This is a genomic window from Ardenticatenales bacterium (assembly GCA_020634515.1).
Lineage (GTDB): Bacteria > Chloroflexota > Anaerolineae > Promineifilales > Promineifilaceae > JAGVTM01.
The window spans coordinates 1-115,343 of the sequence record JACKBL010000007.1 but is presented as its reverse complement, the minus strand read 5'-3'; the positions used below and the strand labels follow the sequence as shown (position 1 = coordinate 115,343).

General features: G+C 59.3%; 93 protein-coding genes, 2 tRNA genes and 1 other annotated feature. Of the genes, 51 read left to right on the top strand and 44 right to left on the bottom strand.

From position 1 onward, the window contains the following. Positions 1-243 precede the first annotated feature (243 nt). Positions 244-1,728 carry a hypothetical protein gene (locus tag H6650_18050; GenBank protein MCB8953913.1) on the top strand — a complete coding sequence of 495 codons (1,485 nt, stop codon included), beginning with the start codon at positions 244-246 and terminating at the stop codon, positions 1,726-1,728. Between the two features lie 59 nt (positions 1,729-1,787). Here the strand turns inward: H6650_18050 and H6650_18045 are convergent, their stop codons facing one another. The 11 genes from H6650_18045 to tsaE all read right to left on the bottom strand — a co-directional run bounded on the left by H6650_18045 (position 1,788) and on the right by tsaE (position 12,733). Continuing rightward, positions 1,788-2,555, bottom strand: a complete 768-nt coding sequence (locus tag H6650_18045; GenBank protein MCB8953912.1) for an SDR family oxidoreductase — start codon at positions 2,553-2,555, stop codon at positions 1,788-1,790. Between the two features lie 131 nt (positions 2,556-2,686). Further along, positions 2,687-5,302 carry an ATP-binding protein gene (locus H6650_18040; GenBank protein MCB8953911.1) on the bottom strand — a complete coding sequence of 872 codons (2,616 nt, stop codon included), beginning with the start codon at positions 5,300-5,302 and terminating at the stop codon, positions 2,687-2,689. Between the two features lie 18 nt (positions 5,303-5,320). Continuing rightward, the gene (locus tag H6650_18035) at positions 5,321-6,430 is read right to left on the bottom strand and encodes an ATP-binding protein (protein ID MCB8953910.1); all 1,110 of its coding nucleotides are present in this window, start codon (positions 6,428-6,430) and stop codon (positions 5,321-5,323) included. A 90-nt stretch (positions 6,431-6,520) separates the two neighbouring features. Beyond that, entirely contained in the window at positions 6,521-6,925 is a 405-nt protein-coding gene (locus H6650_18030; GenBank protein MCB8953909.1) for a thioredoxin domain-containing protein, read from the bottom strand. 42 nt (positions 6,926-6,967) lie between these two features. Then, positions 6,968-7,330 carry a hypothetical protein gene (locus H6650_18025; GenBank protein MCB8953908.1) on the bottom strand — a complete coding sequence of 121 codons (363 nt, stop codon included), beginning with the start codon at positions 7,328-7,330 and terminating at the stop codon, positions 6,968-6,970. Between the two features lie 140 nt (positions 7,331-7,470). Next, complete coding sequence (locus H6650_18020) at positions 7,471-8,463, bottom strand: aldo/keto reductase (GenBank protein MCB8953907.1); 993 nt, start codon at positions 8,461-8,463, stop codon at positions 7,471-7,473. A gap of 463 nt (positions 8,464-8,926) precedes the next feature. After that, positions 8,927-9,640, bottom strand: coding sequence for a ubiquinone/menaquinone biosynthesis methyltransferase (locus tag H6650_18015; GenBank protein ID MCB8953906.1), 714 nt, complete (start codon positions 9,638-9,640; stop codon positions 8,927-8,929). A gap of 17 nt (positions 9,641-9,657) precedes the next feature. Then, positions 9,658-10,677, bottom strand: a complete 1,020-nt coding sequence (locus H6650_18010; protein MCB8953905.1) for a GDP-mannose 4,6-dehydratase — start codon at positions 10,675-10,677, stop codon at positions 9,658-9,660. A 187-nt stretch (positions 10,678-10,864) separates the two neighbouring features. After that, positions 10,865-11,554: a ribosomal protein S18-alanine N-acetyltransferase gene (gene rimI, locus H6650_18005; GenBank protein MCB8953904.1), complete on the bottom strand. Its 690-nt coding sequence runs from the start codon at positions 11,552-11,554 to the stop codon at positions 10,865-10,867. Then, complete coding sequence (gene tsaB / locus H6650_18000; GenBank protein MCB8953903.1) at positions 11,493-12,170, bottom strand: tRNA (adenosine(37)-N6)-threonylcarbamoyltransferase complex dimerization subunit type 1 TsaB; 678 nt, start codon at positions 12,168-12,170, stop codon at positions 11,493-11,495. Before tsaB ends, rimI begins: the two co-directional genes overlap by 62 nt. Positions 12,171-12,232: 62 nt before the next feature. Then, entirely contained in the window at positions 12,233-12,733 is a 501-nt protein-coding gene (gene tsaE / locus H6650_17995) for a tRNA (adenosine(37)-N6)-threonylcarbamoyltransferase complex ATPase subunit type 1 TsaE (protein ID MCB8953902.1), read from the bottom strand. Between the two features lie 65 nt (positions 12,734-12,798). Here tsaE and H6650_17990 point away from each other — a divergent pair, with 65 nt between their 5' ends. From H6650_17990 to H6650_17945, 10 genes are all read left to right on the top strand, one after another. Continuing rightward, positions 12,799-13,530 carry a metallophosphoesterase family protein gene (locus H6650_17990; GenBank protein MCB8953901.1) on the top strand — a complete coding sequence of 244 codons (732 nt, stop codon included), beginning with the start codon at positions 12,799-12,801 and terminating at the stop codon, positions 13,528-13,530. 632 nt (positions 13,531-14,162) lie between these two features. Further along, complete coding sequence (locus H6650_17985; protein MCB8953900.1) at positions 14,163-15,077, top strand: DUF4349 domain-containing protein; 915 nt, start codon at positions 14,163-14,165, stop codon at positions 15,075-15,077. A gap of 487 nt (positions 15,078-15,564) precedes the next feature. Further along, a complete protein-coding gene (locus tag H6650_17980) occupies positions 15,565-19,011 on the top strand; it encodes a S8 family serine peptidase (protein ID MCB8953899.1) in 3,447 nt (1,148 codons plus the stop codon). A gap of 251 nt (positions 19,012-19,262) precedes the next feature. Next, a complete protein-coding gene (locus H6650_17975) occupies positions 19,263-22,697 on the top strand; it encodes a S8 family serine peptidase (protein MCB8953898.1) in 3,435 nt (1,144 codons plus the stop codon). Between the two features lie 134 nt (positions 22,698-22,831). Next, the gene (locus tag H6650_17970; protein MCB8953897.1) at positions 22,832-25,417 is read left to right on the top strand and encodes a trypsin-like peptidase domain-containing protein; all 2,586 of its coding nucleotides are present in this window, start codon (positions 22,832-22,834) and stop codon (positions 25,415-25,417) included. Positions 25,418-25,913: 496 nt separating this feature from the next. Continuing rightward, entirely contained in the window at positions 25,914-27,044 is a 1,131-nt protein-coding gene (locus H6650_17965; GenBank protein MCB8953896.1) for a glycosyltransferase family 4 protein, read from the top strand. Positions 27,045-27,405: 361 nt separating this feature from the next. Further along, a complete protein-coding gene (locus H6650_17960; protein MCB8953895.1) occupies positions 27,406-29,067 on the top strand; it encodes an arginine--tRNA ligase in 1,662 nt (553 codons plus the stop codon). A 262-nt stretch (positions 29,068-29,329) separates the two neighbouring features. Next, the gene (locus H6650_17955) at positions 29,330-29,884 is read left to right on the top strand and encodes a dCTP deaminase (GenBank protein MCB8953894.1); all 555 of its coding nucleotides are present in this window, start codon (positions 29,330-29,332) and stop codon (positions 29,882-29,884) included. Positions 29,885-30,402: 518 nt separating this feature from the next. Further along, positions 30,403-31,314, top strand: coding sequence for a site-2 protease family protein (locus H6650_17950; GenBank protein MCB8953893.1), 912 nt, complete (start codon positions 30,403-30,405; stop codon positions 31,312-31,314). Positions 31,315-31,437: 123 nt separating this feature from the next. Further along, positions 31,438-32,475, top strand: coding sequence for a glycosyltransferase family 2 protein (locus H6650_17945; protein ID MCB8953892.1), 1,038 nt, complete (start codon positions 31,438-31,440; stop codon positions 32,473-32,475). Here H6650_17945 and H6650_17940 read toward each other — a convergent pair. The 8 genes from H6650_17940 to H6650_17905 all read right to left on the bottom strand — a co-directional run bounded on the left by H6650_17940 (position 32,438) and on the right by H6650_17905 (position 38,131). Further along, entirely contained in the window at positions 32,438-32,899 is a 462-nt protein-coding gene (locus H6650_17940; GenBank protein ID MCB8953891.1) for a hypothetical protein, read from the bottom strand. The genes H6650_17945 and H6650_17940 overlap by 38 nt on opposite strands. A gap of 86 nt (positions 32,900-32,985) precedes the next feature. Next, positions 32,986-33,426 carry a transcription antitermination factor NusB gene (gene nusB, locus H6650_17935; protein MCB8953890.1) on the bottom strand — a complete coding sequence of 147 codons (441 nt, stop codon included), beginning with the start codon at positions 33,424-33,426 and terminating at the stop codon, positions 32,986-32,988. Between the two features lie 95 nt (positions 33,427-33,521). After that, positions 33,522-33,884: an Asp23/Gls24 family envelope stress response protein gene (locus H6650_17930; protein MCB8953889.1), complete on the bottom strand. Its 363-nt coding sequence runs from the start codon at positions 33,882-33,884 to the stop codon at positions 33,522-33,524. Between the two features lie 611 nt (positions 33,885-34,495). Beyond that, on the bottom strand, positions 34,496-35,236 hold the full coding sequence (gene fabG / locus H6650_17925; GenBank protein MCB8953888.1) for a 3-oxoacyl-[acyl-carrier-protein] reductase: 741 nt from the start codon (positions 35,234-35,236) through the stop codon (positions 34,496-34,498). A 9-nt stretch (positions 35,237-35,245) separates the two neighbouring features. Continuing rightward, the gene (gene fabD, locus H6650_17920) at positions 35,246-36,127 is read right to left on the bottom strand and encodes an ACP S-malonyltransferase (protein MCB8953887.1); all 882 of its coding nucleotides are present in this window, start codon (positions 36,125-36,127) and stop codon (positions 35,246-35,248) included. Between the two features lie 235 nt (positions 36,128-36,362). Next, complete coding sequence (rpmF, locus tag H6650_17915; protein MCB8953886.1) at positions 36,363-36,548, bottom strand: 50S ribosomal protein L32; 186 nt, start codon at positions 36,546-36,548, stop codon at positions 36,363-36,365. Positions 36,549-36,719: 171 nt separating this feature from the next. Beyond that, positions 36,720-37,262 (bottom strand): NUDIX hydrolase, encoded by a 543-nt coding sequence (locus tag H6650_17910; protein MCB8953885.1) that lies wholly within the window; start codon positions 37,260-37,262, stop codon positions 36,720-36,722. Between the two features lie 158 nt (positions 37,263-37,420). After that, the gene (locus tag H6650_17905; GenBank protein ID MCB8953884.1) at positions 37,421-38,131 is read right to left on the bottom strand and encodes a LysM peptidoglycan-binding domain-containing protein; all 711 of its coding nucleotides are present in this window, start codon (positions 38,129-38,131) and stop codon (positions 37,421-37,423) included. Between the two features lie 460 nt (positions 38,132-38,591). On the opposite strand from H6650_17905, the gene H6650_17900 reads away from it, so the two are divergent. Continuing rightward, positions 38,592-39,728 carry a glycosyltransferase family 4 protein gene (locus H6650_17900; protein ID MCB8953883.1) on the top strand — a complete coding sequence of 379 codons (1,137 nt, stop codon included), beginning with the start codon at positions 38,592-38,594 and terminating at the stop codon, positions 39,726-39,728. Further along, positions 39,725-41,152, top strand: coding sequence for a sugar transferase (locus H6650_17895; protein ID MCB8953882.1), 1,428 nt, complete (start codon positions 39,725-39,727; stop codon positions 41,150-41,152). Before H6650_17900 ends, H6650_17895 begins: the two co-directional genes overlap by 4 nt. Positions 41,153-41,476: 324 nt before the next feature. Here H6650_17895 and H6650_17890 read toward each other — a convergent pair whose 3' ends face one another. After that, positions 41,477-41,896: a hypothetical protein gene (locus H6650_17890; GenBank protein MCB8953881.1), complete on the bottom strand. Its 420-nt coding sequence runs from the start codon at positions 41,894-41,896 to the stop codon at positions 41,477-41,479. A 204-nt stretch (positions 41,897-42,100) separates the two neighbouring features. Between H6650_17890 and H6650_17885 the strand changes: the two genes are divergently transcribed. From H6650_17885 to H6650_17830, 12 genes are all read left to right on the top strand, one after another. Further along, a complete protein-coding gene (locus H6650_17885) occupies positions 42,101-43,234 on the top strand; it encodes a rod shape-determining protein (protein ID MCB8953880.1) in 1,134 nt (377 codons plus the stop codon). Between the two features lie 201 nt (positions 43,235-43,435). Next, positions 43,436-44,296 (top strand): rod shape-determining protein MreC, encoded by an 861-nt coding sequence (mreC, locus tag H6650_17880; protein ID MCB8953879.1) that lies wholly within the window; start codon positions 43,436-43,438, stop codon positions 44,294-44,296. 19 nt (positions 44,297-44,315) lie between these two features. Continuing rightward, positions 44,316-44,870 carry a rod shape-determining protein MreD gene (gene mreD / locus H6650_17875; GenBank protein MCB8953878.1) on the top strand — a complete coding sequence of 185 codons (555 nt, stop codon included), beginning with the start codon at positions 44,316-44,318 and terminating at the stop codon, positions 44,868-44,870. Positions 44,871-45,071: 201 nt separating this feature from the next. Next, positions 45,072-47,243: a penicillin-binding protein 2 gene (mrdA, locus tag H6650_17870; protein MCB8953877.1), complete on the top strand. Its 2,172-nt coding sequence runs from the start codon at positions 45,072-45,074 to the stop codon at positions 47,241-47,243. Between the two features lie 77 nt (positions 47,244-47,320). Further along, entirely contained in the window at positions 47,321-48,025 is a 705-nt protein-coding gene (locus H6650_17865) for an MSMEG_4193 family putative phosphomutase (protein ID MCB8953876.1), read from the top strand. Continuing rightward, positions 48,025-48,543 (top strand): DUF3090 domain-containing protein, encoded by a 519-nt coding sequence (locus tag H6650_17860; protein ID MCB8953875.1) that lies wholly within the window; start codon positions 48,025-48,027, stop codon positions 48,541-48,543. Before H6650_17865 ends, H6650_17860 begins: the two co-directional genes overlap by 1 nt. 313 nt (positions 48,544-48,856) lie before the next feature. Continuing rightward, positions 48,857-50,095, top strand: coding sequence for a response regulator (locus H6650_17855; GenBank protein MCB8953874.1), 1,239 nt, complete (start codon positions 48,857-48,859; stop codon positions 50,093-50,095). 28 nt (positions 50,096-50,123) lie between these two features. Beyond that, positions 50,124-50,846 (top strand): SCO1664 family protein, encoded by a 723-nt coding sequence (locus H6650_17850; protein ID MCB8953873.1) that lies wholly within the window; start codon positions 50,124-50,126, stop codon positions 50,844-50,846. Positions 50,847-51,092: 246 nt separating this feature from the next. After that, a complete protein-coding gene (locus H6650_17845; GenBank protein ID MCB8953872.1) occupies positions 51,093-51,869 on the top strand; it encodes an NAD-dependent deacylase in 777 nt (258 codons plus the stop codon). A gap of 26 nt (positions 51,870-51,895) precedes the next feature. After that, a complete protein-coding gene (locus H6650_17840; GenBank protein MCB8953871.1) occupies positions 51,896-53,107 on the top strand; it encodes a GAF domain-containing sensor histidine kinase in 1,212 nt (403 codons plus the stop codon). A gap of 113 nt (positions 53,108-53,220) precedes the next feature. Further along, entirely contained in the window at positions 53,221-54,144 is a 924-nt protein-coding gene (trxB, locus tag H6650_17835) for a thioredoxin-disulfide reductase (protein MCB8953870.1), read from the top strand. 22 nt (positions 54,145-54,166) lie between these two features. Further along, positions 54,167-54,619, top strand: a complete 453-nt coding sequence (locus H6650_17830; protein MCB8953869.1) for a hypothetical protein — start codon at positions 54,167-54,169, stop codon at positions 54,617-54,619. Here the strand turns inward: H6650_17830 and H6650_17825 are convergent. Next, positions 54,580-55,857 carry a hypothetical protein gene (locus tag H6650_17825; GenBank protein ID MCB8953868.1) on the bottom strand — a complete coding sequence of 426 codons (1,278 nt, stop codon included), beginning with the start codon at positions 55,855-55,857 and terminating at the stop codon, positions 54,580-54,582. The genes H6650_17830 and H6650_17825 overlap by 40 nt on opposite strands. A gap of 175 nt (positions 55,858-56,032) precedes the next feature. Between H6650_17825 and H6650_17820 the strand changes: the two genes are divergently transcribed. Then, on the top strand, positions 56,033-56,977 hold the full coding sequence (locus H6650_17820; protein MCB8953867.1) for an NAD-dependent epimerase/dehydratase family protein: 945 nt from the start codon (positions 56,033-56,035) through the stop codon (positions 56,975-56,977). 69 nt (positions 56,978-57,046) lie between these two features. On the opposite strand, the gene H6650_17815 is transcribed toward H6650_17820, so the two are convergent. Beyond that, a tRNA-Leu gene (locus H6650_17815) sits at positions 57,047-57,128 on the bottom strand. 1,155 nt (positions 57,129-58,283) lie between these two features. Between H6650_17815 and H6650_17810 the strand changes: the two genes are divergently transcribed. Further along, positions 58,284-59,153 (top strand): decaprenyl-phosphate phosphoribosyltransferase, encoded by an 870-nt coding sequence (locus H6650_17810; GenBank protein ID MCB8953866.1) that lies wholly within the window; start codon positions 58,284-58,286, stop codon positions 59,151-59,153. Between the two features lie 74 nt (positions 59,154-59,227). Next, positions 59,228-60,214 (top strand): mevalonate kinase, encoded by a 987-nt coding sequence (mvk, locus tag H6650_17805; protein ID MCB8953865.1) that lies wholly within the window; start codon positions 59,228-59,230, stop codon positions 60,212-60,214. 249 nt (positions 60,215-60,463) lie between these two features. On the opposite strand, the gene H6650_17800 is transcribed toward mvk, so the two are convergent. Then, complete coding sequence (locus H6650_17800) at positions 60,464-60,643, bottom strand: 50S ribosomal protein L28 (GenBank protein ID MCB8953864.1); 180 nt, start codon at positions 60,641-60,643, stop codon at positions 60,464-60,466. A 104-nt stretch (positions 60,644-60,747) separates the two neighbouring features. Here H6650_17800 and H6650_17795 point away from each other — a divergent pair, with 104 nt between their 5' ends. From H6650_17795 to H6650_17765, 7 genes are all read left to right on the top strand, one after another. Continuing rightward, a complete protein-coding gene (locus tag H6650_17795; GenBank protein ID MCB8953863.1) occupies positions 60,748-60,930 on the top strand; it encodes a hypothetical protein in 183 nt (60 codons plus the stop codon). A gap of 87 nt (positions 60,931-61,017) precedes the next feature. Further along, positions 61,018-61,377, top strand: coding sequence for an Asp23/Gls24 family envelope stress response protein (locus H6650_17790; GenBank protein ID MCB8953862.1), 360 nt, complete (start codon positions 61,018-61,020; stop codon positions 61,375-61,377). Positions 61,378-61,606: 229 nt separating this feature from the next. Continuing rightward, on the top strand, positions 61,607-63,292 hold the full coding sequence (locus tag H6650_17785; protein ID MCB8953861.1) for a DAK2 domain-containing protein: 1,686 nt from the start codon (positions 61,607-61,609) through the stop codon (positions 63,290-63,292). A gap of 2 nt (positions 63,293-63,294) precedes the next feature. Further along, positions 63,295-64,134, top strand: coding sequence for a DegV family protein (locus tag H6650_17780; protein ID MCB8953860.1), 840 nt, complete (start codon positions 63,295-63,297; stop codon positions 64,132-64,134). A gap of 413 nt (positions 64,135-64,547) precedes the next feature. Further along, complete coding sequence (gene recG / locus H6650_17775) at positions 64,548-67,061, top strand: ATP-dependent DNA helicase RecG (GenBank protein MCB8953859.1); 2,514 nt, start codon at positions 64,548-64,550, stop codon at positions 67,059-67,061. Continuing rightward, positions 67,061-67,585, top strand: a complete 525-nt coding sequence (gene coaD / locus H6650_17770; protein MCB8953858.1) for a pantetheine-phosphate adenylyltransferase — start codon at positions 67,061-67,063, stop codon at positions 67,583-67,585. Before recG ends, coaD begins: the two co-directional genes overlap by 1 nt. A gap of 185 nt (positions 67,586-67,770) precedes the next feature. Further along, on the top strand, positions 67,771-68,250 hold the full coding sequence (locus H6650_17765; protein ID MCB8953857.1) for an ATPase: 480 nt from the start codon (positions 67,771-67,773) through the stop codon (positions 68,248-68,250). Positions 68,251-68,310: 60 nt separating this feature from the next. Here H6650_17765 and H6650_17760 read toward each other — a convergent pair whose 3' ends face one another. The 3 genes from H6650_17760 to H6650_17750 are packed head-to-tail and all read right to left on the bottom strand — an operon-like array spanning position 68,311 to position 73,138. After that, positions 68,311-71,673 carry an isoleucine--tRNA ligase gene (locus tag H6650_17760; GenBank protein ID MCB8953856.1) on the bottom strand — a complete coding sequence of 1,121 codons (3,363 nt, stop codon included), beginning with the start codon at positions 71,671-71,673 and terminating at the stop codon, positions 68,311-68,313. Positions 71,674-71,708: 35 nt separating this feature from the next. Further along, positions 71,709-72,407 carry a hypothetical protein gene (locus H6650_17755; protein MCB8953855.1) on the bottom strand — a complete coding sequence of 233 codons (699 nt, stop codon included), beginning with the start codon at positions 72,405-72,407 and terminating at the stop codon, positions 71,709-71,711. A gap of 14 nt (positions 72,408-72,421) precedes the next feature. After that, a complete protein-coding gene (locus tag H6650_17750) occupies positions 72,422-73,138 on the bottom strand; it encodes an alanyl-tRNA editing protein (protein ID MCB8953854.1) in 717 nt (238 codons plus the stop codon). 121 nt (positions 73,139-73,259) lie between these two features. Then, positions 73,260-73,536, bottom strand: a binding site (T-box leader). A gap of 95 nt (positions 73,537-73,631) precedes the next feature. Between H6650_17750 and H6650_17745 the strand changes: the two genes are divergently transcribed. Genes H6650_17745 through H6650_17730 form a run of 4 tightly spaced genes read left to right on the top strand, consistent with a single transcriptional unit; the run spans position 73,632 to position 77,231 of the window. Beyond that, complete coding sequence (locus tag H6650_17745) at positions 73,632-74,024, top strand: response regulator (protein ID MCB8953853.1); 393 nt, start codon at positions 73,632-73,634, stop codon at positions 74,022-74,024. A 23-nt stretch (positions 74,025-74,047) separates the two neighbouring features. Next, positions 74,048-75,253, top strand: a complete 1,206-nt coding sequence (locus H6650_17740; protein ID MCB8953852.1) for an aminomethyl transferase family protein — start codon at positions 74,048-74,050, stop codon at positions 75,251-75,253. Then, positions 75,250-76,848 (top strand): NAD(P)/FAD-dependent oxidoreductase, encoded by a 1,599-nt coding sequence (locus H6650_17735; GenBank protein ID MCB8953851.1) that lies wholly within the window; start codon positions 75,250-75,252, stop codon positions 76,846-76,848. Before H6650_17740 ends, H6650_17735 begins: the two co-directional genes overlap by 4 nt. Before the next feature lie 35 nt (positions 76,849-76,883). Then, the gene (locus H6650_17730; GenBank protein MCB8953850.1) at positions 76,884-77,231 is read left to right on the top strand and encodes a hypothetical protein; all 348 of its coding nucleotides are present in this window, start codon (positions 76,884-76,886) and stop codon (positions 77,229-77,231) included. Positions 77,232-77,322: 91 nt separating this feature from the next. On the opposite strand, the gene H6650_17725 is transcribed toward H6650_17730, so the two are convergent. Beyond that, complete coding sequence (locus tag H6650_17725) at positions 77,323-77,649, bottom strand: hypothetical protein (GenBank protein ID MCB8953849.1); 327 nt, start codon at positions 77,647-77,649, stop codon at positions 77,323-77,325. A gap of 110 nt (positions 77,650-77,759) precedes the next feature. On the opposite strand from H6650_17725, the gene lpdA reads away from it, so the two are divergent. Next, complete coding sequence (lpdA, locus tag H6650_17720) at positions 77,760-79,154, top strand: dihydrolipoyl dehydrogenase (GenBank protein MCB8953848.1); 1,395 nt, start codon at positions 77,760-77,762, stop codon at positions 79,152-79,154. A 160-nt stretch (positions 79,155-79,314) separates the two neighbouring features. Here the strand turns inward: lpdA and H6650_17715 are convergent. Continuing rightward, positions 79,315-79,388, bottom strand: a tRNA-Val gene (locus H6650_17715). Between the two features lie 164 nt (positions 79,389-79,552). Here H6650_17715 and H6650_17710 point away from each other — a divergent pair. The 5 genes from H6650_17710 to H6650_17690 are packed head-to-tail and all read left to right on the top strand — an operon-like array spanning position 79,553 to position 84,493. After that, entirely contained in the window at positions 79,553-80,806 is a 1,254-nt protein-coding gene (locus H6650_17710; protein MCB8953847.1) for a hypothetical protein, read from the top strand. Position 80,807: 1 nt separating this feature from the next. Further along, positions 80,808-82,115 carry an SPFH domain-containing protein gene (locus tag H6650_17705; GenBank protein ID MCB8953846.1) on the top strand — a complete coding sequence of 436 codons (1,308 nt, stop codon included), beginning with the start codon at positions 80,808-80,810 and terminating at the stop codon, positions 82,113-82,115. Between the two features lie 44 nt (positions 82,116-82,159). After that, entirely contained in the window at positions 82,160-83,089 is a 930-nt protein-coding gene (locus H6650_17700; protein MCB8953845.1) for a carbohydrate kinase family protein, read from the top strand. Between the two features lie 29 nt (positions 83,090-83,118). Further along, entirely contained in the window at positions 83,119-83,784 is a 666-nt protein-coding gene (locus H6650_17695; GenBank protein ID MCB8953844.1) for a hypothetical protein, read from the top strand. A 49-nt stretch (positions 83,785-83,833) separates the two neighbouring features. Next, on the top strand, positions 83,834-84,493 hold the full coding sequence (locus tag H6650_17690; GenBank protein ID MCB8953843.1) for an HAD family hydrolase: 660 nt from the start codon (positions 83,834-83,836) through the stop codon (positions 84,491-84,493). Here the strand turns inward: H6650_17690 and H6650_17685 are convergent. The 4 genes from H6650_17685 to H6650_17670 all read right to left on the bottom strand — a co-directional run bounded on the left by H6650_17685 (position 84,473) and on the right by H6650_17670 (position 96,054). Then, a complete protein-coding gene (locus tag H6650_17685; GenBank protein ID MCB8953842.1) occupies positions 84,473-85,735 on the bottom strand; it encodes an MFS transporter in 1,263 nt (420 codons plus the stop codon). The two genes, H6650_17690 and H6650_17685, sit on opposite strands and share 21 nt — an antisense overlap. Positions 85,736-85,842: 107 nt before the next feature. Further along, positions 85,843-86,301, bottom strand: a complete 459-nt coding sequence (locus tag H6650_17680) for a hypothetical protein (protein ID MCB8953841.1) — start codon at positions 86,299-86,301, stop codon at positions 85,843-85,845. Between the two features lie 281 nt (positions 86,302-86,582). Then, entirely contained in the window at positions 86,583-92,645 is a 6,063-nt protein-coding gene (locus tag H6650_17675; GenBank protein ID MCB8953840.1) for an Ig-like domain-containing protein, read from the bottom strand. A 286-nt stretch (positions 92,646-92,931) separates the two neighbouring features. Continuing rightward, the gene (locus tag H6650_17670; protein MCB8953839.1) at positions 92,932-96,054 is read right to left on the bottom strand and encodes an alpha amylase C-terminal domain-containing protein; all 3,123 of its coding nucleotides are present in this window, start codon (positions 96,052-96,054) and stop codon (positions 92,932-92,934) included. 320 nt (positions 96,055-96,374) lie between these two features. On the opposite strand from H6650_17670, the gene H6650_17665 reads away from it, so the two are divergent. The 5 genes from H6650_17665 (at position 96,375) to H6650_17645 (ending at position 101,617) form a co-directional block, all read left to right on the top strand. Next, positions 96,375-97,313, top strand: coding sequence for a hypothetical protein (locus H6650_17665; GenBank protein MCB8953838.1), 939 nt, complete (start codon positions 96,375-96,377; stop codon positions 97,311-97,313). Between the two features lie 41 nt (positions 97,314-97,354). Continuing rightward, complete coding sequence (locus tag H6650_17660) at positions 97,355-97,843, top strand: MGMT family protein (protein MCB8953837.1); 489 nt, start codon at positions 97,355-97,357, stop codon at positions 97,841-97,843. Between the two features lie 131 nt (positions 97,844-97,974). After that, positions 97,975-98,916: an ABC transporter ATP-binding protein gene (locus H6650_17655; GenBank protein MCB8953836.1), complete on the top strand. Its 942-nt coding sequence runs from the start codon at positions 97,975-97,977 to the stop codon at positions 98,914-98,916. Position 98,917: 1 nt separating this feature from the next. Next, a complete protein-coding gene (locus tag H6650_17650) occupies positions 98,918-100,225 on the top strand; it encodes an ABC transporter permease (protein ID MCB8953835.1) in 1,308 nt (435 codons plus the stop codon). Positions 100,226-100,387: 162 nt separating this feature from the next. Next, the gene (locus H6650_17645; protein ID MCB8953834.1) at positions 100,388-101,617 is read left to right on the top strand and encodes an ABC transporter permease; all 1,230 of its coding nucleotides are present in this window, start codon (positions 100,388-100,390) and stop codon (positions 101,615-101,617) included. Between the two features lie 42 nt (positions 101,618-101,659). Here H6650_17645 and H6650_17640 read toward each other — a convergent pair whose 3' ends face one another. From H6650_17640 to H6650_17625, 4 genes are all read right to left on the bottom strand, one after another. Continuing rightward, positions 101,660-102,886 (bottom strand): ABC transporter permease, encoded by a 1,227-nt coding sequence (locus tag H6650_17640; GenBank protein ID MCB8953833.1) that lies wholly within the window; start codon positions 102,884-102,886, stop codon positions 101,660-101,662. A 200-nt stretch (positions 102,887-103,086) separates the two neighbouring features. After that, positions 103,087-104,346, bottom strand: coding sequence for an ABC transporter permease (locus tag H6650_17635; protein MCB8953832.1), 1,260 nt, complete (start codon positions 104,344-104,346; stop codon positions 103,087-103,089). Between the two features lie 9 nt (positions 104,347-104,355). Continuing rightward, positions 104,356-105,084 (bottom strand): ABC transporter ATP-binding protein, encoded by a 729-nt coding sequence (locus H6650_17630; protein MCB8953831.1) that lies wholly within the window; start codon positions 105,082-105,084, stop codon positions 104,356-104,358. 423 nt (positions 105,085-105,507) lie between these two features. After that, positions 105,508-107,019, bottom strand: coding sequence for an efflux RND transporter periplasmic adaptor subunit (locus tag H6650_17625; protein MCB8953830.1), 1,512 nt, complete (start codon positions 107,017-107,019; stop codon positions 105,508-105,510). 462 nt (positions 107,020-107,481) lie between these two features. On the opposite strand from H6650_17625, the gene H6650_17620 reads away from it, so the two are divergent. Beyond that, the gene (locus tag H6650_17620; protein MCB8953829.1) at positions 107,482-108,123 is read left to right on the top strand and encodes a redox-sensing transcriptional repressor Rex; all 642 of its coding nucleotides are present in this window, start codon (positions 107,482-107,484) and stop codon (positions 108,121-108,123) included. Positions 108,124-108,203: 80 nt separating this feature from the next. Here the strand turns inward: H6650_17620 and H6650_17615 are convergent, their stop codons facing one another. From H6650_17615 to H6650_17580, 8 genes are all read right to left on the bottom strand, one after another. Next, the gene (locus H6650_17615; protein MCB8953828.1) at positions 108,204-108,944 is read right to left on the bottom strand and encodes a CAP domain-containing protein; all 741 of its coding nucleotides are present in this window, start codon (positions 108,942-108,944) and stop codon (positions 108,204-108,206) included. Between the two features lie 407 nt (positions 108,945-109,351). Continuing rightward, positions 109,352-110,254: a hypothetical protein gene (locus tag H6650_17610; protein ID MCB8953827.1), complete on the bottom strand. Its 903-nt coding sequence runs from the start codon at positions 110,252-110,254 to the stop codon at positions 109,352-109,354. Between the two features lie 36 nt (positions 110,255-110,290). Further along, complete coding sequence (locus H6650_17605) at positions 110,291-111,010, bottom strand: restriction endonuclease (GenBank protein ID MCB8953826.1); 720 nt, start codon at positions 111,008-111,010, stop codon at positions 110,291-110,293. A gap of 5 nt (positions 111,011-111,015) precedes the next feature. Next, positions 111,016-111,729, bottom strand: a complete 714-nt coding sequence (locus H6650_17600) for a hypothetical protein (protein ID MCB8953825.1) — start codon at positions 111,727-111,729, stop codon at positions 111,016-111,018. Between the two features lie 10 nt (positions 111,730-111,739). Further along, entirely contained in the window at positions 111,740-112,300 is a 561-nt protein-coding gene (locus H6650_17595) for a hypothetical protein (protein MCB8953824.1), read from the bottom strand. A 111-nt stretch (positions 112,301-112,411) separates the two neighbouring features. Further along, on the bottom strand, positions 112,412-112,765 hold the full coding sequence (locus H6650_17590) for a hypothetical protein (GenBank protein MCB8953823.1): 354 nt from the start codon (positions 112,763-112,765) through the stop codon (positions 112,412-112,414). Continuing rightward, complete coding sequence (locus tag H6650_17585) at positions 112,755-114,713, bottom strand: trypsin-like peptidase domain-containing protein (protein MCB8953822.1); 1,959 nt, start codon at positions 114,711-114,713, stop codon at positions 112,755-112,757. The genes H6650_17590 and H6650_17585 overlap by 11 nt, the downstream gene beginning before the upstream one ends. Before the next feature lie 15 nt (positions 114,714-114,728). Continuing rightward, positions 114,729-115,241: a hypothetical protein gene (locus H6650_17580; GenBank protein MCB8953821.1), complete on the bottom strand. Its 513-nt coding sequence runs from the start codon at positions 115,239-115,241 to the stop codon at positions 114,729-114,731. Positions 115,242-115,343 lie beyond the last annotated feature (102 nt).

The window sequence follows — 115,343 nt, the reverse complement described above, 5'->3', positions numbered from 1 at the left end:
CACCCGCAAAATCGGGTCGCGCCTGTATGAAATTCCAACCTGATTATACTGGAGAAAGGGGAAGGGCCGCCAGTGTGATTTTATCGAGCAACCTTATCATAGACGGTCACATAGTGCTCACCGCCTCATACCTCATACCTCATACCTCATACCTCATACCTCATACCTCATACCTCATACCTCATACCTCATACCTCGCCTTTTTCTGCTCGCGGATGCCGGCAAACAGGATAAAATAACGCCATGTTCAAGAAACTAGCCGACGAATTATGGCGCGCCACCGCCAACCGCGTTTTGGCCGTCGTCTCCTTTGGTCTCCTCATGGTCCTCATTGGCTACGTCGCCTTTGCCCGCGCCGCCGCCCCCGTCGCCGCCTACTGGCTCATCGCCCTCCTGGTGTTCCTCTGGGTTATCTACGTCCTCATCTTCACGCTGCAACGCATCTATGCCGCCTACCGGCGTTTTGCCGTCCGCCTGGCACGCGTACAGACCGACGTGAACCAACTGCGGCAAGCCTATCCTCCGCTGGTGGAACGGCTGGATCAGATGCAATCAAACGTGGAACGACTGCTCACTCTGGAGCGTTTCCCTGTCGCCACCCCGCCAGCCGCTTCTCTATCACCCGGCGCGGAACGTTCCGACGACGAAATCACCTTCCTCACCGCCGCCGAACGGTACGGCATGGCCTATGATTCCCTGCGCGTGGAGTGCATTCTCAATGACGATGGCTCCGCCCTCATCCTGCGCGAGATCAAGGTGGCGGCCACTTCCCAATTCGCGGAACTGGACACGTTTCTCTATGCGCCAGACGCGACAGAAGCGGGGGAGCCGTGGGAAATCGACCCCGACTTCGTCAAGGTGAGTTCGCTCACGGCGGGTTGGCAGATTGACGTGACGGAATTCAAACGCGAGAGCGGACGCCTCTCCGCGCTACTGCGTATTGACCCGCCCCTGCTCAGCGGACAGAGCATGACCTACCAGATGGAACAGCGGTTGCCGCGGGATTTTTACACCATCTACCTCGACCCCGGCCAATTCGACCCGAACGAAGACAATTATGATTATTGGGGGTGGACTATCAATCGTCCCACGCGCAACCTGCATTTGCGCATCTACTTGCCGCCGGGCAACGTCAAACCCCAGGAGCATCATTTACAGGTGCGGTACGCCTCCGCGTCTGACTTCCCGGCGCAGCGCGCGCAGTACGAAGAACGGTCGCGGGCGAACAAGGTGGAATTGAAGGGGCCGGATGGGGGTCGCTACATTCTCGACCTGTCGGTTGATTATCCGGTGACGGGTCTGATTTACATTTTGCGCTGGCTGCCGCCGTTTCGTTCGATTCCACTGCCGGGGATTAAGCCGATGATGCCGGCATCCGTCAGCCGCGACTTTCCCGGAATTGACTCCGACCTGCTGCTGCGCATTCGGGACCAACTGATGACGTGCGCCCCCTTTGCCGACGAGCGCGCCCTCAAGGCCACCTTCATCGACAACCGCATCAGCCCGTGGCGCAACGACATCCCCGAAGGGGACACCGTAAAGGAACGCGCGGAACTGGTGATGGCGTTTCTCTTCAGCCGGACGCGCGGCACGGGCGAAAACGGACTGGTGCTGTTCTTGCGGGTCTTGAGTGAGCGATACTCACCCGGAGATAGCTGCGGCGATACCCTGGCGCGGCTGGCGGACGAATTGGAGCAGAGCCTGAATGCCGGCAGGGGCCAGGCATAACGAGGCTCCCCGCCCACAAGCGGACATCATAGGGGTGTCGGACAGGTTCATGCCCCGCGTTAGCGCATCACCTTGCCGCCGTCTACGGTGATGGTGCTGCCCGTCATGTAGCTGGCGGCGTCGGAGCAGAGGAAGAGCGCGACGCGGGCGATCTCGTCGGCGTCGCCCAACCGCCGCAGGGGGATTTCGCCCATCCACTTTTCCATCATGGCCGGATTCTGACGTGCTTTTTCCGTCATAGGCGTGATAAAGACGCCGGCAACGATGGTGTTCACGCGGATGCCGTAGGCGGCGAATTCACGGGCGCACTCGCGGGCGAAGCCAACCATGCCGGCTTTGCTGGCGCAGTAGGCGGCGCGGTGCATGAGGGGGATTTCCACGCCGGCGATGGAGCTGATGTTCACGATGGCCCCGCCGCGCCCCAGGTTCTCCTCCGCCATGACGCGCCCGACAAGCTGGCTCATGAAGAAGACGCCTTTGAGGTTGACATCGATGCAGCGGGTCCAGTCCCATTCGTCCATGGTGAGGATAGGGGAGACGGGTTCAATGCCGGCATTATTCACCAACACATCCAGCCGTCCCCACGCCTCCCGCGTCGCCTCCACCAGCGACACACACTGAAACTTATTGCTCACATCCGCCACCACCCCTATCGCCTCTCCACCCGCCGCCCGAATCGCCGCCGCCACCCGCTCCGCCCGGTCCGGGTTCAAATCATTCACCGCCACCTTCGCCCCCGCCCCCGCCAGCGCGTGCGCAATCGCCTCCCCCAACCCCTGGCCCGCCCCCGTCACAATCGCTACCTTATCTTGCAGTGAAATCTCCATCGTGCATCCTTACTCGAGTCTGGCGAAATCCACATATGGCGATCGGAGTCGAGGCTTTAGCCGGATCACCCCATATGTGGACCGGCTGAAGCCTCCACTCCAAAAACGCCAGAGTCCAGTCCTACTTGAAGTTAATGCGGCGCGCCGAAGCGACGCACCCAATGTCGCATCAGGGGCACGGCAAAATCGTAGGCAATATCTGGGAGTGGCGCACCATCCGTCGTGGCGGAGGATGCCAACACGTCATGTTGCTTCAACGTGTCCAGGCACGCCTGGCCCGCTGCCGCATCCAGGCCCGCCTCTTGCCACAACACGCCGGCGGGGCAAGGGGCGTCTTGCGCCGCCAGGGCGCGCAGAATGGCCGTCTGTCCCGTGGGCGGCGCTTCCGCCTGCTGCCATACACCCTGGAAATAGTAACTCCCCTGCTCGTAAAAAGCGGGGTCCATGACGATGGCGTCCACTTCCGCCGCCGTGAAGCGGGGTTCGCGCGGCTGTTGCGCTTCAAACACCTGCTCGTTGTAGCGGCGCACCAGCGTGTGCCCCACCAACTGCGTCAGGTACGGCTGCCCGCGCACCCAATCATACACTCGCTGCACCGTGTCGCGGTCAAAGTTCAGGGGAAAATCGTCGCTGGGGTTCGCCAGCAGTTGCCCTGTTGCCGCCAGCGAGAGAAAGCTGACGTGTATGGGAGTGACGCTGGCGAACAGGGGGTTCCAGTAGTCCGCCGCCATCTCTGGCAGCGTGTGCAGCCCCGCCAGCGCCAGCACAAACCACGACTCACTGTGAATGACGCCGCGCAGATACGCCAGTAGTTCCGCTTCTACCCGCCCGGCGGCGATCTCCTGTTCGATCAGCTCAAATTCGTCAATGGCCAGGATCACCCGCTGCCCGGTGAGGACGCTTTTCAGGCGGCGCAAGAACTGGTTGAAGGCCACATACCACTGTGCCGCGAAATCCGCTTCCGTCGGCTCCGCCAGGTTGGCAGCCAGCGTGGGGTGCAGGGCGTCGTACAGGGTGAGGGCCAGTTCGTACAGCAGCGCGCCCGTGTGCGTCGCCCGCCCCAACATTTGCATATTCCACACCGCCACTACTGTTTTCCAGCCAAAGCGGGGACCTAAATTTCGCAGAATGGAGGTTTTGCCCATGCGGCGGTGGCCGTAGAGGACGATTGACGGCACGCCCGCGCGGTCAGCATTGCCCCATAGCTCCTCCAGGCGGCGCAGCGTTTCCTCCCGCCCCACAAACAGGGAACCTGTAACCGGATTACCGGCGATGAACGGGTTCTCCACGGGCTGCGTGATCACGATCTGGCCGATTTCGCCCGCCGCGCCCAGCAGTAGTTCGCGCCACTGGTGCGCGATTTGCTGCACGAGGGGGCATTCTGGCTGCGGGCACGTCTCCGCCAGGTCGTCCAGAAGCTGCGTCAGGCCAGCCGTGGCCCGGTTCAGCGCCGCGCTGCGGTTGAGGCGAGAGAGGCTGGCGGCGGCCACTTCCGCCTCCAGCGCCGCCTGCCGCAGTTGTCGCAGCGCGTCCACCACCTGCGGGCGCAGCAGTTCCGCGCCGGGCATTTCCAGCCAGGCCGTGCTTGCCGCCCATGGGCTGATCGCTGTCCATTCCGTGATAGCCTGCCCCGCTTGCAGCGCCAGGACGCTTTGATACAGGCACTCCCCAAATGGCAGCCCGCGCACGCACGCAAAGGCGGCTACCGCTTCTGGCAATTGCCGGCGAGACAACTGCCAGAAGCCCGCGCAGGCAGCCGCCGCGGGCATAGTCAGGTCTGGCTCCAGATTGAGTTGCCGCTGTAATATCTTGCGACCAGGCAAGATAAATAACCCATCCAAAAACCTGTTGCGTAAATGGTCATTCAAGGAAGCGGCATTGAAACGCAGCAACTTCCAATCGAACGGGTCTGTTGCCAGGAGGTTGACGCTGGGGAGCAGGGCGGCGGCGGGCTGCGCCGCCAGCCAGCGGCGCGAGGCGCGCACGACGGGAATAAATTGCAAGGTATACGCCAGAAGCTGGTTGAGGTTTTGGACGCCCACCGCCGCGTCTTGCTGTAACCACTGCCAGAGGGTGTCTTCCAATCGAGGCAGTGGCAGCCAGATCAGGCGATTGCCCGTAGGCACAGGCAGGAGGCGTCGTGGATTGAGGGCATCCGCAACGCGACGAATAATAAACCCTGGCAACCTGCCAAACGCCACGCCAAACGCCACGCCAAACGCCACGCCACCCGCCACGCCACCCGCCACGCCAAACGCCACGCCAAACGCCACGCCAACCGCCACGCCAACCGCCACGCTACCCGCCACGCCAAACACCACGCCAAACGCCACGCCAAACGCCACGCTACCCGCCACGCCAACCGCCACGCTACCCGCCACGCCGACTGCTATGTAACGCATATCCAACGGGACGCCCAACCGGGACAGTCCGACCGCCGCGAGCCACCACAGCAGCAGGGTAAATAGCGTCAGCAACTGCCCGTGCAGCAACAGGCGGCGCTGTGGCGTGGGCGTGGTGAAGAAGGCCAGCCAACTGCGCCAGTTCCCTCGTTCCAATAATCTTTCCGGCAGCGGCGGCAGTTGTTCCTCGTACCAGCGCAACGCCTGCGGGAAAAAGAACACCCAGTACAGCAGCCGCGCATAATCCAGCGGATTCCGCAACGATAATGGGCGGTTCAGTTTGGGGGCCAGGTCCAGTTTGGGCACGCTCCCCTGGCCGGGTTCCGGTTTGCGCCGTTTTTTCATATCGTCCTTCCGTCGCCGTCAGCCATAGCGGGCGGCAAAGGCCGCTTTCAGCGCCTGCTGTAGGCGGGCGGGGCGTCCGCCGCTCACCTGCCACGCCTGCCGTACGTCTGCTTCCGGCAGCGCGCAGCCCGTGCTGCGCAAATACTGCCGCGCCAGCGCCAGCGCCTCCTCCACGCGGAACAGGGGCATGTCCATTTGCTGGCAAATATTGAACAAGGGCGAAGATAAATCCTGGCTGTCTGGGAACAGGCGAGACAACGGCGTGCGGCTGGCAATGAGCAGCACAAATGGCTGCCCCGGACCATCCGCCAGGCCGCGCAGTTGTTCCCGCAGGGCGCGGCTGAAGCTGGCCTGGTTCATCCGCTCCGCCTCATCCAGGCAGAGGACGATTTGCCGCCCGCGCAGCCGCCGCGCCAGGCGAGCGGGCGGCAGGGTCGGCAGTTCCAGTTCCTCGCAGAGCAGGTCAAAGAAGTCCGTCTCCCCCTGCACCAACTGCAAATCCAGGTAAATGAAATCCGCCGCCGCCCGCTCCAACCAGGCGGGTCCCTGCTGGACTACCTGCCACAAGAGCGACGACTTCCCCGTTTGCGACGCCCCTACCAGGGAAACGTTGTTGCCCTTGCGCAATTCATGCAGCAACTGCCGCGTGAATGGCTCCCGCGCCAGGTACTGCTCCGCCGCCATGATCTTGCCCAGTACGCCAAACGGATTCAACGGCGGCGGCGCGGGCGCGGCCGGCGGCGCGGATTGCAGCGTGGATGGCGATGCATGCTGGTTTAGCAACCCCGCCACCCGTGTGGGATCGGCAAGCTGGCGCGCCAGGTGCAGCAATCGCTCGCGGCAGGCATCTTCAGCCGGCTGCCGCATCCCCAACACCAGCAGCAGCAGCGTCAGCACCGAGACCTGCTGTTCCACGGCCTGCTTCTGCCAGAAATCGTTCAGCAAATAGTCAATCAACTCCCCCAACGAATGACCTTTCTGCAACTGACTCTGCCATGGTTGCAGCCACGGGTGGGCAAAAATAGCCCACAACTGTGCATACGTGGTAAACCCGCCGCATTCTTTCAAGGCGGCGGGCATTTCTTGATACAAAGCTGGCGACAACCCATCTTCTGGCGCTCCGTCCATCGTTTACCTTCCCTCCACAAACATATCAGGCGCGATGGGCAGAGTATAATCCAAGTGCGACGCCCTGCAAAAGCGCGTCGCACTTCATCGTTACGGCAGGGCGGCGCGGATGACTTGTTCGAACGCCTCGAACGGCTGCGCGCCAAAGAGAAGCTGGCCGTTGATGTCAATGGTGGGGCGAATGGCGATGTTTTGCCGGCGGCGGGCGTCATCGTGCTGCGTCACCAGGTCGTGCGCCTCGCCGCTGTCGTAGCAGCTGGCAAAGGCGGCCTGGTCCACGCCCACGCTGGCGGCGGCGTTGACGAAGTAATCGCGGTCCGCACGATAAACGCTGCCCTGGTCGGCAAAAAAGGCATCATGCAGCGCCCAAAAGGCCAGCGGGTCCTGGAAGCCGGCGCAGTAGGCGGCGGCGGCGGCGTTGAGGCTGTTGGTTCCTAAGTCCAGAATAGGGGAGAACTCGACTTTTACCTGGCCCGTGGGCACAAATGTGTCCACGATTTGCTGCTCTGCGCCTAGCACGTAGGCGCGGCAGGTGCTTCAGAGGAAGTCGGAGTAGTCGCGCACGGTGACGGGGGCGTCTGGTTGGCCGAGGTAGAAAATGCCGGCATCATCCCGTCCCGCGCTAGATTCTGGTGAGGTCGTCGCCGTAGGCGGGGCAGCCGTGGGTTCTGTTGGTTCCGCCGCAACGGGCGCTTCCGTCGGCGCGGTGGTGGAAACGGCGGCCACTGCCGTATCCGTGGGCGCAGGCGCGGCTGTCGTGGGAGCCGTCGTTATGGTGGCTTGGGCCACGGCAGTGGGCGCTTCCGTGGGCATGGCTGCCGTTGGCTCCAGGGCAACCTGCGACTGCCCGCAGGCAGCCAGCAGGCACAGGAGCAGTAACAAAATCAGGGTTTGTTTCATCAGGATTTTCCTTTTTAGTGATGCAGCACGCCGCCTGGAACGTTCCGGCTAAAGCCTCCACTCCCCCCATGTTTCGGCTAGAGCCTCCATTCCCCCATGAAATTCGAAAGACCCTTCCACATTTTCCCCTCGCCAGCCGTCTAGCGAAGTCCATAGTTGTGCGGCGTGCGCTCTTCGTTGCGGTCGGTGGCCGGGGGCGGTTCGGGAGACAGGGCGGCGATTTCGGCGCGCAGTTCCGGCGTCATGGGGATGTCCACGCTGCGCAGCGACCCTTCTAGCTGCGCCACGCTGCGCGCGCCAATGATGGGCGCGGTAACGGCGGGGTGGCTGCCTACCCAGGCCACGGCCAGCGCGACGGGATCGTAGCCGCGCGCCCGCGCCAGGGCGGCGAAATCATCCGCCACGTCCATGACCCACTCATCGCCATAGCGGGTCTGGTACATGGTGTTCTCCACCAGTCGCCCACTCTGCGGCTGCCGGTCGCGCCCGTATTTGCCGGTGAGCAGGCCGCCGCCCAGCGGGCTGTAGGGAATGACGCCCAACTGTTCGGAGGCGGCCAGGGGCAGGAGTTCCACTTCCGCCTGCCGCTTCACCAGGTTATACATCGGTTGAATGCACTCGAAACGCGCCCAGCCTTCTTTGGCGGAAATGCCCAGCGCTTTGGCGATCTGCCAGGCGGCGAAGTTGCTGGCGCCCAGGTAGAGGACTTTGCCCTGCCGCACCAGGTCGTCCAGGGCGCGCAGGGTTTCGTCGAGGGGGGTGCGCTCGTCGAAGCGGTGGATGAAGTAGAGGTCGATGTAGTCTGTTTGCAGGCGGCGCAGGCTGGCGGTCACGGCCTGGTGAATGTGACGGCGGGATGCGCCCATGGCGTTCATGTCTGGCCCCATGGCGAAGTAGACTTTGCTGGTGATGAAGATTTCGTCGCGGGAGCCGGCGATGAGGCGGCCCAGGATTTCCTCGGAACGGCCACGCTGATACACGTTGGCGCAGTCGAAGAAGTTAATGCCGGCATCTCGACACCGCGCATACATCTCCCCCGACACCGCCTCATCCGCATCCCCACCAAACGACATCGTGCCAAAACAAAGGTTGGAAACCTTCACCCCCGTGCGTCCTAAAAAACGATATTCCATGTCATTCTCCTTTGCGAGTTTGCGAGTTTGCGAGTTTGCGAGTTTGCGAGTTTGCGAGTTTGCGAGTTTGCGAGTTTGCGGTTATGCGGGTATGCGAGTTTGCGAGTTTGCGAGTTTGCGAGTTTGCGAGTTTGCGAGTTTGCGAGTTTGCGAGTTTGCGAGTTTGCGAGTCGGCGAGTCGGCGGGTCAACTTGCCACTTGCCCCTCGCTACTCGCTACTCGCCCCTCGCGAGTTTGCGAGTTTGCGGTTTCTGAGTTTGCGACTTTGCGAGTTTGCCCTCGAGTTTGCTTCGCGAGGAGTATGCGAGTTTGCGGGTTTGCTCGCTCGCGCCCCTCGCCCCTCGCTACTCGCCCCTCGCCACTTGCCCCTCGCCACTTGCCCCTCGCTACTCGCCCCTCGCTACTCGCCCCTCGCTACTCGCCCCTCGCCCCTCGCCCCTCGCTACTCGCCCCTCGCCCCTCGCTACTCGCCCCTCGCCACCCTCCCCACATGCACGGCAATCGTACCGAACATGAACAGACGATAGCTGACGTCCGTGAAGCCGACACGGCGCATGATGTCCGCCAGCGAGTCGGGGTCTTGAAACATTTGCGTCGATTCCGGCAGGTAACGGTAGGCGTCGGCGTGCCCGGCGATCAACCGCCCCAGGGTGGGGATGATGGTGTTCAGATGAAAGCGGATAAACGGCTCCATGGCATTTTTCTTGGGCGGGCTGGATTCCAGCACCACCACCCATCCGCCGGGGCGGGTGACGCGCATCTGCTCCCGAAACGCGCCGGGCACATCAATCACGTTGCGCATGAGGAAGCCGGAGGTGACGGCGTCGAAGGTGTTGTCGGCAAAGGGGAGGGCCAGGGTGTCCGCGCCCACCCAGCGAATGCGGCGGCGTTCCGGGCGCTGCCGGCCGGCCTGCATCATCTCCAGAGTGAAGTCGCCACCGACGGCGCGCAAATCGGGGACCTGGCGCAATCCTTCGAGGGCGATTTCGCCGGTGCCGGTGGCGATGTCCAGCAGGCTGCCGCCGGCGGGCAGGCGTGCCTGGCGGATGACGTAGCGCCGCCAGCGCACGTCTTGCCCGGCCGTCATCAGTCGATTCATGAGGTCGTAGCGGGTGGCAATGCCGGCAAACATCCGCTGCACATATTTCGCCCGTTCCTGACCGGTTAACTGTGCCATCTCTCTCTCCCCGCGAATTACGCAAACAAATCCTGATTTTGCCGCACCCAGGCCACCAGATCGGCGATGCCCTGGCGCGGGGAGATGGTCGGCTGCCAGCCGAGGGCGGCGGCGGCGCGGCGGGTGTCGGCGATGAACACTTTTTGGTCGCCCGGACGCCAATCGCCGTACCGCACGGGGACGGGGTGGCCGAGCAGGTCCGCCAGCAGGGGGCCGAATTCGGCCCAGACGGAGAGGGTGTTTTGTGGGCCGCCGCCGAGGTTGAAGGCTTTTCCGGCGAGTTCGTGGCTACGGGAAATGCCGGCATCATACGCCCGCACCAAATCCGCCACATGCAACAAATCCCGCACCTGCTTCCCATCCCCATAAATCGTAATCGGTCGCCCCATCACGCTGGCGATGACAAAATGCGCCACCCAACCCTGGTCCTCCACGCCAAACTGTCGTGGCCCATAAATGCAGGATTGGCGAAACGTCACCGTCTGCAAGCCATAGATGCGCGCATAATCCACCATGTACTGGTCTCCCGCCCCTTTGGAACAGCCATAGGGTGAGTGAAAATCAAGCGGATAATCCTCGCTCACCCCATGCGGAAAATCAGCGTAGGCGTAGCGGCTTTCCGCCTCCACCACGCGCACCTCCTCCATGCCGCCGTACACCTTATTCGTGGAGGCATAGAGCACCGTCGCCCGCGGCGCGTGATGGCGCACCGCCTCCAGCACGTTAAACGTGCCCAGGGCGTTGATCTCGAAATCTTCGCGCGGGTTTTGCACGGAGGTGGTCACGGCCACCTGCGCCGCCAGATGCAGCACGACATCCGCGCCGCCGATGCCGCTTTCCAGCGCCGCGTAGTCGCGCACATCGCCCACAATCAGATCAAAGCGGTCGCCATGTTGCTGTCGCAGCCAGGGCAGATTGGCCGCCGCCCCCTTGCGGGAGAGGTTATCGAAAAGGGTGACGTGGTGGCCCTGGCGCAAAAAAAAGTCGGCGCAGTTGCAACCAATAAAGCCCGCGCCGCCGGTGATGAAGATGTTCATGTAATGTGTTCCCAGGAAATGTGGCTTTTGGTGAGTGGCGAGGGGCAAGTGGCGAGGGGCGAGTAAGTGGGGGGGCTTGCGCCAAATGCCGGCACACAATCAATGATCAGCCAGTAAAATTTTAAGGCGAAAACCAGCGCGGAACACCATTCCTCAAAGGAGTGCCGTTCCTGGCAGTAAGTACGCTTTATTGTACACGCTCGCCGACAGACGGGCTTACCGTTTGCAGCCGCGCCCGGAGGATAGTCCAATGGCGGCGCAAGTTTGCCAGGGCGATGTCGTCCAGCGGCTCCAGCGTCATCACCAGCGCATCCTCGCCGTTGTCGTTGTAGTAGTGAGGACGCTCGCCCATGACGACGAAATCGTACTTTTTGTACAGCAGTTGCGCCACCAGGTTGGTGCGGCGCACTTCCAGGGTGGCGATGGTCGCGCCCTGGGCGCTGGCCTGCAAAAGGGCGTTGAGGAAGAGCAGTTCGCCCAACCCGCGCCCGCGCCAATCAGGACGGACAACGATGGTGCTGATGTGGACTTCGTCCACGATGAGCCAGTAGCCGGTGTAGCCGACCAGCAGCGGGGCCTCCGCGCCATCATCCCAGAGGAGAACCTGGTAGTGAGCCAGATCGTTGCGCGTGAGTTCATGCCGGTAGCCGCGGGCGGACCAGGGCTGGGTGTAGACCTGGCTCTCGATGTCCATCACGTTGTCCACGTCGTCCAGCATCATGGGGCGCAGGATGAGGGGCGCGGGGGGATGGATGGCTACCTGGTCGGGGGTGGGAGCGTGGTTAATCAAGGTGGTGTTTTCCCGTAGGGTAGGGTCATGGCGTGATGGGTTTGCCGGCAGGATCGCGCAGATAAAGGGGCGAGAGGGCGGCGGCATCGTCCGCCTGTCCGCGACGGAGGCGGTTCCAGGCGATTTGAGCCAGGTATCCGGCACGGCGGACGTTGACGGATGCCGGCATAACCTGAAACCCCTTTCCCGCCTGACGAATCAGCCGCGCCGCGTCCGCGTCAATCTCCCCCGCGAAAAATGCCGGCGCTTCCACCACAGCCAGCAAATCCTCCCAGGCGTAAATGTCCGGCGCGCCTCCTGGCTGCCAGCCGCGCCGTTTGTGCCAGCGGTAGCGCCCGGCGCAAACGCGGCTGCGCCCCGCCTCGGCAATGGCGATCAGGTCGCCTTCTTCCTGCCCAATGCCCGCCGCCAGGATGTCCAGCGTGGACACGCCAAACAGCGGCAGGCGATGGGCAAGGCTCAGCCCCTTGGCCACGCCCAGTCCAACGCGCAGGCCGGTGTAGGAGCCAGGACCAATTGCCACGCCTATTCCTTTCAGGTCTGAGGGGGAAATGCCGGCACGTTGCAACACAATCGCAATCGTCGGCGTCAACGCCACCGTCTGCGTGTTCATCGATTGCCAGCCCAACTCCGCCATGACCGTTTGCCCGTCATGCAAAGCCAGGCCAAGCCAGCGAGTTGCGGTATCAATAGCTAATAGCATGAGAAAAATGAAGTGATAGTTGTCAGTCTTACTAACCAGCTTCCGGGAAGGCCGTCATCGTCTCAAACACCGAAGGCGCTCTGGCGGAACAACTTCAGCAATTCCAGAGAACGGTCTTCCGAGGCGGAAATGCGTACGCCACGGCGCGTCTCATTGATGTGCCGCAACGCTATAGTGAGGCGGTCGGCGGGCAGCAACGCCTCAATCCGCTCCGGCCATTCAATCATGAGGACGGCGCGGCTGGCGAACATATCCTCCAGCCCCACCGTAATCGCGTCCGCCAGCGTTTCCAGGCGATAGCAATCCACATGGTACAGCATCAGGCCATCACGCAGGCGCGGATATTGGTTCACCAGCGTGAACGTGGGGCTGGTGACACGCTGCCCTGCGCCCCAGCCGCGACCAATGCCCCGCGCCAGCACGGTTTTGCCCGCGCCCAGTTCCCCGGAGAGACAAATCACGTCCATCGGTTGCAACAGTTCGCCCAGGCGCACGCCCAATCGCTCCGTTTGCGCCTCGCTGCTGCTGATAAAATCCAGCGTCTTATCGTCCAGAATCGCCATACTATCATTATACCCTTTTCCGTCGCAATCATGGTATCATAGCAAATCGTCGTAAAGGAATCACCATGCGTTTACTCATCATCTCCGACATTCATGCAAATCTAACCGCGTTGGAGGCTGTTCTGACGGATGCCCAGGGAGCCTGGGACCAGGTTTGGTGTCTGGGCGATGTGGTTGGCTACGGCCCTGATCCGAACGAATGCGTGACGTTGCTGCAATCGCTGCCGCACATTTCGCTGTCCGGCAACCACGATTGGGCCGTCCTGGACCGGCTGGACATCAACACCTTCAACCCGGAGGCGCGCCAGGCCATTGGTTGGACGCAAGATCAGTTAACGCCAGAAAGTCGCGCCTACCTGGAAGAACTGCCGTCGCTGATCTTCATTGAGCCAATCTTCACGCTGGCGCACGCCAGTCCGCGCCAGCCCGTCTGGGAATACATTTTGGACGCAGCCACGGCTGCCGTCAACTTCAATCACTTCGAGACAAGCAACTGCCTCGTCGGGCATACGCACGTCCCCATCATCTATGCTCTGCGCGACGACCGCGTGACGACGCGCGCGCCGCTATATGGACAGCCATTCACGCTGAACGAGAGCGAGCGGCTGATCATCAATCCGGGCAGCGTAGGCCAGCCACGGGATGCCGACCCGCGCGCGGCTTATGCGTTGCTGGACCTGGAGCGAATGACGTGGGAGCATCGCCGCGTGGGGTATGATATTGACGCCACACAGGAGCGAATGCGCCGGCATAATCTGCCCCAGCGCCTGATTACGCGCCTGGCGTATGGCTGGTGAGGGAGGAGTTAGTGGATAGTGGTTGGTGGATAGTGGTGGGGGGAACCTTTCTTTTTCCCGGTTCGTCTGTTTCGTAACGCAATTATTGTTCGTATCGCGGCGTTGCCTCAGCGCCGCGAAGTGAGAACATCTTCCCGGAAGCTGTTACCCACGGCCATCATCTCGGATGAAGCTTCCGGGAAGATCATTTTCAAATGAGAACATCTTCCCGGAAGCTGTCACCCACGGCCATCATCTCGGATGAAGCTTCCGGGAAGATCATTTTCAAATGAGAACATCTTCCCGGAAGCTGTTACCCACGGCCATCATCTCGGATGAAGCTTCCGGGAAGATCATTTTCAAATGAGAACATCTTCCCGGAAGCTGTTACCCACGGCCATCATCTCGGATGAAGCTTCCGGGAAGATCATTTTCAAATGAGAACATCTTCCCGGAAGCTGTTACCCACGGCCATCATCTCGGATGAAGCTTCCGGGAAGATCATTTTCAAATGAGAACATCTTCCCGGAAGCTGTCACCCACGGCCATCATCTCGGATGAAGCTTCCGGGAAGATCATTATAGACGTTGGCGGACGAGGTTTCTATCTACTTTTCACTATCCACCGACCACTATTTTTGTAGGAGTGAACCCATGAAGAAGATATGGCGGTTTGGTTTATACTTGGCCCTGGCGACGCTGGTTTTAGCGGGTTGCGCGGGAACTGCGGAACAGTTGGAAGTTCAGCGTGTGGTGGCATCGGAGGATTCGGCCAGTTTCGCGGAGGATATCGCAGGCGAGGCCGCGCCGATGACGATTGCTCAGACCTCTAATATGGCGGCGGATGTGGAATTGCCGGCACAACCCATGATCATCCGCACCGGCAGTATCAGCATCATCGTCGCCAGCACCGAGGAAACCATGAGCAGCATCTCCGGCCTGGCCAGCGGCATGGAAGGGTGGGTCGTCAGCAGCAACCTCTACCAGTATGGGCAGGCCAACCGGGGCAACATCACCGTGCGCGTGCCCGTGGCCCAGTTTGACGCGGCCATGGCCCAGATCAAGGCGCTGGCGCTGGAAGTGAACAGTGAATCCTCCAGCGGCCAGGACGTGACGGAAGAGTACGTGGACCTGACGGCGCGTCTGACGAATCTGGAGGCCACGGCGGCCCGTGTGCGCGGCTTCCTCGACGAGGCGAAAGATGTGGAAGACGCGCTGGCCGTCAACCAGGAGTTGAGCAGCCTGGAGGCGCAGATTGAGCAGATCAAGGGGCGTATGAAGTATTTGTCCCAGTCGGCGGCTTTCTCCACGATTGAGGTGGAAATCACCCCGGATATTTTGTCGCGGCCCATCGAGATTGTTGGCTGGCGCCCGCAGGGCGTGGCAAAGGAGGCCGTGGAGGACCTGGTTGAGTTCTTGCAGGACCTGGCGGACTTCCTCATTCGCTTTGTCATCTACGCGCTGCCGCAATTGTTGATTTTGGGCGTGCCGGCATTTTTCATCATCCGCGCCATCATCCGGGCCATCCGCAAACGCCGCCAGCCCGCCCCCCCATCCCCCGAAAACTAAAGCCTCGCCCGTTTCACGCGACGCGCCATCCCCCGGCGCGTCGCGTTCTTTTTTCCTTAAAAGTCGCTTTTCCCGCTTTGCTTTCCCCATAATCAGGTATAATCCCCCCTGTTGTTATCGAAAAATTCACGTTGCGGATAAGGTGCAACATACCTTCTTCGCTTCACCGCCGCACCGACGCCGTGCTCATCCCGCCTCCATCGCGGCCTGCCCGTTATTCGCTCATGGACCGACCTGTTTGCCGGCCCACCCCATGCCCGGCGCAGGCTTCGCTCCCCATTCTTCTAATTGAGAAAGATACCTGGCATTTCCGGCAGACGAACGAAAACTCGCGTCATTTGCTGTCAGGGATGCCGGCATCCTCCAACCTCCATCTTTTTTACCCATGATTTCCGAGGCCGACCGCCCCGCGCGTTCCCTCCGAAATCGCCTGAGCCATCGCGCGCCCTTTCCCCCGCCGCATGGCCCCATCCGACAAGGAGTAAACATGACAGGACGTAGGTTAATTGCATTATTTTCTTTACTGGCGCTCGTGCTTCTGTTCTCCGCCGGGCGCAACGCCACCGTTTCCCAGGCCGCGCCCGCCGCGGGCCACCACTTCGTGCGCGTAGCCGCCGCCGACATCCAGGCCGCCGCCCAGGTCGGCCTGAACCCCGTGCGCGCCTTTGACTACGGCGCATTTCAATGGCTGGAACTCACCGACGCCGACTTCACCCGCCTGGCGGCCAGCGGCGCGGCCTACACGGAAGTGCTCGACGCGGGTTACGTGCATGTTCCCGGCTACCGCTTCGATCCCTTGCTGGACGGCGAACCAACGGTAACGCCCAACCTGCAAGCCGGCGACGCGGGTGCTGGCTTCCGCCTCGTGCAGCTCGCCGGCCCCACCAATGACGTCTGGCTGGCGCGGCTCGAAGCCAACGGCCTGCGCGTGCTGCAATACTACCCCCACAACAGCTTCCTGGTCTGGGGAGATGCCGCCGCCGCCGCCCGCGCCGCCAACCTCGAATTCGTGCGCTGGCAGGGAGCCTTCCATCCCGCCTACAAGATTAATAGCGACCTGCAAGGACGCACGGGCCTGATCAATAACGTGGACATCATGTTCTACAACGATGGCGACCCGCGGGCCACGCTGGCGACCATCGCCCAACTGGGCGGCAACGTCGTGCAGTACTACCCGTCGCAGCCCGACAAGATGTTCTTCGACGCCATCGTGCAGTTGGACGCCGACGCCGTGGAAAGCATCGCGCAAATGAACACCGTCTTGTGGCTCGGCTACGCCAGCCCGGAAGCCGGCCTGGAAGATGAAATGTCCAGCCAGATTTTGGCGGGCAACTACACGGGCGGCGTGCCCTTCACCGGTTATTATGACTGGATCAACGACGTGGGCTACGATGGCAGCGGCGTCATCTGGGGCATCATTGACACGGGCGTGGACTACGACCATCCCGATCTGGGTCCGCACATCGTCAGCGGCTACAGCTACCCTGGCGCGTGCAACCCGGCGGGGCAGCCCGGCTCTGACTGTTCCGGCGGCGGTCATGGTACGCACGTTGCCGGCATCGTCGGCGGAGACGCCACGGCCGGATACACAGACGCCAGCGGCTTCCTCTACGGCCTGGGCGTCGCCCCCGGCTACAGCATCTTCGCTTCCAACTCCCTCTCCGCTCCCGCCTGGCCCCCCACCGGCGGCTGGCAAGAACACAGCAAAAACGCCGTCATCGGCGGGGCCATTGGGGGTAACAACTCCTGGACCACCGGCGAAGGCACGCAGCACGGCTACCAGGCCAGCGAGCGCACCCACGACATCATGGTCCGCGATGGCAACTTCGACACCACCAGCGTGGCCGAACCGTTCATCGAAGTGTTCTCTGCCGGCAATTCCGGCTTCAGCGGCCTCACTTCCCCCAAAGAAGGCAAAAACCTGATCGTCATTGCCAGCAGCGTCAACTACCGTGCCGGCAACATCGAAAACATCTCCAGTTTCAGCAGCCGCGGCCCCGCCGTTGATGGCCGCTGGGTTCCCACCGTCGCCGCGCCCGGCGAAGAAATCGCCTCCGCCCGCAACGACCTCGGCGGCAGTTGCTCCACCGCCATCCCCGGAACCAACAACCTCTACGCCTTCTGCTCCGGCACCAGCATGGCCGCCCCGCACGCCTCCGGGGCCATCACCCTCTCCACCGAATGGTGGCGCACCTTCAACAACGGCGCGGATCCCAGCCCGGCGATGGCCAAAGCCCTACTGGTCAACGGCGCCGTGGACATGGGCACGCCCGACATCCCCAACATCAACGAAGGCTGGGGCCGCATCAACACCGACAACATCGTCAACAACCCCCTGCCCACCGAGTATTACGACCAGGAAATGATCTTCGGCAATACGGGTGAACAGTGGACGCTCTCCGTGGGCGTCGCCGACCTCAACCAGCCGCTGAAAATCACCCTGGCCTGGTCTGATGCCCCCGGAGCCGTCGGCGCCAACCCCGCCCTGGTAAACAATCTCGACCTCACCGTCATCAACGGCGGCAACACCTACCACGGCAATGTCTTCGCCAACGGTTGGTCCGCCACCGGCGGCAGCGCGGACACGATCAACAACCTGGAAAACGTGTACGTGCAGAACCCGCAGGGCAGCGTCACCATCGTCGTCGATGCCATCAACATCAGTGGCGACGGGGTGCCCTACAACGGCGACACCACCGACCAGGACTTCGCCCTCATCTGCAACAACTGCGTTCTCTTCCCCGACTTCACCCTCACCGCCGCCCCCTCCAGCCGCACAATCTGCACGCCCAACAATGCCTACTACAACGTGAGCGTGGGCAGCCTGCTTGGCTTTAGCGATCCGGTGAGCCTGAGCGTCAGCGGCCTGCCCGGCGGCGCGGCCAGCAATTTCTCCGTGAACCCGGTCACGCCTCCCGGCTCCAGCATGATGACGATTGGCAACACAGGCGGCGCGGCCCCCGGCAACTACACCCTGACGATTACGGGCATGGCGCCCACGAGCACGCACACGACCGACGTGAACCTGAGCGTGTACAACGCCGCCCCCGGCGCACCCACGTTGATCGGTCCCGTAGGCGTGGACCAGCCGCTGGTTCCCACATTCACGTGGAACGCGGCCAGCCAGTCGGCCATCTACCTGTTGGTGGTGAAAAATATCGGCACGGGTGAAGTGCGCTATGCCGTAACGCCAGACACCAGCTATACGTTTGGCTCGCCGCTGGACCCGTATGCGATCCATGCGTGGTCGGTGCGCGCGTACAATCCGTGCGGCACGGGCAGCTTCGCCCAGTTTGGCTTCTTCCGCACGCAGGAGATTCCGCCCATTCTCCTGGTGGACGATGACGACAACAACCCGGACGTGCGCGCATCGTACACGGATGTGTTGGATGGCCTGGGCTTGCTGTACGATGTCTGGGACACGGCCAACACCGACAATGAGCCGGACGTGGCCACGCTGCTGCAATATGACGTCGTTATCTGGTTCACGGGTGACGAGTTTGGCGGCGCGGCGGGGCCGGGCGGCGCGACAGAAGGGGCGTTGGGAACGTATCTGGATGCCGGCAACTGTCTCTTCATCAGCTCCCAGGATTACCTCTACGACCGCGGCCTCACCGCCTTCATGAGCAACTACCTCGGCCTGGCTTCCGGCGCCAATGACTCCGGCAACTACACCAGCGTCACCGGCCAGGGAACCGTCTACGGCGGCCTCGGCCCCTACACCCTCGGCTACCCCTTCACCGACTACTCCGACATCTTCAACCCCGCCGCCAATGCGGAACTCGCCTTCATCGGCAACAACGGCAACGGCGCGGCCATCGCCAAAGATAGCGGCGTCTACAAGACAACGTTCTGGGGCTACCCCTTCGAGGCGCTCCCCGCCGGCGACCGCGGCGTGGTCATGCAGACGACGCTTAGCTGGTGTGGGCAGTAGTTGATAGTTGATAGTTGAGTTCACTGAAAAAACCGGGTTTTTCGATTGTCCGACTGAAATTACCAGAGTGATTCACGTGTAAAAACCCGGTTTTTGGCCTTTTTTCAGTTGACTGCTTGTAGTTGGTGGTTGTTGGCAGTCAAATGCCGGCAACCACCAAAGGGTGCGACGTGCTGCCATTGCACGGCGCGTCGCACCCGCTGCTCTCTCCGCTTTTTCCATAGACGGCACACAAAAGGAATAAGGTACTGATGCAATTCTCTTCCCCTAAGTCAAACAAGTGGTTGTGGCTGGTTTTGCTGCTCCTGCTTGGCGGCGGTTTGCTGCTGGGCAGTCGTGGCGGGGCCGCTACCGCCGCGCCCGTAGATGATACGACGGCGATCACGCTGACGCCGGCGGCGTATGCACAACTGCGCGGCGTGCAGCCTATACACATGGTCGATTACGGCGCATTTTTGTGGTTGGAACTCTCGGCATCTGATTACGCGCGCGTGCAAAATGCCGGCATTCCCCACCAACTCGACGCCAACTTCACCACCCTCACCCTCGGCGAACTCACCTGGGACACCCGCCGCGGCGGTCCCGCCCTCCCCGCCGGTTGGGCCGAAGCCGCCAACAGCGGCCCCGACTACCGCCTCGTGCAACTCATCGGCCCCACGCGCCTCGAATGGCTCACCGCCCTCGAACAAAGCGGCCTCCAACTCGTGCAATACATCCACCCACACACCTACGTCGTCTGGGGCGAACCCGCCGCCCTCAACCAGGCCGCCGCGCACACCTTCGTGCGCTGGACAGGCGACTTCGCCCCCGCCTACCGCCTGCTGCCCTCCTGGCGACGCCTGGACAGCCGCCCCCTGGACGCCAACGTCCTCATCTATCGCGGCGCGGACGTAGACGGCGTGCTGCGCCAGCTTGCAGCCACCGGCGCGACCATCACCGACCAGGCTACCCTCAACGCCACCTGGGTCATGGCCGGCGTCACCCTGGCCGGCAACCAACTGGGCGCGGCGGCCCGCATCCCCGGCGTCTACAGCCTGCAGCCCAACCCCACCAACGGCGGCCTGCGCGGCGAAATGAGCGACCAGATCAGCGTCGGCAACTACGACCAGAACAACCAGGCGTATCCGGGCTATCCGGACTACCTGGCGAACATCGGCGTGGATGGCAGCGGCGTGATCATCGCCAACGTGGATGGCGGCGTGCAAGACAACCACCCCGACCTGGTGAACCGCATGGTTCCCTGCACGGGGACAACTTGCGGCGGCGGGGCGGTCAGTTCTCATGGGACGCACACTGCCGGCATTATGGCCGCCGACGGTTCCTCAGGCACAATGGATGGCTTCGGCTTCCTCCGTGGCCTGGGGCAGGCCCCCGGCGCAAACCTCGTGGAGCAGGTCTACAGCCCCTACTACACCCAACCGGGCGGGATGCTCCTGCTCATGACCGACTCCTACAACAACGACGCCTCCCTCTCCGGCAACAGTTGGGGACCATCCGGCTCCCCCCTGGGCTACGACGACGACACCTTGCAGGTGGACATCGGCGTGCGCGACGCCGACCCCGACGCCCCCGGTAACCAACCCCTCTCCTACATCCTCTCCTTCATGAACGGCAACGGCGGAACCAGCAGCCAGGGCACGCCCGACGAAGCCAAAAACATCTTCACCATCGGCTCCACCAAGATGCAGAACTCCAACGGCTCCCAGATTCTGCAAATTGACGACCTCTCCAGCAACAGCGCGCATGGACCCGCCCTCGACGGGCGCACCATCCCACACATGGTCGCCCCCGGCTGCCAGGTAGATTCCACCTACTCCGGCTCCTCCTACGCCCTCCTCTGCGGAACCAGCATGGCCTCGCCGCACACCAGCGGCGCAGTCGCCGTCTTCATTGAGTATTACCGCAACCTCTATGGCGTGGACCCCAGCCCCGCCTTGATCAAGGCCGCCTTCCTGCCCGTGGCCCACGACCTGGCCGGCCACCTGGACGCCGATGGCGGCGTTCTCGGCCACCCGTTTGACAGCAAACAAGGGTGGGGACGCATGAACCTGGATGCCGCCGTCAATCCCGACGTACTCATCCAATACTTCGACAACCCCACTATTCTGGACAACACGGGTGAAGTCTGGAGCCAGACACTCTCCCCCGCCGACCCCAGCAAACCGATGAAGATGATGCTCGTCTGGACGGACGCCCCCGGGCATGGTCTCGGCGGCAGCACGCCTGCCTGGAACAACGACCTGGACCTGGTTGTCACCTACCAGGGCAACACCTACTACGGCAACCAGTTCGGCGTGAATGGCTGGTCCACCCCCGGTGGCAGCGCCGATTACCGCAACAACACCGAAGGCGTCTTCTTTGGCCCCACGGCCAACGGCGCGGCCCAGGTGCAGGTGATCGCCGCGGACATCAACTCCGACGGCGTCCCCAACATGGGCGACGAAACGGACCAGGATTTCGCCCTGGTGTGTTACAACTGCATCACGCAGGCGGACTTCACCCTGGCCGCCGCGCCCGCGTCGCGCACCATTTGCGCCCCGGCCAATGCGCATTATGACATCGAAGTGGGCAGCGTTTTGGGCTACAACGATCCCGTTAGCCTGAGCGTGAGCGGCGTGCCCGGCGGCGCGGTGAGCAACTTCAGCGTCAATCCCGTGGTCCCCCCCGGCAACAGCCTGTTGACAATTGGCAACACCGGTGCAGCGGCGGCGGGCAGCTACGCCCTGACGATTACGGGCATGGCGCCCACCAGCACGCACACCACGGACGTCGGCCTGAACATCTACAACGCCAATCCGGGCGCGCCCACGCTGGTCGGCCCCGTGGGCGTGGATCAGCCGCTGGTTCCCACGTTTGAGTGGAGCGCGGCCAACCAGGGCGCGATGTACCTGCTGCTGGTGAAAAACATCAGCAGCGGTGAACTGCGCTACGTGGTCACGTCGGAGACTAGCTACACGTTTGCCGCGCCGCTGGACCCGTATGCGATTCATGCCTGGTCGGTACGCGCCTACAATCCGTGTGGCGCGGGTCCGCTGGCCCAGTTTGCCTTCTTCCGCACGCAAGAGATTCCGCCCATTCTGTTGGTGGATGACGACGACAACGGCCCGGACGTGCGCGCCGCGTATACGGCGGCGTTGGATGGAATGGGCTTGCAGTATGACGTGTGGGATACGAATAACTCGGACAACGAGCCGGATGCGGCCACGCTGCTGCAATATGACGCGGTGATCTGGTTTACGGGAGATGAGTTTGGCGGCGCGGCGGGTCCCGGTTCGGCAGGTGAGGTGGCGTTGGCGGGGTATTTGAATGCCGGCAACTGCCTCTTCATCAGCGCCCAGGATTACCTCTACGACCGCGGCCAAACCGCCTTCATGTCCACCTACCTCGGCCTCGGTTCTGGCTCCAACGACAGCGGCAACTACACCAGCGTCACCGGCCAGGGAACCGTCTTCAACGGCCTCGGCCCCTACACCCTCGCCTACCCCTTCACCGACTACGCCGACATCTTCAACCCGGGGGGCGGCGCGGAAACCGCCTTTGTCGGCAACAACGGCAACGGCGCGGCCATCGCCAAAGACAGCGGCGTCTACAAAACCACCTTCTGGGGCTACCCCTGGGAGGCCATCTCCACCGCCGGCGCACGGCAGGAAGCGATGGCGACCTTCCTCACCTGGTGCGGCCAGTGAGGCATCGTTAACCACCTTCCCGGAAGCTGTCCTGATATGAAATAATTGAGCTTCCGGGAAGGCAAGATCATGGGGTATGAAGGCTTCATACCCCATACCTCATCCCTCATACTTTTCACAGGAGGTTCTTTTCAATGAATCGTGCAAAAATTCTGGCGTTTGTCAGCCTATGTTTCAGCCTCGTCGCCCTCATGCTGCTGCTGCCGGGCGCGTTTAAGCAGCCGGCCAGCGCGGCGGACCTGCCGGACGGTTTGGCCGTGGGGGGTCAGCCGTTGAAAAATGTGGCGGTGTTGACGATGCCCGCCGTGGATAATGAGGCGCTGCTGGCGGAAGATCAGGCCAATTATGGCCCTGGCGTTCCGGTGCGTTTCGCGCTGCCGCTGGATGTGCGCGTGACGCCGGCGACGCATGGAACGTGGGAGACGCTGGCGGATGGCTCGCTGCTGTGGCGGCTGCGCATCAGCTCCCCGGGGGCGGTTTCCTTGAATCTGGGTTTTACGCGGTATAAAATGCCGGCACACGCCCAACTCATGCTCTACACCCCCGACTACCGTACCGTGCGCGGCCCCTTCACCGCCGCCGACAACGAACTGCACGGCCAGTTCTGGTCCCCCATCCTTCTCGGTGACGAAATCGTCATCGAAGTCAGCCTCCCCGCCGCCGAACAGGACGCCCTCAGTCTCGAACTCACCGCCGTCAACCACGGCTACGCCGAATTTGGCAGCACCCAACGCTTCCTCTCCGGCGCGTGCAACGTAGACGTTGTCTGCCCCGAAGGCGACCTGTGGCGAGACGAAATCCGCTCCGTCGCCGTCATCAGCACTGGCGGCTCCACCTTCTGCACCGGCTTCCTGGTCAACAACACCGCCCAGGACCTCACCCCCTACTTCATGACGGCCAACCACTGCGGCATCAACAATGGCAACGCGCCCTCGCTGGTCGTTTACTGGAACTATGAAAACTCCTGGTGTCGCCCCGTGGACGATCCCGTCAATGGGCAGCCCGGCGACGGCAACCTGAGCCAGTTCCAGTCGGGTTCCTTCTGGCGCGCCTCCTACAGCCCATCCGACTTCACCCTGGTGGAGCTGGATGACGCCCCCAATCCGGCATTCAACGTTCATTGGGCCGGTTGGGATGCCACCCCCGCCGACGCCACCTCCGCCACGGCCATCCACCACCCCAACACAGACGAAAAGCGCATCAGCTTTGAATTCGACCCCACCACAACGACCTCCTACCTGGGAACCAGCGTCCCCGGCGACGGCACGCACGTGCGCGTGGAGGATTGGGACGTGGGCACGACGGAACCCGGCTCCTCCGGTTCGCCGCTGTTTAACCAGGATCATCGCATCATCGGCCAGCTTCATGGCGGTTACGCGGCCTGCTACAACAACCTCTCTGACTGGTATGGGCGCGTTTCTGTTTCCTGGACAGGTGGCGGCGGCAGCAGCAATCGCCTGGTGGATTGGTTGGACCCGATCAATAGTGGCAACCTGGTTTTGGATGGGCGGGATATGATTGAAGCACCCGACTTCAACATCTCCGCTACACCAGAATCGCGTAACGTTTGTGCCGGCAGCAACGCCCTCTACACGCTCACCATTGGTCAGGAAAACAACTACGCCGACCCCGTCACCCTCAGCGTCAGCGGGCAGCCCGGCGGAACCACCCCCTACTTCAGCGTCAACCCCGTCATTCCGCCCGGAACCAGCGACATGGTCATCGGCAACACCGGCAGCGCGCCTGCCGGCAGCTACAGCCTGGAAGTGATGGGCATGGCTCCCACCAGCACCCACACCGTCACCGTTGGCCTGATCATCAACGACAGCGCCCCCGGCAACGCCACCCTCATCGCCCCCTACGGCGTGGACGCCCCGCTCGTCCCCACCTTCCAATGGTCGGCGGCCAATCAAGGCGCATCCTACCTGATCGTGGTCAAAAACATCACCAGCGGCGAACTGCGCTATGCCCTCACCAAAGAAACCAGCCATACCTTCAACACCCCGCTGGACCCGCTGAGCATCTACGTCTGGACCGTGCGCGCCTACAATCCCTGCGGCGCAGGTTCCTTCGCCCAGCCATTCTACTTCCGCACCCAGGACATTCCCCCCATTCTCCTCGTCGACGACGATGACAACAGCCCCAACGTGCAAAGCAGTTACACGGCGGCGCTGGATGCTCTGGGCCTGGGGTACGACCTGTGGGACACGAACAACAGCGACAATGAGCCGGACGCAGCCACCCTCCTCGCCTACGACGTAGTCATCTGGTTCACGGGCGACGAATTTGGCGGCTTTGCCGGCCCTGGCTCCGCCGGCGAAACGGCGCTTGCCTCCTATCTGGATAACGGCAAATGCCTCTTCATCAGCAGCCAGGACTACGTCTGGGATCGCGGCGTGACCGGCTTCATGCAGAACTACCTGGGCGTGGCCTCCGCCACCAGCGACGTCAGTCAGGCAACCGTCACCGGCGCAGGCACTGTGTACGGCGGCCTCGGCCCCTATACACTGCAATACCCGTTCACCAACTACAGCGACCAGATCAACCCTGGCGCGGGCGCGGAAACGGCATTTAGCGGCAACCAGGGCAGCGCCGCCGTGGACAAGGACAACGGCGTCTACAAAACCACCTTCTGGGGCTTCCCCTGGGAAGCGCTGCCGAACGCGGCCACCCGCCAGCAGCTCATGAGCACCACGCTCAACTGGTGCGGCGGCAACTAAACCCGTTCCGCTTCTCACCACCCCTTTCAAAGCAAAAGCCACCTGTCGTCCGCGTCAGGTGGCTTTTTTCGTTGCCTCTTTTCAGTTGACCGTTGATAACGGCAATTCTCGTTTTGCGGGGCGAGTACTGTTCCGCGCCAGGGCGCAGCGCCGAGGCGACGCCCTCGACTCGGGCGGAAACAACTTGTGTTCCCCGTATTTCTGTGAGAGGCAATGGGCTTATGGGTTATCAACAAAAGTTCCGCGCACTCCTAAGGAACGGATTTAAATGAGACAACGAAGTTGTTTCTTTACCGTTCCTTCAAACTGGCGATCCCATTCCGTACTTCATTTCATCGTCACTCCCAAGCCAGATTGGACCCATTTTCCCTGGTGAAATGGGTCCAATCTCCAGAGAGCGTTAGTAGTCACTCAAAACAACTTCCGGGAAGGTGGGCGGGAAAAGATGCGTGCCGTTTGGTCGCGCAATTGGTATAACTACGCTATGCATCTGGCAATGAATGGGTTTTTTTGGAACCAACCGCATACGGGCAGCGGGCAGTATACACGGCAGCTTGTGTATACGTTGAATCGACTGGTTTCCGACCTGTCCATTACGCTGGTTTATCCGCACGTGGACGGAGATTCCGCGCCCGCCGATGTGCCGCCAAGCGTGCGCGTCGAGGCCGTGCCCACACGCCCCGGCCACCTGGGCAAGGTCATCTTTGAGCAGCTCGGCTTCCCGCGCGCCTGCGCCCGCATCGGGGCCACGATGGCGCATGTGCCCTACTGGGGCAGCCCACTGCGCTCCCCCGTGCCCCTCGTCGTCACCGTCCACGACGTCATCACCCGATTAACGCCGGAATACCGACGGGGGGCGGGGGCGCGGCTGTACCAGTCGTTGGTGGCGGCGAGCGCGCGCGGCGCCACGCAGGTGATCACCGATTCCCACGCCAGCAAAGCGGACATCGTGCGTCACCTGGGCATCCCGGCGGCGCGGGTAACGCCCATTCACCTGGCGGTGGGCGCGGCGTACACGGAGAAGCCGAATTTGCTGTTGGATATGGCCGTGGCGCGCAAATATGACCTGCCTGACTTTTACGTACTGTACCTGGGCGGCTACACGCTGCACAAAAATGTGACGACGCTGCTGCTGGCGTACACCTACGTGGCGCAGGCGATGGGCGCGGATTATCCGTTGTTGCTTGCCGGCATTAAACCTACCGCCACCTCGTCCCATTTCCCCGACTATGACGGCTACATCGGCAGACTGGGGCTGGGCGACCACGTTCGTTGGCTCGGCTTCGTCGCCGAAGAAGATAAACCCGCTCTTTATCGCCAGGCCAGCGCCTTCGTCTTTCCCAGCCGCTACGAGGGATTCGGCCTGCCGCCGCTGGAGGCCATGGCCTGCGGCACGCCCGTCGTCGCCACGGACATCGCCTCCTTGAGCGAAGTCGTCGGCGACGCGGCGCTGGCAATGGCACCGGACGATGAGCGGGGGATGGGGGGGGCGATTATTGCCACGCTGGTGCAGGACAATCTGGCCGCGGAACTGCGGCAAAAAGGGCTACAGCAGGCGCGCAAATTCTCCTGGGAGCAGACCATGCGGGAAACCTTGCAAGTCTACCTGCGGGCGGCGTCCGCGTAACCCTTTCCCGAATCACCGCGCCAGACCGGCCCCGTTTGTACCTCCCCCACGACCATGCTAAAATGCCGCCCGAATCAATGGTAACATCTTCCCGGAAGCTGTTACCCAGGGCCATCATCCGTGACCAAGCTTCCGGGAAGATCATTTTCAGAACTCACCACCCATCAATAAGAACATCTTCCCGGAAGCTGCTACCCAGGGCCATCATCCGTGACCAAGCTTCCGGGAAGATTATTTTCGTAGGAGACTTCACCGGCTGTCTCCGACCACCATGAATGAAAATGGTGTGCCGTCGTAGCCCGATTTTCCAAATCGGGCGGGCGATTTGGAAAATCGCCCTACATTTTCGAAGGAGATGCCTATGCGCGTGCATCAGGATTTAGGGGTTCAAGTGGCGGCGGCGTTGCAATCGGCCCAGACGGCCGGCGACCTGCCAGCCTTTCCCATTCCGGCCATCAAAATTGAACGACCGCGGGATAGCTCGCGTGGCGACTATGCCACGGCGGTCGCCTTGCAGCTTGCCCGCGCGGCGCGTATGGCTCCGCTGAAGATAGCGCAACGGATTGCGGAGCATTTGCCGGCATTAACCTATCTGGAAGCAGCCGACGTCGCCGCACCCGGATTCATCAACTTCCGCCTGCGGCATGGCTATCTGCAAAATCTGGTGCAAGAAATCGTGGACACCGGCTCCCATTTTGGGGATTTTGACCTGGGCGCGGGCAAAAAGGCGCAGGTGGAGTTCGTCAGCGCCAACCCAACGGGGCCGATCACAATTGGGCGCACGCGCGGGGGCGTGATCGGGGACACCCTGGCGCGGGTGCTGGCAACGGCGGGGTATGAGGTGACGCGGGAGTATTATTACAACGATGCCGGCAATCAAATACGCCTCCTCGGTGAATCCGTCAAAATCCGCTACCGGCAAATTCTGGGCGACGCCGTCACCCTCGGCGACGAACATTACCAGGGAGACTACATCTACTGGATTGCCGCCGTCCTCGTAGGGCTGCATGGCGACACCCTGCGCAACGCCCCCACGGAAACCTTCGCCAATGTCGCCAGAAACACCATGTTCGCCAACCAGAAAGCCACCCTGCGCCGCGTGAACATCGTGCATGACGTTTACTACAATGAGCAAGACCTGTACACCAGCGGGCGCGTGTGGCAGGCGCTAAACGCGCTGGCGGCCAAAGAGATGGCCTACCAGGAAGACGGCGCGTGGTGGTTCCGCTCCACGGCGGTGGGAGACGAAAAAGATCGTGTGCTGGTGAAATCAAGCGGCGAACCCGCCTACCGTATGACGGACATCGCCTATCACTGGCACAAGGCGGAACGGGGTTTCGCCCTGGTGGTGGATATTTTTGGCCCCGACCACCATACAACGGCGCAAACGGTGCTGCAAGGGGTGCAGGCACTGGGCTATTCGCCCGACTTCGTGCATACGCTGATTCACCAGATCGTTTCCTTGATGCGGGATGGAAAGCAAGTGCGCATGAGTACACGGCGCGGCCAATACGAGGCGTTGGATGATCTGGTGGACGAGGTGGGCGCGGATGCGGTGCGTTATTTTATGCTGGCGCGGTCGGCGAACAGTCCGGTGGAGTTTGATATGAATCTGGCGGTGGAGCAATCGGACAAGAATCCGGTGTTTTACATTCAGAATGCGCATGTGCGTTGTGCCGGCATTTTCCGCAAGTGGCAAGAAGCGGGATTCGATCCCCACGCCGACGCCGACGCTGACCTCAGCCTGCTAACGCACGAATTTGAACTCAACTTCCTGCGCAAAGCCCTCGAACTGCACGAAATCCTGGAACAGATCGCCACCACCTACGAACCACACCACATCGCCTTCTACGCCTACGACCTGGCCGCCACCTTCCACCCCGTCTACGAAGCGTGCCGCGTGCTACACAGCGACGTTCCCGAACCACTGCGTCTGGCCCGCCTCCGCTTCTACCGCGCCGCCCAGATACTTTTCGCCCGCGTACTGGACCTGATGGGCATGTCCGCCCCCGACGTGATGTAAATGACGAGATGGGTTCATTCTCCAAGAATGAACCCATCCTGGCAAAGTCAGATGGGAAGAAGTGGATAGAAGTGCGTTATTTGTGTTTCGTCGCCAGTTGACGGTTGTTTATTGACTCGCAAACAGGACGTGGATGAACGCAGTAAGGCCAATCCAGAAAAATATCGATCCGGAAAAGGCGCGATTTTCTGGATTGGCTTGAGGCTTTTTCAGTGTGGCGCGCTCCGCTCATGGAGAACGCCTATGCAAAAGGACCACGGAAATGGGGCTAAAAAACGACGCCTGGATCCGCCGCATGGCGCAAGAACACCGCATGATCGAACCGTTTGTCGATGGACAAAAACGGGAAGGCATCATTTCCTACGGCCTTTCCTCCTATGGCTACGATATCCGCATCACGGACGAGTTCAAAATCTTCACCAATGTCCACTCAGCCATCGTTGACCCCAAACATTTCGTCCCCGAATCTTTCTTCGATTTTAAGGGAGACATCTGCATCATTCCCCCCAACTCCTTTGTCCTATCCCGCACGGTGGAGTACTTCCGCATCCCGCGCGGCGTGCTCACCATCTGCATCGGCAAATCAACCTACGCCCGCTGCGGCCTCATCGTCAACGTCACCCCTTTTGAGCCAGAATGGGAGGGATACGTCACGCTGGAAATCTCCAATACAACGCCCCTGCCGGCGCGCGTCTACGCCAATGAAGGCATTGCTCAGGTACTCTTCTTCGAGGGAGACGACGTGTGCGAAACCTCCTACGCGGACCGCAAAGGCAAATATCAACGCCAGGAAACCATCGTCCTCCCCCGAATCTGACCTGTAGCCACGCCAAATCGCCCCCAAATCACGCCCTTTTGCCCCAGGCCCTTAACCCTTCATGAATGAACGTTGACGCGGCTCCCACGTTGTCATAGATTCATGTTAGCATTGCACCTGCGTACAACAGGCGCACCCTCGTTTGGGTGCGCCGCGCTTCTGACGGTCGTTCACCGTGTGGAGCGCGGTTTTAGGTCAAAAACGAACCCGAATACGTCAACTCAACCCCCTATCCACCTCCGTCCTGGCGCGTGAGCAGTTTCATGGAAATAACCACTTATCCACCGATCTACGTTCCACCGCATGATCCCCTGCAACAAACGGTCAACCGCCTACATGGAGAACTGCTGGGTATGTTTCAGGTGCGGCAAACCTCCAGCAATGTCAACGGGCAGGTGATCACGTTTAACGGGCAGTGGCTCTACGACACGGAAGCCGGTTTTAGCGAAGTTGAGCGCCGCTTCCAGGCGCATGGCTATACCACTCTGGTGCGCCGTGACAAAGGGCAAGACATCATCATTGCCGTGGAGGGTGTGGTAGAAAAGGCGAAGACGGGCAACCCCCTGCTAAACTTGTTGCTGCTCCTGCTCACCATCATCACAACGTTGGCGGCGGGGTCTGGGCTGGCGGGGAAGAGCTTGGTGAGCGCCCTCATGAACGGTTCGCCCACGGCCATCATTGCATCCGCCCTGGCCGGCCTGCCGTTTGCCCTGGCGCTTTTGAGTATTTTGGGCGTGCATGAATTGGGGCATTACGTGGCCGCGCGCGCGCATGGCGTGGTGGCGACGCTGCCTTATTTCATCCCTATGCCGTTTGGCGGATTGGGCACGCTGGGGGCATTTATTTCGCTGAAGTCGCCGCTCAAGAATCGCAAGGTGTTGTTTGATATTGGGCTGGCGGGGCCGGTAGCCGGATTTTTGGTAGCCATGCCGCTGCTGCTGGCTGGACTGTGGTTGTCGCAGCCGGTGCCCAGTTTTATGCCGGGATTGACTTTGCGAAATGCCGGCAGTTCCCTCCTCGTCGATTGGATGGTTTCCGTCTTTTACCCGCTGCCCGCCGGACGTACCCTGGCGATGCACCCCATCTTCTTTGCCGCCTGGTTTGGCCTCCTGATCACAGGCATCAACCTTCTCCCCATCGGCCAGCTAGATGGTGGCCACATCGCCTACGCCCTGTTTGGCCGCCGCGCCCACAGCCTCGCCCTGGTCACGTTCGTTCTTCTGCTCATAGCCGGCACGTTTCTCTCCTACAACTGGTACGTCTGGGCCTTCTTCGTCCTCCTCGGCGGGCTGCGCCATCCCGCCCCTCTAAACAACGTCACCCCTCTCGACCCCAAACGCAAACTGGTAGGCTGGCTCAGCATCCTCCTCTTCTTCCTCATCATCATCCCGACCCCCTTCAGCACGCCTTCCCTTCCGTTCCTACGCTGACGCCCATCACGAATGGGTTGCACCTATCCCCTCGTTTCTCGCGGGAACCTCGTTGGTGTACACCGGCGGGCATGATAAAATCCGCCCGCAACCAACCAAACTGCACCAACCGTGGAACACCCCATGCCTTCTTCTCTTGATTTGAGTATCGTCATCCCCGTCTTCAATGAAGCCCCCAACCTTTCCCCGCTGACGCAAGAACTGACGCAAGCGTTGGAACCAACCGGTCTGGCCTACGAAATCATCTTTGTCGATGACGGCAGCAGTGACGACAGTTTTGCCGTGTTGCAAAAACTTCAAGCGGAAGATGCGCGCCTGGTGCTGATTCGCTTCCGACGCAATTTTGGGCAGACGGCCGCTTTCGCCGCCGGATTTGATCACGCGCGCGGTCAGGTTGTGGTGACAATGGACGCGGATAGACAAAATGATCCTGCGGATGTGCCGGTATTGCTGGCAGCCCTCACTCCAGATGTCGATGTAGTAAACGGGTGGCGGCGGCACCGCCAGGACCCCTGGCTCTCCCGTAAGCTCCCCTCCCGTATTGCCAACAGCCTCATCGCCTACGGCACAGGCGTGCGCCTACGCGACCGCGGCTGCTCTTTGCGCGCCTTTCGCGCCGAAGTGGTGCGCGAACTACGCCTCTATGGAGAAATGCACCGCTTCATTCCCGAACTCGTCAGCCACGCCGGCTTCCGCATGGCCGAAGTCCCCGTGCATCATCGTCCACGAATTGCCGGCAAATCCAAATACGGTCTCTCACGCACCTTCCGCGTCATGCTGGACCTGATCACCATCCTCTTCCTGCGCCGCTATGGAGACCGCCCCATGCACCTGTTCGGCAGCCTCGGCCTCCTCTCCGGCGGCGCCGGTTTTCTCCTCGGCCTCTGGTTAAGCAGCGCGAAAATATGGGCCGGCATCCAGGGCGGCGCAGACGGCTTCCGCGCCTATCGTCTTAGCGAACGCCCGCTGCTGCTTCTAGCTGTGTTGCTTATAATCCTGGGGGTGCAGTTCCTGGTGATTGGCCTGCTTTCGGAACTACTGGTGCGCGTCTACTACGAAAGTCAAAACAAGCCCGTCTACCACATCCGCGACATCGTGCGCGCCTCGTCAGCCCGGCGTATGGCTACGGCAAACGCAGCCACGTCCGCGCCGCCTGAATAGCATCCCAACCCCCTTGCAACTGCTCGCGCCGCAGCAAAGATAGCGAAACCCACTCCGGGTGGGCCGGCGCGTCGGCATCGATCATCATGTAGGCAGCGCGGGGGCGACGCAACACGAAAAAGAGGGCGACCGAAAAACACACCGGCTCCTCCTCCGGGCAATTTTGGTCTTCTACGAATACAAGCGAACCAACTTCAGGGATAAATCCGGCTGCCAACCACGAAAGCTGGCGCACCGTTTGCGCGGGCGTTTCACCCACGGGCACAGTTCCCCCTGGCAGCCGCCACGCCCCATCCTCTTGCGGCAACAGCAAAACCCGGTCGTTTTCAATCAGGATGCCGTAAACGGCGGAACAAAGAGAATCGGATTCCCCGAAAGCATGTCGCGGACGCCCCATGACGTCAGACGAATGAAGCGAATACATACGATACCGTAGGTGTGACGGATCATCAGGAAAGCAGCCGTCTCGTCATCATGGACACATACACCGGCAACATGACGCCGCCCGCACTAGACGAGAGTGGCGGCCATGATTTCCTGGCGCAACATATCCACGTGGTCCGCCAGAGTTCCCAACACACCATTGATAAAACGAGGTGCGCTATCCGACCCATACGTTTTTGCCAGTTCCACGGCTTCGTTAATGGCAACCTTAATGGGTGTGTGAGTGTCCACCAGGAATTCGTAAATGGCGATACGCAGGATATTGCGATCGATGACGGCCATCTGATCCAGGGGCCATTCCGGGGCATAACGGACGATCAGACGATCCATAGGCTCCTGAAATTGCACCACACCCTGTACCAGGGCGCTGGCAAACTCGTTGCCCGCGGTCTCCATTTCTTCTTCCATCAGCCGACGCTGCAGCACCTCGCCGGCTGGATGTTCGGCAAGGTCAACCTCGTACAATGTTTCGAGCGCAATGCGCCTGGCACGCCGTCTTGTTTTCATGGCATCTCTTAAAGTACACAATAAGGAACCTCCAGGGTACGCCGCTCATTTGTGGCGACTGCCCGCGGCCCCTGGCTGCAAAACCAATCGCTTTCTTACGCAGCGTCGCCCTGCGCATAGATGACGTCCTCTACATGGACGTTCACCGCCTCTACCGGCAGCCCCACCATCTTGTCAATCGCTTCGGCAACCGCCGCCTGTAGATCGCGGCTGGTCTTCATGATGTCTACATGTGGCTGCATCAAAACAAAGATGTCAAAAATCAGTCGATCGTCATCCGTGACATGCAAGGTAATGCCTTCGGTGCGAGATGTGCGTCGAAAAGGCCGACCTTTCTCCGCGGGAGCAGTTGTTACTTTGTGGATGCCATCAACCCGCATGACGGCGTAGTGGGCGATCATGGTGAGTACGTCGGGCGCAACTTCAATACGACCCAGTAATTCCTTTTCTTCACTCATAGAACAGTTCCTATCCCGATAGCTTCTAATGATGCCGAAAGGTAACTACTAACGCTCTGTGGAGATTGGACCAATTTCACGCGCTCAATGTCCATTTTCACCAGAGAAAATTGGTTCAATCTGACTTGGGAACGGAAATTAAATAAGACAACGAAGTTGTTTCCTTACCGTTCCTTCAAACTGACGATGCCATTCCGTCCTTTATTTCATCGTCAGCCCTTAGCTCGACTTTGTACAAAACTCGAAATCGGAAATATTTCCAGAAAGCCTTGTAACCAGAGCGAGCAACTGATTTTTGTTTTTGCAACTTTACTCGAGTACGAATATTTGAACGTCGCACGAAAAGGGTGACATGCAAATATTTTTTAAATACAAACCACATAGTCGAGTACGGTTTGGAAGCAATCCGTTAGAAATGTACAAAGTCGAGCTTAGTAACCGTCCGAAAATAACTTTACACTTTTTACGGATGGTTACTGACAAGCTGTCCGCACATTTCCCCTAACTTAATTGCGGACAGCCACTTAGCAGTTACGCCGAAAGTTACTTACTGGCCGACCAGACGAAGAGCGTATTCGTCCGCCATATGGCAAGGCAGCCAAATCGGCAGCTTACATAGCCAGCCCGCCGTCAACGCGGATCACTTCGCCCGTGATGTAGGCGGCGCGATCAGAGGCAAGGAAAGTGGTCAGGTACGCGACTTCTTCCAGTTGACCAAAGCGGGCGAGGGGGATGATGTTGAGCGCCTGCTGTTTGTTGTCTTCGCTGAGGACATCGGTGAGCGCGGTGGGGAAGAATCCGGGAGCAATGGCGTTGACGGTGATGGCGCGGGGGGCGATTTCACGGGCGAGGGATTTGGTGAAGCCGATGATGCCGGCTTTGGAGGCGGCGTAGTTGGTCTGGCCACCCTGCCCGACGAGGGCAACGATAGAGGAGATGTTGATGATGCGCCCGCCTTGTTTGCGCCGCAGCATGGGGCGCAACACAGCTTTGCAGCAGTTGAACATGCTTTTCAGGTTGGTGTTGATGACGGTGTCCCAATCGTTTTCGCTCATCATCATGAGGAGTGTGTCACGGGTTGTGCCGGCATTATTCACTAACACATCAATCTGTCCATACGCGCCTAAGGTCTCCTTCACCAGCACCTGCGCCGCCGCAAAATCCCCCACATCCGCCTGCACGGCCATAGCCTCGCCCCCCGCCGCCACAATCGTGGACACCACTTCCTCCGCGGCGGCGGCGCTGCTGTTGTAATTGACAACCACCTTCGCCCCATTTGCCGCCAGATCAATGGCAATCGCGCGACCAATGCCGCGTGATGCCCCTGTTACCAATGCAACCCTACCTGCCATTATCAACGTTTATTCCTCAGTGGCGGGTGACGCTGCCGCCGTTTCAAACTTGACACGGTTACTTTGCCGGTGAATGCGCTTCACCAGACTCAATAATACATCGCCTGGCCCTACTTCCACAAATGTATCCACGCCCGCATTCACCAGGAATCCCACGCTTTCCGTCCAACGCACGGAGCCGGTCAACTGCGCCTCCAATTCAGCGCGAATTTCCGCGGCGGACGTGAGCGGCCGCGCGGAGACGTTGCCAATCACGGGGACCTGGGGCGGGGCAATGGGAGTGTCGGCCACCACGGCGGCAAACTCGGCGGCGGCGGTCCGCATCAGGGGGGAATGGGCGGCAATAGTGATCGGGAGCTTGACGACCTTGCGCGCTCCGGCGGTCTGGGCCAATTCCATTGCTCTATCTAAAGCTGATTCGTCGCCAGAGATCACAACCTGACCAGGGCAGTTGTCGTTGGCGACCTGGACGGGGCGGCCCGTTTCGTCACTGGCCTGCGCGCAGAGGATTTCGACCTGGGGGATGTTCAGGGCGAGAAGAGCGGCCATTGCCCCCGGATTTTGCGCGCCCGCCTGTTTCATTAAAGCGCCACGCCGCCGTACCAGGGCCAGGCCATCGGCAAAAGTGAGGCTGCCGGCGGCGGTGAGGGCGGAGAATTCGCCCAGGCTGTGCCCGGCCATGAAGCGCGGCTGCTCATACTCGTGGGCGCGCAGGGCAGCCAGCATGGCCAAACTGGTGACAAGCAGGGCGGGTTGTTGGTTAAACGTGTCGGTCAGGTCCGCTTCGGGACCGTGGAAGCAAAGCTGCGAGAGAGGAAAGCCCAGCAGCGCATCCGCCTGATCAAAAACAGCACGCGCAGCAGGCTCATGCGCATACAAATCATGACCCATACCCACATGCTGTGCCCCCTGTCCGGGGAAAAGATAGGCGATACTCACTTTTTAAGACCTCGGAAACAGTCGGGGAGCGACCAGCCGGATTCATTGGTGATTCGGGCTGGCGGCGGCGGTAGGTGCGTGGTTCAGGAAACGGGCGCACCCACTCCCACTGCCGCGCGAGAAGAAGAGGAGAGCAGTTTCTGGCACTGACTGTCCCACAGGAGGGCAGAGGGAGAAAAAGTGACGGCTATTCTTCAAATGCCGGCAATATCTGGCGACCCCGATACGTGCGGCAATGCGGGCACATATGGTGGGGGCGTTTCATTTCGCCGCAGTTGTCGCAGCGAACAAGGTGGAACGGCGTCAGGCTGTCATGAGCGCGACGGCGATTGCGTCGCGCTTTGGATATTTTTCGCTTCGGTAAAGCACCCATGTCAAATTCTCTCTCTTGTCCGTGGGCCGCTTGGCGCGCGCCCGCAATTTTCAGCATAAAAAACGCGGCACGACAGCCGCGTAACAAGCTAATTATAGCCATGCCCTCTGGTGTGTCAAGACAAATCCTCGCGGAACGGACCCGCTCCTCGTGGGCGCGATGAAACCGGCGTCATCCCTGATTCTGTCGAAAGTAGGCGACGCGCAACAGCGCGACAATACTCTTGGCGTCCCGCATCTGGCCGCTGAGGGCCATTTGCACAGCGGCGGTCAGCGGCATGGAAATGACCTCAATTTCCTCGTCCACATCCCCTGGCAGGGGATCGGGGGCGAGGTCCGTGGCCAGGAAAAGGGCCATGCGTTCATTGCTGAGGCCAGGGGCCAGCCAGATTTCACCTAGAGAGGTGAAGGAGTTGGCGCGGTAGCCCGTTTCTTCGCGCAGTTCTCGCTGGGCGCAGGCAAGCCAGGACTCGTCTGGGTGGCGTGTGCCGGCAGGAAGCTCCAAAATCACCTCGTCCAATGCCAGCCGGTACTGCCGTAGCAGCAATACCTGGTCGCCTTGCAGCGGAACCATCAGCACCGAGCCAGGATGGTCAATGATGCCCTTTTCCAGCGTTTGCCCATCAGGCAAAGTGATTTGCCGCAGGCAAAACTGCCAGGAAGGGCCATCCCACAAAACGCGGGCGGGGGAGTTGGAACGGGATGCGGGTGTCATGGCGTGTGGTCCGGGGTTTTTGCCGGCGGTAACGACTAACGCTCTCTGGAGATTGGACTAATTTCACGTGCTCAACGGCCATTTTTACCAGTGAAAATTGGTCCAATCTGGCTTAGGAAATGTCACGGGAGCGCGCGCGCCCTCTCCCGTAGAGACACCTACGGCGCGGGCGGAATACGAATTTCCTGCCCAACTTCCAGTGCATTGGGGTTCGCCAGGCCGTTGTACTGGGCCAATTCATCCACAGTGAAACCATACAGCAAGCCGATGCGGAACAGATTGTCGCCGGCAGCCACAATGTGAATGCGCTCTTCGCCCGCGGGCGGGGTAGTGGGCGCGCCCTCAGGTAGATTACCGCTCAGGGGGACGAGAATTTGGTCGCCCACGTCCAGCCGATTGGGATCCGTCAGGCTATTTGCCTGAATGAGGAGGTCCATGCTCACGCCATATTGCAGTGCAATGGAGTAGAGCGTTTCGCCGGACTGCACGGTATGTGTGACATCCGCCCGCGGCTCGTTCGTTTCGGCGGGAGGAGCCGTGGCATCACCGGTCGGCTCGCCCGTGTCCGTGGGGGCGGCTTCAGTTGGCGTTTCACCCGTGGGTGTCTCGCCAGTCGGTGTTTCGTCGGTGGGCGCTTCCACGCCCTGGTCCGCCGCGCCCGGTTCCGTCCCCTGGTCTCCGGTCGCCGGTTCGTCCGTGGGCGGGGTGGGCTGCACCAAAATGTCCGCGGGCTGCGTGGCCTGAGGGGCTTCTGGTGACTCCATCTGGCCTGAGTCCGGTCGCAGGGGGCGTTCACAGGCAGCCAGCAGCAGCGCCAACAAGGCCGTGACCAACAGCCCGGTAAGAGAATTCTTAATCGTCCGTTTCACAGTGGCCTCCAATGATAAGGAACGGAAATTTAATAAGACAACGAAGTTGTTTCCTTACCGTTCCTGCAAACTGACGATGCAATTCCGTACTTTATTTCATCGTCAGTCCTAATGGCTCAACCCCAGAACGGCGCGTTCACGGCGGGTGAACCAAACAGGATTTTGTGGTAACTGCTAAGTCAGATTGGACCAATTGCCTCTGGTGAAAATGACCATTGAGCGCGTGAAATTGGTCCAATCCCCAGAGAGCGTTAGTAGTTACATTTTGTGTATGAGAGATGCTGAAGTCGTTTCGCACGAACCCGTTGCGCGGGATGGTGAGGATACGCGGAACGCCGCGATGGGTTGCGGACGGTCTCACTCAACATAATGTAGTCTATCATAAGCTAAAATAAGCGTCAAGCGAGGCCACGAGGGGTCTGTGCGCGTTTTCTGAGGGAACAGGCTATAATTTGCCCTCGTGTATAGAATTGGCATTAACGCTCATTTGCTCTCTGGCGAGGCCGGGTATCGGCGGGCGGGCATTCACCATTACATGGCGCAGGTGCTACGGCATTTGCCGGCACTTCCCCACCTCCACTACACCATCTTCACCCGCGGCCAGGGAGATATTCCCACAGCGCACGGGCGCGCGTTCGTCTCCAGCCGCTGGCCCACCGAACGCCGCCTGGTGCGCATCGTCTGGGAGCAGACCGGCTGGCCGCTGGCCGCGTGGCGCGCGCGCCTGGACCTGCTACATGGCATGGCCTTCGCCACCCCCGTGTTGGCTCCGTGTCCGACCGTGGTCACGGTCTACGACTTGAGCTTCGTGCATTATCCGGACCGGTTTCCGGCGGCGCAACGGTTGTACTTGCTGGCGCAGACGCGGCGGTCGTGCCGGCATTCGCGGCGCGTCGTCGCCATATCGGCGGCAGGTCGCCAGGACATCCACGACGTGTTGGGCATCCCTCTGGCGCAAATCGACGTCGTATCGCCAGGGGTGGACGCCGCCTTCCGCCCATTGCCGGCGGCGGAGATAGCCGCCTTCCGCCGCGCCAAACAACTCCCCGACCGGTTCGTTTTGCACGTGGGCACGCTGCAACCCCGGAAGAACCTGCCCACGCTCATCCGCGCCTTCGCGCAAATGCGGGCGGCGGTGCATCTAAAGGATGTGCAGTTGGTGCTGGTCGGGGGGAAGGGCTGGTTTTATGACGAGATTTTCACGCAGGTGGAGGCGCTAGGTTTGCGGGAACAGGTACGTTTCACGGGATATGTTCCTGACGACGAATTGCCGCTTTGGTATAATGCCGGCACTTTACTCGCATTCCCCTCAGTATACGAAGGATTTGGCATGCCCATCCTTCAAGCCATGGCCTGCGGCACACCCGTCGTCGCCGCCGCCACCTCCGCCATCCCCGAAGTAACCGGGCCGGCGGCGCTCCACTTCGACCCACATGACGTCGCCGCATTGAGCGGCAACATGGCACGCCTATTGGACGACCCATCACTGGTTGCTATAATGCGCGCGCAAGGTCTGGCGCAGGCCCAACAGTTCACCTGGGAGCAGGCAGGGCAGCAAATGGTTGCCGTATACCAAAAAGCCTTGACGACAACATGAAGAACCGCTTCAACTTCCGCGTCGTTCGCCTGGTGACCATCCTCAGCGACGTCCTACTGGTCAATCTCGCCTTCATCGCCGCCTACGTGGTACGCTACAGGCTGGAGTGGATCCGGCCCGTCACCTTCTACGAACCCTACGGCAACTACATCGCGCAGCAAGCCCTGCTAACCCTGCTGATCATGCTCACATTCTCCCAGGCCAACGTCTGGACACGGCGGCGCGGAGAATTGTGGATAGACGAACTCGCCCGCGTCAGCTACAGCGCTGCCGCCGCCCTGGCCCTAATGACCATGATCACCTTCTTCTTGCAGCCGCTGGTCTTCTCGCGCCTGCTACTGATGTGGGCTTTTGTCTTCATCGTGGCCTTCATCAGCGTTGCCCGCCTGTTGCGCCGCCTCATCCTCAGCCTGCTCTACCAACGCGGCGTGGGCGTAGACCACGTCCTCATCATCGGCGCGGGGGAGGTCGGGCGCGGCGTGATCCGCACCTTGCTCGCCCGCCCCGACCTGGGCTACCGCGCCATTGGCTACCTGGACGACGGCAATAGCGAAAACAATCTTGGCTCCGGTCGTATTCCTCATCTCGGCTCCACCGGCGATTTGCCCCGCATTCTACAAGAGTGGCCGCGGGTTAACACCCTTTTCATTGCCCTGCCCGCTCGTATGCACGAACATACCATGCAGCTTGTGCGCCTGGCCTACGAATGGGGCGTGCATCCCCTGATTGTGCCCGATCTATTTGAGCTAAGCCTAAACCGGGTGCAGTTCACGAATATGATGGGTGTGCCCGTGTTCAGCGTGCGCAATCTGCGTATCAGCCGCGCCGGTCAACTGTTGAAGCGGCTGCTGGATTTAACGGTCGTCCTGCTGCTGGCGCTCCCCGTGCTGCTGGCGACCCTGCTCATCGCCATCCTGATCAAGCTGGATTCCCCCGGCCCCATTTTTTTTGCTCAGGAGCGTGTGGGAAAGGACGGCCGCCTCTTCCGCATGATCAAGTTCCGCTCCATGGTCATTGACGCCGAAGCGCAAAAAGCAGACCTGATGGCGCTCAATGACGCCTCCGGCCCCATCTTCAAAATCAAGAACGATCCGCGCCTGACGCGCGCCGGTCGCATCATCCGTCGATTGAGTCTGGACGAACTACCGCAGTTTTACAATGTGTTTCTGGGGGAAATGAGCCTGGTGGGGCCACGCCCGCCGCTGCCCGAAGAAGTGCGCCAGTATCAACCGTGGCACCGGCAGCGGCTGGCCGTCAAAGGGGGATTAACGGGACTGTGGCAGGTCAGCGGACGCTCCGACCTGACTTTTGATGAACAATGCCTGCTGGACATTTACTACATTGAGAACTGGTCGTTGAGCTTTGATCTGCGCTTGATCTTGCAGACGATTCCCTTCACCCTCTTTGGGCGTGGCGCCTACTAGCAACCGTCCGCAAACGACTTCATACTTCTTACGCACGGTTACTGCCAAGCTATCCGCGATAGCGGCTATCAAGGATAGTCGCTGTCCGCACATTTCCGCTAATTTAATTGCGGACAGCCACTTAGTAAACGTTCAAAAACAACTTAGTGATTTGCAGATTGGTTCAATCTGTGAGATTGAACCAATCTCCGTGAGGTTAATTCCGAACGGTTACTTAGGAGCCTGTCAACACACTTTCCAGGGTAACTGCTAAGGCAGATTGGACCAATTTTCTCTGGTGAAAATGGCCGTTGAGCGCGCAAAATTGGTCCAATCTTCAGACCGCTAGTCCCAACCCTCTTCATCGCTGACACTGGGCTGGTTCATTCCCACAACCTCGCCGTGATAGTTGATAATCACGCGAAAACCCATCATCCCCATCATATCGCGGGCCTGCACCGGAATACCCTGGCGCATGATCTCCTCAACGTTGACATTGCGAATGGAGGCATCAATGGCGGCTTTGGTGAACAAGTCGTCTTTGCCCATCAGGCGCAATGCCTGGTCTACGGCGATCTCCTTGTGATCTTGAAGTTGGTCAATGAAGACGTTCAGCACCTGCCGATCCACGTCCGCGGCAGGGATGTGGCGGTGAAAGCCGTTGTCGTCAATGACGTAGTGGGCTTCGCTGCCGACGAAAGCGGTGTCTACGAGGTGCTCGTCCTGGTCGTACACGAGTCCGGCAAACAGTGCCTGGTGTGACATAATGAATTCCTGTGAAATAGTTCGGCGCCTGGTTGTAATGGTTGGCGCAACGAAAAGGGATGTCTACGATGTCTTGTCTGTATCATCTTATACGCGCGGCACGCAGGCAAGTAACAGGCGGTTTGTAGGCGGAATTTGCGGCGCGGTTCATGAATTTCTCAGAATCAGGAGAGAGGTGGGGGCATTTCGTGCCGGCATTATCCCATGTGCTATAATCCGATATGTTTGGCAGATCGCCTGCCCAGAAACTATCGTACAACACCACGGGAAAAAACCTTGTTCAGACCACTCGACTACCTTCTTGGTCTCTTTTCACTAGATATTGGCATTGACCTGGGAACCGCAAACACCCTCGTCTACATCCGTGATCGGGGCATCGTCATCAACGAACCCTCCTGGGTAGCGATCAACAAACGCACGCGGCGGCCCCTGGCCATCGGCGCGGAAGCCCGCGAAATGGTAGGCCGCACCCCCAGCGACATCGTCGCCATTCGTCCCCTCCGCGACGGCGTTATCTCCGAATTCGAGATCACCGAAGCGATGCTGCAATACTTCATCAACAAGGCGCACGAGCAAATGATCGTGCCCTTCCCCCGCCCGCGCGTCGTCGTGGGCGTCCCCAGCGGCGTCACGGAAGTGGAAAAACGCGCCGTCTACGACGCCGCCATCTCCGCCGGCGCCCGCGAAGCACACCTCATCGAAGAACCCATGGCCGCGGCCATCGGCGCCAGCCTGCCCATCATTGAATCCCGCGGCAGCATGATCGTGGACATTGGCGGCGGCACAACGGAAGTTGCCGTCTTCGCCATGGGCGGCATCGTCACCAGCCGCTCCATCCGTGTAGCCGGCGATGAGATGGACGAAGACATTATCCAATACGCCCGCAGCAAATACAACCTCCTCATTGGCGAACGCATGGCCGAGCGCGTCAAAATCGGCATTGGCTCCGCCTTCCCCCTGCCCGAAGAACGCACCATGACCCTGCGCGGGCGCAACCTGATTAACGGCCTACCCCAAGCCGTAGAAATCAGCAGCATTGAACTGCGCGAAGCCATGTCCCCCTCCATCAACATCATCGTAGACACCGTGCGCGACGCCATTGATGAAACCCCGCCGGAACTCGTGGCGGACCTGATGGAAGTGGGCGTCTGCCTGGCCGGCGGCGGGGCACAAATTCAAGGATTGGCGGACCGCATCGAAGATGCCATCAAAATGCGCGTCTGGGTGGCGGAAGATTCCATGACCTGCGTGGCACGGGGCGCGGGTCGCGTTCTGGAGAACCTGGAAAACTACCGCCGCGTTCTTGTGGGTCTGGACCGCAACAGCACGCACCATTGATGCCATCTTGCCCCGCGAACAGGGCGGGCAGCCTACCTGTCCTGAAAATCAACGACAAAAGTCTCAAACCAGCTTTGACATCCATACGCCCGGCCACTTTTGTCGTCTTTCATCCCATTGAAGGCAACCCCCTTTGTGGCGTGCCGTGCGACGAAGGGCTTTGACAAGCTCGAGCCACGAGAGGGTTAGCAGTTACAAACCATGAATCTGAATGAAGCGCAACAACGCATTCGGGGGGGCGTTATTGCCGTCCTGATTGGGCTGGCAATCGTCTTCATGGTGTTGGACAGCACAGGCAATCTGGAGGGGCTGTTTTCCTTTGTACGCGACCCCATTTCCGTCCTCATGCAATGGACGTCGGGGGGCACGGATACCGTTGCGGAAGCCCTTTCCGGTCCGCGCGACCTCCAGGCTGCGGCGCAGGAAATAAACACGCTGCAAGCGCAAATTGACACCCTCCTACGGGAAAACGCCCAATTGCGCGAGGACCTGGGCACATATCGGCAGCTTGAAGACCTTTTCGCCCGCGCCAGTGAAACGCCTGAATTTCAGCGCGTGCTGGCTTCCGTCATTGCCTACAACACCAGCCCCTACTTCCAGAGCATCATTATCGACAAAGGTTCCGCCGATGGCGTGGTTGTGGGCATGCCGGTGGAGGCCGCACGCGGGCTGGTAGGCCAGGTGTTTCGCACTTCGCCACACGCAGCACAGGTGCTGCTGGTCAGCGACAACATCAGCAGTATTCCCGCCCGCCTGGTGGATTCGCGCGCCACGGGTCTGCTGCGCGGCGGCGGGCTGGGCGGTTCCATGGCGTTGAACTGGATCGATCTGGAAGCACCGGTGATGTTGGATGAAATCGTGGTCACGTCTGGGTTAGGCGGGCGCTTCCCCCCCGATCTCGTTATCGGGCGCGTCATTGAAGTGCAACGCGGCGAAGCGGAACTGCACCAGCGCGCCATCGTGCAACCCACGGTAAACTTTGACTCTCTGGAGGAGGTGTTCGTGATCACCGATTTTCAACCGACAGACACGACACTTTTCGATCAACTTCCCGACTCGTAAAAGAGGCGGGTTTGCGGGTTTGCAAGTCCGCAAGTACGCGAGTGAACTTGCCCCTCACCCTTTGCCCCTCGCCATGCGCTGGAGTAACTACGTTTCCCTTCCTTTGATGGCCGTCTTGCTGCTGATGCAAGCGTCGGTGCTGCCGCGCGTGCCGCTCTTGGGATTTACGCCGCAGGTGCTGCTATTGGTCGTCATCTGTTGGACGCTGCTACGCGGGTTGGAGATGGGGTGCGTGTGGGCGTTTGTTGCCGGCATTTTCCTCGATCTCTTCTCCGTGGCCCCCATGGGTTCTACGGCACTGACATTCATGGCCGTCGTCTTTGTGGTCGTGGGCATCCAGAAGGCGCTGCCGGAGAATCGCTTTTTCGTCCCCCTGGTAACAGGTGCTGCCGGCACTTTCGCCTACCTTCTCTTGAACTTTCTACTCCTACGCCTGCTTGGCTTCCCCCTGCCTTGGGCCGCCGCTTCCACCCTCGCCCCCCTCATCCTGCTCCACAGCCTCCTCATTTTGCCCATTTTCTGGATCAGCTACGGACTGGACCAACTTTCCCGTCCCCGGCGCGTGCAGATTTAGCTCATTGGTCACCGCTTAGGACTGACGATGAAATAAAGTACGGAATTGCATCGTCAGTTTGAAGGAACGGCAAGGAAACAACTTCGTTGTCTTATTTAATTCCGTTCCTTAGCCCGCTGCCTGAACCTGTCGCGGGCAACATAGACTTCAACACGCCTGGCCCACGAAAGGGTTAGCCATTACGTTCAGTGAGAAAGAACCATGTCCCGAATTGGCTGGGAACGCCCCGAAGACCGAGAAGACCTCCCCGACGACCGCGGATTGCGTGGCCGACTCTTCTTCCTGCGCATCTTCATGGTCATCATCCTGGGTGGGTTGCTCTACCGCGTCATCTGGCTACAACAAACCCAGGGGCAAGACCTGCAAGCCCAGGCGCAAGAAAACCGGTTTGCCGTCCTCACCACCAACCCCCCGCGCGGCGTCATCTTTGACCGCAACGGTGAGCCACTGGCGGAAAATATTCCCAGCTTCAACGTCACCATAACCGAAGCGTTTCTGCCTACGGACGAGGCCGAACGGGAAGCGATTTTTGCCCGCCTCTCGCTCCTCACGGGCGTCCCCATCACCAACACCGTGCAGCAAGAAGCGCTTGTTCAGGGAGCCGACCCTACTATCGTAGGTACATACAGCCGCCTGTCACAGTTATTTAACGCCCCCGTCAATGAAACCCTCGACCTGGCGGGCATCGTTCCACAACTGCCGGACAGCATTGCGGGGCTGGTAGAAACGTACAGCTTCGCCCCCAATGTGCCTTTTGTCATTACCCGCAGCATCCCGATCACAATGGCTTACGAAGTGGAACTGGAAAGTCCATTTCTCCCTGGGGTGCGGGTTATTGAAGAACCCATCCGCCGCTATCCATCCGGCGACTACACCGCCCACATTATCGGCTACATGGGGCCTATTCCCGACGAATCCTACCTGGATCGGTATGAGCGAGACGACCGTGTGGGTTGGGCCGGATTGGAATATGCCATGGAAGATATGCTGGCCGGGACCAAAGGCGAAAGACAGATTGAAGTGGACTGGCGTGGACGCGAACTGCGCCAGATTGGTCTGGAAGTGCCCCCACAAGCAGGCTACAACCTCTATTTGACCCTGGATGTGGAACTGCAAAAGCAAGTCTACCAGATTCTGGAGGAGTGGATGCAGCGCCGGCGCGAAACACCAGACACGGACCCCATCACAGGGGAAAAGCACAGCGTGGAAGTAGAGCAAGGCGCCGTCGTTGTGTTGAACCCCAACACAGGCGAAATCCTGGCCCTGGCAAACATCCCCACTTTCGACAACAACCGTTTTTCCACGGAAGTCCCCGTTGATTACTACCTCAGCCTGGCGCGTAACGATTACACGCCGTTGGTCAACCATGCCATCAGCGGGCAATATCCGCCGGGTTCCACTTTCAAGCTGGTAACGGCGGCGGCGGCGATGCAGTACGGTGTCATATCCCCTTCGCGCGCACTCTTCGATCCGGGCAGCATCACCGTCCCGAACCGTTTTGCGCCGCTGGACCCCGGTCGGGCGCAGCGCTTTGTGTGCTGGAATCTTGAAGGGCACGGGGCCATGAACATGGTGCTGGCGATTGCGAATTCCTGCGACGTGTATTTCTACAAGGTGGCCGGCGGTTTTAACCAGGATGGCGAAGTCGTGGACGCAGTAGGGGTGGATCGGTTGCATGATATGGCCGTGCAGTGGGGGTTTGGACGCACACAGGGGCTGGAATTGCCGCTGGAGTCGCCGGGAAATATTCCCACGCAAGCGTGGAAGCGCCAGACGCAGGGTGAGCCGTGGTCCACGGGCGATGATTACAATATGGCTATTGGGCAGGGATTTGTGACGTCCACGCCGCTGCAAGTGGCGCAAATGGCGGCGATTGTGGCGAATAAGGGTTTCTTGTACCAGCCAACGATTATCCACCATGTAACGGATGGTCAGGGGAATATCGTACAGGATTTTGAGCCTGTGGTGTTGAATGCCGTCGATGTGGATCGAAATTATCTGGATGTCATTGCGGAAGGGATGCGGCTGGTCAATCACCGTGAGGAACAGGCGGATGGGAGCATTAAGACGTTTGGTACGGCGGGATCGGTGGAATGGTTGGATCAGTATGGGATTGTGAGTGCCGGCAAAACCGGAACCGCCGAATACTGTGATAACATCGCCATTGAGCGCCGCTGGTGCAAAGAAGGCCAGATTTTGCCCACCCATTCCTGGTACGTGGGGTACGCCCCTTTTGATAATCCGGAAATCGTGGTCGCGGCGTTCATCTTCAACGGCGGCGAAGGCTCTGCCTGGTCCGCGCCTATTGTGCGGGATGTGATGGAAGCCTATTTCCATGTGGGCAAGTTTGCGCCCACGGAAGAGGGAGAATGAGCAGTTGAGAGAGGATGGTCGGCAGTTGGCGGTGTGGTTGGCTGTTGACGGTTGTTTTGTGCTATCATCCCATCATCATGGCAACTATCATTCTGATACGACACGGACAAAACGATTGGGTTAAGGAAGGTCGCCTCGCGGGTTGGATTCCGGGGGTGCATTTGAACGATGCCGGCATTCAGCAAGCAACGGACACCGCGGCAAGATTAGGGCAGCTCCCCATCCGCGCCGTCTACAGCAGCCCCATTGACCGCTGCATGGAAACAGCCACCATCATCGCCGCGACCTGGCAGTTGGACGTCATTCCACTGGAAGCCATCGGCGAAGTGCGCTACGGCGAATGGGAAGGGGAAAAAATCAAGGAATTAGCCAAAACGAAAACATGGCACACCGTGCAGTATTTCCCCAGCCGGATGCGCTTTCCCGGCGGCGAATCATTTTGCGAGGTGCAGCAGCGCGCCGTTAACGCCCTGGAAACGTTGAGTCTGCGCCACGAAGAGGATATGATTGTGGTCGTCTCGCACGCGGACGTGATCAAACTGCTGCTGGCGCATTATCTCGGCATCCACATTGACCTGTTTCAGCGCATCGCCGTGGCTCCCGCATCCGTCAGCGTGCTGCACCTGCTGGAAAACGGCGCGGTGCGGGTTGAGCGCGTCAATGATGATGGACCGCTGCGCCCCCCGCCGGCAAAACCCGCGGCGGAAACGGGCGAGACAGAACCCAGCGCCACGGCAAATGAGCATGAGGACCCGTTACAATCTGTGGGAGAGAAGGTGTAATGGCACAGCACCTGGAACTAAATCCCGTTTCACACCTGACGATTGGCACAATTGGCGTTCCCGGCCAGCGCGTTTTTTATTTGCAAGGCAGCCAGGGAACAAACGTTATCTCGTTGGTCATTGAGAAACAACAGGCAGCCGTGGTCGCCGGCGGTTTTGAGGAACTGCTGGAGGATTTGCAGCGCCGCTTTCCGCGGGCGCAGCGGGACGCCACCGAGTCGGTGTGGATGGATTTGCGGCTGCGCGAACCGGTGGAGCCACTGTTTCGCGTGGGCAATATCGGCCTCGGTTACAACGAAGATTTGAACCGCATTGTGTTGGTGGCGTATGCGCTGGTGGACGAAGAAGAAGAGGAGCCTGATGTCGTCAGCTTCTGGGCCACGCGCGCCCAAATTAAGGCGTTGGTCCCGCATACGCGGGAAGTGGTCAAGGCAGGACGCCCCATCTGCGGCAATTGCGGGCAACCAATAGACCCTTCAGGCCATTTCTGCCCCCGACGGAACGGTTATCATAAGTAGGGGATCGGGTGAATTGGCGCGTCGGTTGCCCCCAATCATGGTGCGTCCTCGGGGCAACGTGGAGGAGAGAAAATCAGCCGCGCGGTGCATGAACAACATGACGCCGGATCGTGGCTACTTTAGTGAGCATCCAGCATTTAGTCTCCCCAAGATTGGTTCATTCTTGAAGAATGGTAACTGCCACGCCAGATTGGACCAATAGGGCACATCCGTTAACAGAGTTGGAATTGACGGATGCGCTGGAAGGGTTCTTGCTTGATAGATAGTCCAAAGTTAATTTTGGGCGAACCCTTAGCCCAGTAGTGAAGCAATTATGCCGGCAAAAATACTCATCATTGACGATCATGAACCAACCCGTTCCCTGATTGAATCCATCCTTTCGCGCCAGGGCTATTACACCGTCACCGCCCCTTCCGGCGCGGAGGGCCTGGAAGCCGCCGCCGCCGAGGACCCCGACCTGGTGTTGTTGGACCTGACAATGCCGGGCATGAATGGGTACGAGGTATGCCGGCATCTACGCGCCCAACAACACAACCGGCACACCCCCATCATCATGTTCACCGCCAAATCATTGGCGACGGACAAGTTGGATGGATTTAATGCCGGTGCGGACGATTACCTGACCAAACCAACCTCCCCCGGCGAACTGCTGCGCCGCGTCGCCACCCTCCTCCGTCGCGCCACCGGAGGTCCTCCGGCACATAGCGGCGAGGCCGCCCAGGCATCCATAATCAACCAGGACATTGAGCCACTAGACGCCGCGCCCATCAGCGAACCAATCGACGGCTACACGGACAACCCGGAACAACCCGCCTCCGCCAGTGAACCTGGCTGCCTGCTGACCATCATCGGCGCGCGCGGCGGCTGCGGAACCACAACCCTGGCCATCAACCTCGCCGCCACCCTCGCCGCCCAGGGTCGCCCCACGACCCTGGTGGACCTGGATATGAACCAGGGGCATGTGTCCGTCTATCTAAAACAAAAGCTGACCACGGGCTTGAATAGTCTGGCCGCATTAGAAGGTGCAGACCTGACGCGGCAGGTAGGGCAAGAGCTGCTGCCGCTGGGAGACAATCTGCGGATACTACTCTGCCAGCCCAACCTCGACGGCAGACTGCCATTGCTCTACCCGCGGCAGGTCAAACACCTGCTGCAAACGCTGCGCCTGATGGGGCAATGCGTTGTGGTAGACGCCGGGCGTGGCCTGAACCAACTGGCGCAGGCGGCGCTCTCCCTGGCAAATGAAGTTTTGCTCTGCTCCCGCCCGGAGCGCGTGTCTTTGACGGCGGCCAAGCAGCTTCTACCGCTGATCACGTCCGCGCCGTATCCGGGCCGGCTCAATGTCATCCTCATGGACTTCCGCGAACGCAGCACACTGCCGCAAAGCGCCATTGAGCACTTTCTGGCGCATGAGGTGCGGCAAGTGGTGCGCGTGAATGATTACAAGCTGGCGCACGCCGTCAACAGCGGCCTGCCCCTGGTACACGCCTACCCCGACGCGGAAACGATGGCTTCGTTTCGCCAGTTGTGCCGGCATTTAGCGCTGACCTGATCGGGACGCCGACCTGCTACACAAACCTATGTCCGACGACACCCTTACGCCCATATTGGAACTGCTGCGGCAAGGCGAACTCTCTTCCGAAGGGCTGCTCCCATGGAGCTCCAACTACACCTTTCTCATGCGCGTTTGCGGCGCGGATGAAGAAATCCAGGCAGTCTACAAACCGCGCCGGGGCGAGCGCCCACTATGGGATTTTCCATCAGGCACGCTCTGTTCCCGCGAGTGCGCCGCGTTTATCCTCAGCCAGGCCGCCGGCTGGCATCTGGTGCCGCCCACGGTGCTGCGGCGTGGGCCGCAGGGCGTGGGATCATTGCAATGGTTTGTGCCGCACAACCCGGAGGAGCATTATTTCACGTTTGAGGGACAGTTTCCCGATCAGGTACAGCGGATGGTGCTGTTTGATGTGTTGGTGAACAACGCAGATCGCAAAAGCGGACATGTGCTGTTGGGGGAGAGCAACCGCCTGTGGGGGATTGACCACGGGATTTGCTTTCACACGGATTACAAACTGCGCACGGTGATTTGGGAATATGCCGGCATACCCATCCCCCCAGACCAACTCGCCGAACTCGCCGAACTCCAGCAAACCCTGGCCCTCTCTCAACCGCTGCGCCACGAACTGGCGCAGCACCTCCGCCCAGAAGAAATAACCGCCATCGAAAACCGCCTGGCGCAGTTGTTGCAAGCAGGCAAATTCCCGGAGCCTGGCCCGGGCCGCCATTACCCCTGGCCCCTGGTATAATAGACGTAACTATTCAGGTATGCCGTTTTCACCCTCACCCCAGCCCGCTCCCTGGCAGGGGGAGGGCCAGGGTGGGGGTAGTCACTGAGGACTGACGATGAAATATAGTACGGAATGGCATCGTCAGTTTGAAGGAACGGTAAGGAAACAACTTCGTTGCCTTATTTGATTTCCGTTCCTTAATTGCGGACAGCCACGAATAGACATTGCCGGGCCATAGACCCGACAGATCGACGAGGAAAACGGGTGAACAGCAACGAGCAAAAAATCAAGCAAACCGCGTCGCTGTTACGCAAAGCCACGCACGCCGTCGCCCTCACCGGTGCCGGCATCAGCACCCCCTCCGGCATCCCTGACTTCCGCAGCCCCAGCTCCGGCCTCTGGTCCCACGCCGACCCCTTCCAGGTCGCCACCATCTACGCCTTCAAACAACGCCCCCAGGACTTCTACGACTGGATCCGCCCGCTCACCCAACTCATGTTGGACGCCACCCCCAACCCCGCCCACATTGCCCTGGCCCAACTGGAAGCCCACGGACCGCTAAAAAGCGTCATCACGCAAAACATCGACCTGCTGCACACGCGCGCCGGCTCGCAAACCGTCTACGAACTGCACGGACACATCCGCGAGATGACGTGCATCCGCTGCTATCACGTATTCGACGCCGCCCCCTACCTCCAGGACGTTCTCACCCAAGAGCGCGTCCCCCACTGCCCTGCTTGCGGCGGCGTCCTCAAACCTAACGTCATCCTCTTTGGCGAACAACTGCCGGTGCGAGTCTTCAACGAGGCGCGGAAGGAATCGCGCACATGCGACCTGATGCTCATCATCGGCACATCGCTGGAAGTGGAACCGGCCGCCAATCTCCCCCTACTGGCGCGGGAAACGGGCGCGCATCTGGTCATTATCAACGAAAGCGCCACCTATATGGATAGCCACGCCGATGTGGTCATCCGCGCCGACGTGGCGGACATCTTGCCCCAGATAACGGCAGCTTTTCTTTCGCACGCAACTGAGCCATGAGCCAATGAAAATTGAATGGAGCCATTATGACCTTTCCCCCACCGACAACGACTGCCGCGTCTAACGGATTAGCCGTCGTAGAAGCGACGCAGTTAAAACGCCTGATCGAAATCGCCATCCAACTGAGTTCCACGCTAGAGCTGAAACAACTGCTACACCTCGTCATTCACAGCGTCGTCGAACTGACGGAAACGGAAGTCGCCTCCATCTTACTGATGGACAAACAAACAGGCGAACTGCATTTCGTCGCCGCTACCAACGAGACGCGCGTACACAACGTGGTTGTACCGCTAAATAGCATTGCCGGCTGGATTGTGCTAAACGGCAAACCCCTCATCCTGGAGGACGTGCAATCAGACCCCCGCTTCTATGCGGGTGTCGATGATGTTATCGGTTTTCGCACCCGCTCTCTGTTGGGTGTACCGCTGATGAACAAGGGAGAAGTCATTGGCGTGTTGGAGGCGATCAACAAGCATCACGACAAACCGTTTTCGGAACAGGATGCGGCCCTGTTGATGGCGCTGGCGTCGCAGGCAGCCGTGGCTATCGAAAATGCCCGCCTCTTTCAGCAATCAGACCTGATCGCGGAGATTTTGCATGAGTTCAAAACCCCGTTGATGACAATTATCGCCGCCAGCGAAATGCTGCAACAGGGGAGACTGCCTGAGGAAACCAACCGGCAGTTGATTGGGATGGTCTACCAGGAGTCAGGGCGATTGTCACAGATGACGCGGGATTTTCTCGATTGGGCGCACCTGGAATCGGGGCGGATGCACCTGGCGCAGGAAAACGTGGAAATCCCCCCCCTGATAGGCGATGTCATACAGGCCACGCAGGCAGGAGCTGCCGGCATGAACGTGACCATCACCAGCGCGCTTCCACCAGATACACCCCCTCTAATCGGCGACCGGGAGCGACTGCGCCAGGTCCTCCTCAACCTCGTCACCAACGCCATCAAATACAATCGGCGTGGCGGTCAGGTCCGTATTACCGTCAGCCAGCAAGAGCAAGAACTGCTGCTCAGCATCAGCGACTCAGGCCATGGCATCCCCGCGGCACACCTGCCCCATTTGTTTGAGCGATTCTACCGCGTACCGGGCAACGAAGGCATCGAAGGCAGTGGTCTGGGCCTCTCCATCTCACAAAAAATCGTGCAGGAGCACGGCGGCCAGATTGAAGTCAGGAGCCGGGAAGGAGAAGGATCGACCTTCACCTGTCGCTTGCCGCTTCCCGCGTAAGACGCATTCACCTGAACTCGTCAGAATTGAGGAACGGCGCGGCGGCGGTGAACAGTGCACCTGTCATCAAGCGCTGCCGCCGGCGAATCATGCAAGGAGATAGACACGAAACGATGAACAAAGAACGCGTAATTGTTATTGGTTCCGGGCCTGCCGGCCTCACCGCCGCGCTGTACACGGCGCGGGCAAACTTGAATCCACTCGTGATCGTGGGCAGCCAATTGGGCGGCCAGATTTCGCTCACCTATGAGGTGGAAAATTACCCAGGCTTCCCCGAGGGCACAACCGGCCCTGAACTGGTGGAAATGATGCAGAAACAGGCGGAGCGGTTCGGCACGCGATATGAGTACGATGAAGTGGTAGCGGTTGATTTCAACAATGGCTCCCCGTTCTACATCAAAACGCACAACAAGGAATTCATGGCGGAGGCCGTGATCGTGACGGCGGGGGCGTCGCCGCGCCGCCTGGGCATTCCCGGCGAGGAGGCGTACATTGGGCGCGGCGTTAGCTATTGCGCCACCTGCGACGGCTTTTTCTTCCGCGGCAAGGATGTGGTGGTGGTTGGCGGTGGTGACAGCGCCCTGGAAGAGGGGCTTTTTCTGACGAAATTCGCCAACAATGTGCGGATTGTCCACCGCCGCGACGAACTGCGCGCCGGGCCGATGCTGCAAAAACGCGCCCAGGCGAATGATAAGCTCTCGTTTGTGTGGGATACGGTGGTGGATGAAATTGCCGGCAATGGCGTCGTCCAACAACTTAAGACAACCAACGTCAAGACGGGCGAAAAGGGCCAACTGGATACCGATGGCGTCTTCATCTTCATCGGACACTATCCCAACAGCAAATTCCTGGAAGGCCAACTGGCCATGGACGAACACGGCTACGTGATCACGGATGAATTGATGCGCACCAGTGTGCCCGGCGTCTTTGCCGCCGGCGAAATTCAGGATGCGGTGTATCGCCAGATTGCCACGTCCGTAGGCCAGGGGTGCGCGGCGGCCATGCAGACGGAAAAGTGGCTCAGCGAGCGGGAGTGAGTCGTGAGCGGCGGGTGAGCATATGAGCTGGTGGCGTGTCTTTCGTGCGCGCGTCGTGTATATGCGCGGCAGCCTGCACCGGTATTTCGGCAATCGCGCGGGCTTTCGCCGTGAACATGAGAATGCGGTGCGCTGTTTTAGCCGCGCCGTTGAATTGGACCCCGATCTACGCGCGGCGCGCCTGGATCGGGGTATTTTATTCTGGCGGGAGATGGACCGGGTCCCGGAGGCGTTGGCGGATTTCACGGCGTTGCTGGCGGCGGACCCGACGTATGGGCCGGCATTGTTGAATCGCGGGCTGGCGTTGCAGGCGGCGGGGCGGTTTGCGGAGGCGTTGGCGGATTTGGAGGCGTATGGGCAAATGCCGGCACGCGACCCCGAATATGCCGTTTATGCGCAGCGAATTGCCCGCACGTTGCGCGAGGTGCTATCTGATCAGGGAGAGGCGGGGGAAGCGGAAGATGCCGGCAAATAATCAAACAGATCCTGCGCCTGACGAATACGCGCCATCTTTTGCATAAACTCATGCAGCGTGGCCGAATCGGCGCGCACCGCATTGATCGCCGGACCAATCGGGTCCTCCCCCGTGGCCCCCGGCGTATCCGCGTACGCGCCATAGAAGGCAAAGTATGCCTGATTGAGCTTGCGAATCTGGTAACCATTCGCCACAAATACCCGCCGCCGCGCCTCCATGTACATCTCCGCCGCGGCCACCCGTCCCTCCGCCAGCAAACCATCCATCGTCTTGCGCGTCTCCGCCATCTCCGCGCGAAAATCAAAGGGAGGCGGCGCATCCGGCGCGGGCGGCGACTCCTCCACGGGCGCGGGCGGCGGGGGCACAAACCGCGGATAGTACCGTTCAATGACCATCGCCCCGATTTCCTTGCCCAAAATCGACGCGACCGTCTCGTTGATGGTGCGCAGGTCGTTGTCCACGGCATAGCGAATCCCCAGCGGGTGCAGCGATAGCCAGTGATGCGCCCACTCGTGCGCCACGGTGTCCGCGAGGAAGTTGATGTCGCTCGTTTCAATGATCATGGCCGGATAGATGCCCAGGCCGCCAATGGGCACGACGAGGGCGGACATGTCCAGGTCGGCCAGGACACTTTCTTCCAGCGCTTCTTTGGCGGGTGTGGTCAGCCCCGGCACAAGGGGGATGCCGTAGGTGCGGCGAATTTCGTCGCGGGGGGAGACGATGAGGATCAACGGCAGGGGCGTCATCTGCATCTGCACGGGCGGCCACGTCGCATCCAACACGCCAAACCCTTGCTCGACGAGGATGTGGGCCACTTGCTGCTGCAAAATGGATTCGACCAATGATTGCCGTTGGGTCATTTGGGCGCGAATTTGGGCCAGTTCTTGTTGCAGCGACGCGGAGGCGGCTTGCGGGTCGGCCATGTTGGGGTCACCATAAATGGCTTCGATCTGGCTGTTGAGGCGGCGGCTCTGGCTGATGAGGTCGAGGTAGTCGAGGACTTGCTGCTGGCGGGTAGGTTCATCGAGGTAAGCGGCGCTGGCGGTGATGCCGGCATCCGCCTTTGCCGCCAAAGCTCGCGCGCCCCAAACCACAAAATCGAAGTTGCGCTGACCGATCAGGGCGCTCAGTCGGTAGCGCGTATCCTGAAAAGCCGGCCACTCCGGGACCAGGACGGCGGCAACCAGGCAAGTCAAAAGCAAAAACTTGAGGGTATGACGCAGAATTCGCCAGTACATAATACGCCAGGTCTCTCTGTTCGGGTATACTACTTGCGCAAGGCGCGGGAACGACAGCAGACCTGATTGTAACGAACTTACGTCTTCCCTGCCGCCATCACGGCGCGATTCCTGAGTTGTGTCTCATGTGGCAGCCGCGTGGCAGCTATGTACGCTTGTCGAACGAGGTATGATCATGCGATTCTTGATTACTGGCGGGGCGGGTTTTTTAGGGGCGGCGCTGGCCAATCGCCTGGCGGAAGATGGACACGAAGTGCGCGTGCTGGACGATTTGAGCAGTGGCGATAAGGCAGCGTTGTCTCCGCTGGTGTTGTTCTCGCGCGGGGACGTGAATAATGTGCCGCTGCTGTGGTCGCTGTTGCAAGATGTGGATTGCGTCTATCATCTGGCGGCGCGGGTGTCTGTGCCGCAGTCGGTGCTGTACCCGCGTGCGTATAATGAGGTGAATGTGGGGGGCACGGTGAGTTTGATGGAGGCTACGAGAGATGCCGGCATTCGCCGCGTCGTCCTCGCATCATCAGGCGCGGTGTATGGGCAACAATCCCAGCAGCCCGTCCACGAAAACGACACCCCGCGCCCGGACTCCCCCTACGCCGTCAGCAAATGGGCCGCGGAACAATACCTGCACACCATCGGCGACCTCTGGGGGATCGAAACAGTCGCCCTACGCATCTTCAACGCCTACGGACCGGGCCAGGCGCTGCCCGTCTCCCACGCCCCCATCGTCCCCCGCTTCCTGCACGCAGCCATCACCGGCGGCTCCCTCGTCGTCTTCGGCTCAGGCAAGCAAACGCGCGACTTCGTCTACATCTCCGACGTGGTGCAGGCGCTGGTGAATGCCGCCGCCGCCCGCGACATCAACCGCCAGGTGATCAATGTGGGCAGCGGCGTGGAAACCTCTATTCACGAGCTGGTGAACCTGCTGGAGCAGATCGTAGGGCACGGCGTCAACCGTATTGATAACACGGAAAAAAGCGGCGGTGTCAGCCGCCTCGTGGCCGACATCACCAAAGCGGAAATGCTCCTGGGTTTTCGCCCCCAGGTCAGCCTGCGCGCCGGCTTGCAGCGCACCCTGGCGCAGGATAATCGCTTCCATCTTCCCGAACGCACGCCTTCTTGAGCGAAGCGCAGCCACACACCAACAAAAAAGCGTCAGGATTGAGGTCAATCCTGACGCTTTTTCTTCTTGTGCCCTGGAGAGGACTCGAACCTCCACGCCCAAAGGGCATAGGCCCTCAACCTACCGCGTATGCCAATTCCGCCACCAGGGCGACACACACTGTATTATAGCCACACCTCCAAGTACGGTCAATTTCTGCCGGCAATTCTCAATTTGGGATCCAATTGGCGTCGGGGCGCGGCGGCGATGGCGCTGCCCATCGCCACGTCGGATGAAAAATGACAAAAGTCTTGGCCGGGCGTATCCATGTCAAGGCCGGTGTGAGACTTTTGTCGTCTATTCGCAGGACAGTCTCAAACCACCTCTGCCGGCGGCGCGCTCCGCCTGGCACAAGGCATATGTCACACTTTGGTACCACGCCGCTTGCTTGACAAAGACTATCCGAAGTTTTACAATGTTTACAATTGGTGGAAAAAAGCCATAAGAAACGTCGCCCAAACAGGCGATATGGTCGATTAAACCACATAATTAACAGCAAATCGCCTGATTTCCAGGCAGTTTTCGTTGCCTGGAAAAAAACGCCTGTCTTTTTCGCGCCTTTATCAGGGACATTGCCCTATGCCAGGTTCGCTTTCTATCAGGTACAAGCAGCCCAAAATAACGGCAAGCCAGTTCAGGATCCCCTTTTTCGGTCCCGTAAAGGTGCGCGTGAAAGAGAAATATCCCTCCTTTCGTGGCGGTCAGATGAACCGCTTCATATGACGTTCGCCCGCCTTAGCTGTAACCGGGCGGGCTGCTTCAGGAATGGATATGTCAACTTTTTCTCGTTGCCTGTGTCTGGGCGACCCAGTTCGAAACAAGGAGAGCGTCAAATGAAAGGTGGTAATGGAGCAATTGGAGGGTAAATCACAATGAAGCGCAAGTATTACGCCATGTTAAGTCTGTTGCCTTCCATTGCCCTCGCCTTAACGGCGGTTATCAATATTCTGTCGGGCGGAAACGGGGCCATTGGTGGAGGTTCCCCATTCATGTAGGTTTTAACCTGCCATTATGCTGTATGAAGACGGAGACCGGTTGCGGCTGGTCTCCGTTTTTTGTTTTTCGGGAAGTGCGCGGTGTTTGCGTGGTTGCTCCAAAGGAAATGACTGCGTCATCTTATTTGATTTCCGCTCCTAAATCGCTGGAAAGCCGAGCCACTTTGGGCCTGAGATCGAGCTTCCGCGAAGGTTTGTGGAAAAAGCCCCCTGAGGCTGAATAGATACATTCCGTGTATAATCGGCACGCGAAACTAACATGGAGAGAAAGCGTGCTATCGGGATTATTCAAGACAATGCGGCCGCGCCAATGGAGCAAAAACATCTTTGTTTTCGCGGCCCTGGTTTTCGATTCCAAGCTATTTGACGTGCCCAGCCTGCTGCGAACGCTCGCGGCTTTTATCTTGTTGTGCTTCATGTCCAGCGCCGTCTACTTGATGAATGATCTGGCGGACATCGAAAGCGACCGCCAACATCCCATCAAGCGGCGACGGCCCCTGCCGGCAGGTCAATTGAGCCCGGTGGTGGCGCAAGTGGCCGCCGTGGTGCTGGCCGTGGGCAGCCTGGGGGCAGCCGCGCTGCTCAGCCATGACCTGGCGTTGGTGCTGCTCATCTACCTGGTCCTGCAAATAGCGTACACTTTTCGCTTGAAGCATGTGGCGCTGTTGGACGTGATGGTCGTGGCGGCGGGCTTTGTGCTGCGCGTGGGCGCGGGCACGGCGGTGATCACGGTGCAGCGGTTTTCCCCCTGGTTGTACGTCTGCATGGGGCTGCTGGCGCTGTTTATGGCGTTGGGCAAGCGGCGGCATGAGTTGATCTTGTTGGGCGGAGATGCCGGCAATCATCGCGCCATCCTCCAGGAATACAGCCTCGACCTCATTGACCGCCTCATCAGCATTGTCACCACCAGCGTCATCGTCGCCTACAGCCTATACACCTTCCTTGCCGAAGGACTGCCCCAAAACCACCTGATGATGCTCACCATCCCCTTCATCCTCTACGCCGTCTTTCGCTACCTCTACCTCATCCACATTCGTGGCGAAGGCGGCATCCCCGAGGACATTCTCCTGCACGACCGCCCACTGCAAATTGACATGGCCTTGTGGGCCGGCACCGTTCTGGTCGCCCTCTACATCCTCTAACAGGCTGCCTCTACTTAGTAATCGCCCGAAAATAACTCCACACTCTATTACGAACCATCTAGGTGAATAACTGCATGGTAACTGAGCGAACAACGCAAGCCAGCGCCCCGGGAAAGATCATCTTGTTTGGCGAGCACGCCGTCGTTTACGGGCATCCCGCTATTGCCGCCCCTATCAGCCAGGTACGCGCGCGGGCCACGGTCGCGGACGCCGCGAACGCGCCGGATGGGCCACGTATTTGCCTCAACCTGACCAATCTCAACTACCAGTATACGCTGGCGAAAGCAGCCGACGATGACCCCTTTGCCGCCGCGATCCGTTTGCTGCAAGAAGTGGCGGGTCTGTCCACGCTGCCATCTTTAGATATAACGATTCACAGCGACATCCCTATCGCCAGCGGACTGGGCAGCGGCGCGGCCACCGCCGCCGCTCTCCTGCGCGCCCTCGCCCGTCATCTTGGCCTGGATTCACTGGCAACGGATGAAGAAGTGTCCCGCCTCACTTTTGCCGTGGAACGCCTGCATCACGGCACGCCCAGCGGCATCGACAATACCGTTGTCGCCTGCGAAAAACCCGTGTACTTCGTGCGGCGGCAGCCGCGCAATCTCGTGGAGACGTTCGTCGTGGCGCGACCGCTGCGCATCCTGGTGGCGGACACGGGCGTGAGCAGTTCCACGCGGGAGGTGGTGGGGGATGTGCGTCGCCAGTGGCAGGCGGACCCAACGCGCTATGAGGCGCTGTTCGCTCATTGCGGCGCGATTGCCCAACAGGCGCGGCAAGCCATTGAGGCGGGAACCGCGCCACGGGTGGGCGCGCTGATGAACGAGAACCAGGAGGTGCTGCGAGAGATGACGGTTTCCGCGGATTCGTTGGAACGGCTGATAACGGTGGCGCGACAGGCGGGGGCGTTGGGAGCGAAACTGAGCGGCGGCGGGCGGGGGGGCAACATGATAGCCCTGGTCACGGCGGAAACGGAAGCGGATGTCCGCGCCGCGTTGCTGGCGGCGGCGGCGCGTTCGGTGCTGACGAGTGTTATTGGGAAGGATGAGGATGAGGTATGAAGGATGAGGTATGAGGTATGAGGTATGAGGTATGAGGGCGGTTGGGAGAAGTTGGGGGATTTGCACGCCGGGAAATTATACAGGTTCACGCGCAAACCCGCGGACTCGCCAACCCGCAGACTCACGCGCAAACCCGCAGACTCGCGCGCAAACCCGCAGATTCGCCCGTCCTTCGCAACAAAAAAGCCAGCCTGTGGGGGCTGGCGTCTTTGTCGAGGGGTGTCCTCAAGAGTGAGGAGAGATGTCTGCCTACGATTTGCTGACGGTTTTCAAGCAGCGGGCACAGACATATTTCTTGACTTTGCGGTCGCCTTCGTAGAATGTGGCGCGCTGGATATTGGGCCGAAAGACGCGGCGTGTCTTCTTCTGGGAGAAGCTCACGTTGTTCCCGGTCATAGGTCCCTTGCCACATAGCTCACATTTCGCCATAATTCCACCTACCTTACCAAAGTAAAAGCGACCAGAAGGGTGATTTTTCTACCAAAACGGTCGCTTTGTTTTCAAATAAGCGGATAGAATTATAATAGGATGGTGTGGTTCGCGCAAGCCCACGTCGTTCGCCGTTGTCGACGCATTTTCCCCAAAATGCCGGCATCAAACGGCAACCATCCATCCCCCCAATCGGTGGCCCCTGGTTTGCCCGTCGAACCGGACCGGCAAGCGGGCGGCGCGATGCGCTCGTGGCGCGGCAATTTGGGAATGTGCGCCACATCTGAGGTATCATAGGGTCAACAGCGGTGGGGCCGATTGTATCGTTATGACGATGCCCTGCCGGCGGCTGACTTTTGCTTTTAGGAGTATCCATGCCAACCAAAGAGGAAAAACTGGGAACCATTGATATTTCCACGACAACGGTGGCTACCATCACCAATCAGGCCGTGCACCAATGCTATGGCGTGGTAGGCATGGCCAACAAGAACCTGGCGGATGGCATTAGCAATGTTTTGTCGCGGGATAGCCGACGGGGCATCGACGTGAAACTGGAAGACAACCAGTTATTCATTGACGTTTATGTGATAGTGCAGTATGGCACACGCATTCGCGTGGTGGCCGAGAGTATCCAGAATACGGTCAAATTTCACGTAGAAAAAGCATTGGGCATTCCCGTGAAGGCGGTGAATGTGTTTGTGCAGGGGCTGCGCATCAGCGAAGACCAGGAATAGGAAGTTTGCCGGCCGCGAAAACAGCGGCAATAAAGAGGCCAGGTCTTCGGGCAGGCCACCGGTTTGTGGTGTATGAGGCGCGGCGAAAGACGTTGTGTTTGCCAGACACCTTTGTTGAGAGAAGGCAAACCGAACCCCGCGGGCAGCGGCGACGGCATTCCGCGTCGGATGGACGACCGTGGGCAAGAAGTGAGGATGTAGTGTGACAGTTGAGGAAATGGAAAGGGTTATGCCGGCACAAAAATGGTACACATGCAACGGCCAACAACTGCGTAAGCTCGCTCTGGCAAGCCTTGTGTGGTTAGAGAAACATCATCAGCACGTCAACAGCTTGAACGTTTTTCCCGTCCCGGACGGGGATACGGGCACAAACATGCTGCTCACGATGCGCTCCGCCTACAAGCGGATTCGAGACACGCAGGAAATGAGCGTGGGCAAGGTGTCCAAGGATTTATCGCAAGGGGCGCTGATGGGCGCGCGCGGCAATTCCGGCGTAATCTTGAGCCAGATATGGCGTGGCATGGCCAAAAGCCTGGATGGCAAAGACACGTTTGGCTCGCAAGAACTGGCTCAAGCGTTTGTGGAGGCCGCGGATACGGCTTATAAGGGGGTCATGAAGCCCGTTGAAGGGACGATCCTGACGGTGATCCGCGAAGCAAGCCTGGAGGCTGTGGACGCGGCGCGCAAGAGCAACGACCTCCGTTTTGTGCTGGAACGCACCTTGGAGCGGGCGCAGTTGGCCCTGGAAAACACACCAGAGCAACTCCCGGTGTTGAAGCAGGCGGGGGTGGTGGATTCGGGGGGCATGGGGTTGGTGTACATTCTGGAAGGGATGCTGCGCTATACGACGGGTGATACGATGGGCGTGATGGAACCGCCGATGGCACAAGAACCGGCCGTGGCCGTGGCGGAAATGCCGGCACAAGCCCGCGTCGCCCCCCAGGAAGGCGTAGAAAATCCCTACGACGTCCAATTCATCCTCATGGGGAAAAACCTCGACGTCCTCGAAGTCCGCGCCCACATTGACGCCATGGGCGACTCCACCGTCGTCGTCGGCGACGACACGACCATCAAAGTACACATCCACGTCAAAGACCCCGGCATTCCCCTCAGCTACGGCATCAGCCTGGGCCATATCACCGACGTTGTCGTGGAAAACATGCAAATGCAGATGGAAGAGATCATCGCCGGCGGCAGCAACGAGCACCCGGAACCCGCCCTCGCCCTCATGATAGAACCGGAAAAAGAACTGCAACCCGGGCAAATTGGCGTGATCGCCGTAGCCCCCGGTCCCGGACTGGCAAACGTCTTCCGCAGCCTGGGCGTTGCCAACGTCGTCGATGGCGGACAAACCAACAACCCCAGCACCGAAGAAATCTTCCAGGCCATTCAGGATGTCCCCACCGACAAAGTCGTCTTGCTGCCCAACAACAAGAACATCATCCTCGCCGCCGAAACCGCCCGCGACCTCAGCCCCAAAAACGTGGTCGTCGTCCCCACCGTCAACGTCCCACAAGGCGTCAGCGCCTTGTTTGCTTATCAGGCGGACGGCGATCTTGAAGACATCGCCACGGCCATGCGCGACGCCAGCGCCGAGGTCTCCAGCGGGGAAATCACCACTGCCACGCGCACCGTTTCCCTGGATGGCGTAGACGTGCAGGAAGGCAACTACATCGGCCTGGCCAATGGCCGTCTTTGCGCCGCCGCGGACACACTCCAGAATGTCGTCGCCCAAACGCTGGATAAAATGGGCGTGGATGACTGCGAACTGCTTTCCGTTTATTATGGCAAGGACGTCAGCGCCGCGGAAGCGGAAGCGTTTTCCACGGAAATTCAGGCGCTCCATCCCGATCTGGAAATAGAGCTTGTCGCCGGTGGTCAACCCCATTACTTCTTCATCCTGGGAGCAGAGTAAGAATGACCATCAAGGTCGTGACCGATAGCACATGCGATTTGCCACCCGCGCTGGCCCAACAGCATGGCATCACGGTCATACCGGCTTATGTAAACATTGGTGACCAGAGCTTCCTCGACGGCGTGGACCTCAGCCGGGAGGCGTTTTACACCAACTTGCCTACGTACAGGACGCCGCCAACAACCGCCGCCCCCGCCTCTGGCGCGTTTGCCCAGGCCTACGAAGCGGTAACGGCAGCAGGCGCCCATGAGATATTGTCAATTCACGTTGCCGGCAATCTCAGTGGCATGCTCAACGCCGCGCGCCTGGGGAGTGAATCCGCCACCAGCGCCCCCGTCACCCTGTTTGACTCCGGGCAGCTTTCCATGGGACTGGGCTGGCTGGCCGTCATCGCCGCCAAAGCCGCCCAGGCAGGCTGCACCCTGGCGGAAGTTCTGGAAATCTTGCGGCAGGCGCAGTTACGCACCCGCGTGGCCGCCTTGTTGGACACACTGGAATATCTGCGCCGCAGTGGGCGTGTCAACTGGGCGCAGTTTGGCCTGGGGGCACTGCTGAACATCAAGCCTATCGTCAAGATGCACCAGGGCGTGCTGGAGATCGAACGGGTGCGTACGCATCGCCGTGGCTGGCAGCGGCTGTTGGAATTGTTCCACGAAACGGAGCCGCTGGCATATCTGGCCGTGGTACATACGAACGCCCCGGCGGAAGCCCAAAAATTATGTGAGGCGGTGCGGGATGCGCATCCTGCCGGCATTTATCCCCCCATCGTTGAAGTCACCCCCGCCATCGGCTCCCACATTGGTCCCGGTGCTGTTGGATTTGCCTCCGTCAGTCACAACTGAGGCCTCAGTTTGTGACTGAGGCCTCAGTTTGTGACTGAGGCCTCAGTTGAAACGGGAATGTCAGCCAAACCCGGGGCCTTAGGGTTCGTGCAAAATTAGTTTTGGACTATCCGACAAGCAAGAACCCTTCCAGCGCATCCGTTGTTCCCAATCCTAAATACGGATGCCCCCTTAGGGTTCGTGCAAAATTAGTTTTGGACTATCCGACAAGCAAGAACCCTTCCAGCGCATCCGTTGTTTCCAATCCTAGATACGGATGCGCCCTTAGGAACGGAACTAAATAAGACAACGAAGTTGTTTCCTTACCGTTCCTTCAAACTGACGATGCAATTCCGTACTTTACTTCATCGTCAGTCCTTAGCGCCCTCGTTGGTTTTCATGACCACCACCAGGCAGCGCCAGACGCAAAAACTATGTCACGATCCTTCAAAAGACTACAACGTGTATTGAAACTGGAAGCCCAACAAGGATTCCAAAACAAAGCCGTCGTCGGCGGAATGCGCCAACTCGTCACCTTCTGGGTGACCCAGGCGCGCGAGGAAGCCATGGACGACGCCGACCTGGCCCTGGTCGAACAAACCGCATCCGCCCTCATGGGGTATGATCGTCTCCCCGGCATGGAAAAACGAGCCGAACTGGTGGAAAAGCTTCTGGAGAAGATTGACAGCCGCGAGCACCGCCTGGAGCGCGACAAAACCGCCCCCACCCCCTCGGAAAAACCCACCTCAACGCGCCAAACACCCGCCCCCGAACGCCAACCACAAAGACCACGTAGCGAACGCAAACCGTCTCCTCCCCCCACGCCGCCGCCTACGGCCCCTTCTCCCCCGCCCGCCGCGCCCATCGTCACCGCCGACCCCGCCAGACTCGCCCAATCCGTCACCGCCATCAAAGGTGTGGGGGGCAAACTGGCCGAAAAACTGGCCCGCCTCGGCGCGGAGACCATCAACGATCTGCTCTTCCTCTCCCCCCGCCGCCACGACGACTACACCCTCATGAAGCCGATCAACCGCCTGGCCTATGGCGAACAAGTCACCGTCATCGGCACCATCTGGGAAGCGCGCGCCCGCCGTTCTCGCGGCGGCGAGATGGTGCAGGCAGTCGTCAGCGATGGCACGGGACAGGTGAACGTCACCTGGTTCAACCAGCCCTGGCTCGCCTCCCAACTGAAAGCCGGCATGCAAATCGTCCTCAGCGGCAAGGTGGAGCAGTTCATGGGCCGCCCCGTGTTCAACGCCCCCGCCTGGGAACCCGTGGCCATCGAACCGCTAAAGACGCGGCGCATGGTCCCCATCTATCCCCTCACCGAAGGGCTGCGCGCCTACAAGATGCGCCAGATTATGCACCAGGCGGTAACGGAGTACGCGCCCTTTCTGCCCGACCCCGTTCCAGAGACGATTCAACAGCGCCAACAACTTCTGCCGCTGCCGCAAGCCGTGCAGCAAATGCACTTCCCCGATGATCAGGACAGCCTGCGGCAAGCCCACCGTCGCCTCGTCTTCGATGAATTGTTCCTGCTGCAACTGGGCATGTTGGGGCAGCGGCGCGCCTGGCAAAGCCAGCCGGGCACGGCCATTGTGGCGGAGGGGGCGGCGTTGGATGCGTTTGTCAACAGCCTGCCCTTCACGCTCACGGGAGCGCAACAGCGGGCGCTGGACGAAATTGTCGCCGACATGGGCAACGTCCGCCCCATGACGCGCCTGCTCCAGGGAGACGTAGGCGCGGGGAAGACCGTCGTGGCCGCGGCGGCGATGGTGGTGGCCGTCAACGACGGCGGGCAGGCCGCGATGATGGCCCCCACGGAAATCCTGGCGGAGCAGCATTATCAGGGTCTCAACCGCCTGCTGGCTCCTCTGGGCTACACGGTGCGCTTGCTCACGGGCAGCACCAACGGCGGCGACCGCACCCAGCTCATGGAAGAGTTGGCGGATGGCCGCGCACAAATCCTCATTGGCACGCACGCCCTGATTCAAGGGCCGGTTCGTTTCCACAATCTGACGCTGGCTGTGATTGACGAGCAGCACCGTTTTGGCGTGGACCAGCGGCAGGCTTTGCGCGATAAAGGGCCTCTCCACGACGACGGAAATGCCGGCACGCCCCACCTCCTCGTCATGTCCGCCACACCCATTCCGCGCACGCTGGCCCTCTCGCTCTATGGTGATCTGGACCTTTCCATCCTGGACGAACTACCGCCGGGTCGCCAGGAAATCAAGACACGCTGGCTGCGCCCCAGCGAGCGGCAGCGCGCCTACGCTTTTGTGCGTGGCCAGGTAGAACGCGGGCGGCAAGCATTCATCATCTGCCCACTGGTGGAAGAATCTGACAAGATCGAGGCAGTGGCCGCCGTGGAAGAACATGCGCGGCTGCAAGACGAGATCTTCCCCGACCTGAAGTTGGGTCTGCTGCACGGGCGCATGAAGTCGGACGAGAAAGAAGCCGTAATGCGCGACTTCTACGAGAACAGACTGCACATCCTGGTGTCCACGTCCGTGATTGAAGTGGGCATTGACGTGCCGAACAGCACTGTCATGCTTATCGAGGGGGCCAATCGTTTTGGCCTGGCGCAGTTACACCAGTTCCGCGGGCGCGTGGGGCGCGGCGAGCATCAATCCTACTGTCTGCTCATCAGCGATTCGGCCAGTCGGGACGCCGAGGCGCGCTTGCAAGCAATGGAATCGACGAACGACGGTTTTGTGCTGGCGGAAAAGGACCTGGAACTGCGCGGGCCGGGTGAGTTTTTTGGTCGCCGACAGAGCGGGTTGCCGGAGGTACGGTTGGCGGCTTTGCTGGATGTGAAGATGTTGGAGGCGGCGCGCCAGGAGGCGGCAATCATCATGGAAGAAGACCCCCTGTTGGAACACGCGGCGCATCGCTTTTTGCGCGATAAAGTGCGGCAATTTTGGCAAAATGCAGGAGATGTAAGCTAATGCGGGCCATTTATCCGGGCACATTTGACCCTATTCATTATGGACACCTGGACTTGATTAAGCGGGCCAGTGTTATCTTTGATGACTTGATTGTGGCGGTCTATGATCATGGTCGCCCCTCGAAATCGCTGCTCTTTTCCGTGCAGGAGCGGGTGGACATGATCAAACAGGTTCTGGATGGCACGGCGGGTATCCGTGTGATGCCGTTTGGCGGGCTGACGGTGGAGTTCGCGCGGCAGGTAGGGGCCGGGGTGATGGTGCGCGGGCTGCGTGTCTTCTCCGATTTTGAGTTTGAGTTCCGCATGGCCCTGGCAAATAAGCGGCTGGCGCCGGATATTGAAGTGGTGAGTTTCATTACACATGAGGAGCATACGTTTCTCAGCGGCACGACAGTGCGCGAAATTGCCTCGCTGGGGGGGGACGTGAGTAGTATGGTTCCCCCATTGGTGGCGGTGGCGCTGCATGATCGTTTTAACGGCAGCGATCAGGCGCAGTATAATCCGCCGGTGACGCTGCGTGATTGAGAGGGCGCGCCGGGCTGTTGGCGGGCGTGTTGCAAATGGATTGCCAGAGGAAGTGAATAGTTAATGGATGGACTGGGTGAATGGTTAATGATGCCGGCATCTACGCGCTCGTTAATCCGGCAACAGTCAAGAATTCGACAATCCGTTGCTTGTTTCTCTGCATTGTTCTTGAGGAAGGATAGGATATGGACATCCTGCACTTGATTGATCGCCTGGAGCAGACTTTGAACGAGGGTCAGCGGGTGTGGCTGACGGCGAAGCTGATGGTGGATGAGGATCGGGTCTATGGGATTGTGGACCAGATGCGGGTGGCGATTCCGGATGCGATCAAGCGGGCGAATCGGGTGGAGGCGGAGAAGGACCGCATTCTGGCACAGGCGCACGAGGAGGCGGACCGGATTCGGAACCTGGCGAAGCAGGAGGCGGAGGAGTTGATCAGCCGCGATGCGGTGATGACCTCGGCGCAGCAGCGGGCGGACAATATCCTGGAGCGGGCGCGGCGGGACGCGGAGGCGATGCGCCACGATGCGGATGCGTATACGATTGAAGTGCTGGCGCGGCTGGAGGAGGATTTGCTGCGTTCGCTATCGGTCGTGCGAAATGGGCTGCAAAAGTTGCAGGCGGATCAGGGGGCGGAAATGCCGGCAGAATCCCAACCCGGGTAGCGCGGCGAAAGAATGATGGATTGGTCCAATCTGAGTGATTGGACCAATCCTTTTTTATGCTTACGCCACGGTCCAGGCGACCATCACGGGCGTATCTCCCACTTTCACCTCAAACCCATCGGCGGCGTCACCCGGCGCGAAACTGAGCGCCAGGGTTTCTTGTTGCACGTAATCGGCGAAGTTGACGAAGGCGGCGGCGATGTCCGCGGCGGCGGATGCCGGCAACGCATAGACAAGGTGAACGCGATCATCCAGCGCCAGGCCATTATCACGGCGCAACGTGTTCACCGCGCGCACCAGGTCGCGGGCGTACCCTTCCTGCACCAGCGCCGGCGTGAGCGCGGTATCCACGGCCACCGTCACCCCTTTGTCGCTGGCAACGGCCAGGCCACCACGCGATTCCGTCTGCACCAGCACTTCCTCAGGCGTGAGCAGCACCGTTTCACCGGCCACGGAAAGCGGCAGCGATTCGCCCGCCAGCAGTTGGCGCGCGGCGGCAGCGGGATCGATCCGCATCAGCGCGGCGCGCACCTGGGGGAACAGCGGACCCAGTTTCGGACCCAGCAGGCGATTATTGGGCAGCAGTTTGTAATTCACCAGTTCGCCCACCTCGGCCACGATGTCAATCGCCTTCACGTTGATCTCGTCGGTGAGGACATCCACCAGATCTTCCAGGTCGGCGAGCGCCTGGGCGCTGCCCACGTTGACGCGGGCTTTGGCCAGTGGTTGGCGCAGTTTGATGTCGGCGGCGCCGCGGGCGGCGCGCCCCAGGCTGGCGGTGGTGATGGCCAGGCTCATCTTATCCAGCAGGGCATGGTCCAGCGCGGCGGCGTCGGCGGTGGGGTAGAGGCAGTGATGGACGCTAAGGGGGGCGGCGTCGTCGTGCGCGCGGGCCAGGTTCTGGTAGATGGCCTCGGCGGTGAAGGGGATGAAGGGAGCCAGCAGCAGTGTCATGTGGCGCAGCACGTGGTAGAGGGTGGCGTAGGCGGCTTCTTTGTCAGCGTCGGCTTCGCCCTTCCAGAAACGGCGGCGGGAGCGGCGCACGTACCAGTTGGAGAGGTCGTCGAGCAGGGATTCCAGGGTGGCGGTGGCGCGGTCGGCGGCGTAGGCGTCCAGGCTGGCGCGGACTTCCAGGGTGGTTTCGCGCAGCCGTTCCACGATCCAGCGGTCCATCTGGGCGTTTGCCGGCACGGGCGAAGGAGAAACAGCGCCGCCAGGCGTCCAGCCGTCCAGGTTGGCGTAGGTGACAAAGAAGCTGTAGACGTTCCACAGCGGGATAAAGAAGCGGCGGCGCACTTCGTCCCCTTTGGTGTAGCCAAAGAGGAGGTTTTGCTCCGGTTTGTGGCCGCAGTAGAGCCAGCGCATGGTGTCCGCGCCCATGGTGTTGGCGGCTTCGTTGAATTCGATGGCGTTGCCCCAGGATTTGTGCATTTCGCGCCCATCTTCGGCGAAGAGGGTGGCGAAGCCGAGGATATTTTTGAAGGGGGCGCGGTTGGTCATGACGGTGCTTTGCGCCAGGAGGCTGTAGAACCAGTTGCGGAACTGGCCGGGGAAACTTTCGGTGATGAAGTCGGCCGGGAACCAGGCGCGCCAGGCGTCGCGGTCTACGCTGTAGTGCATGGTGCTGAAGGCGACAATGCCGGCATCCAACCACGGATTCCCCACGTCAGCGATGCGCGTCGCCTGGCCTCCGCAATGAGAACAGGCGATCTTCACCGCGTCAATGTGCGGGCGGTGCGGCGTGTGCCCGGCAAACGTCTCCCAGCCCTCCACGGCCCGTTCCTCCAACTCCTCCGCGCTGCCCACTACCGTGAAATGGTCGCACGAATCGCATACCCAAATCGGCAGCGCCAGACCCCAGTACCGCTTCTTGCTGATCATCCAGTCGTGCATGTTGCGCAGCCAATCCATCTCGCGGTCATAGCCAAAACGAGGATACCAGTTGATCTCGTCCACCACGTCCATGATCTGGTAGCGCAGGCTGGCCTGCTTCTCCGCCGCTGTCACTTCCGCGCGCGGCTTGTCGTACAGTTCGCCCATGCTGATGAACCATTCGTCCACCAGGCGGAAGATCAGTTCCTGGTGGCAGCGCCAGCAGTGGGGGTAGCGGTGGGCGTATCGCTGCTTGCGGTAGTAGACGCCTTTTTGGCGCAGGTCGGCGAAGATGTCGTCAGCCACGTCATGCGCGGAGCGGCCCATGAGCCAGCCAAACCCATCCACGTAGACGCCGTTCTCGTCCAGGGGCGCAACCACGGGGAGATCGTGCTCTTTGCTGAGGGCGAAGTCCTCCGCACCGCAGCCGGGGGCGATGTGGACGATGCCCGTGCCTTCTTCCTCACCCACTTCTTTCCAGGGGATGACGCGATGGGTGTAGGTGGATGTGGCGGTGGTGTATGCCGGCAATTCATCAAACGGCCCCTCATACTCCCAACCCACCATCTCCGCGCCCGTGAGCGTGTCCATCACCACGTAATCGCCGATGAGGGTATTCTTCAACGCCCCCTGCGCCAGGTAGTAGGTCCAATCTCCCTGGCGCACGCGCACATACGTCAGTTCCGGCCCCACGGCGGCAGCCACGTTGCTCGTCAGCGTCCACGGCGTGGTCGTCCACACCAGCAGCGCCTCATTTTCCCGCCCACGCAGGGGGAATTTGAGGAAAACGGAGTCGTGCGTCACGTCCTTGTAGCCATCCGTGACGATTTCGTGCTGGCTGATGCCCGTGCCGCAGCGTGTACACCAGGGCATCACATCGCGCCCTTTATAAAGCCAGCCATTTTCATCGCACTTCTTCAGGAAAGCCCAAATCTGGTAGTTGTTCTCATTGCTAAAGGTGAAGTAGGAGCCGCCCAAGTCGGGCATCCCCAGTCGCCCCACGATGTTCTCCACCGTGTCGGTAACGGGGCCATGCGCGCCCACAACGGTGATCTGCTGTCGCGCGTCCTCATGCAGCAGTCGCGCCAGGCGGCGCAGTTCGTCCGGGTCATTCCAATCCATCCAATACCCCAGGCGCTGCGACTGTTCCGTCTGCACGGCGGCGTAGTTGAGGACGCGCATTTTGCACAGCTTTACAAACTCATCCAGGCCATAGGTTTCGATGTCTCGCTTCGATTTGAAGCCGAGGTCTTTTTCTACCTCCACTTCCACCCACAGCCCCTGGCAGTCGAAACCGTTTTGCCAGCGCTGGTTTTCACCCTTCATGGCGTGGTAGCGTTGGTAGAGATCTTTGTAGGTGCGGCCCCAGGCGTGGTGGACGCCCATGGGGTTGTTGGCGGTGATGGGGCCATCGAGGAAGCTAAAGTGCGTGTTGCTGCCGGCACGAAGCCAGCGCAGCCTGTTAAACGCATCCGTCTCGCGCCAGTATTGCAAAACTTCTTGCTCCAGCGCCACAAAATCTGTTTTATTCGACACATCCTGAAAAGACATGATTATCTCCGAGAAAAGGTGTTTGTTGGCGGTTGTCAGTTGGCGGTTGGATAGCGAATGTACTGCGTCTCGCGGGCAATGAGGCCGTCCTGACGGCGCATTTGCAGCGGCCAGCCGTGTTCATCTATCCAGATTGTGCGTTGTTGGTCGTCCCAGGTAATCAATAAGGGCCGGACGACGTGGGTTTCTCGTCTCACAGCCAGTTCCTCCTCGGGGCCTATGCATAGGGTCAGGTCGGCGCGGCGCAGGGCGAAGGCGGCTTCGGCTTGCGCGGGCGAGCGCAGCGAACGTGTGTCCAGCGTGACGGCGGCGAGATGGTGCGCGCCCTCTTGCGCGGCGCGGGCCAACATGCCCAGGCCAACGCTGCTGGGTAGCCAGAAAGTCAAATCACCCGCCGCTTCCTCTTCGTACCGCGCGCCGTTGACGGTGCGGGTGAGGGTGAGGGCGTCGTCACCACATAGCAGGATGCCGCTGGCTTCGATACCGTCCGCCCAGAAGCGAAATTTGAGTTGTTCCGGCTGGCCGCGCTCGTTCATGGTCAGGTGATAGAGCGTGCTTTGGCCGCTGGGCGCGGCGCGGGCGTCCAGGTCTACGCGCAGGAAGCGGTAGCCGCCGCTGACGGTGGTGAGCCGCCACTGTTCGACGGCCCCCGTGGGTTGGGCGTCTTGTTCGTAGCGAAAAATGCCGGCACGCAACGGCCGTTCATAAGGCATTTCGTGAATAATGAATCGCATACGCCGCCATTCCCTCAAAAAGATTCGGCCAACTCAACATAAATCCGTTTGTTAATCTTCCCCTTACTCTTGTAATCAGGAATGCGCAGGGGGCCAACCTCATGCGTATTCGCCACATGCGTGCCACCATCCGCCTGCAAGTCCAGCCCCACGATTTCTACCGTGCGCACTTCGGTGATGTGCGGCGGCAACAAGTTAATCTTGGTGCGGATCAGGTCGGGAATCTGGAACGCCTGCTCGCGGGGCAGAATATCCACCATGACCATGCGCGCCGCGGCCACCTCCCGATTCACGGCGGCTTCAATCTCCGCCACGAAAGCCTTTTGCATCGTCTCAAACTCGAAATCCATGCGCCCTTGCAGCGGCTCCATATTGCCGCCCGTGACGGACGCCTGATAATCGCGCCAGATGACGCCGCAGAGAATGTGCATGGCGGTGTGGGTGCGCATCAGTTGGTAGCGGCGCGCCCAGTCCAGCTTGCCGGTGACGGGTGCGCCCACGGGCGGCAGTTCCCCCGTCACCTGATGCACCGGCTGCCCCGAAACATACCGCACCCGCGTCACCGGCCACGTCTGGCCGTCGGCCATCAGCCAGCCATAATCACACGGCTGCCCCCCGCCGCCCGGATAAAATGCCGTGCGGTCCAACACCACGCCGCCATCCACATGCGCCGTCACCTCCGCCACGAACGTTTCCAGGTACGCATCTGTTTGATAAAGTAATTCCGTCATTGTTGACCATTCCTCTTTCCAGCGTTCACCGGGAACCTTCCCGGAAGCTCGGTCTCAGGCTAAAATCGTCTCGTAACAGCTTCCGGGAAGGTGGTAGGGAAAACAAAAACGCCTCCATCCCACATGGGACGAAGGCGTGAATCTCCGCGGTACCACCCAAATTCCCGCGCCGGCAAAAATCTCCGGCGTCAGGCGCTCGGTCAATGTCGTCTGGCTATCGCCGCTAACATCGCAGCCCCGCTAACGAGGGGTGAATCCGTCCAGGCCTACTTGCCGGGTAAGGCGTTCGGTTGGCAGCTCCGGAGGGATTTTTAACGGGTTTTTGTGCGCCTGCCTCACACCATCGCAGGCTCGCTGAGCCAGAGAACCCGTTTACTCGTCTCCATCATCGCTTTTTTTCTCTTAAACTGGCTAGAATTATGCCAAAAGCGAGGAGGGCTGTCAACAGCTTTGTGTTCCTTTCCACATCGTTTACAATTGGGATCAGGATAAAATGATGCCAGAGACGCGGACAGTGGTGTGCATTGAAGACGAAGCAGCCGTGCGCGAATTGGTCACGTTGGTTTTGCGCCAGCGTCATTTGCGCGTAATCGGAGCCGCCAACGGGGCGGAAGGTCTGGCGCGCATCGCCAGGGAACGACCCGCGCTGGTGCTGTTGGACCTGGCGCTGCCGGACATGGATGGCTGGCACGTTTATCGCCAGATGAAGGCAATGCCCGTCATGCGTAACGTGCCGGTGATGGTGATCACGGCGCGGACCAAGAGCGTGGATCGGCTCCTGGGGCTGCAAGTCGCCCAGGTGGACGGCTATCTGACCAAACCATTTGACGCGCGCCAACTGCTGCGGCGGCTGGACCAACTGCTGCCGCCGGTCCCGGACGGATGACCTTCAACTCACCTCGCAAGGAAGTGCTTATGCTTCGCGGAACCCCTTTCCATCCACGTGTGCAAGCCTTATGCGTCAGCCATGATTGGCGACGTTGGGCGGGCTACGTGGTCGCCAGCAAATATGACCTCACGCCGGAGTGGGAGTACCATGCTATTCGCAACAGCGCCGCGTTGATTGACGTTTCTCCACTGTACAAATATCACATTGAGGGACGGGACGCGGAGAAGTTGCTGAACCGGGTGCTGTGCCGCAGTGCAAGCAAGCTACACCCGGGACGCGCTATTTATGCGACGTGGTGCGATGAGCAGGGCAAGACGCTGGACGACGGGGTGGTGGCCCGCCTACGCCCGGATGCTTTTCGCCTGACGGCGGCGGACCCCAATCTGCGTTGGTTGGCATTGAACGCGCGCAGCCTGGATGTGACGGTAACGGATGTGTCCGAGCGGCTGGCGACGTTGGCGGTGCAAGGGCCGTTGGCACGCCGGGTGGTGTCGGCGGCGGCGGAAGCGGACCTGGATGATCTGCGCTATTTTGGCCTGAGGGAGGCGTCGATTGCCGGGCACGCGGTGACGATTTCGCGCACGGGGTATACGGGGGATTTGGGGTATGAGATTTGGATGCCGGCACAATCCGCCCTGGACATATGGGATCGACTGGTGGCGGTTGGCGGCGTATATCATCTCACGCCTGCCGGCATGTTGGCCCTGGACATGGCCCGTATCGAAGCCGGCCTGATCCTGATCGAAGTGGACTACGTCTCCGCGCGGCACGCCACCATCACCTCCCAAAAATCCAGCCCGTTTGAGTTAGGGTTGGATTGGACCGTGGACCTGGAGAAACCGGGCTATTTTGTAGGCCGACGGGCACTGGAAACGGAGAAGGAGCGGGGATCGGCATGGACGATTGCCGGCATCGAAGTAGACTGGCCCTCGCTCGAATCCCTCTTTACCCGCGCCCACCTGCCCCCCGCCGTCCCACACACCGCCTGGCGCGGCAGCGTCCCCCTCTACAGCGGCAGCCGCGAGGTGGGATACGCCACCAGCGTTTGCTTCTCCCCCCTGTTGAAGCGGTACATCGCCCTGGCCACGCTGCGCCGCGATAACGCGACCGCGGGGACGGAACTGGAAATGGAAGTGACGGTGGAGCATATGCGTCGTCGTGCGCGAGCGCGGGTGACGCCAACGCCTTTTTATGACCCGGAACGAAAGCGGAAGGTGGGCGCATGAAGCAGCAATACGATGCAATCATTATTGGCGGGGGACATAATGGATTGGTGGCGGCGGCGTATCTGGCCCGTGCCGGCAAAAACGTCCTTGTCCTGGAAAAGCGACACATCCTCGGCGGGGCCGCCGTCACCGAAGAAATCTTCCCCGGCTTCAAATTCAGCGTCTTCTCCTACGTCGTCAGCCTGCTGCGCCCGGAAATCGTACGCGACTTGCAGTTAGCGCGGCACGGCCTGCACCTCCTCCCCCTGGAAAGCACCTTCACCCCCATGGAAAACGGCGACTACCTGGTGCGCTGGGGCGACCATGACCAGACCATGTGGGAGCTGCGCCGCCACTCCATCCGCGACGCCGAAGCCTACGACGAATACGGCCACCTGATGGCGCGCATGGCCTACGCCGTCAAACCCATCCTCAGCGCCATCCCCACGGACATCAGCTCCTTCGATCCGCGCCAGTGGCTGGACCTGGCACGGCTGGGCCGGCACTTCCTCGGCCTGGAAACGGAGGAACTACACGCCTTCGTCAAGTTGATGACGATGAGTTCCGCCGATTATCTGGACGAATGGTTTGAGACGGAAGCCCTAAAAGCCACCATGTCCGCCAGCGGCATCATCGGCACCTTCCTCGGTCCGCGCTCTCCGGGAACCGCCTACGTGCTGCTGCACCACTACATGGGAGAGATTGACGGCGTGTTTCGCGCCTGGGGCTTCGCCAAAGGGGGCACGGGGGCGATCAGCGAGGCCATCGCCGGGGCCGCCCGCCACTTTGGCGCGGAAATCCGCACCAACGCGGGCGTCGCCCAGGTCATCGTGAAGAATGGGCAGGCAGTCGGCGTGGCGCTGGAAAATGGGGACGAAATCCATGCCCCCTACGTCGTCTCCAGCCTGGACCCACGCCGCACTTTCCTGCAAATGCTGGACGAACGGGAACTGCCCACGGATTTGGTCGCCGATATTCGCGCTTATCGCTTCAACGGCTCTTCGGCAAAAGTCAATCTAGCGCTTGACGGGCTGCCCAATTTCACCGCCCTACCCGGCTTTGGCCCCCATTTGCGCGGCGCAGTCTCCATCAGCCCCACCATTGATTACCTGGAACGCGCCTACGACGACGCCAAATATGGCCGCCACTCCCGTCGGCCCTACATGGACATCATCATTCCCTCGCTGCTGGACCCGGAAATGGCCCCACCCGGCAAGCACGTGATGTCCATGTTCGTCCAGTATGCCCCGTATGCGCTGCGAGAGGGCACGTGGGACGAGCAGCGGGATGCGCTGGGGGATGCGGTGATTGACACGTTGGCGCAGTTCGCGCCCAACATCAAGGACATTATTTTGCATCGCCAGGTCTTGACGCCGTTGGATATTGAGCGAACCACGGGGCTGACGCAGGGGAATATCTTCCAGGGCGAGTTGTCGCTACACCAGTTGTTTTTCCTGCGACCGGCGGCGCGCTGGAGCCGCTATCGCACCCCGGTGCGCGGCTATTACCAGTGTGGCTCCGGCACGCATCCCGGCGGTGGCGTGATGGGGGCATCCGGGCGGCTGGCGGCGCTGATGCTTTTGCAGGAGGATGAGAAGAAGAAACCGGGTTTTTGAGAAAAACCCGGTTTCCAGGTACACAGAGGTATATTATGCGTTTAGAAAAAGTCCGCGAAAGAGAGTTGGCCGGTCGCAAAGGGACCACGGGGCGCACGGTTTTGCAGCTTACCTGGCTGGGCATTTGCTTCGTCATTGCTTATTTTGTGAGCAATTGGGTGTTTGCCGAGGGCATTTTCACGCCGCAAATGGCTTATGCGGGGGGTTTGCCGCGTGCTGTGCCGGAGTGGGTTATTCAAGGGGGGATTATGCTGCTGCTGGTGTTGGTGATGCAGTTCTTTATGGTGCTGGGCTTTCTGGTTGCCACGCCGTTGGGGCGTAGCCGCTCCGGCAAGGCGACGCTGCGCTCCTGGAATCCCGACCCGAATGATGAACGTCCGTAGTAACCGTCTGAAAACAACTTCCCGCTTTATTGCGGACGGTTACTGCCAAGCTATCATGGATAGCGGCTAGCCATGATAGCCGCTATCATGGCTAGCCGCCGTCCGCGCATTTCCGCTGATTTAATTGTGGACAGCCACTTATTAGCGGCGACTGGCTGGTGACGGGAAAGGTGGGGGGTGAGGATGCCGGCATCAAAACACCTTCCAGGAAAGTGCGAGCAGAATAGATACCCAGCGACCAAACCTTCCGCAAGCTGCGCGCTTCCGGGAGGTGCGAGTAGAATAGATACCCGGCAACTTCGGAAATAGGTATAATGAAGACAACCGAGGCGCGCCACACCAGAAAAGTGCATAGCAGCGCCAGAGGCTGAACAAGTGTCGCCAGGGGAACCAGCGTCAGCCCATCGGGTTCGCTCAAAATCAAATGGCATGTTTCCGTAGCACAAGAACCCTTCAAGCGCATCCATCAAATCGAAGCTCACAAACGGATGCGTCCTGAACATCGACCGATTACATGGAGAAACAAGCATGGCAAATCTATTTGACGTCGTCGTCATCGGCGCCGGCCCAGGCGGCTACGTAGCAGCCATCCGCGCCGCGCAATTGGGCCTGAAAGTGGGCATCGTGGAAAAACAGTGGCTGGGCGGCGTCTGCCTGAACATTGGCTGCATCCCATCTAAAGCGCTACTGAAGAACGCGGAACTGGCTCACACCCTGCGTCATCGGGGCAAGGAATTTGGCTTCAGCTTCGATAACCTATCCCTCGACTACGGCGTGGCCTTCAAGCGCAGCCGCCAGGTCTCTAGCCGGCTGACCAAAGGCGTCGGCTTTCTGATGAAGAAGAACAACGTGGAAGTCTTTGAAGGCACGGCCACCATCACGGGGCGAGAGTCCGTCCGCGTGCAGTTGAATGATGGCGGCCAGACGGACCTGACCACGCGCAACATCATCATTGCCACCGGTGCGCGCCCCAAGGATCTACCTTTTGCGCGTGTGGATGGGTCCATTATTATCAGCTACATCGAAGCAATCATGACCGAATCGCTGCCGCAAAGCGTGGTTATCGTGGGCGGCGGAGCCATTGGCGTCGAATTTGCCTACATGTGGGCGAATTATGGCGTGGATGTGACCATTGTGGAAATGCTGCCCCATCTGCTCCCCAACGAGGAACCGGAAGTAAGCGAGGTGCTGGAGAAAGCGTACAAACGTCTGGGGATCAAATTCTACACGGGGACGAGTCTGAGCGGCGTGGAAAAAGAGGAAAACGGTGTGCGCGTGAGCCTGAGCAATGGGGAAACGCTGGCGGCGGAGAAGCTCATGCTGGCGATTAGCTTTGCCGCCAACGTGACAAACATCGGCCTGGAAAACGTAGGTGTAGCCCTCAATGAGTTGGGTGACATTGCCGTGGACGCCTACATGCGCACCAACGTGCCCAACATCTACGCCATTGGCGACGTGGCCTCCCCGATCAAACTGGCGCACGTCGGTTCGGCAATGGGCATTGTGGCCGCGGAAACGATTGCCGGACACCCCACGACGCCGATTGAGAATTACCGCATGATGCCGCGCGCCACCTACTGCGTGCCCCAGGTTGCCAGTTTTGGCTATACGGAAAAGCAGGCGCAAGAGGCCGGCTACGAGATCAAGGTGGGGCAGTTTCCTTTCCAGCCGAACGGCAAGGCGTTGGGATTGGGGGAACGAGACGGTTTTGTGAAGATTATTGCGGACGCGCGTTATGGCGAGATTCTGGGGGCGCACATGGTTGGCCCCGACGTGACGGAACTGCTGCCGGAGTTAACGCTGGCGCATCAGGCGGAGTTGACGGCGGAAGAAATCGCGCGCAATGTGCATGCGCATCCGACGTTGAGCGAGGCGTTGATGGAAGCGGCACACGGCGTCGAAGGGCAGCCGATCCACATCTAGTTCACTGAAAAAACCGGGTTTTTCGATTGTCCGGCGGAATTACCAGAGTGGTTCATGTGTAAAAACCCGGTTTTTGGCCTTTTTTCAGTAGAGTCATTCTTGGAGAATGATCCAATCTGAAACGAGCAACAAAAAACAGCCACTGGTGGCTGTTTCAAAGTGGGCGATACAAGACTCGAACTTGTGACCTCTACGATGTCAACGTAGCGCTCTAACCAACTGAGCTAACCGCCCTCGTAGTAGCGTGCATTATAGCGACCATTGCGCAAAAGTCAACTTTTCCCCGTGGCGGCCTGATGGCATTACCACGGCGGGGACTGGCGCAAGCTTGTTATTTTGTTGGCCGGCATCCTGGTCTTTGTCGCTGAAACGATCAATGGTTTCTGAGGGGTACAGCCTTGAAGGCAAAGCGTAAGCCGCGAAAGAAAGCCACCGCATCAACCACCAACCCTACGCAGGTTTTGAGGTTGTTAGGGGGGGCTTTTGTGTTGGTGGGGGTGGTTGGCTATGTTTTGCAAGACGCGCTGAAATATCCGCTGCGGGGGTTGGGCAGCGTTATCTGGATGATGGCGCTTGGGGTGACGTTTTTGTTGGGGGTGGGGTATTTCGCGCAGTTTTTGTTGCCGGCAAAATGGGAGGAGGGTCTCATCTTGCTGGGTTCGTTCTATGCGATTAGTTTGCGGCGGCTGTTGGGGCAAGCGCAGCCGGTGGCGACAAACAGCAAGGATGCGCCGCCGAACCCGTTGGAGGAGCTGCCGGCCAGTTTTCGTTCGGTACGTGCCGGCATTTTAGAAAGCCACATCGCCCTCGCCCTGGCCCGCGGCAATAGCTTCTCCCGCGCCGCCGGGCCTGGCTACGTGCGTCTGGAATCCGGTGAAACCATCCGCCACGTGATTGACCTGCGCCGCCATATCCGTCGCCAGGAGGTGAAGGCACGGTCCCGTGATGGCATCCCCATCAACACATCCGTGACGGTCATTTTCCAGGTACGCCGCCCTTCGGTCCCGCCCACAGACGAGCGTCTGCCATTTCCGTATGATCGTGACGCTGTTTTTCGGGTCAGTTATGCCGGCAGCGTCGATCAGCGCAGCAACTTTCTGCCCTGGTCGGAGCGCGTCTGCCCCCAGGCCGTTGCCGGCCTCATCGCCCAGCTTTCCTGCTACAACCTGGACCAGATTTACGGCAGCCACACAGCCGCCGACAATCTTCTGCCTGTCATTGAACGACAGCTCAAAGAGCAACTACGCGACCAATTCGCCCCCAAAGGGATCGACATCATCGGTGTGAGTGTTGGCTTACTCGATCTGCCGGCAAACGTCGTCGAACAACGTATCCAGAATTGCCAGGCCAACTGGCAGAAACAGGTTAATGGGGAAAGAGCCACCGTCACCAAGAATATGGTAGAGAAAACGGTTGCCGCGCAGGCGGAAGTGCAACGTGAGGTTATTATCAATGTTGCCAAGAGCCTCAACACGATCAAAGAAACGGGTGTCGATCCGCCGCAGGTCTTTATCATGCACGTTCTCCAGGCAATGGAACAGGCGATTGCCCAGGATGTGCGTGAATCCCGGGTAACGGCTGACGTCCTGCTGGCGCTCTCCCGCCTGCGAACAACGATTGACGGGACGATCACGGGAGATGGGGGGGAATAGAATGCCGGCATTCAAGCCCAAGCCATGGGTCAAGCCCGTATTATACCTCCTGCTTCTCTTCTACTGGCTCATACTCGCCCGCTACATAGAACGAGTATACCTCATCAATACTCCACCTGGGTGGTGGCTCACAGCCATCCAAAGATTCCCTTCACTGGATACCTTAACAAACTTCGTTACCTTCTCCGCCCAATTCATTTCACTGCGAGTTTTGCGTCACCTCATCCCCGTCATCATCGGCTGGCAGATCATTCGCTACAGCACGGTTATTCTCCTGCAAAACCTTTATGACCTGCCAGACAGAGAAAATGCCGGCAATTTATTGAATCGCCTCCTAACCGGCAGTGGACCGCTCATCATCCTCAGAGCAGACACCTTGCTACAAGACCGCCAGCAATACAGCGATTTACGCATTGGCGGCCCCGCGCGCGTCTTCGTCAGCAGCAGCGACGTTGTTGTCACCGAATACAACGGACATTTTCGGCGCGTTCTCGGACCCGGCATACACAATCTGGTCCCGTTTGAGCGTATCTATGCCATTCTCGATCTGCAAGCACACGAACAAGAAAATGCCCATGTGCCGTTAATCACTCAGGACGGCATTCCTATGACGACCAGCCTGAGCATCACCTATTGCCTCAACAGCGGCGGCAACTTGCCTACCACCAACCAACCATATCCCTTCAGCGAAGAAGCTGTCCGTGATGCTGCCTACGCCCAGGCCGTCCTGCCCAAAAGCATCAGCGATTGGCACGGCTTGCCTTTAACCCAGGCGGTCAACCAATTGCAGAAGGCCGTCGCCAACCGGAATTTAGACGACCTCATCGCCTCGGATCCACCAAGCGCCGATCCACACGCCGATCTCGTGCGGGAAATAAGACAGGGCGCCGGCCAACGCCTGCGGGGATATGGCATCGAAATTCTCAGCGTGCGCCTGGGATCGTTGGAACCACCTGAAGCCATCACCACGCAGCGTATTGACAACTGGCGCGCCCCTTTAGAAAATCATCGGCTCACCGACCTGGCCGAAGGTCAGATAGACTCATTGCGCGAAATTGAGTTAGCCCGCGCCAACGCCAGAGTAGACATGCTCAAGGCCATTGCCAATGGAATCCGTCAGGCACAAAATGAGGCCGACTACGATTACCGGCAATACATCACGGCGCTGCGCCTGATTGACGCGCTGGAAAGCATGGCCCGCCAATCTCTGGCCGGAGACATTGGGCCGGAGGAATCAATGCCGGACGTGATGCGCCAACTGCGCGAACTGCGCTGGCAATTGCAATCCCGGCAAGACGAGGGACAATAGAGGCGGGGAACCGTTGGCTCCCCTGATTCCCAGGAGGCAGACGCATGGCCGAACACATTCTCGTTATCGGGGCAACCCTATTGGATACCAAAGGCAAGCCGTTGGCTGGCCTGGAACCAGGCACGTCCAACCCGGCACATATCAAGCACACACGCGGCGGCACGGCCCGCAACGTGGCCGAGAATTTGGGTCGTCTGGGGGCGGACGTACTCTTGATTTCCGCCATCGGGGACGATCCCACCGGGCAGCGGCTGCTGGGGCAAACCGCCGCCGCCAACGTCAACGTAGAGCACGTCCTGGTACAGCCAGAACATCACACAGGGGCCTATATCGCCATTCTGGACGACGACGGCGGGCTGTCCGTGGCCCTGGATGACGTGTCCGTGATGGAGCAAATCACCAGCCGTTACCTCTATGACCGCCGCCGCCTGTTTCGGGATGCGTGCATGGTCATGGCGGATTGCAGTTTGAGCGTTGATGCGTGGAAAATGGTCTTTAACCTGGCGCGGCAATACGACGTGCCGTTGTGCGCCGATCCGACGTCAACCCGTCTGGCGTACAAACTGAAACCCTATCTCCCCCATCTACACCTGCTGGTTCCCAACGAAGCAGAAGCGGCCACGCTGCTGAACGAGGATTTCGCCGGCTATGATCCGGACGCCAGCGTTGAATTAGCACGGCAGTTCGTGCGCGCGGGCGTGCACAACGCGGTGGTGACGCTGTCTGATTTTGGGCTGGTGTATGCCACTTCGCAGGAAACGGGACATATCCCCGCCAGCTACACGCGCATGGTGGACAGCACGGGCACGGGCGATGCCGTCACCGCCGCGATTATGTTTGGTATGGTGAATGAATTGCCGGCAATCGAAGCCATCCGCCTCGGGGCCGCCGCCGCCAGCCTCACATTGCAAACGAGCGAAACCGTTGTCCCTAACCTCAGCCTGGACATGCTCTACGAGCATCTCATCGTCTAGCGCCTCACAGAACGTTTCCATCCGCCCCTATGAACAACACCGTCGGCTTCATCGTCTGTCTCGCTTACATCTTTGGCATCATTGGCCTGGCCGAAGGGCTACGGCGCTGGCGCAGCTACGGCAGCGGTTTTACGCGCAAGGTCATCCACATTGGCGTGGGCATGTTGAGTTGGGCGCTGCCCTGGCTTTTCGACTCACCGTGGCCTTTTGTGGTCGCCTGCGCCGGCTTCATGCTCCTCAACTACCTCGACTGGCGTTACGGCTTTTTTGCCTCTATGGCCAGCGCCGATGAGGCCAACCTGGGCACGGTCTACTTCCCCCTGGCGGCGGCGGTCGTGGTCCTCATTTTTTGGCAGCGCCCGCCGCTGATGGTGGCCGCGTTGATGCCGCTGGCCTGGGGCGACGGGTTGGCGCCGGTCATTGGGCAGGCGTATGGCCGACATCCGTATGCGGTGTGGGGGCATCGGCGCACGCTGGAGGGGTCGTTGGGTTTTTTCGTGGCTTGCCTGGCGTTTACGTGGCTGGCGCTGTGGTTGCTGCCGGGAATGCCGGCACTATCGCCCACACAAGCTCTCATACCCGCCCTCATCGTCTCCCTGGGAACGACCCTGATCGAAGCCGTCTCCATCTGGGGGCTGGACAACCTCACCATCACCGCCCTGGCCATTGTCATTTTATCCTCCTGGCCCTTTTGACTGGACAAAAACCCGGTTTCTTCCAGAAACCGGGTTTTTCTTTTCTTCTATGACGCATCCCATCCCTACCGCGAAAATCCAGGCCATTCTGTTCGACCTGGACGGCACGCTCATTGACAGCGACGATGTCGCCGTGCGCCAACTGGCGCAACGGTTCTCTTTTCTCTCGCCGGCGCGCGCCACCCGCCTGGCCCGCACCATCATCATGAAGGTGGAGACGCCCGGTAACGCGGCCATCACCCTGCTTGATCTGCTGCACCTGGATCAGCCTATCTTCCGCCTGAAGGAACGATGGCAAACGCAAGCGGCGCATTTCCACCTGATTCCGGGCGTTTCCCAGATGCTGGGCGCGCTTGATGGTCGCTATCGCCTGGGGTTGGTGACGACGCGCAGCCGCCGCGACGTGGACGATTTTCTGGCGCAATATCCGGCTATCTCGGCGCGAGTGGCGATCTCGTGCAGCGCGGAGGACACGCGCCGCCTGAAACCGCATCCGCAGCCGGTGCGGTCTGCGGCGGCGGGGTTGGGGTTGTCCCCGGCGCAGTGCCTGATGGTGGGGGATACGACAGTGGACGTGCGCGCGGCGCGGCGCGCGGGGGCGTGGAGTGTGGGGGTGTTGTGTGGGTTTGGGGAGCAGCGGGAACTGCGACGCGCGGGGGCGCACGCCATCTTGCCGAGTACGGGGGAATTAGGGCGACTGTGGGGTTAAGGCGGGGCGCTGCGCCAGGAAGAGGAGAATGGCGCAAAAGGCGAGGAAGGCGCCAAAAAGGAAGGGGGCCTGGGGACCGAAGCCGGACCAGGAGCCGATGCCTTGCCAGAGGATGCCGGCAATAAAACTGGCCGGAAATGCCGCAATCCCCACAGCCGCGTTGTAGGCCCCGTAGGCCAGGCCACGCTGAGCCGATGGCACCAGGTCGGCCACGTAGGCCTTTGCCGTACCCTCTACCGTCCCGTAATAGATGCCATAAAGCCCATATAGCAGCCAGACGGCGGCGGCGGTGCGCGCCAGGGCGAAGCCCAGGTAGAGCAGCGCGTAGACGAGCCAGCCGCCCACGAGCAGTCGCCGCCTACCCACGCGGTCGGAAAGAATGCCGGCAGGGCCGGAGACAAGCGCGTACACCAGATTGAAAGTCGCCAGCATTCCCAGCACACCGAGGACGTTGAGGCCGCGCTCCTGGGCGCGCAAAATGAGGAAGGCGTCGGCGGAGTTGCCCAGGGTGAAGAGGATGATGACGAGCATGAAGCGGCGGAAACGGGCGTCGAGGCCGCGCCAGGTGAAGCGTGGGGGTTGTCGCCGACCGGCAATGGGCACTTCTTGACTGTAGGTGGCGAGGATGATGACGGCGAGAAATGCCGGCAGCAAGCTCCACACCACCAGCCGTTGAAACGTCGTTCGACTCAAAGCCAGCGCCCCCGATTGCGTGGTCCATACAACCAACAGCGCCAGCAGCACCCCCACCAACGCCCCCGCCGTATCGCCCGCCCGGTGCAGCCCAAACGCCAGGCCGCGATGCGCCGGCGCAATGCTATCCGCCACCAGCGCATCACGCGGCGCGGTGCGCACGCCTTTGCCCAGGCGGTCGGCGAAGCGCACCGCCAGCACGCCCGGCCACGTGGCGGCCAGATAGAGAAACGGCTTGGCGAGCGTGGAGATGCCGTAGCCGGAAACGGCCAGCCATTTGCGCGTGCCCAGGCGATCCGAGAGCCAGCCCGAGAATAGTTTGAGCAGGCTGGCAACGGTTTCCGCGATGCCTTCAATCAGGCCGATGACGCTGGTGCGGACGCCCAGCACGTTCGCCAGGAACAGGGGCAGCACGTTGAGGATCATCTCGCTGGAGATGTCCGTGAAGAAACTGGTCAGGGTGACGGCCCAGACATTGCGGGGCAGCCGCCGCCAGGGGGGAACCCGGTCAGGCAGCGGGGATGGCGAGGAGACAGAGGTATCGGGCATGGGGGATTCAGGCGCGGAAGATGGTGAGCAGCGCGGCCCTCTCGTAACCGGCGCGGAATTCGTGCCGCGCGAGGCGTGGCCGTTAAAGATAAAACGCGAAGCGGGTATCAGACGTGGTCGGCGGTTTCCAAAAGTTCGAGTCTGTTCGGGGGGAGTGTGTCGGTTTTACAGGCGCGGGCTATATAGGCTTGCGCCAGGGTGTCTTTGGCGGCGCTGAGGACGGTTGTTATCAGGCCAATGGACTCGCTGTAGGCACATGCCGGCATTCTCACAACGATATGATGCCAGATTGCTTCTTCCAGGACATTCAAGGCCATTTGCGCTTCGTATAGATCAGAGCCGGCGGCGTACTGCTCCTGGGCAATGGTCTCCATGTAATCGCGGAGCGCCTCCAGGTCGCGGACGCGGACGCCGCGTAGCACCAGGTTGTAGAGGGTGCGCAGACGTTGCTGTCTTTCTTGCCGTTCGGCGGGGTCATATTGAACGAGATGGGAGCGGGATTGGGAAATGCCGGCATCCATCAAAATTTCAGCGCGTCTCGTCTCCAATAATTCTACCAAATCCATGAGGTCTCCTTGCGCAGGCTGTGGGATCTTGTGGGAAGGTTCATGCGGGAAAGGGCCGGTGAGGGGGAAACAACAAAACGCACACGCATCCAGGAACGATGCCGTGTCCCTCAACTATAAACCGTTTTGCCCTATCTGTCAGGTGGCATTTGTCATCAGCTACCTTCCAGGAAGCTTAGAGCTTCCTGGAAGGTAATTGCGCGTCACTGCCGGAAAGCGGCAGGGGCATGACGCAGCCAGCGGGCCACGTCATGCCCCTTTTTACGTTGCGCGAGCGTGGACTATGGCGTTACTTCAAACACCAGACCGTTGCTGCGTCCAAACAGTTCGGGGAAGAACTCTTCACGGGCGGTTGCCGGCATTACCTGATACACCCCCGGAATCGTCGCCTGCATCGTGTAGCTGTAGAGATACGTTCCTGCCGGCAAGAAATCGCTGAAAAACAACACCCGCTCATCACGATACTCGATGCGATTAAAGGTCCACCAGCCCCAATAACCGGGACGATACGCCTCATCCGTGCGCGTCACCGTCGCATTTGCGCTCGCCGCGCTCGTCTGCAAGCCGGGATCAATCGCCTCCGCGCCCGCCGGGAAGTGGTCCTCAACGATCGCATAAACGAGATCATGCGGCACAACCACATTTAACTCTACCCGCACCTGCTGCCCGGCGGCGATTTGCGTCAGCGGCGCGCAAGGTTGCTCTTCCGTCGGCTGGCAGGCGGCGTCATAATACGTCCGCTGCACCGTCACGCCACGGCTGACAGCCTCCACCGCGTTGGCGTCAATGAAGCTGTCCAGGTGCGCCGTGTAGTAAAGGCGGCCCGCATCCTCATTTTTCTGGAAGAAGAAGTAGTTCACGTCCGTGAGAGACAGGTCAGAGATGGGCACTTCATACGCCTTGACCGCCGTGATGTTGTCGGCGGAGAACCGGCCCTGATCCAGCACCTCCGTGTTCACCGCCAGCGAGTACGTGTAGTTCGCTTCCAACTCGCCCGTAGCCGCCATCCAATCCGTCAGCGCCAGAATGGCCCAGGCATTCTGCTGGCCCGACTCCCACACGCTGGCCTGGCGCGCCGTCATCAGCCAGCGCACCGCTCGCTCCGCCAGCGCATTGGTCGGGTCAATGCGGGCAAAGGCATCCAGGATCATGGACGTACCACGGATGTCGCTGTTCAGATTGTACCAGTCTGGCTCTCCATCTTCCCAATGCGCGCCCGTGGCGCTGATGATCACACTGTTGCTCAGGTCAGAGAGGAGCGCCTGCTGATTATCGCCGCCATTGCTGGTTAATTCATACGCCAGGGCCAGCAGCGCCTGCGCATACGGATCAAGCAGGTCGCGGCGACTGTTAAACATCTCGTCGAGACTCACGGTTACATCTTCGCCATTTTCCGCCAACACGTAGAGGAAGAAGGCCTGGCGATTCACGTCGCCGGCACTCGTAAGGCGGGTAGCCGCGCGCAGTTGGCGCGTGAGATAGGCAATGCCCTTTTCCAGGACAGCGGACGTGACGCCATAGCCGGCGTCTTGCGCTTTCGTCAGGCCCAGCAGCACATACGCCGTCAGGTAAGGATCTGTTCGCGGCGCAAAGCACCAGCCCCAGCCTCCATCCGCGCGCTGTAGCTGTTCGATCTGGGGCAAGTCCTTGCTCACGAGCGCGTCTAGCTGCGCCGCCAGGCCCTCGTCTTGCAGATTCAGTTCGCTCAGCGCCCGCGCGGTGGCCACGTTCGGCAGCATCTCGTCCATCAGGCCGTGCGCGCACATCAGTGTCTCATTGTAATTGTTGTCAATGGCCTCCAGCGCCTCCAGCAGCGCCGCCGCCAGCGAGGGACTCAGCTTCACCTGCACCTCACCGCGGAGGGTGTCCACGTTGGGCGGCAGCAGCACGCCTTCGACAACGCGCCCGCTCGCGTCCAGCACGCCGGACGTGCCCACCACGTCTTCGGCGTCAAAGCGATAGACGGGAATCAACTGGCCCGGCTGCACGCCAAAGGCGGGCTTGGTGGCGTCACTGTAGCCGCCCCCTTCGACGCGGAAGGTGAGGTCCACGAAGCGCACATCTTGCACGTTCACCGACCACTGCACAAGCCGGGATTTGTTGGCGTCAATGGTGACATTTTTCTCCGCCGCATCCGCCAGCAGCACGCCTTGCGCCGCCAGACTGACGCGCATGTCGATTTGCGCGCCGGTGTTGTTGTGAACGACCGCGCCTAGCATCAGCTCGTCGCCCACGGTGAAGAAGCGGGGCGTCACGGGGCGGATCAGCACCGGCTTGGACACCTTCACTTCCACGCTGCTCTGCCCCACGAGGGAGTCATCGGTGACGGCCTTGCTGCTCAAGCGCCAGGTGGTCAGGCTGTCGGGCAGGGGGATTTCCACGGTCGCCTCTCCCGCGGCGTTGGTCGTCACGCTCGCGCTCCAATAAGCTGTGTCCGGGAATTCCTGGCGCACGTCTTCATCATCTTCTTTTTGCAGGCGCACCGAATCGGCCGATGCCAATCCATCGCCGCCGCCGCCGCCGAAGCCCAGCACTTCCACGGGAACTTCCACGGCGAGGCCTTCACCGGAGATGAACAGGCCTGATCCGACCTGGCTGCGGTATGGCTGGCGGGCGTAGAAAGCGTCAACGATATTGGGCGCGTTGTCGGGCGACAGGGAGAGGACGGCCACATCCACCAGCGCCAGAGAGAGATTTGCCGGCACGCCATCCCCCTTATAGTCGGTCACTTTGATGTCAAAAATGGCCGTGTCGCGGGGCGCGAACTGCGTATCGCGCGGCGTCAGTTGCACGTTGAGCGTCAGTCGTTCCGGCGACACCTTCAGCTCCATGATGCCCATACGGATGTCCGGGTAGCTGTTGCCCCCCTCACTTCCGCTCACCGCGGTCACGGAGACGAACACATTCGGCGCGTAGATGTCGGTGATGGGGAGTTCCAGCACGTCGCTGGCGGAATTCAGCGTGACGACGCTTTGCTCGATGACGTCGCCGCGCTCCACGATCAACCAGGCTCGCACAGGGCCGGCAAAGGGGGACTGCACCAGCACGCGCGCCGAGTCACCCACCTGGTAGGCTTGTTTATCCGCGACCAGGTCCATTGACCGCTCTTTCGGGTCGCTGCGCCAGCCGGCGTAGTTGGGATCGGTGGCCCAAAGGTAGGTGATGCTGGTTTGGGTGCGCCCGCCGGCGTCGGTGACGGTGGCCTTGACGACGTAGGCGCCACCTTGCGCGGGCGTGAAGCTGGCGGTGGCTTTGCCGTTGGCGTCCGTCGTGGCACTGTCGCGGGCCATTTCGGTGTCTACGGGAACCCAGTTGGTGGTGTATTGGCCGTACTGCTGGGTGCGTTGGCTTTGCCATTCGCGCTGATAGAAGATAACGTCTACGGACGTGTTGGGAACGGGTTGGCTGTTCCAATCGACGGTGATCAGGTTGACGCTGGCCTCCAACCCGGCACCGACGATGTAGTCGGCACCGGCCACGCCCACGTAGGTGTCGGCGGCATGGAAAATGATGCCGGCATGTGCCGTAATGGGAAATTCGCTGATGTCCGTGACCGTCGCTTCAATCGTCACCTGGCGGCTGCCATCGGAGGAATCCTTGAGGAGAGATGCCGGCAACGTCAACACAAACGCCCCGGCATCATTCGTATGCCCCTGGCCGCTGAGAAGCGACGCGCCATAATAACCGCCGCCGCCAAATGCCGGCCCGCCGCCGAAGTAAAACGGGCTGTCGTCCGCGCTAAAACTATAGTACGGACCCTCCCAGGGCAGCGAGTACGCCTGATCGTAAACCGTCCAATTCAGAGCCAAATCGGTAGCCGGCGCGCCAAACAGGTATTCCGCCTTCACCACCACGTCCACCGTCTCGCCGCGCAGCGCTTGCGTCTTTTGCGGCGTCACCGTTACCAGGAACTCCGGCTTGCGATATTCCGCCACCGTGAAGTTGCGCTCCACGTTGATGGCCGGCGATTGGAAGAAGATGTGGTGAACACCCAACTCCGCCGTTTCGGGAATCGTATAGTCGCCGGAGAATGTGCCATCGGCAGCCAACGTCACTTCCCGCGAATAATCCGCCTCGCCATAGTTGTAGACAAAGCCGATGCCCAGCGTCAGCGTCTGTTCCCGCGGCAAGGCGTAGCGAGCGTAGCCGGGATCGCGCACGATGCCCCGGAAATGGACGGTATCTCCGGGCCGGTAAATGGGTCTGTCCGTGTACACGTAGGCAAACGGCGCCTGCTCCGGTCCCCAATCAACGTTTAGGCCAAAGCTCCACGGCGTCACGCCCTCATTCCAGTTGGTGTTCGCCACGGCAAAACCGGCCTGACCGGGCGCATTGCTGACCACAGTCACCTGCTGCAAGTAACTTTCGCCGGTCTGGTAGTCAAAGCGCGCCAGACCATTCTCATCCGTCGCCGCCGCGCCACGCCGCACGCCATAGGCGTCGTAGAGCGTCAGCGACAGGCCACCGGCGGGCTGCCCGGAGTCCAGATCGGTCGCCCAGACATAGACTGCCTCAAACGTCTGCTTTACCACCAGGTTGGTATCCGCCACAATCAGCAGCACCTTCTGGTTTTGCCAGTACTGCTGATCCGTGTTGGTTTCCGGAGCAGCTACCGTTACCAGGTAGACCCCGGTGGGCAGCGCGCCCCCATTTGCCAGGGAGAGGTTGTACACATCCGCCTGATCAAGCGGCGCGGAGACGGATTCGGACCAGGTGTTTAATGCCGGCACATCTGGCTCATAATTGTAGATAGAATACGGCTCCACCAGCAGGTTAATAGGCAAACCCAGGTCATACAAACCAGCGTCAATGCGGCTGACATTGCGATAAATCACGCCCACGTCGCTGGGATAACTGGTGCTGACCTGGCTCACCCACTGCGGCAGATTGAGCGACGCAATAGGGTCGAAGGGCGGCGTATTAAAACGCCAGGTATAATCCTGCCCAAGCGTGTTGCCATAGGGGTCGGCAGCCGTGCCCGGCACGGTCACCTCATAGGTGGCGTTGCGCTCCAGGGGAAAATCCAGGTAGAGAGAAAAGTCATAGTCGTTGAAGTAGTAGTTGACCCTGTCCGGCTGTGGATCGATGCGCACCCGGTCTTCCAGCGTGTCCATATTCATGGGCGCGGAGAACTGGATGGCTGCGCCGCTCTGATACCGCTCCGCCGTCGCGCCATTGCGCGGCGTCACGGAAACCACGCGCGGCAAGGGCACGGTGGTCACACTGCTGCTGAAAGTGGCGCCAATAGTGGCTTCTCCGGTAGCGGATCGGGCGGAGGGGCCAACGGATAACGTATAAATCACGCCCAATTGCAATAAGTCCTGTGGCTGGATAATGACCTCACGGCCATCCGCGGACCAGTTGAACGTTACTGCCGTGCTGGGCGTCAGGCGTACCGCCGCCTCAACACTGGCGCGATCCATGGGCATGTTGAAGGTGACAGTGAAGGGTTCGGTGGGAATGACGTTGGCTGTGTTGTCAGAGGGATCGATGCTGACGACGGTGGGGGATACGGTGGTGAACTGCGCCGTAAAGTTATCGGCCAGGAGGCCACCGGTGATGTCCGCCAGGCCGGAGGGAATGCTAATCTGGTAAGCGGTGTCACCCGCGAGAGGGGCGTCGGGGACGAAGCGGTAGATACTGGAAGAGACCCAGGTCCCCTTGCCCGGCGTCGCGGGTTGGATTTGCAGCGGCTGCGGCAGGCTGGCTTGCTGGCCGGTGGCGACGAGCGGCACGACGGGGCGGTTGAAGATGATGGTGATGGCGGCGTCGGTGTCGATTGCCTTGCTGCCATCGGCCGGCAAAACCTGGCTCACTTCCAAATAGCCGACGGTTTGTAGCTTCAGGTCCACTGCCTGGCGCAGCGGCTGCCCCTGAAGGCCCGTGGCCGTGTCGCTGATGTTCACCTGGTATTTGCTCTGGCGCGATAGTTTGGCCGCCGGGGTGAAGATGACGGTATCCGGGCGGGGCCAGCTAAAGCTGCCGCTGACGGGCTGGCCGTCTTCGCTTTGTACCTGGAAGGCGGCTTCGACGGAGTTTTGGTCCATGGGCTGGTCGAAGCGAATGGTGATCGCGCCGTCCAGGAGGGCTTCTTCGCCGGGTGCGGGGCTGCTGTAGATGACTTGTGGGGGCCAGTTGATGTCGGTGGCGGAAATGCCGGCAGTCGCGGTAGCCACGGGAACCGCCGTATTCTCAGGAGGAACCTGCGTGGCGCTCACTTCCGTGGGCACAATCGCCGTAGGAATAGTCGTAGGCGTCTGCTCTTCCTCTTTACGGCAGGCTCCCAACGTTGCCACCAACAGGAAGGCGATGAGAAAGAAAATGGTCAGGGATTTGGTACGCATAGCGTTGTTCTCCGCAAAAGTCAGTCGAAAATTGTTCAAGCCGTCAAGGGGCAATTCTGGCTGTGGGAAAATGCGGCCACAAAGATGTGACAACATCACAAACATTATAACAGTTTGCCGTTGAAAAAACGTTGATGGCAGCTTAAAGGTTCCCACGCCAGGAAAAATGATAACTTTCGTCAGTGGCGGGAAAAAGAAAACCTCCCGTAGAGGGAGGTTTTCGGGTTATTCGGCCTGCCACAGTTCTTTCAGCGGCAACCCGCCAGCACGACGAACGAAGGGAGGCTCAGGGAATACTGTAGCCGTCGAAGAAGATCAGGCTGCCGGTGGCATTGGGGTTGTGCGTGCCCAGGGCCACGATCTGGATGGTGTGCGTCCCGTTGGACAGCCCGGAGATAACCTGTGCCGCCTGGAACTGCCAGTTGGGGCTGTAGTTGTCAACCTGGGCCACGGGCGCGCCGTCTACCAGAACCGCGGCCTGCCCGCACATGGCGCATTTGGTCGTGATCCAGGTGAACTGCGACCCGCTGATGGTGAACTGAACGGCGGCATTCGGGGTAGCGGAGAGGCGGGTGCTGCCGTTGTAGGCCGCGCCCAACGCCAGGCCGCTCCATCCCTTGTAGATCACGCCGGGATTCTTGTCGTCAATGGTGTTGCCACCCACTTGCAGGCCATCGAAGCGCACGGCCAGCCCGCTGGAGGCGGGATTCTTCTGCCCGGAAGCGACAAAAACGATGGTATGCAGGCTGTTGCTCAGGCCGTTGTAGGTGACGGGCACGTTGCAGGCGGCCGTGGGCGCGTACAGGTCCAGGATGCCCTGGAAAGCGCCGTCAATCAGGGGGAAGGCGATGCCCAGGTCTGGTCCCTGGCAGACGAGAAGGGTGATGCTGCTCGTCGGCTGCGTGGTGCGGTAGGCGAGCCACTGGTTTTGCGTGGATGTGGCGCGGTAGCCGCCGCCCCAGGCGCCCGCCGCCTGCCCGCCGCTCCAGCCATCATACTGGATCGTGTAGCTGACGTCATCGACGACGGTGGGCGTCGGTTGGGGCGTGGGGGTGGGGGTGCAGGGCACGGGCGGCGTGGGCACGGGCAGCACCTGGGAGAGGGTGTTGTTGTTTTCGTTGCTTTCGGGGACGAGGAAGGTGGCGTCGGCGACGGCCACGTTGGGATCGGGGAAGGTGTTGTAGCCGGGGAAGAAAAGGGACGTGGACGCGCCGACGGCCAGGCCGCCGGCAACGGTCTGCTGCGCGCCGTTGACGTCTACGACGAAGGCGGGGGCGGCCGCCGCGCCGTTGTTTTGCACCCAAACGCGCACGCCCAGGTTGTCACCGGGGATGAAGCAGCCGGGGTTTTCCAGTTCAATGGACATGGCGATGGGGAGCAGGTCGGGCAGCGCGCCCAGGGTGGGGGTGGGGGTGGGGGTGATAGCCCCGATTTTGGCGCCTCCGTGAATGGCGACGGCGTCAATGCCCGACACAGACAGGTCAACAATCTGCCCCGCGCTGTCCACCGCAATAATCGGCCCCGTGCAGGAAGTTCCGTCCGGCGTCAATTCACCGTGAACTACGTCGCAGTATTGGCCGGCGGGCATACTGGTCTGGAACGTCTGGCTGAGGGCGTTTTCACTACGGTTGATGACCACGAAACCATCACCGCCGCGACCAAAAGCGATCTGGTCGTACCCATTGTCCCACCAGTCGGAGACGTAGTAGCTGTCTTTGGTGTAGTTGCGGAAGCCGACCATGTTGGCGATACCCGTCTGGCGATGTTCGCAGACCCAATCCGCCTGGTTGCAGCCGGTGGGGTTCCCACCGCCGTCGTAAACGGATTTGGTGTCGCCGCCGCCGTTGGTGGGCGGCCCGGCGTCGGGGTTGGTGAAGTAGTAGCTGGACATCAGTTTGGGGGAGCCGTAGGGGTAGGCGAGCATGAAGACGTTGGCGATCTGGTAGAGGTCGCCGTCTTTGTAGGTGATGATGTTGCTGCCGTGGCGCTGGTTGTCGTGGTTGTCCACGAAGACGACGGCGCCGCTGTCAGGCAGCCACCAGTTTTCCAGCCCTTGCAACGCTTCGATGGGGCCAAAGCGGAAGCGGTTGGCGATTTCTTGCGTGTAACGGAATTCGGTGACATCCCCGTTTTGCAGGTAATTGCCGCCGTCGGTGAGGCCGTCTTGGATGACCTCCTGGAAGATGTAGGGGCTGCCATTGATCAGATTGAGGATGGTGTGCAGTTCGTTGGTGTTGATGTGCTTGGCGGCATCAATGCGGAAGCCGGCCACGCCCAGGTTGCCCACCAGGTCGTTCAGGTAGCCGGCGATTTCGTTTTGTACGTAGCTTTCGCTGGTGTCCAGGTCATCGAGGCCCAGCAGTTCGCAGCTTTCCACTTCGTAGGCGTCGCCCCAGTTGCTGATGTTGTGGTTGCAGGTGTGGCTGGAGGTGGGGTCCATGTGGAAGTCTTGCAGGCTGTATTGGCCGGGATCGGTGGGGTAGGTGGCGACATTGCCCGCTTCGCAAATTGGCGTGCCGGCAGAACCGGTGTCGCACTCGTTGGGGTTGAGGCCGCTCATGTGGTTGATCACGGCGTCTACGTAGACGTCCACGCCTGCGGCGGCGCAGCGGGCGACCATGTCGTCGAATTCGGCGCGCGTGCCGCTGCGGCTCTGGATCAGGTAGCTGACGGCCTGATACCGCTGCCACCAGGGGTAGTTCATGCCCTCGATGACGCGATGCTCCATCGGCGGGGAGACCTGGACGGCGGCAAACCCTTTCGGGCCGAGGAAGTTTTCACACTCCTGGGCGATGTCGCTCCATTTCCACTCGAATAGATGGACCATCACGGTGCGGTCAGGGGCGTTGGGGTCGGGCGTGGGGGTGATGGTGGGCGTGGGGGAGGGGCCGGGGGTGGGGGTGTCGGTGGGGAGGGGGGGCGGCGTAGGGGTGGGGGTGGGGCCGGTGGCCTGCACCTGGACCATGCCGTTGCCGGCTTGCTGCCAGGTGACGCTGCCGTCGGTTTCGTCGGTGCAGTTGCCGGTGAATTCGTACATGCCGGCACTTAACCCCAACCCCGCCATATACTCATCATTATTGCCAATATCCACGTTATACGTCATTGGCGTGTCCGTGATGTTGGTCCAGGGTCCGCCGAAGTTATCCACCTGGCCCCAATGCAGCGTGCAGCTAATGTCCGCCCCCTGACCGGGTGGCTCGGTCACGCCGGCCTTGTATACTTGTAAGTAGACGGCGAAGGGATCCCCTTCGTTAATTGTGGTCAGCGACCCACCCGTAGGATACATGTTGCCCACCCAACCGAGGGCGGCCTGCGAGGGGCGGGCAAAGAGCAAGAGGGAGAGGAGGACGATCAGGGGAAAAGAAGCCAACAGGTAACCGCGAACGCGGGTGGCGGACAGGTGAGACATATGGTTACTCCCGTTTTGTGGCGGTCGGGCCGGGAGAAGCGCTTTCTCCGGCGAGACGCAGCGTTTTATGTAGGACGATGGGTAAGGCACGAATGCCGGCAACAAAACCCCAATTCATTGCCAGGTCAATCGTTAACTAGTCAACAACATTGTAAGCAAAGAACGCTCAAGTGTCAACAATTTTCAGAAACAAGGCAACGACTAACGCTCTCTGGAAATTAGACCAACTTCACCAGAGAAAATTGGTCCAATCCGGCTTAGCAGTTATCATTCTGGGAGAATGAACCAATCTAAATAGCAACTATCCATGAGGGCATCCCATGCGGAAAACACAATCCTTCACCACGGAGCAACTTATCGAATGGCTGCTGGCGGGGGACGTGGCGATTCAGTACCAGGTCCAGCGAGATTTGCTGGACCAGGAGCGCCCCGATCTACGCCGCCGCATCGCGCACGAGGGCTGGGGCGCGCACTTTTTGCGCCTGCGCCGGGCGGAAGGCCATTGGGGAAGAGGCTTCTATTCCCCCAAATGGACCTCAACCCACTATACTCTGCTGGACCTGAAGCACCTGGGACTCTCGCCACGACATCCTCTCATCCGTGAGAGCGTGGCCCAAATTCTGGAGCAACAAAAGGAAAAAGATGGCGGCATCAATCCATCAGCCTCTATCAAAGCCAGCGACGTTTGCATCAATGGGATGTTCCTCAACTATGCCGCCTACTTCGGCGCCGCGGCGGTGGCATTGGAATCCATCGTAGACTTTCTGCTGGCGCAGCAGATGGCCGATGGCGGCTTCAACTGCCAGTCGAACCGTTCGGGAGCCGTTCATAGCTCGCTGCACACGACCATTTCCGTGCTAGAAGGCATTCACGAATACCGCCAAAACGGGTACACTTACCGCGTGGACGAGTTGGAAGCGGCGGCGCAGCCGGCTCGCGCGTTTATCTTGCAGCACAGGTTGTTCCGCTCGGACCGCACGGGCGAAATCATCAAGCCGCAATTTCTGGTTCTCTCTTTTCCCTCGCGCTGGTACTACGACATTTTGCGCGCCCTGGACTATTTTCGGGTGGCGGGCGTGGCCTACGATCCCCGGATGCAGGATGCGCTGGATGTGCTGCAAAAGAAGCGGCGCAAGGATGGTACATGGCCGCTGCAAGCGAACCATCCGGGGCAGATCCATTTTGCAATGGAAAAGCCGGGACAGCCCAGCCGCTGGAACACGCTGCGGGCGATGAGGGTGTCGCGGCATTTTGCATGAGCTGGCGCGTGCTCCATCGGAAAGGTGAGGAGACATTAGCAATGGCTTACAAAAAGAAGACGTGGCAAGAGAAACTGGCGGGACCGCCGGGATTCCCCAAGATTATCTCGCTGGCGCCCGGGCTTCCCTGCGCCAGGGCGCTGCAAAAAGCGGGCGCAAAACCGGGCGATACGGTTGTCCTGGTTCCCCCGGAGGAAGTGTACGAGATGATGGCGCAGGTTCCTCGGGGCAAATTGATCACGCTGGGGGAGATATGCCGGCATCTGGCAAGCCACCACAACGCCCAATACTGCTGCACCCTCACCACCGGAATCGCCATCGTCACCGCCGCCAATGCAGCCGTGGAAGCCGGCGAAACACTCCCCTACTGGCGCACCATCAAGAATAACGGCGAGCTAAACACCAAATACCCGGGCGGCATTGCGCAACACAGACAACTTCTGGAAAAAGAAGGTTTCCATATCCGGCAAAGCGGCAAAAAAGCCTTTGTCCAGGATTTTATGCGGCACCTTTTTCAACCCGCCGCCTAAGGCTTCTTCGGAATCTGAATGATCCCATTCCGTACCGAGAAAGCCTCAAGCCAATCCGGAAAACCATGCCTTTTCTGGATCGTTGTTTTCCTGGATTGGCCTAAAACGCACCGGCTCCACGGAGAACACCCATGAGTGAAATAGCCATTCACGTAGACCAATTGCACAAAAACTTCGGCGAGGTTTACGCCGTCAAAGGCGTTTCCTTCGATGTCGGACGCGGCGAAGTTTTCAGCCTGCTGGGACCAAACGGCGCCGGCAAAAGCACCACCATCTCCATGCTCGCCTGCCTGCTGCGACCGACCAAAGGGGACGCCACCATCCTGGGCAATTCCATCATCCGGCAGCCGCGAGCCGTTAAGTCGCGCATGGGCGTCGTGCCGCAGGAAATCGCCCTCTACGACGACCTCTCGGCGCGGGAAAACCTCGATTTCTGGGGCAAGATGTACGGACTGCGCGGCACGGAGTTGGCGCGGCGCGTGGACGAGGTGCTGGACCTGATCGGCCTGGCGGATCGGCAGAAAGGGCGGCTGGAGAAGTTCTCCGGCGGCATGAAGCGGCGCGTGAACATCGGCGTGGCGCTGCTGCACAAGCCGGACATCGTGATCATGGACGAACCAACCGTGGGCATTGACCCGCAGAGTCGCCGCCATATTCTCGATGGCGTGAAGGACCTGAACCACCAGGGAACGACCGTCCTCTACACGACGCACTATATGGAAGAGGCGCAGGAGTTGTCCGACCACATTGCCATCATGGACAAGGGGGAAATCATTGGCCGCGGCACGCACGAGGAACTGGTGCAGATTGTGGGAGAGCAGGACCGCATCAATCTGCGCGTCAATGAGCCGGACGAAGCGTTGATGGCGCGCTGGCGAGAGGTGCACGGCGTGTCGCGGGTGAGCGCGGAAGATGGCCTGATCACGCTGCTGGCGCGGGATAGCAACCTGGTTCTGCCCCATCTTTTTGAAATGGCGGCGGTCGCGGGCAGGCGGATCACTTCCGTGGATATTCAAGAGCCGAATCTGGAAACGGTGTTTTTGCACCTGACGGGGCGGGCATTGAGGGATTGAGATGAAACTATTGCACGTTGCCATCAAGGATATGCGCCAATCCTTCCGCAGCCTCACGGGCATCATGTTTATGTTTGTCGTGCCAATCCTGGTGACGACGCTGTTTTCTTTTCTGTTTGGCGGGGTGGGACAGGGAGATAGTTTCACGCTGCCGCAAACGTCGGTGGTGGTGGTGAATTTGGATGAGGGGGAGTTGCCGGAAAATGCCGGCATTTTCCCCGACGAACCCGCCTCTCCCCTCAATCTGGCACAAGTCTCCTCCATGGGCGACCTGCTGGCGCAAATCCTGCAAGGCGACGCCTTCAGCGACCTGCTCATCGTCACCCAAGCAGCGGACGCCGACGCCGCGCGCCTGGCCGTGGACAACCAGGAAGCCAACGTGGCCATCATCATCCCCGCCAACTTCACCGACGCCCTCATGCTGCCGGAGGAATCAGCCGCCATCGAACTGTACCACGACCCCACCCTGACGCTGGGACCGGCCATCGTCGAGTCGCTGGTTAACCAGTTCGCCGACAGCTTCGCCGCGCCAAAAGTGGGGACCGGCGCGGCGCTGGGGCAACTGGCGCAATCGGGCGTGCCCATTGACGCGGCACTGGCGCAAAAAGTGGTCGCCGACGTCACCGCCGCCGCCATGTCCCAATCCCAGACCACCGCGCCGCTGGTCGTGGCGCAGTCGCCGCCAGGAGCAGCCGGCGACGACAACCTGCTGGCGCAGATTCTGGGACAGATCATGGGGGGCATGATGATCTTCTTCGCCTTTTTCACCGGAGCAGGCACGCTGCAATCGATTCTGGTGGAGCAAGAAAAGGGCACACTGGCGCGTCTCTTCACCACGCCGACGCCCACCCCCGTCATTTTGGGGGGCAAGGCGTTGGGGACCGTGGTGACGTTGATAGTGCAGGTGACGGTGTTGATGTTTTTTGGATGGTTGGTCTTTGGCATTCAGTGGGGAGGCGCGTTGGCGGTGGTGCTGGCGGCTGCCGGCATTGTCCTCATCGCCACCGCCACGGGCTTGTTCCTGGCCGCCCTGGTCAAGAGCACGCGGCAGAGCGGCGCCATTTACGGCGGCGTATTGACCCTCACCGGCATGTTGGGCATGATCACCATCTTCACCGGCGGCCAATCCTCGCCCACCATTCAAACAATCACCCTCGTCGTGCCGCAGGGATGGGCGGTACAGGGGCTGCAAACGGCCATGAACGGCGGCGTGCCCGCGGACCTGCTGCCTTCGTTGGCGGGCTTGTTGGCGTGGTCGGCTGTGTTTGTGGCCGTGGCTCTCTGGCGCTTGCAGCGGCGCTTCGCCTGACTCTCCAGATTGGTTCATTCTTGAAGAATGAACCAATCTTGACTCTACTGAAAAAAGGCCAAAAACCGGGTTTTTACACATGAACCACTCTGGTAATTTCGGCCGGACACTCGAAAAACCCGGTTTTTTCAGTGAACTCAATCTTGGCGAAAGGAAAAGAAGATGCGGATTCTGGATTTAGCGGTAAAAGATTTGCGCCAGATTTTGCGCGAACGGCAGTCGGCGTTCTTTTTGCTGATTATGCCCGTGGTGTTCACGTTGTTGTTTGGCTTCGCTTTTGGCGGGTTCAGCAGCGGCGGCGGGGACGAGGATGCGCGGTTGCCGGTGGCGTTGGTGGATGAAGATGCCGGCATTGCCGCCCACCACCTCATCACCCTGCTACAACAATCCGACGTGCTGCGCCTGGAACCGACCGACAACGACGCGGACACCCTCGCCACGCAAGTGGCCGACGGCGACCTCGCCGCCGCCCTCGTCATCCCGTACGGCTTCAGCGCCAAAATGGAAGCGGGCAACCCCATTCCCGTCACCCTGATCGCCGACCCGGCGGGCACGACCGGGTTCACGCTCCAGGGGGAAGTGGAAGCCGCCGCCACCCGCTTGTTAGACGCCCTGCAAGCGGCGCAAATCAGCACGGAAACAGCCGCCGCGCAGGGCGTGGTTGTCGCCGAAGAGGCCCGGCGCGCCTATTTTGACGAGGCCGTGGCTCGCGCCGTGGCCGCGTGGAGCGAGTCGCCGGTGCAGGTGCGCGTCAGTAGCACGGGGGCCATGCCGGCAACCGCGGGGGATGTGTATAGCGACAATGCCTTCGCCCACTCCTCTCCCGGCATGATGGCCCAGTTTGCCCTGGCGGGGCTGATTACGGCGTCCCAGGTGCTGGTGATCGAACGCAAAAGCGGCGCGTTGCGCCGATTGCTGACCACGAATATGTCCCGTGCCGGCATTCTGGCCGGGCACTACCTGGCCATGTTTATCCTGATCATCACGCAGATCCTCATCCTCATCCTCTTCGGCCAACTCCTGCTGCGGCTCCCCTACTTCCGCCAACCCGTCGCCACCCTGCTCATGGTCATCACCACCGCCCTCTTCGCCGCCAGCATGGGTCTCCTCATCGGCGCACTGTCCAAGAGCGAAGAACAGGCCGTGGTGTACTCCCTCGTGCCCATGTTCATCCTCGCCGGGTTGGGTGGGGCCTGGATGCCGCTGGAGTTTACGCCGCTCTCCGTGCAGCGCATCGCCTACCTCACGCCCATCGCCTGGGTGATGGACGGCTTCAAGGACATTACCGTGCGTGGTTTGGGGTTGGACTCGGTGCTGACGGCGGCGGGGGTTCTGCTGCTTTACGCCATTGGTCTTTGGGCGCTGGCGGCGTGGCGTTTTCGTTTTGAGTAGATAGAAACCGGGTTTTTCCAAAAAACCCGGTTTCTTTGCCGATTATTCAAAGCGCAGCGCGTCAATCGGATGCAGCGCCGCCGCCCGCGAAGCGGGATAAATGCCGAAAAACAGGCCCACCACCACGGAAAAGCCCACGGCCATGATGATGGAAGCGGGCGTCACCGCTGTGTTCAGGTCGGGCACGGCCAGATGCACGCCGATGGCGCCGAGAAAGCCGAGGCCAATCCCCAAAAGGCCGCCGACGATGGAGAGGACGACGGCTTCGGTGAGGAACTGCCCCAGAATGTCGCCGTAACGCGCGCCAACGGCTTTGCGCAGGCCGATCTCCCGCGTCCGCTCCGTCACGGAGACGAGCATGATGTTCATGATGCCAATGCCGCCGACGAGAAGGGAAATGCCGGCAATCGCCCCCAGGAACAACGTGAGCACGCCCGTCACCTGACTAAAGGCGCTGAGGAAATCCTGCTGCGTCAGCAGTTGAAAATCATCTTCGGCGCGGAAGTCAATCTGATGCGATTGACGCAGCACATCCGCCGTATCCACGACAACGTTGTTCACCCCGTCACTATCCAGCGCCTGGATCATAATCAGGTCTAGCAGCGGCTGCCCCGTGCGCGGGTTACGGCGATTGGCGAGGCGGTCTTGCACTGTAGTCAGCGGGGCGATGGAAATATCGTCTTCGCTGCCAAACAGTCCCGCTCCTTTAGCCTTCAGCAATCCGACCACTTCAAACGTGATGCCATTAACTTTGATGTCTACGCCTAACGGATCGACCGTGCTGGGGAACAGGCTGTCCACCACATCCTTGCCCAACACAATGACGCGCGTGTGGTTGATATAATCATTTTCGTCCAGGGCGCGCCCGCGCTCAATTTCGTAGCCGCGCATGGGGAGCAGGGAAGGCGAGCTACCGCGTAGCTGATTGGGGTACACATTGCCCTCATACTGCAAATCGGCATTCACGACAAGGACGGGAGCCACGTTGATTGCGTCGGGAACCAGCGCAGGGTCGCTCAACATCTCCGCGTCGCGCATGGTCAGGGAGGATTCCAGCCTGTCAGGATCGTCGCTGGGCAGCACGAAGACGAGATTGGAACCGAGGCCAATGAACTGATCGGTAACGAAACGGGTGACGCTGTCGCCGATGGAGAGAAGCGTGATCACGGCGGCCACGCCGATCATGATGCCCAGCATGGTGAGCAGGGCGCGTAATTTGTTGGATGCCAGCGCGCGCAAAGCGATGCGGATGTTTTCGAATATTTTCATGGGTCAAATCTAAAAACGATAATTAATGGTTGAACAGTTGAATTGTTGAATGGTTAACCGGGGTCTGCGGGCATCCTTATTAGCTATTCGGCCATTCATCCATTGATTATTTCGACTCCTTGCCGTGGTTGTGAGCTTCCCGGAAGGTCGATTTCAGGTCCAGAGGCGTCTCAGGCAGCTTCCGGGAAGGTGAACCTTCATTATTCATACCGCAGCGCCTCGATGGGGCGGAGCGCGGCGGCGCGCGTGGCCGGGTAGATGCCAAAGAAGAGGCCAACGGCAGCGGAGAAGAGGATTGCCAGCAAGACGGAATCCCAGGCGACAAACGTTTGCAGGGTGTCGGAGAAACGGGCGATGAGGCGCGCGCCGAAGATGCCAAAGATGATGCCGAAGAAGCCGCCCAGGAGGGAGAGGGTCATGGCTTCGACGAGGAATTGGAGCAGGATGTCGTTGCGGCGGGCGCCGACGGCTTTGCGCAGGCCGATTTCGCGGGTGCGTTCGGTGACGGAGACGAGCATGATGTTCATGATGCCGATGCCGCCGACGAGAAGAGAAATGCCGGCAATCACGCCCAAAAATATCGTCAGAATCGTCGCCACCTGCCCAAATGCATTAGAAATCTCCTCCTGGCTGAGGACGGAAAAATCATCCTGCTCCCGGTAGTTGATCTTATGCGTCTGCCGCAGCACCTCTTGAATATCGAAAATCGCCAGGTCCTGCTGCGCTGGGTCAAACATCTCCGCCACAATGCGGTCCAGGCGCAGCTTACCATCGGAGCGGCGGGCGGGAAACAGGCGACGCTGCGCCGTCGTCAAAGGAACCAGCACCACATCATCCTGGTCATTCAGCCCGGAACCGCCCTTCGCCGCCAACAGGCCGATCACGCGAAAAGGCACATTGTTGATCTTGATAGATTCGCCAATGGGCGACTCGCCATTGGGGAAAAGCTCCTGGTAAACGGTCTGTCCCAGAACGGCTACGCGGACGCCCGAATCCACATCCTGATCGCTGAAAAAATTCCCATCGGAGACGCTGAAATTACGCACCTCGGTAAAACCAGGCGTCGAGCCGGTCACCTGCGTGCGCGCCGTGTAGCGATCCCGCGTCACCGAGGAGTAGCGGCCATATTCAGGCACGACTAGCTTAAGGCTGGGTGCGCGGGCGGGGTCAGAAAGCGCCAGGTAGTCGTCAGTCGTTAACCCATTGCCCACCGGCGCCAATCGTCCCGTCACCGGGTTGCGATTCTGTCCGGGGACAAACTTGCCGGGAAAGACAAACAACAGATTGTTGCCCAACCCCTCAAACTCCGCGGACACGAAAAGTTGCACGCCGCGCCCCACGGAAAGCAGCGTGATCACAGCGGCTACGCCAATGATGATGCCCAGCATGGTCAAGAAGGAGCGTAGCTTGTTGACGGAAAGCCCTACGAGGGCCAGACGAAAACTTTGTACGATTTTCATAGGGTTGGCTTAATGCACCAGAACCGTATCCGAGGGGCGGGTGGACTCACCGGCGACCAGGGGCGTGTTAATCCTCTCGTCACTGCGAATCTTGCCATCCGCCAGCGTAATAACCCGTTTGGTGTGGCGGGCGATCCAGGGGTCATGAGTGACGAAAATGATGGTAATACCCTTCTCGCCATTAAGCTGCTGGAAAATCTGCATGATTTCCGTGCCCGACTTGCTGTCGAGATTACCGGTTGGCTCGTCGGCCAGAATCAGCGAGGGTTCATTAACGAGCGCGCGGGCAATAGCGACGCGCTGCTGCTGGCCACCGGAGAGTTCGCTCGGTTTGTGATAAAGCCGCTCCCCCAGGCCAACCATTTCCAATGCCTGCCGCGCCCGCTGCATCCGATTGCCTTTTGAGGCATAAATGAGGGGCAGTTCTACCTGGTTAATGGCCGGCGTGCGCGGCAGCAGGTTAAAGTTCTGAAACACAAAACCGATCTTCTGATTCCGCGCCGCCGCGAGTTGGTTATCGCTTAACTTGCTCACGTCCGTGCCATCCAGCATATATATGCCACTGGTGGGGGTGTCCAGCGCCCCCAACATGTTCATCATTGTGGATTTGCCTGACCCGGACGGCCCCATGATGGCCACAAACTCCCCTTCCAACACTTCAAAGGAAACGCCATTGAGGGCATACACTTTGTGTTCGCCCATGTCGTACACTTTGCGCAGTTCTTGAACGGTGATGATGGGGCGAGGCCCATTTTGCTTTGAATTACTCATAGTTGTTCGTGGGTATTCATCTTCCTGAAAGCTGCCATGAGACGATTTTGGTCCGAAATTGAGCTTCCAGGAAGGTCGGCATCATCTTCCTAAAAGCTGCCATGAGACAGTTATGGTCTGAGACCTGGCAACCTACCGGAAAAAGAAAGATGGAACGCAGATTTCGCGGATTTTCACGGCCAAGAGAGACTGAATTCGCGTTTTTCCGCGTTCATCCGTGTCCTAGGTGGCTGTCCGCTATTAAGTTAGCGGAAATGTGCGGACAGCCTGTCAGCAACCGTCCGTAAAAAGTGTGAAGCTATTTTCGGACGGTTACAAAAGAGAAGCAGTAGGGCATCTCCGACAGCCTGCTAGATTCCAGGAAGGTTGGCAGGTCTGCGAACATCACCATCAGTTGCCGCCAAAAATGGTGAAGGTATCGCGCTGGTTGGTGACGACTACAACGTCACCTGCCGAAAGGCCGCTGACCACTTCGCTGTACTGCTCGTTGCGCAGTCCGGTGATGATCTTGACTTCGTCGAAGTTATTCTCGGCACGCTGCACGATGACGTAGGCGTCGCCTGTTTCGCGGTCGAGGCGGATGGCCCAGTTAGGCACGGTGAGGACGTTGTCCACTTCGTTGACGACGATGGAGGCATTGGCGCTCATGCCGGGGCGCAGGTTGATGCCGCCCAAGTCGGTGATGTTGATGGTGACGAGGTAGGTGATGACACCGCCGGCGGTTTGGGGGGTGGGGGCGATGTCGGAGATTGTGCCGGCAACCGTCACATCCGCGATAGCGTCCAGGGTAATGTCCACCTGTTGTCCGACGACAATCTGATCAATGTCGATTTCATCCACATTGATGGTGATGTGGAAAGCCCCTTCATTGACAATCACAATTGCCGGAGAGCCGGGAAGGGCCTGTTCGCCGGAACTGATCAGCACCGTGGCGACTTTGCCATCGATGGGGGCCACAATGCGGGATTGCTCAAAACGAAGTTGCGTGAGCGCCAGATTTGTTTCGGCGCTCCTCACCTGTGCTTCCAGAATTGCCAGGTCATCTTGGGACACAGGCTCTTGCAGTTTCTGATAGGCGGCCTGCGCGCGGGCGATATTTGCGTTGGCTACTTCGACGGCAGCCTGCGCCGACTGCACGGCCGCCTGGGCACTGGCGATGGCAGCGTTCATCACCTGGATGTCCGCCGGGCGCGCACCCGCCTGCAAATCGGCCAGGCGCGCCTGGGAAGCTGCATACGCCTTATTTGCCGCGTCCAGATTAGCGCGCGCTTCCTCCTCCGCCCAACCGAGAATCTCGCCTTGAATGATGCGATCGTAGCGATCCTGCCACAATTTTTGCTGCACATAGGCGGAAGAAATGTCGGCCTGGGCCGCGGCGAGTTCGGAGTTGGTGGGGTCGCTGGTGAGCTGCGCTTTTTGCGCTATGGCTTGCTGCAAGGTGGCCTGCGCGGCGGCCAGGTTGCCTTCGGCGACGGCTTTGTTGGCTTCGGCGGCGTCGATGTCGGCCTGGGAGGTGGCCAGGGTGGCGGCGCTGGGGGCCAGGTTTTTTCGTTGCTCCAGCGTGAGGCGTTGCACTTCCAGGGCATCCTGGGCCTGCTGCACGGCCAGGGCCAGTTCGTCGGTGTTCAGGGTTGCCAGCACGTCGCCGGCGGAGACGGTTTGCCCACGGACGACGTTGACTTCTTTGATTGTGCCGGCAATTCCAAACGTCATGGACACTTCCGCTTCCGGCTCAATGGAACCGGTGGCATTCACCGTGGCCGTGATGGTGCCAACTTGCACGGCTTCCTGGCGTAAAACCTCGATCACGGGGGTTTGTTGCGCCTGTCTCTGGCGGTAAATGTAATAACCGCCAGCACCCAGGATCAGAATAATGACAAGAACAGTGAGTACACGTCGCATTGATCTTCCTAAAGTCGTGCCCGCAAACGCGCTATGCGTCAACGGGCGTACTGAGGGGAGGCTTGCCGCAAGGACCGTTGCGGGCAACTCCAGAAAATGTGAAACGGCGTCATTAACAGCGTGGCATGACGACCAGCAGCCAATATCCTACCGCCGACTCCCGCGCCAATGCCGCCGCCAGCTACGCAAGGTCAGATTATAGAGCAACCAGTGAAAATTATCACATATTCTGTCGTAGATGCCAGAGAAGTGACGGGTTGTTGGGACAACCGATAGCTCTGGTCGCTGTCCGATTACTCATGTGATACAATTGTGAAAACCTTAACGAATCAAATCGAACAACGGTGGCGTGGGCTTTATGTGGGGAATTGGTCGTGGTCCTTTGTAGGGGTGATTATTGCATTTTGGCGGCAGGCAGAGATGTGCGGCGAAGTAGGAAACGCGCATGGTTGAATTTAGAAAATGGAGAATGAGCAACCCGTGACTGAGGAAATACCCGATATTGTTATTGGCCGCCTGCCAATTTACTTGCGGGCGCTGACGCACATGGCCGCCGAGGGGGAAAAGCGAACGACTTCGTCGCACGAGTTGGGGCAGCGACTGGGCATTAGTTCCGCGCAGATTCGCAAGGATTTGTCCCATTTTGGTGAATTTGGCAAACAGGGAACGGGGTATCACGTTCATTATCTGATTGAGCAACTGCGGGGGATTCTGCATTTACAGCAGGAGTGGCCGGTGGTGCTGGTGGGGGCGGGGTATTTGGGTCATGCGCTAGCCAGCTATAATGGATTTCAGCACCGGGGTTTCCGCATTGCCTGGGTGTTTGATAATGATCCGGGGAAGGTGGGGACGATGATTGGCGCGTTGCCGGTGCGGCATGTTGATGAGTTGGGGCAGACGGTGCGGCGGGAGCAGGCGCGTATTGCGGCGTTGGCCGTGCCGGCAGTGGCGGCGCAGGGGATGGTGGATGTGTTGGTAGATGCCGGCATTCGCGCCATCCTCAACTACGCCCCCATCAACCTCACCGTCCCCCCCCACGTCCACGTCCAATACAGCGACCCCGTCATCCAACTCCAACGCATGACCTACTACCTGGAGTCGTAGGCATAAGTTTGCTAAATGAGCCAACCTCTATATGAACGCAGGAATACGCCAAAGCTGAATTCGGAAAACACAACAATCTGTTAGGGCGTACCTACCGAAACAATGTGGTCCAAAACCAATGCCTGTTGTCCGGCAATATCTACGAACAGGCGTATGTGGTACAGTCCTGACGGGTCTCCCAGAGTTGTTACCTCATCAAAAACCATCTCCAGCCCACGAACCTCAACGGATTCCGCCGACGACATGTAGGTGCTACGCTGCGCCAGTTCCTCCAGCGAAAGGGGAGATGGAAAGGGTTCATATGCCAGACTAAACAAGAGTCGAGAAAGGTTCTCCCCATTGACTTGTCCTTGCAACTGTAAGCGGCTGCCTGGTGGCGCTGATGCCGGCAAAGGCGTATCCAGTGTGACATAGTGGTTCGTAAATTCCTGCGCCAGCCGAAACTGTCCGGCATCTGGATCATAAGCCATGCCAATGCCCACATGGGTATGGGCCGGATCCAGGATGTTGGCCCGGTGACCGGGGCTATTCATCAATCCCGCTTGTGCATTCCAAATTACCTCGGGCCAATCCTCAATAGCGACACCACGACCATCTGCATAGACATAACTAAATGTGTGCAGATTTTCCATCACCGCATGCTGCCCGCCGGCAAGAGAATAGCGATGGTCTGGTCCCCACCCCTGAGTATTCCAATGGCTAAAATAGCCCCACGCTAACATATCCTCTGCATGTCGTTGACCAGCATCTGCTGCGACTTGATCCCAAGCTACTGGCTGCAATCCATTAGTTTGCCGATCCTGGTTGATCAAGTTTAACATATACTCCTGCAAGACCTGGGGATCGTAGCCATGATCTGTCTGGGTCGTGGGGGGGGGTGACAGAGACAAAGGGGCAACAGCAGGAGGGAGTGTTGGAGACAACAGCAGGCTTTGAATGGGAGTTGGCGTAACAACTGAAGTAGATACTGAGGAAGATGCAAGCATAGAAATGCCGGCAGTTTCCCTCTCACCGCTCCCGTAGTACCCTGCCATTGATACTTTGCGATACAGCAAACGACCGCTGACCATTCCTCCCGTAATCAAGATTAGTAATGCAACAAGAAGAATCCATAACCGATGACGTGTCGGTCGTTCCCAACTATCCCACGTATCCTCTTCTAAGTCAGCAAGCGTCCAATCATACTCGTCCGTTCTCTTTTTGCGACGAAACATATGCTGCCTTAAGATCACTGTCCTTGTGCTAATTGAATAATAGTTTCCACGATATTGACAATTTCCTCCAAGGGAATATCCTCTTCCGGGAAAGTAGTTGCATCAGATGGAGCGCTCGCGTCGAGCAGGGGAAAATTCCAAACGACCACCTCTTTGTCGGAGTACAACTCTGGATTCACACGGAGTTCTATCCGGAAAGAGCGGTCGCCTGCAAAATCCACCACAGGTTGATTGCTTGCATCGATCCGTGGGAAAAAGAGATAACCTTGATGCTGCGTCTGAGGAGTCAAATCAAGGGGACGGTCCAGGGTAAAACCGTCCCAATCGGCAAGTGCATATGAAGTGCGCCGCATCGTAATCAGGCTGGTCGTTTCTTCCATGGGGCCAAGTAGCATTTTAGAACGAAGCGGGCCAGTGCGTCCCCCGACCCTTACCTGGAGCAAGAATGGTAATTGGCCTTGTACCTGCAACCTTTGTTGCAACGAGATCAACTCTTGGTCATACTCGGTGGGCGACTGATTAGCAAAATTATTGAGGACAATTGCTTCCAGCAGATCTTCATGGAAAAAGGTAACGTCCAAATAGACTCGCTGATTACACACGCTCAAGAGACAGTCAACCCCTATGGTTTGGCGCACTGTCCATTGTTTGGCTGCTTCTGTCAAGGTTTGGGCGGCTAGATGAGCATCTACGGTGGGCAAAGGGGTAGGAATAGGGGTGGACCGCGTGAATAGCTGAGAAATTCCCCCGTCTCCATCATTGCTATCGTTCGAACGCCCCCCTCTCCAAACAAGTAGTATCACCGCCAGAATCAGAAAAAGGCCGACGATCCCTCCTAGAACCAGTTTAGGAACTCGCTTTTTACGGGGACTTTCTCCATAAAAGCTATCGTATTCACCAAAATCATCATATCCCATTAGATTTTCCTCCCAGAACTCGAATATGAGTTGCTTCTATAAAGAACCAATGACTCTACGTTTTCGACTGCCAGAAGGTCGCTGTCCCGACACCAAAAAGGCTCCATCCAGCAGCGCAATATCAGCCCGTTTATCCAGTTCTTTAGCTTTTTCGGAAAAGATGCCGGTGGTAGCTACATAGCACATCTCTGCATCCAACAATTTCATTGCCCCATAGGTTTGCTGCACCACAGGGCTGCCTACCGGCTTGCTGCTACGCACCTTGTTTTTGCACTGTACCACCGCTTTCTTCCCATTGGGACAGGTCATATGCACATCCACTCCAAAATCCGCCGAAAAAGTGGTGACCGTTACTTTCTTAAAACCAAACCGTTCGAAATAAGCCGCCGTCCAATATTCAAAATCCTCTGGCGACAACTTGCGCAATTTGGCCACCGATGTCACCGGGGGCAGTTGGGCGATACGGTCCCGCTGCCGCTGACGTGTGGCCCGGTTTTGTTCCAGCTTTTGAATCCCTTTTAACACCCCCCGGCCAAATTCAAACAAAATCCGCTCATCCAGGGTTTGTTTGGGCGCTCCTTTCTGCTCCAGCAGGCCAGCCCCAAAGGCGGTCAGCCCCTTTTGCAGCAGATGAACATCCACAGGGACGACCATATCAAAGAACGATAACCATTCTGCCTCTGTGCCATCCTTTCCGCCCTGGTTCAACTGCTCCAAAGCCTTTTCCAAAATCAACTTCCAGGTTGGGATAGCCATATGCTTTATTCCAGGCCGTAATTACTGGCTACCTTAGAAGAGCGGCGCCGGTTGAAAAAGGTATCCACTCCAGCCAGCATAATCAGGAAGAGCCCCAGCGGGACAATCAACCTCGGGGCCAATGCCACCCTGGCCCCAGTCAAAATATCCAGCAAGGCCATGGAGAAATCCCCTCTGTAACCAAAAGTATCGAGATAGGGGAGCTGCAAGGCAAAGAGACCTAAAAGCAGCAACGAACCAATAAAGGGTGGGGGGGGCATTTTGCTAGAGACGGAGGCATCGTTGTTTGTAAAATCCTCAGGCCATTGGCTGGTATTTTGTGACTTGTTGCCAAATGATTTCACCAATAAAACTACCGAGACTAGAAACCAGATTAGCAGCACAATCACAGTGACTCGCAGAAGAAGAGGTACATCTCCCATTAAAAAATGCCAACTGTGCAATGATTGCCGGCGATCTACCAGGGAAAAATCTTTGGCATGGCCGGCATTTCCGATAGCCGTCCAAATCTGATCCGGGGACATGCCGGCAGTTAATCCCTTTTCCCCTAACAGTTCCCTCGCCTCTTCCGGCCACTTGGGCGAAGCGACCAATTTCCCGATCTGGCGCAAGTTATCATGTCGTTTGGGTAAAGGCTCCATCCGCACCCAGGGCAAGAACAGTCCCAAAGTTAGTAAAAGAAGGCCAGTAGCCAGCAGCCTACGCTCAATAGTCCCCATAATCACTCTCTTATTCGCTGGAGGTAATGCCGGCAGAACTCCGCGCCCCGGCAAAAAAGAGCAGGCACAAGCCAGCGAACATAATCAAAGGGCCGCCCCATTCAATCTGTGCCCCCACCAGCGGAACGGCCAGGCTAAACAAGCTGGGGAAGCTACGCTCCCCCAATCCGTCAATGGTAGGCAAATTGTAAAACAGAATGAGGAAAGCCAGGCCGGAAGATATGAGCAAGGGAATGCCGGCACCTTTCCACCGGGGGCGCACGGCTACCATATAACCCAACACGACTGTGACCCCAACCACCGGCCCCATCAATAACATCATGGGCCACCGGGCCGTCAACAGCAGCGTTGCCCAACCAGGGGGGCCAAAGATGGGTCCCAGTACGTCAAAAAACTTACCCAGAAAGCCCAACCGCTCGGTGCGCAACAACTTTAGCCCCATTGCCAACAGGGGTGGCGCGACATCGATCAGCCAATCCAACCCCAGGTATTTCAATGGATTGAGGTTGAGCCAGGGGATGTAGAAGGTGCTGAGCAGGAGCAGACTGTTGCCCCAGATGCCAAGTGGCATTCGCTCCGCTTTGCTACCGTTTTGGAACCAGCGGAGGGTAGAGGAAAATGCCGGCAGGATAATAAGTAGTAAAGCAAAGAAATTTAGGCAAGATAGCAAAAGTCCCATGAATTATGTTTGTTCGGCTTCGTCACCCCTTTTCAAATCAGGGTTAGTCCATTTCATTTTGATGACGTAACTTGCTTCTCCACTTGCCTTAGCTAGGCCGAAAAATGGCGTTCCTCCCTCAACCCCTATTGTAACGCCAAATTCTACTTCGATTTCACTTGGGGAAAGTCTTTTCAGTGTTTCGAGCATGTATTGTGCACTTTGATTAAGTGCGTCCACAGTCTCACTGAATCCCCTTAAAGCCCTTTCCCCTGGCCCTGCGGTCAATGTAAATTGTCCAGAACGGTCAATTGCTGCTACTTCTACCCAAATAACACTTCCTTCTACCGTTTCAATCGGCACGAAGTTATTTGGCATGTTTTGCCTCCTCAATCTTTTGTACTATGGCATGTGCAGGTATCAAATACGCGTTTTTGGTTTCTAGATCATGTGCTCGCACCATTCCAATAATGTATTCTTTAGCTCCCCAGTATACGGGTGCACCACTGGACCCCTTGAGATCCTTTTCAGGGCATTGAAGCACAAGTTCAATCATTCCCGACCCTGCCTCATTTCCGGAACGCACATTTTTCTGCCAGCGTTTGGAGGAGATTTGCGCATAGCCCGCAAAAAAGTGGCAAGGGCAACGGTTTTTGCTCGACAAGTAACTTGGAATAAACATTGGCATACCATCTCTGTCAATGGAAGCATTCACTATCTCCAAAACAGCAATATCTTCCGAAGCTGTCCTATTAGCGCCTTCCTGGTCCGAGTTGGGTTTATCAAAAAGAATCACTTTGACAGAAGATTTGAAACCATTCAATAATTCAATTTGACCTGTTCTGTCATTCCAGTTGCTTGCGGAGAGTACGTGTCCACAAGTTACCACATAAATATCACCTTCGAATTCTACAATAAATCCTGTACCGATTTTACTTCCGCTATTTCCTAAAACAGCACATATTGCTTGATTGTATCTTTCGTCTTGGCCGATATCAGTTGGATAGTCCAAGATTCCATCTCCTAGAACGTTGAATTTTCTTAACCAGGATTTGATAGTTGAAGGTCGATTCCATACATCATCATCGTCAACAAACACTGATACACAGACTTCCTGAGCTGCCAGATTCCACTTTACTAACCCTTGCTCTTTTAGCCAGCGCCAAGCCGTTTTACACGTGTACCTATCCAGTGCTTTGAGATCTCTTTTTACCCACCTAAGGCTCTCTTTTAAGTATTCCACATGTCGTTGATTTGAAATATCACCTTCCACAGAATTAATTAAAACATTCCTCAGACGATTCCAACCCCACTCATTGTTGGATTGGAAAGCCAAGTCTAATTTATAACAAATCATGTGGAGTAGCAGTGGATGTCTCCCTGCAAATTGCTGAACAACCCAGCTAATCCACACTCTTCTTAGATAAAATAGCAATCCGCTCCCGTCGTAATATGGTCTTCTATATCCTGTATCCTTTACCCAAATGAAGTCCATGACATTTTTTCTTGATAGTTTTTTGATGATTATTGGCTTGGTGCGACTAGCATGATTGCTTCGGTGAGGGCTGCTTACCTGAGGCTCTTCAGGAAAGTATTGTGCAGTATGACTCCGCTGTACATTTGAGATAATACTAGGCATCTCAATACTTTTTTCATCATGAGTTTCGCATATTATTAGCAGCCCAATATTCTCAACCTTCATTCCAATGAAGGGCAAAACTCCTTTCAGGTCTTGTTCCAATTGACTGCGCTTGCCACCAACAGACTGAATGACGATAACCAAGAGGACATAATTTCTCCTGCTTAATTCTTTTATGGTCCCATTCCATGCGGCTTGCCAGGACTGATCTCTGTTATTAGTGTCTTCACTTCGACGAACGTCCTTGTCTAGACTTCGCTCTTCAAGTAGTTGCGCTCTTGCACTTTCAACTAGTTTAGTTAACAGTTCATTACCATTTTGATGTACAGCTTCAGCTTTATAAAGGCCTGAAATCAAAACTACACCAAATTGATACCATCCAATTCCCTCTTGTTCGTGAAAAACTGCGTCAACTGCGACATCTATCAGTGCTGTTTTGCCGATTCCCGAACTACCTGCCAAATGAAGCGAATCTACCAATACTATTTCATTGCCATTTTCAAAATCGCCTGCTGAATGCACCGAATTCATCATTTGGCGGGATTCCAGGAGTTTTATCAGTTTCTGCTTAATAGCATCTATCGCTTGTTTCCGAGAATCCTCGTCTTTGCCAACAAAAAACCAGGGGCGCGGCATGGTCAAAGATCGTCGCCAGGGCGTTTTTGGAAGAGCGAAGGGGGCGTTCATCTTAAATACTCCCAATCAATAATACAAGATCATGCTAAAGAAAAAACCAATCCGCCAGCGTACGATACCAGTAGCTTCTACCTCAAAAACCTCCTTATCTACCAACCGATCCAGCAGGTCTTTAATGCTTAAGTTCAATTCTTGATATCCATGATCTTTTTGGAGTTGGGCTTGTAAACTATCAATTCCAACCCATCCAGCAGGCTTAGATAATCTGTCTGGTCGAAAAAAACATGTGCCCGAGAACATGTAGTTGTTAATGGCTAGCGTCTCCATTAATCGCAATTCATCTGGATGAAATTCGGAGCGCAAATGTTGAATGTAATCAGAACTCATCGGATCCGACAGGATGTCATTTACAGTTTGTTTCACCTCTGAGACAATAACAAACCCCGCCCGCGCCTGATTGCCTGAGGAATGCTCCTGTTTTGCTGTCTCATAAAGATAATGTACTAGCAATTGCATTAGTCCGGGATGTCCCCCAGTAAGCATCCAGAAACATTCTTTTCCGAGCTGTGAGAACGTCAAAGGACTGTTCTCCAGGTACCTCAAGCATTCACTTCGGGTATATAGTTTGATTTTATAATCCAGGATGTCTCTTGAATCCATTCTTCCTGATACCCCATAAAA

What these genes read in the sequence shown, in the direction of transcription:
- H6650_18050 (MCB8953913.1), top strand. Translation starts at nt 244, where the DNA reads ATGTTCAAGAAACTAGCCGACGAATTATGGCGCGCCACCGCCAACCGC.
- H6650_18045 (MCB8953912.1), bottom strand. Translation starts at nt 2,555, where the DNA reads ATGGAGATTTCACTGCAAGATAAGGTAGCGATTGTGACGGGGGCGGGC.
- H6650_18040 (MCB8953911.1), bottom strand. Translation starts at nt 5,302, where the DNA reads ATGAAAAAACGGCGCAAACCGGAACCCGGCCAGGGGAGCGTGCCCAAA.
- H6650_18035 (MCB8953910.1), bottom strand. Translation starts at nt 6,430, where the DNA reads ATGGACGGAGCGCCAGAAGATGGGTTGTCGCCAGCTTTGTATCAAGAA.
- H6650_18025 (MCB8953908.1), bottom strand. Translation starts at nt 7,330, where the DNA reads ATGAAACAAACCCTGATTTTGTTACTGCTCCTGTGCCTGCTGGCTGCC.
- H6650_18020 (MCB8953907.1), bottom strand. Translation starts at nt 8,463, where the DNA reads ATGGAATATCGTTTTTTAGGACGCACGGGGGTGAAGGTTTCCAACCTT.
- H6650_18015 (MCB8953906.1), bottom strand. Translation starts at nt 9,640, where the DNA reads ATGGCACAGTTAACCGGTCAGGAACGGGCGAAATATGTGCAGCGGATG.
- H6650_18010 (MCB8953905.1), bottom strand. Translation starts at nt 10,677, where the DNA reads ATGAACATCTTCATCACCGGCGGCGCGGGCTTTATTGGTTGCAACTGC.
- rimI (MCB8953904.1), bottom strand. Translation starts at nt 11,554, where the DNA reads ATGCCGCCGCCCTCTCGCCCCTTTATCTGCGCGATCCTGCCGGCAAAC.
- tsaB (MCB8953903.1), bottom strand. Translation starts at nt 12,170, where the DNA reads ATGCTATTAGCTATTGATACCGCAACTCGCTGGCTTGGCCTGGCTTTG.
- tsaE (MCB8953902.1), bottom strand. Translation starts at nt 12,733, where the DNA reads ATGGCGATTCTGGACGATAAGACGCTGGATTTTATCAGCAGCAGCGAG.
- H6650_17990 (MCB8953901.1), top strand. Translation starts at nt 12,799, where the DNA reads ATGCGTTTACTCATCATCTCCGACATTCATGCAAATCTAACCGCGTTG.
- H6650_17985 (MCB8953900.1), top strand. Translation starts at nt 14,163, where the DNA reads ATGAAGAAGATATGGCGGTTTGGTTTATACTTGGCCCTGGCGACGCTG.
- H6650_17980 (MCB8953899.1), top strand. Translation starts at nt 15,565, where the DNA reads ATGACAGGACGTAGGTTAATTGCATTATTTTCTTTACTGGCGCTCGTG.
- H6650_17975 (MCB8953898.1), top strand. Translation starts at nt 19,263, where the DNA reads ATGCAATTCTCTTCCCCTAAGTCAAACAAGTGGTTGTGGCTGGTTTTG.
- H6650_17970 (MCB8953897.1), top strand. Translation starts at nt 22,832, where the DNA reads ATGAATCGTGCAAAAATTCTGGCGTTTGTCAGCCTATGTTTCAGCCTC.
- H6650_17965 (MCB8953896.1), top strand. Translation starts at nt 25,914, where the DNA reads ATGAATGGGTTTTTTTGGAACCAACCGCATACGGGCAGCGGGCAGTAT.
- H6650_17960 (MCB8953895.1), top strand. Translation starts at nt 27,406, where the DNA reads ATGCGCGTGCATCAGGATTTAGGGGTTCAAGTGGCGGCGGCGTTGCAA.
- H6650_17955 (MCB8953894.1), top strand. Translation starts at nt 29,330, where the DNA reads ATGGGGCTAAAAAACGACGCCTGGATCCGCCGCATGGCGCAAGAACAC.
- H6650_17945 (MCB8953892.1), top strand. Translation starts at nt 31,438, where the DNA reads ATGCCTTCTTCTCTTGATTTGAGTATCGTCATCCCCGTCTTCAATGAA.
- H6650_17940 (MCB8953891.1), bottom strand. Translation starts at nt 32,899, where the DNA reads ATGTATTCGCTTCATTCGTCTGACGTCATGGGGCGTCCGCGACATGCT.
- nusB (MCB8953890.1), bottom strand. Translation starts at nt 33,426, where the DNA reads ATGAAAACAAGACGGCGTGCCAGGCGCATTGCGCTCGAAACATTGTAC.
- H6650_17930 (MCB8953889.1), bottom strand. Translation starts at nt 33,884, where the DNA reads ATGAGTGAAGAAAAGGAATTACTGGGTCGTATTGAAGTTGCGCCCGAC.
- fabG (MCB8953888.1), bottom strand. Translation starts at nt 35,236, where the DNA reads ATGGCAGGTAGGGTTGCATTGGTAACAGGGGCATCACGCGGCATTGGT.
- fabD (MCB8953887.1), bottom strand. Translation starts at nt 36,127, where the DNA reads ATGGGTCATGATTTGTATGCGCATGAGCCTGCTGCGCGTGCTGTTTTT.
- rpmF (MCB8953886.1), bottom strand. Translation starts at nt 36,548, where the DNA reads ATGGGTGCTTTACCGAAGCGAAAAATATCCAAAGCGCGACGCAATCGC.
- H6650_17910 (MCB8953885.1), bottom strand. Translation starts at nt 37,262, where the DNA reads ATGACACCCGCATCCCGTTCCAACTCCCCCGCCCGCGTTTTGTGGGAT.
- H6650_17895 (MCB8953882.1), top strand. Translation starts at nt 39,725, where the DNA reads ATGAAGAACCGCTTCAACTTCCGCGTCGTTCGCCTGGTGACCATCCTC.
- H6650_17890 (MCB8953881.1), bottom strand. Translation starts at nt 41,896, where the DNA reads ATGTCACACCAGGCACTGTTTGCCGGACTCGTGTACGACCAGGACGAG.
- H6650_17885 (MCB8953880.1), top strand. Translation starts at nt 42,101, where the DNA reads ATGTGCTATAATCCGATATGTTTGGCAGATCGCCTGCCCAGAAACTAT.
- mreC (MCB8953879.1), top strand. Translation starts at nt 43,436, where the DNA reads ATGAATCTGAATGAAGCGCAACAACGCATTCGGGGGGGCGTTATTGCC.
- mrdA (MCB8953877.1), top strand. Translation starts at nt 45,072, where the DNA reads ATGTCCCGAATTGGCTGGGAACGCCCCGAAGACCGAGAAGACCTCCCC.
- H6650_17865 (MCB8953876.1), top strand. Translation starts at nt 47,321, where the DNA reads ATGGCAACTATCATTCTGATACGACACGGACAAAACGATTGGGTTAAG.
- H6650_17860 (MCB8953875.1), top strand. Translation starts at nt 48,025, where the DNA reads ATGGCACAGCACCTGGAACTAAATCCCGTTTCACACCTGACGATTGGC.
- H6650_17855 (MCB8953874.1), top strand. Translation starts at nt 48,857, where the DNA reads ATGCCGGCAAAAATACTCATCATTGACGATCATGAACCAACCCGTTCC.
- H6650_17850 (MCB8953873.1), top strand. Translation starts at nt 50,124, where the DNA reads ATGTCCGACGACACCCTTACGCCCATATTGGAACTGCTGCGGCAAGGC.
- H6650_17840 (MCB8953871.1), top strand. Translation starts at nt 51,896, where the DNA reads ATGACCTTTCCCCCACCGACAACGACTGCCGCGTCTAACGGATTAGCC.
- trxB (MCB8953870.1), top strand. Translation starts at nt 53,221, where the DNA reads ATGAACAAAGAACGCGTAATTGTTATTGGTTCCGGGCCTGCCGGCCTC.
- H6650_17830 (MCB8953869.1), top strand. Translation starts at nt 54,167, where the DNA reads ATGAGCTGGTGGCGTGTCTTTCGTGCGCGCGTCGTGTATATGCGCGGC.
- H6650_17825 (MCB8953868.1), bottom strand. Translation starts at nt 55,857, where the DNA reads ATGTACTGGCGAATTCTGCGTCATACCCTCAAGTTTTTGCTTTTGACT.
- H6650_17820 (MCB8953867.1), top strand. Translation starts at nt 56,033, where the DNA reads ATGCGATTCTTGATTACTGGCGGGGCGGGTTTTTTAGGGGCGGCGCTG.
- mvk (MCB8953865.1), top strand. Translation starts at nt 59,228, where the DNA reads ATGGTAACTGAGCGAACAACGCAAGCCAGCGCCCCGGGAAAGATCATC.
- H6650_17800 (MCB8953864.1), bottom strand. Translation starts at nt 60,643, where the DNA reads ATGGCGAAATGTGAGCTATGTGGCAAGGGACCTATGACCGGGAACAAC.
- H6650_17790 (MCB8953862.1), top strand. Translation starts at nt 61,018, where the DNA reads ATGCCAACCAAAGAGGAAAAACTGGGAACCATTGATATTTCCACGACA.
- H6650_17785 (MCB8953861.1), top strand. Translation starts at nt 61,607, where the DNA reads ATGCCGGCACAAAAATGGTACACATGCAACGGCCAACAACTGCGTAAG.
- H6650_17780 (MCB8953860.1), top strand. Translation starts at nt 63,295, where the DNA reads ATGACCATCAAGGTCGTGACCGATAGCACATGCGATTTGCCACCCGCG.
- recG (MCB8953859.1), top strand. Translation starts at nt 64,548, where the DNA reads ATGTCACGATCCTTCAAAAGACTACAACGTGTATTGAAACTGGAAGCC.
- coaD (MCB8953858.1), top strand. Translation starts at nt 67,061, where the DNA reads ATGCGGGCCATTTATCCGGGCACATTTGACCCTATTCATTATGGACAC.
- H6650_17765 (MCB8953857.1), top strand. Translation starts at nt 67,771, where the DNA reads ATGGACATCCTGCACTTGATTGATCGCCTGGAGCAGACTTTGAACGAG.
- H6650_17760 (MCB8953856.1), bottom strand. Translation starts at nt 71,673, where the DNA reads ATGTCTTTTCAGGATGTGTCGAATAAAACAGATTTTGTGGCGCTGGAG.
- H6650_17755 (MCB8953855.1), bottom strand. Translation starts at nt 72,407, where the DNA reads ATGCGATTCATTATTCACGAAATGCCTTATGAACGGCCGTTGCGTGCC.
- H6650_17750 (MCB8953854.1), bottom strand. Translation starts at nt 73,138, where the DNA reads ATGACGGAATTACTTTATCAAACAGATGCGTACCTGGAAACGTTCGTG.
- H6650_17745 (MCB8953853.1), top strand. Translation starts at nt 73,632, where the DNA reads ATGATGCCAGAGACGCGGACAGTGGTGTGCATTGAAGACGAAGCAGCC.
- H6650_17735 (MCB8953851.1), top strand. Translation starts at nt 75,250, where the DNA reads ATGAAGCAGCAATACGATGCAATCATTATTGGCGGGGGACATAATGGA.
- H6650_17730 (MCB8953850.1), top strand. Translation starts at nt 76,884, where the DNA reads ATGCGTTTAGAAAAAGTCCGCGAAAGAGAGTTGGCCGGTCGCAAAGGG.
- lpdA (MCB8953848.1), top strand. Translation starts at nt 77,760, where the DNA reads ATGGCAAATCTATTTGACGTCGTCGTCATCGGCGCCGGCCCAGGCGGC.
- H6650_17705 (MCB8953846.1), top strand. Translation starts at nt 80,808, where the DNA reads ATGCCGGCATTCAAGCCCAAGCCATGGGTCAAGCCCGTATTATACCTC.
- H6650_17700 (MCB8953845.1), top strand. Translation starts at nt 82,160, where the DNA reads ATGGCCGAACACATTCTCGTTATCGGGGCAACCCTATTGGATACCAAA.
- H6650_17695 (MCB8953844.1), top strand. Translation starts at nt 83,119, where the DNA reads ATGAACAACACCGTCGGCTTCATCGTCTGTCTCGCTTACATCTTTGGC.
- H6650_17690 (MCB8953843.1), top strand. Translation starts at nt 83,834, where the DNA reads ATGACGCATCCCATCCCTACCGCGAAAATCCAGGCCATTCTGTTCGAC.
- H6650_17685 (MCB8953842.1), bottom strand. Translation starts at nt 85,735, where the DNA reads ATGCCCGATACCTCTGTCTCCTCGCCATCCCCGCTGCCTGACCGGGTT.
- H6650_17680 (MCB8953841.1), bottom strand. Translation starts at nt 86,301, where the DNA reads ATGGATTTGGTAGAATTATTGGAGACGAGACGCGCTGAAATTTTGATG.
- H6650_17675 (MCB8953840.1), bottom strand. Translation starts at nt 92,645, where the DNA reads ATGCGTACCAAATCCCTGACCATTTTCTTTCTCATCGCCTTCCTGTTG.
- H6650_17670 (MCB8953839.1), bottom strand. Translation starts at nt 96,054, where the DNA reads ATGTCTCACCTGTCCGCCACCCGCGTTCGCGGTTACCTGTTGGCTTCT.
- H6650_17665 (MCB8953838.1), top strand. Translation starts at nt 96,375, where the DNA reads ATGCGGAAAACACAATCCTTCACCACGGAGCAACTTATCGAATGGCTG.
- H6650_17660 (MCB8953837.1), top strand. Translation starts at nt 97,355, where the DNA reads ATGGCTTACAAAAAGAAGACGTGGCAAGAGAAACTGGCGGGACCGCCG.
- H6650_17655 (MCB8953836.1), top strand. Translation starts at nt 97,975, where the DNA reads ATGAGTGAAATAGCCATTCACGTAGACCAATTGCACAAAAACTTCGGC.
- H6650_17650 (MCB8953835.1), top strand. Translation starts at nt 98,918, where the DNA reads ATGAAACTATTGCACGTTGCCATCAAGGATATGCGCCAATCCTTCCGC.
- H6650_17645 (MCB8953834.1), top strand. Translation starts at nt 100,388, where the DNA reads ATGCGGATTCTGGATTTAGCGGTAAAAGATTTGCGCCAGATTTTGCGC.
- H6650_17640 (MCB8953833.1), bottom strand. Translation starts at nt 102,886, where the DNA reads ATGAAAATATTCGAAAACATCCGCATCGCTTTGCGCGCGCTGGCATCC.
- H6650_17635 (MCB8953832.1), bottom strand. Translation starts at nt 104,346, where the DNA reads ATGAAAATCGTACAAAGTTTTCGTCTGGCCCTCGTAGGGCTTTCCGTC.
- H6650_17625 (MCB8953830.1), bottom strand. Translation starts at nt 107,019, where the DNA reads ATGCGACGTGTACTCACTGTTCTTGTCATTATTCTGATCCTGGGTGCT.
- H6650_17620 (MCB8953829.1), top strand. Translation starts at nt 107,482, where the DNA reads ATGGAGAATGAGCAACCCGTGACTGAGGAAATACCCGATATTGTTATT.
- H6650_17615 (MCB8953828.1), bottom strand. Translation starts at nt 108,944, where the DNA reads ATGTTAAACTTGATCAACCAGGATCGGCAAACTAATGGATTGCAGCCA.
- H6650_17610 (MCB8953827.1), bottom strand. Translation starts at nt 110,254, where the DNA reads ATGGGATATGATGATTTTGGTGAATACGATAGCTTTTATGGAGAAAGT.
- H6650_17605 (MCB8953826.1), bottom strand. Translation starts at nt 111,010, where the DNA reads ATGGCTATCCCAACCTGGAAGTTGATTTTGGAAAAGGCTTTGGAGCAG.
- H6650_17600 (MCB8953825.1), bottom strand. Translation starts at nt 111,729, where the DNA reads ATGGGGACTATTGAGCGTAGGCTGCTGGCTACTGGCCTTCTTTTACTA.
- H6650_17595 (MCB8953824.1), bottom strand. Translation starts at nt 112,300, where the DNA reads ATGCCACTTGGCATCTGGGGCAACAGTCTGCTCCTGCTCAGCACCTTC.
- H6650_17590 (MCB8953823.1), bottom strand. Translation starts at nt 112,765, where the DNA reads ATGCCAAATAACTTCGTGCCGATTGAAACGGTAGAAGGAAGTGTTATT.
- H6650_17585 (MCB8953822.1), bottom strand. Translation starts at nt 114,713, where the DNA reads ATGAACGCCCCCTTCGCTCTTCCAAAAACGCCCTGGCGACGATCTTTG.